Raw genomic sequence first — 97,129 nt, 5'->3', positions numbered from 1 at the left:
CCGCGGCGCTGCCCCCGACGCTCCGCGCCGGGAGACGGGGCGAGTCGCTCCGCTCCCCGCCAGGGAGCCGCTACGCGGCTCGCAGTGGGTCGATTCCCGTTGCCGTCGATCGAGTCGCTTCGCTCCTCTGAGTTTTCGAGATTAGGTTCTCACCTGCGCTTTTACTCGTCCCGTTCGATCCGGTCCCCCACCCCCCAACGAGGCTGGGGAGGCGGGAGGGTGCGCCCGACCCGCCGCCCACTCGCCTTCCCGCGCCACTCCATGTCATACCCACAGCATACCACCCCACCCCTCACACACCAAAACAGTTGAAAATCTCAAAACACTCAAACATGTTGATCTACAACAGATTACGAACCTTACAACTTGACGTTTGTGCACAACACACGTAAACACTTATTCACCAACTAATTACCGAAACACGTTGTCAATCAACACCTTTCAAAACCGGCTCAAAACCGGACGAAACAGACACCCGCGCGCCCGCCGACACCCCGGCGCCGGCACTCCCCCGACAGGTCGCCGGCGCCCCCACATCACAAACCGGGGACATGTCATAACACCAGGTCACAGCACCATTACGGCCCCGCACGGCACACGGCCCGCACCCCGGAAGTCGGGTGCGGGCCGTGTTTGGGGCACGCTCTACATTCGCTCCTCGCACTGGTGGAATCTCACTGCTTAGCGAATAAGCGGAGCGCCAAATCCGGATCCCGAAGGATTACGACTGCTGCTAGCGCCACCGCTACCGTCGTAACTACGTGTCGACGTTTGGGAACATCTTTCTCTGCGGAGACGTAGAGCAACAGGGCCGCGCAGAACGTCCGCTTGATGGAACCAACGATCTCCAGATCGAGGTATGGCTCGTCTCGCGATGGTTTTCGTTTACTCACTGCCCTCCCCCTTGCTCGACCTCGCCGCGGATTCGCGTGCCGTCTTGTTCTGAAGCTCCGTACGCGCAGCACGACTGAACGGCCCGGTCAGCGTGAAATACCGGCGATCTGCCCAGCCGGTAGCCGAGAATTCTGCTGCGACCCGCTGCGATCGAACGGTGATCAGCTTGTGGTCCATCAGCTCGTGTATCCCCCGCTGCGCGGTCTTCGCCGAGATTCCGTACCAGTTATCCGCCTGCTCGTACGGCAAATAGGTCTCGTCTCGCCCACTGGTTTCGTGAAGCAGGATCAGAAGCACCGCACGGCCGGGGAGCGTCAGGTTCTCGTGCCAGCCATCGGTCCAGAAGGCTGCCGGCAGGATGAAGTAGATTTCCTGCTCCTTCTTCTCCCCTGTGGCCATATCGGGACGAGGCCGGGCGTACTTCCGCTTACCGGATTCGTCCCTCGGCAACACGTGCGCTCTTCGCCACTTCCTGGAGCGGTCGATGAGTTCGAGGTCCCCCAGGTTCTTCCAGATTCGACTGACTGCCGAGTTCGGGAGCGGGGCGCCAGCACTCGATGACAGAGCCCGAGCCCAGGCGCCTGCCGGCCAGGGATGGTCTTCCTTGGTAAGCCGTGCGTGGTTGACCAGAAGCAGAAGGTATGCGTTCAGTTCCCGCCCCTGACGTGCAGTGACGATCTCGCCGAGCTTCGCCTTCCGCACCTTGGCGGAGAGGGGCTGCTGGACGAATGTGTGGCGGATCGGTGTGAAGCCACGGGCCTCGAACCGGAGCATCTTTGCCCGGGTCGATTCCGGGGTGGCGTCGCTGGCTTCGTTTGCGGCGTCAGCGGGATCGGCGGGGTCCGTCACTTGCGGCAGCGCGGCCTGGTCTGTGTTCGTGGTCATGGCACAAACGATCGCACGTCTGACCAAGTTGAGCACGCGGCTACTGGATAGGTCGATTCGCGTTTCAGACCAGATACTGAGACACGATGCGATGCAGCTCAGATACCCTGCTACGCGATGCAGACACCGTAGAAGGCCGGGTTCCCATCAAATCGTCTAGTCACATACGCGTCGTCTGCAGATCGCGCGTACGCCGGGAGATTATTGAGTCAATTTTCCAACTCGTTGTGATTATCGAGTCCGCGGTTCTTGCCGTCCATCCACGCGATCACATCGAACACCCGCAGTGCGGAGATCTCCTCGGGGAGGCCGGCCTCCTCCCGGAGCGACAGCAACCGGCGGTGCAACGCGCCGTCGTCGGCGCGGAGCGCCTCCCGGACCGGGTTCAGATGTGATCGCTCAGTGCCCAGGACCTGACTGACCACCGAGTCCCAGATCGGGTAGAGCCGGGGACGTTTGCGGGCGATCAGCTTCGTTGCCTTCGTCTGTCCGATCCCCGGCAGCGCCCACAGGGCCGTTTCCAGGTCCCAGGCGGGCCATCCCGGGGCGAGCGGGTCCGGTTCGTCGACCAGGTCCCGATCCGGGCCTATCGCCGTCAGAAGGGCGTTCAGCGCCTTCGCCTCGGTGTGCAGGATCGCCTGCGCCGCTTTCGGTGGGACCTGCACGGACAGGAACGTCACCGCGACCAGGTCGTCCGCGGTGAACCGGTCCGCCTCCCCGGCACGGTCGCCGGTGCTCGACCAGGAATCGAAGTGCGCGCCGACGTAAGCGTCGTCACCGAGGTACGGGCGGCCGTAATACCTCGTCAGGGCCGCGATCGCCGCAGTGTTCGAGTCGGTCGCGAGGGTCGTCGGCAGCCGCAATGTCATACCCGCACCATCTCACCCTTCAGGTGCCGGCGGCCGGGAACCGAGCCGGGGTGGTCGCTACGCGCCGGGTCCGGCTTCAGGGTCGCCCGCCGCGCGGCCGCCGGCGGTCTCCGGCAGAAGCGTGCGGGGCTTCTCGGCCAGATCCGGCAGGCGAGCGCATCGGGCCAATCACCGTAGGCCCGCGCCGGGGCGGCCAGGGCGAGTTCCTCGTCCACCAGCACCACCGGGCTGGTGGGGTACGCGACCCGGGCCACAGACCGGGCGATCTCGTCGGCGGTCAGAATCTCACCCAGCGGCGGCGTGGCTGCTGCATCGGTATCGCGTTGCGGGCGTGGCCCTTCGGCCGTCACAGGGACGTGTCTTCTGCCCAGTTCAGTGATAGGAATGCGCGGTGATCGGTGCGCACAAAGGGATGGACTGAAGGCGAGTGCACCACCACTCGCTTCGTCGAGAAGAGACCTCGCAGAGTGTGGGTCTGGCACCATCTGGGCGCCCGGCTCCGGGTGTCGGGCGTCACATACCGGGCAGCATCACCAGTGCTCACCTCGCCGGATGCTTGTACGGCGGCCACCAACCCCCTTGGTCACTCGCCGCAGTCCACGAGCTCTGCGGCGAATCGCCGGCCCCGGCATCGCACCCGAAACCCATCGACTGCCATCCCAGCTCATCGACCGAGACTCCTGCGGCTGCACCCAAGTGACGTCCCCCGCCGGGCCTACCCGGATCACTTTCTGCCGTCGCATCGACTTACAAGACTCAGGAATCAGTCGACGTCGACAGCGTCGAGGATCGCGAGCAGATCGACGAGGAGTTTGTCGGCCTCGTCGTTAGGCTGACTTGCCATGACCGACCTCACGCCCCCGAGCTTGGCCATCGTGGCCACTCTCTGCAACACCACTTCGTTGACAATCAACAAATTGGCGTACTCCCCGTATCACGAACCCGGTCACGAGCTCGCAGCCGTCGATCGTCAGTATGCGGCGGCCGACGTTCCAGATCCGCTTACTAGTGCGCACAAACTGATCCGCTTCTACCTCTTAGGGGCCGGCGACAATTTGTACGCGATCGGCAAGCTTCTGAACCTCGAATCCCCAATGCTCATCTCACCAGCTGTACTTGCCCGAGCGACGGCAGAGTACTCGAGTCGCGCAGCATTTCTCGCCGACACCGAGGACTCACCCATGCTGCGGATGTCGAAGATGGCAGCCTTGTTCAGCGAGGGATTCAACAGCTACGACATCCACGGGCCGAATGCGGCCCCAGGTGAGCTCGCCCTCGCAAAGAGCATCGCAGACTGGCGTGCTGCCAATCCGTTGCTCCCACGATCCAAGGTCCCGAAGTCATACCAGGCACTCGTCGACAAGCTAGTACCTAGCCTTGCCCCACGGGAATTCCCCTTGCTTCACAGACTGGTCCACGCGAACGCGGTCGCAATTTCCATTGTCACCATGGCCGCGCAAATGAATACATACACGAAGGTCATGGACTCGTGGCGGCATGGACTGTTCGCTTCGATGTGCGGGCTCATGTCGACGGCACAAGTCTGCGTCCTATGGGACCTCGACAAGGAACCACTGAATAACTGCATCACCGCCTACTACGAGGCGGAGTTGATCTACAACCGATACCTCTGGGACCTGTCGCAGGCGGGAGGATTCACACCCCAGGAACCTCGACCGTAACGCCCGTCCATCACACGTCACACCAGAGGAGTGCACCGCATCATCTGGCGTGGCCCCTACATCAAAGGCCCGACCGACGCCCCATCCTCCAAGGCAAGAAGGTCAACGCCACCACCGACTGAACACCAGGGTCCGTATGGCCCGGTTGCAAGGAACCAGGCCATACGGCACCTTTGCGGACGCCACGAGTCCGGCTGCAATCGCCTCCCGTCGAGCTGCGCGCAGCTCCGACGCCGGGATCGCAGAGATCGCGTCGGGCACGACGCCAAGGCGCACGTGGATCGCCTCGATGAGCGTGTCGATCACTGAATCATCGGCGGGGCCGACCATCCCGCACCGAAGCGGTCGGCATCCTCACTGAGCCCCTCAGTCAACGGGACCTCTGTGATCTGGGTATCCACTCCCGTCGACGCTCACGATCCGATACCTACCACGCCCGCCTTTCCCTGGCCCGCCTTTCCCTGGCCCGCCATTCCATCGCTCGACCGAGTACACCAGCACCACCCCGGCCTCGGCGCTGGCTGTGTCGCCCACTGCGGTGCTGGCGTGGCCGGCGGTCACGTCGGCGCGGTGCGGGTACGACTCCAGGGCTCCGATGTCAAACCTCGTCGGCAACGGACCCGGATACTCGCGCCGCAGGATCGGGGCGGCTTCGGTGACGTGATTTGCCGGTTTAGTTGATGCGCTCTCCTGAGAACGCCAAGGAGAACTCGCCCGGCGGGTTTGCTCGTTCTTCCGGGACAACAGATCTCACACCGGTTGAATGGCCATCAGATAGTCCTGGATAGGTTCGATTGCAACGAGTATTCGCATGCTGTCCGTGCTCCGGATTTCGAACCGCGCCGCGTTGAAAACCAGTTGGTTGATGGATTCGATCACTTTGTTGATCTCTTCGGAACTCATCTGCTCCATCCCAATAGACTCTGGATGTATTCCCCTCTCGGTGAGCGCCCTTTCGAATTCTGCTCGCATACGCTTACCCTCCACTGCGGCAATCTGCTTGATCCTTCCGGCAGCTCCCTCATCACGCTTTTCGAATTGGGCATCGTCGTAAAATTTGAGTGACCGCCGCAGAAAATCCAACGGCTCCGCCTGGACGAGATCGAAAGCCCCCAGCGCTCGGGGCCATTGACCTCCGTTCTCCTTTGCACTGAACCACAACGCTGTTGAATATCGTGCAAGCAGAAGATGGCCTACCCCAGGAAAGCGATTCGCTCGCGTCAGACTCGTTGCGGTGAAGTCATACTCCTTGAGGAGATTCGTCACTTCGCTTGGGTCCGAATCCGGGGCAGACAGTCGGTCATATGCATTGCTGAACTTCACGACTTTCTCAAGAGTGGTCACATTCGCTCGGCTCTTGGTCCCCATCCGGGTCCGGGGATAGAGGTTTTGCAGCTTGCGAAAGGTACGGCTCTGTTCGTCGGTCGGAATCAAGTCATAGGCGACTCGCGCAGCGAAGTATCGGGAGAAGATCATCGTGACGTCCCCAGCCTCGATCACTTCGCCTTCGTCGCACAGCGTTACGAACTCGTGAGCGGCGGAGGTAATTGATTCCCATTCGAGTTCTCGATCTTGGTCCCGCAGCGCTTCGGCACGGTTTTGGTGGAATTTCGCGATTGCCGCTCGGGTCCGCCAACCGAGTTCTTCCGCATATTCGACCTCCGTGCGCTTAAATATGGCCAGTTTCCTGAGATGGATCCCATTGCCAGATTGCCGGGAGAGCAGCCTCTCTGCCTCACTGGCGATTTTCAGACACTTCAGCGCGACCCGCAGATGTGTGTGGTTGCCCTTGCGGACGAGGCTCAGCGCGTCTTCACAATTCACGACTGCCTCGCTGAGCGAGGCTCGCGCATCGGCAATAGTGCGTTTCCGTTTTGTCTGGTCTGCCTGGGTAGCGGTCAGCCGGAGATCGGTCAACGCCGATGAGAGCAGGGCGCGGGCGAGTACGGTGGCGGCGACGATTCGGGTCAGGGTATCGCCGGTCTTCCGGACTTCAGAGTAGCGCGACTGCGCCAGTTTCACTTTTGCGGCTGAACCCGAGAAGGTAAGCAACTCGAGGTTGTCACTGCTGGTGACGAACTCGAATACCCACGCTGGCTGACGCGAGTCGAGATTGCCCGTGGCAGCAGCACGGATCAGTGAGGGCACCTCCTCATCCCCTCGTCGCGTGATCTCTGTGGCAACTCGATCCCAGAGCGCGTCGTTCGTTGTGAAGTATCGGTAGAGGGTCGGCTTGGGGATTCGTGGCGGACCCGATCCGTCTCTCGAGGCGTTGACAACAGCCTGCCGAGTCCACTGGGTCAATGGCCTCTGTTCGTCGCACCACCTGCGCAAGATCGGCTCGACCTCTCGGAGCAGCCTTTTTTCAGTCGCGGCTCTGCGTGCCTCGCCAGCAGCCTTCTGCCATTGCTCTTTCCCTCGGCCTGCACCCATTACGCCCTCCACGCTGCTCCGCACTGACCCATCGATTGAGACAAGTGAGACTTCAGGCGTCAATCTATCCCAGAAGTTGATCTTGCATTGTCCGAAATGCCTGCACGACATAGCTTTAAATGCGAACACCGCTCACCAAGGCGAGGACGACCACGGGAGACATTGGAATCGATAGTTGCTCTCGGGGCTAGGCCCCTCACGTAGTGGTCGGTGGCCCTGCTCGAACAGGGCCACCGAACTACTGCACTCCGCGAAAGACATCCCGATTGCCATCGGCGATGTCTCTCCTTCAATCCGCCGCTGGGAAATGGCGCTGCAGAGAGCAGGGACTCCAATGAAACACAACGATGCTTCCAGGTCAACGGGAGCAAGACGGAACAGTACTCCCAGGCCGCGTAGGTCACATCCCGGTGCGACAGCACTCGGCTGCACCTCAGAGAAGTCGCAATGGCTCCATGATGGCTTGAAACTGCTGGGACCGTCGCGCGACCACGCGACACTCACCGATCTGATGGAACAGGCTGCTCCGTACCTGCAGGACGAGCGCGGCATTGCGCGGTTCGCTCGGTGGGCTGGCGAATGGAACGACAAGCTGGGCTGGATCTTGCCCGCGCCTGCTCAGGCGAAGGCCCGACACCGCGATGCTCGGGATCCTCGAGGTCACAAGTCGCTGATTCAGGTTGTCCCGGGGATGTCTTCGCTGGCCACCCGTGATCAACAAGCACCTGGCGTGATACGCGCCTTGCTGGAGGCCACCGAGGAACACATGCACGCGAGTTGCCTCGCTTTCCGCGAGCACGTCCTCCACCGCGGTGTCCCCACGTTGGTCTCGACCAGGTTGATCAGGTATTTGCCGGGCACCCACGCAGCCCAACGATGGCACCTTGACGGCGGTATCACGACGTTGATCCACCGCCCGGCAGGAGACGACCGACTCCTCGTCGGCAGACCCGGTCAGGATCTGCGGACGGCAGCCTCCAATTCTGTGGCCGCACCCTCGGATCCGGCGGAGCCGAGCACATTGCTGATCACGGGTGCCCAGTGCGGACTCACAGACCGCCGAGCGAGGGCACTGCCTCACGCTGTGAAGCCACTCGAAACCAGCGAGTCCCGTTTCGTGGCAACCAGCTTCCTGTGGCCGGCCCCGCCGCTGCTCGCTGGAATCCTGGCTGCCGCGTCACCGGAGGTGAGGGCCGCGTAGTTCGTTCGCTCGCCGGAGGTGGCGGCCTGCATCCGACGGACGGTGCAGGCCGCTACATGGGCCCGACTGCAGTCACTCCGATCTTCCTCGCGGTCGCGCGTGAAGTTGTCGTGCATCCGAGGTCGGTGGCACAGAGTCAGCGGCGAAGATGCTCAGTAGGTAGCCTGCGCCGCGCTGCGTCCAACATTTCCTGTGCGGCGGCACGCTGACTGGGGTGCATCTGCCGAATCGTCAGATCTGCCGTGTGTTCCCGCATCGCTTCGTAGAAGTCGAAGCCCAGTTTGTGTTCGAACTCTGCCATCGGAGCGTCCAGCTTCTTGGCCTCGAGGAATTCCCGTAGAGAACAGGGAAACGGGTCGTCGTTGCAGTGGGCGCGCCACTCGCGCAGGAGGACTGCGATGTTTTCGCCGCGGTGGTAAGCAAGACCTTCCAGGATCCGCAGGTCCCGTCGGGTAATGATCGTCGGCGGCAGCGCCGATCCGTCGAACTCGGCCACGAGCGGCTGCGCATAGGTGAGCATCAGCCGCTCGATGAATCCATTGCACGGCATCCCATCTTCGGGTGCGAGGACGAGTGGAACGAACGTCGTGCGTTCGTCGACTCGGACTCCGTTCGCATCCCACCCTCGGTCGCGGAACTGTCGGATCGTCGAGGTCAGTTGCAGGAACTTCTTCTCGCTGAACTTGGTCCGCACCTCGGTGTGGAAATCTTCGATAGTGCCGCTGCCCTCGGCGAAACACTGGAGCAGATGTCGATTATTTGCGTCGATCAACACGCAGGTGTCATCGCGAACGTATGCCCAGTCACAGACACTTTCGGTTTCGCCTTTCCGGATCTGGAAGGCTCTCATCATTTCGTCCTCGGAGATCACCCCGCCGCCGCCACCGGTCCCCGTAAAGCCTCCGATCCGGTGCAGTGTCTCCCCCACCCGCTGCTCGAACACGTGGTTCATCGCGCCACGGAACCGCGTCGATCTGCCCTCGTCCTTCTTCAGGATTTCGTTCACATCAACGAAGGGCAGCTGCCCGAAGAACCGCCGGACGAAGTACTGCAGGCGCAGTAGCAGCACCGAACCGTCCGGCAGGCGCATGAACGGGTACATCTGCAGTTTGTAGCGGGTCCACGGTGTCCCGTCGCCGCTGTTCCGTTCCTCGGAAAGCTGGTCTTGCAACTCGTCGAGCGTCAACGTGCAGCGTTCGAGGAAGATCTCGACCATCTCGGGGGTCGCTCCCATTGATCGCAGCTGAAGATCCGGGTGGAACGAGATGAGCTTGTCGTTGCTGACGAGGTTCCAGATCGCCCATCCCACGCTGAGGAAATCGTCGAGTTCGACGCCGATGACGTCTTTGAACAGGTCGGCGGGCCCATGCCCCATATCGCGGATCAGCCGTCGCCCGGTGGTGGTTGGCCACGGCTGTCGCCATGTCTGATCGACCTCGGCCGCGAGGGTTTCGAAGGTGTCGGGGTGATTGAACGACTGCTGCGCGATGTAGTTGAGCGTGAACGCGTTCTCGATGTCGTGCCAGTCGGTTGAGGGGCCGATGCTCTGGTCGTTGTCCTGGTTGATGCTCAGTACGCAGCGGGCGAAGTCGAGCGAGGGGAGCGCCACTTCTCCGGCGGGGTCACCGAACTCGATGACTTCCTTGATGCATTGCATGAGAGCAGTGGGGCACAGGATCAGGTGGCCGCGGCGGAGGTGCTTGCGCAGATCCGCACGAAGGGGTCGCGGAACAGTCCCGGTCCATGCCTCCTCCACTCGCCCCCATGAGTTGGTGATGACGGACAGGTCGAGGTCGGCGAGGAGGCGGCTGATCGTTGCGAGTGTCGGGACCACACCAGCCCGCGCCCACACCTCTTGCCGCTTCGTAAGATCCATGTGCTCGTCGAGGACATCGGATGCGACGACAAGTCGAGTCATCTGCGGTTCGATGGCATTTGTCATCGGGCGGCTCCCCTATCACGGTTCGGACGGCCGCATCATTATTGCTGGTCGAGCCGACACCGTCGGAGCCGAGAAGCCGCATGGTGCCCATACGTGAGACACCGGGCGAGGCGGGGCGTCACGCAGGAGGGGAACGAGCGTGTGTGCAGCCAGGATCGTAGCCTGAGTTGCTGTGGGGTACACATCCGAACCCGGCCTGGATCTGACCCTGCTTCGCGGGTTGCGCACTCCGTCGGGGAAAGCCGGACCGACGGCTATCGGCGCCATCCTTCCACGGATTGAGGCACACCTCGCCGCCCATGACGGCTACATCGCGTTCTCCGGCGGCAAGGACTCCCTCGTCGTCCTCGATCTCGTCCTCCGGGTGGATCCGGATGTGCCCGTGGTGTTCTTCGACTCCGGACTCGACTACCCCGAAACCTACGACTACCTCGCCGAACTCGCCCACGCCTGGCGGCTCGACCTGCACCGCATTCCCACCGATCCCCCACTACTGCAGGTACTCGCCGACTCCGGCCTGTGGGACCACCAGGCGACCGCCGACGAGGCCGCGGCCACCGTGGATCTGCATGAGGTGCTGATCACCGAACCCGCCCGACGCGCCCACCAACTTCTCGGGCCCGGTGAACTGTGGGGTGTACGCGCCGACGAATCCTCCACCCGTCGAATGCTCTACACCCGCGGCGGCCGCCATGACGGAATCATCGCCCGCGCCGACGGCACCGTTGCCTACGGCCCGATCTGGGACTGGACCACCGAGGACGTGTGGTCGCACATCGCCCGACACCAGCTCCCCGTCAACCCCGTCTACGCCAAACTCCGGGAACTCGGAGTGCCCGCGCAGCAGCACCGCATCTCCCACCTCATCGACGGCGGCCACCTCGACCGCGGCCGACTGACCTGGCTTCGCCGCGGATGGCCGACCCTCTTCGAGCAACTCGCCGACACACTTCCACGGATCCGGCAGCTGACCTGACACCACGGCCGGACGAACTCACGGGGCGATGACCTCAGGAAACGACATGTCCCCTCCCGAGCCTGCCCGCCAGAGGAATTCGCCGATTCCGTCCCACCGACCGACGCGCATATCTGACCGAACGTGTCCGGTGACCTGGGGTGATGACACTTCCCCGACAGGCAGCGGCGCGCGAGTGTTATCGGCCGGTCGGTAGTCCTCGCAGCCAGTCGTGGATGTCTTCCATGACGTTGCGGGGACGCGGCACGGTCGAGTGAACCCGCACTTCCCGGTAGCGGGGATGATCGATCGCCAGCGACGGCAAATCGTCCTCCCGGAGCCGCACCACCACACATCCGGCCGCGAGAAGATCCCGGCTCTTCCGCTGATCGACGAGCACCTTCGCATCCGCGGAATGCCAGTAGGCGCCGTCGTACTCGATCACCACGGTGAGCCCCTCGTGGTCGACACTGATGTCCGTCGTCCAAGACTTGCGAGTGGTGTACGCGTCGTCGGTCATGGTGATTCCGGAGCGGGCATTGCCGAACACCTCGACGGCGGCCGCATGGTGCTCGAGTTCGACACGCGATTTGCCGGCTTGTCGACAGTCCGGGCACTCCGCCCCATTCGACCGGCTACTCAGCGACGCGCCCCACACGTGGGCGGGGTCGGTGGCGCAGACCCATTCCGGAACGAACGCCAGCGACGCATGCGGGCGAACGTGCCACGCCGTGACCGCGTTGGTGGCACTCCATTCCGCCGCCAGTCCCGGATCGTGCCAGGCCAGCGAGCCGAGGATGGTGCGGCAGACCGGGCAGCGCAGCCGGCTGCCGCCGTCGCGGCCCCGCACCGACTCCTGCCACTCGTGCCCGCAACAGTCCGCCCGCCACCACATCTCACGCTGCGAGTCCCACACCACGTTCTGCGGGGTGTATTTGCCGTTACGGGTCGGATGCCACTGGGCGGCGATTTCGGGCAGGAGGCCAGCGAGCCACTTCTTCGCCGTCGCCGACCCACGACAATGCGGACACCCCGAGGTGAGGAAACGCAGGGTTCTGATGCGGGGATGGTGACCGTTCGGGCACCGGAACCGACGCAGCTTCCCACTTTCGTCGACCATCACCTCGCGGGGGTCGTCATCATCGGCCCATGCCGCTGCCAGCTCCGGAACGTCGGCCACCGGGGTGATCTTCCACCGCGTTCTCTCGACTTGCCACTCCTCGCTCCGGCGGGCGGAACAGGCCCGGCATGCCGGACGGCTGGTCATGACGTTGACCTTCTCCTCGAACCGCAGCCCGCACTCCGGGCATCGCCAGTGGCAGGAGCGAGTGGCCAGGATCGTCACCGTGTCGAAGGCGGTGGCCTCGTTGTGGTCGTGGTCCCACCAATCCAGTGCCGGGGACTGCGATTCCGACAGCAATGCCCGACCGGGTCGGGGTCTGCTGGGGTCGGAGGCGCGGGTATTGCGCGCACAGGTGCAGCCCGAGCCGAAATCGGCCATCTGTGCAGCGCTGATCCGGTGGCATCTGCGGCAGCGGGCGAGTACCGGGTCGTTGTCGTCGTGGACCTCACCGATCGGGTCGACGAGGTCGTAGCCGTACTCGGCGAGGTGGCCGGCGATCCGTTCGTGCGGCCACCACCGCTGTTCGAGGAATTCGCGCACCTCCGGCTGCGGATGTGCTTGAAGGATCTGCTCCGGTGAATGGTGCCGCAGTAGCTCGAGCATTGTGCGGTCGAACTCCCTCGACGGGTGTGAGCGGGTTCTGTTCGCCCGCTTCGTCCAGTGGCACGCCCGGCAGGTCGGTGTCCCCGAGGCGTTCTTTCCGACGACGTAGTCGAGTCGGTAATGGGCGCGCACACCGCAGGTCCGGCACGTCGTCAACCGCCAGGCGGCCGGCGTGGTGAACGGCTCCGCTGGTTCGAGGCCACCCGTGCGCAGGATTCCGTCGATGCAGTCGGTGCACCACGCGGGTTTACTTCGGGACACAAAGGCGGCCGGCTGACCGCACCCCGTAGTTGCACAGTCCTGGGTCTTCATCGTCGCTGCCACCCTGTCCGCGCACGGACCCAACCCCGCCCGCACCCATCCATCCGCGCTCGAAGTAGTCGCGTCACCGGAATATTAGCGGGACTGACCTGCGGACATGGCATGTCCCCCAGGAGCAGTGAGGGGAGCTACTCGAAGCGATCTGGGCGACCGCTCAGGGACGGAATCAGATCGATGCCGCGCGGAGAATGGAAGCAGGCGTCTCGGGGTCGGAGAATGCCTCGTCCACCATGCGCAGTGCGGGGACGACGACCGTTGCCTCGATGTGGTCGATGTGTTCGCACGTCCACCCGGTAATTTCTTCCGGCCCATCGGATTCGGGTCCGAAGAAGCGGTCGATACCTGCATCGCTGTAGCCCCAGTCGATGAGATCGTTCCGCGTGCACCATCCATCGCGAGGCTCGGTGACAGTGATCAGATAGGTGGTGGTACCGCCGACCACGTTCCCGTTTTCGTCGAACGCGCCGCCGCTGTTGCTGGCGGTGAGTCCAGGGGCCTTGTCGCGGATTTCGTCCTCGGTCGCCGGCCGTTGATACACGTACCACTCGCCTTTCTAGCGTTATCGCAATTTGTGGCTATAGTCGGATCACTGAATATGCACAGGATGAGCCGGAGGCGTCACCCCTTCTCGGGGTTGGTGTCTCCGGTTTCTTCTTTCGCGCGGAGCTCGGCGCCCAGTCGTAGTTTCAGCTCGCGGCGGGCACGCTGCTTCGGTGTCTCCTCCGGCTCGGGTTCATCGTCGACCGGCCGGAACGTCGCCCGTCCCAGCTTGATGTCCGGGTGGACCACAAGCTCGGGGCGGCCCTTGTCGTCGGTGAACAGTCCCATCCTCATTCCCCTCATTCCTCGGTGATGTCCCGCAGCTGCACGATCATCCGCCGGCCGATACTGCCGTCCGGGCGACGGTATCGCCCCTCCCCTGCCGAGACCACCTCGAACCGCATCCCTCGCGGCAGCAGGTGCGCGGTGTCGTCGACCGTGTCCGAGCGGCCCAGATACATGCCCCGGCCGGTTTCGATCTCGAACACCACATCCCGCTCGCCCAGCGTGACATCGAGTTCATGAGCGGCGTGGGTGGCCATCGTGTGCCGGTCGAAATCCAAGCGGGATCCCGGATGCAAGGTCGCGGGCAGATTCGACGCCTGCTGCGGCACCTGGTGTGGGAGTGTGACCGCGCAGTAGAGGATGTGGCCGCGGTCGTTGAACCGTTCGGCGGTCTGAATGGCCCGGTCCACGCGCTGGACCTGGGAACGCATCTTCTCGTCGAGTTGCTGCGCGTCACCGCGCGCCTTCGACAGCGCCTCGCCGACGGTGTTCCACCGGTCCGGGTCGCTGACCAGGGTCTGTACGGCGGTGTAGCCGACCTTCGGCAACTGCGACTGTGCCTTGTGCTTGTTCACCGACCGCACCTTGCGTTGCCGCGAACTCGGCGGCTGGCGAATCGAATCCGGGATCGGCAGGTCGCGGCTTTTGCGGTCGGACACCTCGGGGACGGTCGCGCGCGGGAACGCGCGCTCGAGGTCCTTGCGGGCCCGGGTGAACTCCGCGTCCTCGACCATCCGGTCCAGCTGCCGTGCACCCTTGCGCTCCTGGGCGCGGTCGTCGTAGGTGGCGGCCGGCCGATAACCGGCGGGCTTGGACGCCGGAGTGGTGCTGATGCCGGCTTCGGGGTCCAGGCTCGACGGCGGCGCATCTGGGCTCACGTTGTACGCCACCCGACCTCCCCGACCGCCTCGGTACCGCCCCTGAAACGACGAAACGTGGCAGACGGGTTCCTAGAGCCATCTGCCACGCCCGGACCCACCTCACGGGCGGGTTCCACGGAGAACGCGCATCATCTGGCGACCAACCATCAACACGTTCCCGCGCGCATCGCCGGCGTCACCGCCGACTGACGCCCAGCATACCGAAAGACCCTTGAGCGGAATCTGATCGCGGCCCGTCGCCGTCTACGACCACGCCGTGGACCGGAACACCACCAGCACCCTGGACGCCGAGTCGAACGCCGGACCGGGTGAACGTGACATCGTGCGCGCCGGAGTCCGCAACATCGTGCGGGAGGTCGCCGAGGATCCGCGTCACGGCCATCTCATGTTCTCGGTGGCGCAGTCGAGCGCGGTGCTGGCGCAGCGCCGCCTCGACAGTTCGCGGCTGTTCGCGGGCCTGGTCACCAAGCAGACAGTCGGGTACTACGAAGTGGCCGAGAGCCCGCGCCTCGACCTGGCCGCGCACTTCATGGTCGGCGGCCTCGCACAGACCCTGACGGCGTGGTTGAACGGCACCGCGACCCTCCCCGAGGAGGAGCTCGTGGACACCTGCACCGAACTGCTGCTCTCCATGGCCATCCACACCCGTTAATCTCTACCTGTACCGAGAACGGAAACCTCGACGGAAGACCTGATCGAGACGTTCGTCCTCGGAACACGAGAAAGCCCCCGCCGCTGGAACGGCGAGGGCAACTTCTCGAAACCCCAATCGCCATGCATTGACTTCAGGAGGTTCCAATTACGAACGTACCGTTCTCCACACGTGACAACAACAGCGGGCCCGGCCCCCACCCTGCACTTTCGTGGCATCGCTACCTGTGGGTGGCATTCGTTGTGGTGGCAATCTGCACGATCATCGCCGTGATCGTCTACTCCCCGGCCCCTGCGGTCGGTGCGGCAGCGCTCGCCACGCTCGTGACCGGATGGGGTGGACTCATCGCGGTTGGGCGCCGCAGCCCGTAGCTGGATTGGCCTGCAGTCGAATGACTTCGACCTGCGGACCTTATCTCGTCCACACCGGTGCCGTGGCGGTGGTGCGGCATAAGCCTCATCACCGTCCACGTGGGCGAAACGTGCTCAGGCACGACGTCAGCGTGTCAGGTTGATCTGCCGGCCGGACGGTCTGGTGTCCTGGTCGCCGCCATGGGTATCCCCTCCCGCTCGGCCGTTCGGATGTCCTCAAGGAGGGGCACTTTCCTGTCGAGTTACGCGGTCAGGTCCGTGACCCAGTCGCGGATGTCCTCCATGACGGGTCCTGGTCGCGCAACGGTGGAGTGCGCCCGCACTTCCCGGTAACGAGGATGGTCAATCCCCAGAGTGGGAAGGTCGTCTTCGCGCAGCCGCACCACCAGACACCCGGCCGCGAGCAGGTCTCGACTCTTTCGTTCGTCGACGAGGACCTTCGCCGGCGCGCTATGCCAGTACGCGCCGTCGTACTCGATCACCAGCGTGTGCTCGTTGACGCTGACGCTGATGTCGGTGGTCCACGACTTCCGGGTGGTGAAGGCCTTGTCCTTCATGGCCACCCCGGAGCGCGCGTTGCCGAACAGCTCCTCTGCGGCGGCGTGGTGAGCCAACTCCACGCGCGACTTGCCGGCCTCGCGGCAGTCCGGGCATTCGGCGCCGTTCGAGCGGCTGCTCAGCGGCGCCTGCCACGTGTGGCCGGGATTGGTGGCGCAGATCCACTCCGGAACAAACGGAGTGGAGGTGTGGGGGCGCACGTTCCACGCGGTAAGCGGGTTCGCGGGGCTCCACTCCGCGGCCAGCCCCGGATCGTCCCAGGCCAGCGAGCCGAGGAAAGTACGACAGGCCGGGCACCGCAGCCGCTGATACTTGTCCCGCGCCCGGACGGTGTCCTGCCATTCGTGCCCGCAGCAGTCCGCCCGCCACCAGACCATGCGCTGCGAGTCCCACACCACGTTCTGCGGAGAATGCTTTCCGTTGAGTGTTGGATGCCACTGGCCTGCGATTTCGGGCGAGGTGTCGGCAAGCCACTTCTTGGCTGCCGCCGTCTTCGCGCCGCGGCAGTGCGGGCACCCCGAGGACATGAAGGTCAGCGGTGAGATTCGGGGCTGATGGCCGTTCGGACAACGGAATCGGCGCAGCTTCCAACTGCCGGCGACCATCACCTCACGTGGGTCGGCGTCGTCCGCCCACGCCGCCGCCAACTCGGGCACCTCGGCAACTGGGGTCGTCTGCCACTGCGCATACTCGCTCTTCCATTCCGCGTGCCGGCGGGCCGAACAGTCCGGGCACGTGGGCCGCTCGGCCATAGCGGACACCTTCGCTTCGAACCGCCGCCCGCACTCCGGGCACCGCCACTGACACGCTCGTGTGGCCCGGACGGTAACGGTGCGAAATGTCGCCTCGTCGTTGCGTTCGTGGTCCCACCACTGCAGCGCCGGGGAGTCCGACTCGGACAGCAGTAGCCGGCCCGGGCGGGGACTGGCTGGGTTGGAGGAGCGGGTGTTGCGGGAACAATTGCAGCGCCAGCCGAAGTCCCCCATGCGGGCGGCTCGGATACGCCCGCATCGACGGCATTTGGCCACGAGGGGGCCATCGCCGTCGTCGCTGACCTCGTCGAGCGGATCGATCAACTCATACCCAAACTCGTCTAGGCGGCGGGTGATCTTTCCCCGATCGAGCGTGGCTCCCGGGCGAGGGCCTCGGTTACCCCGCCAGGCTTTCCAGTGGCATGCCCGACAGGTCGCGATCCCTGCAGCGTTGTTGCCGATGATGTACTCGAGCCGATAGTGGGCCTGCACCCCGCAGGTGCGGCAGGTGGTGAGCCGCCACGTGCTCGGCTTGGTGAACGGCTCCGCCGGTTCGAGGCCACCAGCGCGTACCAAGTTGTCGATGCAGTCGAGGCACCAGGCGGGTTCGCTGCGGGTGGCGAAGGCAGCTGGCCGCCCGCAGTCCGTGGTCGAGCACTCCTGAGTCGGCACCGCCGCTCCTCACATTTCCATGGAACGGCCCCGTCTGGCCGCACCGATTTCCCACCCGCCACAGCCCTGCTCGCAGGTAGTCGTGACGATAGTCGCGCCAACTCATCCGCTGGTCTCCGCACTCATCCACGGGGGAGGAACTCCGAGCCGAGGACTCACCCGCCGGGTTCCAGCCAGCTGCCAGAGTGGGCGAACAATATTAAGTGCAGATATAAGTATTACTCCGGGATTTCCATTTAGCTTTGACTATTTGCCGGGCTATTAATAGCCGAATACGCAATTCCCAATCCGCCGAAAAATACACGCCATGGGCTCTAGACCTGCGGCGACGCATCCTGTAATGTAGGACCCTCGACACCGAAGAATGGCGGCGACGAGCACTCCAGCGAATTACTCCCTGGATCGTATTATGCCATTTTTCGGACAACAAAGAAAGGTGATGGATCACCGGAAGGAATAACTAAAATGGAAATTAAAAGAGAAATAGATAGAGAACGATCAAATAGTGAAGTAAATAATAAGACGACACGGGCAGAGCGAATCCATTTGCTGTTCAATGGCATTCGGACCGTGGTAGCGCTCCGGCATATCCCTGAACTGCTGGAATGGTTGAGCAAACTGCTGGAATGGTTCAGCAATCTGCTCGGCTAGCTCGGAGTGCTCGCTCGCAGTCGGGGCGGACCCAGTCGTCCGTCCCGACTGCTCTGCAGCACCACCGAAAAGCGCTGTATCCGCAGGTAAGGCCAAGTTCGAGGCAGCCACCGCAGCCACCCGCTCCGTCGTCCAACTCACTGCCACCGCTATCCGCGAAGCCCACGAACGACGACAACTCCGGCCATCAGCGGGTCAGGTTGACCACGCAGGTGTCGAGCGCCTGGACGATCTCATCACCCGGTGAGATCTGCAGCGGTGCCGCACTTGCCTTCGGCCAGGTCGTGGTGTTGCGGGCGCCGCCGGTCGAGGAATAGACCGCGCCGTTCGAGATCACCCAGACATCGGAGCGGTTCTTCATCTTGCCGGTGGAGTCGACGGTGGTGCCGCCCAGGAACGTGTACGGGCCGGAGTCGATCACCGTGCCGTTGATCAGCGACAGCCCGGACGCCGAGAAGCCGGATTCGACCATGGCAACCAGTGATCGGTCGCCGGGGCGCACCTCGGGTCCGATGCCGGAATCGCGGGCCTCGGCACGGCGGCCGGCGCCTGAGTGGTTGTCGCCGGGGGCGTCGTAGCCGGTGCGGACATCGACACTGCGACCTTCGAGGTCGTGGGTGCCGCGGTCGTGGTGGTGGTTGCGAGGGTCGTCGCAGCCGACGCCGCGGGCCTGTCGTCTTTCTTGTCGTTCCCACCGAGCACTGTCCCGAGGATCGCCATGACCACCAGCACCGCGGCCACGACCAGCAGCACCTTCCCGACACCGCCCTTTTTCTTAGGCAGATTCAGGGTCTGACCGGCCTTCGGCCGGGTGTCCCCGGTCCACTGAGCGCCATCCCAATAACGCACGAGGTTCGGATCAACCGGGTCCGGATGCCAACCGGGCGGCGGTGTCGGGGAAGTCATTGCGGGGTTTCCAATCAGTCCGTGTAGAGGATCCACCAATCCCAGGAGGTTCAGGCGGGGGCATCAGGCTCCCGAGATTCTGGGAATGGCACCGCAGTCTGGTTCGCGAGGTCAGCTGTCTTCGTTACATCCTGTCCGGTCATAGGTCCGCACCGACGGCACCTCGGTAGCCGCCCGTCACCCGCTGCGCATCCGTGACAAGTAGCTCGAACTGCGCGGACGAAATCAAGCCGGATCCCACGGCGATCGTTCAAGACTGTTGAGCTCATCGAAAACCTGGTCGACGGCCGTGGTCGGGACACGGAAGTCTTCGCCCTCCGAAGCCCGGAGACGGTCGCGTACGTAGGCGAGCATGGCGAATTCACGCTCGAGGTCTGCTGCGGTTCGGTCGCTCACGGTCCTCATCCTGCCCTGGGTGGGCGGCGATCCGAACTGCGCCGACCGACGACGTCGAGACGAAAGGCTGGCGGTGTGGCATACGTGCCAATACTTCCTTCAGGGGACATGTCGTTTCCACTGTTCAGCGGACCATTCAACCGGTTCGATCGTCGGCGATGCGAACCCCCGTCACCCTCCCAGCCGGGGCGCCGAGGCCCCGTACCCTTTGTCCCATGTCCGCGAGCACCGGAAACCCCAGCGCCGACCCGGCGCTGCCGTCTCCGGCCATCGCCGACATCTCAGCGGATCCACACCCCATCACGGTGGCGACGCGCACCGCAACGGACATCGAGCTGCGGATCCACACCTCCATCGCGGCGTTCGACGTCGCAGCCGAGCAATGGTTTCCGGCCGTGGCCGGGTTCGCGGTCACGGTCCTCGTGCACACCGTCGACGCCGAGACGGGTCGGCCACGGTATCTACCGCCCGCCGAGCCCGCCGAGTGGGCGCGGGCGATCTTCTCGACCGCCGGCGCCTCGCACGGATACTTCCTCGGCGCCGTCGACCCGGACACCGGCGGCCACCGAGACGGCAGCTCGCCTACCGCCTCTACCTCGACACCGACCGTCAGGCGATTCCCGTGCCGCGACAGGTGCTCACCTGCCCCCACTATCTGCTCTCCGCCATCGACGGCAGAGAGCAGATCACCATTCCCACCACGGCCTGATAATCACCGGCGCTGCACGGCTCAGCATGGTTGCAGGTGACTCGGACAGAAACAGCGGTCCTCGGGCCCGGCTTATGGTCGTTCGATGCGTCAGATACTCCTGCAGCAACACCCCGGTTGGCGCCGAGTACAGCACTATTCGCTTGAGTCGTTTCTTCGTCGTCTCCACCCGCACTCGTGACATTCGACGAGCTGGATCCAGGTCGTCGGTGCGCAGTGAGCACAGCTCCTCGCGCCGCAGGGCGGCGTCGTAGGCCATTGCGAGCATCAGCCGGTTGCGCAGCGGCTCGGCGGCGGCGAGGTCGAGGATGTCGAGCCACTGCTGCTCGGTCGGGATCCATGGAAGTTTCACCAACTGTGGCACAAGGCCACGCTGCTGCCCACCCCACTTCCGCCCTGGCGTATACCTGCCACTACCAACAGGATTAGGATCCGGGACGCCCTCCTCCACCAAAAGGTCGAAGAATAATCGCACCGGCACCAGCCGCTGCTGGATCGTGGCATTTGCCAATCCGCACCCGGAATCGATCGACACTACGTTCGTGCCGCGTCGGCTGGCCGCCAGGTCAGCTCGCGAACGAACACCGCAACATCAGCCAACTAATAACCAGGCAACACTCGAGCGCAGCAAGGTGGAAAGGAGCTTTGAACGCATTCGCTATCACATCCGAGGGCAGGAGCACCTTAAATATCCGCTAACCATGCGCCAGATCCAGATCCACCGAATATCTAACAGTCCCTACGACGTTGTAGTCGGCGCTTGCCGCTCCCCCGTTGGGCGCTAAATCTCAACAATGATTTCTACTTCGACGGGCGCGTTCAGAGGCAGGGCCGCGACACCGACGGCACTTCGGGCATGTTCACCGATTGCGGGCCCGAATACGGAGACCAGCAGTTCGCTTGCACCATTGATTACCTGAGGTTGATCGGTGAACTCCGGTGCGGAGGCGACAAAGCCGACGACCTTGACGACACGCCGCACAGCCGCCAGTCCCCCGGTCACAGCACGCACCGCGGCGAGCGCGTTGATGGCACATTGTTGTGCGGCATCGCGAGCGTCGTCGAGGCTGATCTCGGCACCCACCTTTCCAGGTGAGAGCATTTGTCCGTCTCGCAACGGCAGTTGGCCGGAGGTGTAGATGTACTGGTCGGAACGCACGGCGGGGACGTACGCGGCGAGCGAGGCGGTGGCGGAGGGCAGCACCAATCCCAGCTCCGCGATTCGCTCTTCGGGGATCGTGGTGACGTCACTACTGGGTGTCATTGACTTCGCTTTCATTACGGGAGCATGACTAGAGAATGGAGGTTTTGAGGAACGATTCGAGCTGACGGCGGTACGGATCGGTGTCGATACCGTTGTCGGTCAACCACTTGTCGGAGTAGTACTTGTCGACGTACCGATCCCCGGGGTCGCAGATCAGGGATACGACGCTCCCCTTTCGGCCCATGGAGACCATTTCCGAAACCAGTCGGAACGCAGCCCACACGCCGGTGCCGGTCGAGGCTCCTGTCCTGCGCCCGAGCAGGTCCGTGAGAAAGTGAATGGTCGCGATGGCGGCGCCGTCGGGGATCCGCATCATCCGGTCGATGCTCTCCGAGACAAAGCTCGGTTCGACGCGTTGGCGTCCGATTCCTTCGATCCGGGAGCCAATCTGGGTGACGATGGTCTGGTTGCTGTCGCGCCATCCCGGGAAGAACGCGGAGTTGTCCGGGTCTGCGACGCAGATGCCTGTGTTGCGTTGGGTGTAGTGGATGTACCGGGCAATCGTGGCCGACGTGCCTCCGGTACCTGCGGTGGCGACAATCCAGGCCGGTTCCGGGTGAGGTTCTCGCGCCATCTGCGCAAAGATCGACTCGGCGATGTTGTTGTTCCCACGCCAGTCCGTTGCCCGTTCAGCGTAGGTGAACTGATCCATGTAGTGCCCGCCGCGGTCACGCGCCAACGACGCCGCGACGTCGTATACGTCGCGGGGGTCGTCGACGAGATGGCATTGTCCGCCGTACCGTTCGATGAGCTGAGTCTTTTGTTGGCTGGTAGACCGGGCCATCACGGCGATGAACGGAACCCCGATCAGTTGGGCGAAGTACGCTTCGGATACCGCAGTGGAACCGCTGGACGCTTCGACGACCGGCTTACCTCGGCGGATCCAGCCGTTGCACAGCGCGTACAGGAACAGTGAGCGTGCGAGCCGGTGTTTGAGCGACCCGGTGGGGTGAGTCGACTCGTCTTTGAGGTACAGGTCGACTCCCCACGCCGGTGGCAGCGGGACTGAGAGCAGGTGGGTATCCGATGTTCGGTTGGCGTCGGAAACCACCTTGGAGACAGCCTCGTTCAACCAGAATCGGTAGTCGGGGTCGTAGCGATCGATGTCCTCTACGCCGAGCGTGAGTGCGTGTATAGGAGCACTCAGGGAGGTCATGGGAATCCTTCCGCAGGGATCGATCATCGGTTTAGGTTGCGCAGGCATTGCCGGACTCATGGGCAGTGGCCCAGTCTGCACCTCAAAGCGGCTGAGCCGGGACCTGTCCCGTAGTAGCCTCCGCTGGCTCGTGGACCCGCGGCAGACTGGATTGATGGTCGGCTGTCAGGTCGCGTGTCTCGGGCATCATCCACACCCCTATGCCGGCGACCACGGCGCAGGCGATGAGATAGAACGCGATAACAAAGGAGTTGCCGGTGAGTGCCAGCAACGAACCCACAATCAGAGGCGCTGTTCCACCGAACACGGCCGTGGAGAGATTGTATGCGAAGGTGAAGCCGGTGTAGCGAACCGAACGTGGGAAGAGCACCGGGAAGGTTGCGGCGGCCTGCGACGTGAACGGCGTGAGGAACGCTCCGAAGCACATCATCGCCAGACCGACGAGCACGATGGAATCGGTGTTTACCAGCGCCACCAAGGGCACGCTGAGGACGATATAGAGCGCGCAGGAGACCGCCAACATCGGGCGACGACCGATTCGATCCCCGAGACGTCCGAACAGCGGATTCAGCACCATCATCACGCCCATCATCACAATGCCGAGGGCGAGTGCGGATCCACTGCTGATCCCCAGTTCGCTCTCGAGATAGGTCGGCATGTAAGTGAGGGCGATGTAGTAGGCGCCGTTTCCGAGCGCAATCGCGAGAATAGTGATGGTGAATGCTCGCTTGCCGACCTTGAATGTGTCCGCAATCGGATGCCGGGCGATTTCCCCAGCGTTCTGCATGTTTTGAAAGACTGGCGTGTCGTGCAGATTACGGCGGAGGACGAGGGCCAACAGGCCGAGAGGTAGTGAGACCAGGAAGGGGATACGCCATCCCCACTCTTCCCAGTTGGCGTCGCTCATCAAGCTCGATGTTGCGACGACCACGGTGGCGCCGCCCATGTATCCGACGAGCACGCCCGATTCGAGAAGGCTGCCGAATAGTCCTCGACGTTCCATCGGGGCGCTCTCGGCCATGAATGTGTTTGCACCACCGTACTCCCCGCCCGCCGAGAAGCCCTGGATCAACCGAGCGCAGATCAGAAGAATGGGCGCTGCGATCCCGATCGTTGCGTACGTGGGAAGGACGCCGATCAAAACGGTTCCGAGGGTCATGAGTCCGATCGTCAGCATCAGCATTCCGCGACGTCCGTGTCGGTCGCCGGCTGAGCCGATCACCAGGCCACCGATGGGACGCATGAAGAAGGAAAGTGCGAGGACAGCGAAGCTGGACAGTGCGGCGGCAGTGGTGCTGTGCGCCGGAAAGAACTTCATACCGATGGTTGCGGCAGCGTAGCTATAGATACCGTAGTCGAACCATTCGATGACATTACCCATCACCGCAGCGCCGAGCGCTTTGCGCGGCGACTGGTGGTCCGTCACGGACCGTGTTGTGTCCATAGGAATCGGCCTTCTTGGCTGGTTGCGAGGGCCTCAACACGCGAGCTGAGGCAGGAATCCGGCGTCGATGGGAAGCGCGCCGGTGACGATGCGACCTTGTGTCGTTTGGAATACGCAGATAGGGCGACTGCTGAGTGACTGCTGCACTGGACTGCCGGCGAGGACCAGGCGTCTCCCGCTACTGATGGGGAAGTCCGCGTGCCCCTCGGTTGGACCGTCTGGCTCGGCGCCAACCGAGGGATTATTGAAATTCACGGCCAGCTCGGTCTGCCGGCTCGGTCAGTGTCGGAACAGTGCGCGGTTTTCGGGTCTGATGTTTCTGCGGCTACGGAGCCTTTGAGGTTGAACGTTTGTCATTCGCCCACTTTTGAAATCGGGTCAATGGATCCGAGCGGGCCACTGTAGGTGCGAAGCCACTCAACGACTTCGGAAAGACGATCGACGAGGTGCCCGTGGAACTGCTTGCCCTTGTCCTCGGTCACGCCGAGGGATGAACTCATACTTCCCGTGGGGGCGAACTTCCGCTGTTCGCGGCTCGACCAGACGACGTCGACGCCGTCAGGTGCGGGTCCGAAGAGATCGTTGCCCACGAAGCCGCCGAAGACCTCGGCGAAGGGTGCACCCTCACCGGTGAGTCGATCCGTCCGAATCCTCCCGGGGTATCGGTACAAGACTTGCGACAATTCCAGTTCCCCACCGTGATGTTCGTTAGTTTCCTTGATAGAGGGGGCAACATTCCGAGCCAGGTGGAGCGGATCAGCCACCGCGAAAATCACGTGGGGTAAGGACTCTTCGTGCAGGGCACGGACCGCGGTCCCCAGCGCGGGAAGATTGGATCCCTTGTGCCCGTTGACCAGGACGATGCGGTTGAACCCGTGGTGGGCAAGGCTGGTACAAACGTCTTTGACGACTGAAATGAGTGTTTCCGTACGAAGGCTGATAGTTCCCTCAAATGCCATGTGGTGTGGCGAATCACCGAACCACATGGGCGGTGCGCAGAGCGCACCGGTGCGCTTGGCTGTGTCCTCCACGATCCCGGTGGCAACGTAGGTGTCGACGCCGAGCACACCGGCCGGGCCATGCTGTTCTGTACTCCCGAACGGCACGAGCACCACTCGGTCCTGCTCGATATGGGAGGCGACCTCTTCCCACGTCAGGTCCTGCATCCACACGGACTGTTCACTCTTCTGATTCATTCTGCGACCTCGACTTCTAATGCAGTAACCACGGTTAATGTTGTTGCTGTAGTTTCGTCAGTTGTTGATGATCGGCTGCCGAGGCACCGGTGTGACGATCTCTGGCCGGTCAGTGGTGATGATGGCTGTCTCGCCGAGAGAGGCCGTGAGGCCTGTGCTTCGGTCGGTCAGAATCATGTGCGTGAAGTAGACCATCCCCTCTTCGAGCACGGTCGGGTCATCCCTGACGATCATGGGTTTGTCCATCCACGTGGGTTCCCAGCGAATTCCCATCGGGTAGCCGCACGCGCGGAGCAGTGCATGTTCGTAACCGCAGCTGGCGAGTGCGGAGCGATGGGCTTCGAAGACCTGCCCCACGGTGTTGCCGTGGCGGAGGGCGTCCTGCACACCGTCGAGTGCCGTCACGCAGGCTTTCTGCATCTTGATGTGCCGTTCATCGATTTCCGGGCCGGTGTACACCGTGAACATGTTGGCAACGTTGTAGTGCCGGTACGATGCCCCTGGCTCGAACGTGACCTGATCATTGTGGGAAACGGTGAGACGCCCAGTTGCTGGTCGGCACAGGAGTGCCTTCTGGCCTGAGCCGAAGGGGAAGTTCCAATTGCCGCCGTCGCTGGCGGAAATGGTCCGATACATCTCACCGATGATGTCGCCCTCGTACGCGCCGGGCCGTGTCATCTCGATCGCTGCGAGTGATGCTTGCGTGAGGATTTCCCCAGCACGTCGCACGTATGTGAGCTCCTGCGGACTTTTCTTGAGTCGCAGCCGACGAAGGATGTTTGATGCATCTGTAAGCTCGCACCAGCCGTCGAGATGCTCTCGTAGTTCGAGATATAGCTCGGGCAGCATGCCGTGGCTGTCCAGCTGTAGACCGATGCGCCTCCCCTCGAGTCCATGGCTTTTGAGCATGTCCTTGACGGCTGCGGCGCGCGAGCTTTTGTACCCGTCTTCCCATAGGCGCACATCTGTGCACAGGGAGGAGTAGTCGATGCTTGCGACGTCGGCGGATCGCGTGACGTGGGTCAGTTCGCCGTTCACGCCGATGAACATCGCGTGGAAGATGGTGAAGCCAAGGGTATCGAGCCCGCACAACCAATATTGGTCTTCGATGTTGCTGAGTAGTAGGCCGTCAAGACCGTTCTGCGCCAACGCCTCGCGAACGCGCCGCTGGCGTTCTTCGAACTCGGAGACGGTGAAGTGGATGTGGAGGTCGGTGGAGTTCTCGTTACTTCGGACGGCAACGGCGTCGTTGGTGCTGCTGACTGTATTGTCGATGTTGGTAGTAGCGGTCATAGGTAGGGCCTCCAATTGCCGAATTGTCAGGTGTGCGATGAGATTTGCGTCATCGCGTTCGGACTTAATGCTGAGCGTCTCTGAATCAAAAGTCCAGCTATGATTAGTTGGAGACGCTCATAGTCGTGCTTATACTTTGCGGATGTTGGAATCACGCCCGTTGCGCATGTTTCACGAAGTGGTTCGTACCGGGTCCTACTCTGCGGCTGCAGAAGCCCTTGGCTACACGCAACCCGCGATCAGTCAGCAGATGCGCACGCTGGAGCGAACGGTCGGTACGCCGCTGTTCACGAGGTCCGGCAGGCACATGCAGCTGACCGAAGCCGGTGAAGTACTTGCCAGGCACGTCCAAAGTGTCCTCAGCGGGCTCGACGCCGCTGAGCAGCAGGTGGCAGCGATCAAGAATTTGGCGACAGGACGCATCAGGGTGTGCGCTTTTCCCAGCGCAAGCGCCACCATCGTGGCTGCGGCCGTCACCCATTTGAAGGCAACGCGCCCAGGCATCCGTGTTCAACTGCTGGAGGCAGAGCCACCCGAATCTCTCCAACTCCTCCATGACGGAAAGTGCGACATCACACTCGCTTTCAGCTACGACGGAATGTCCGAGGTGGAAGAGAGCGGACTTTCGCAGATCCCCCTGATGGACGACGAGATGGTGGCCGTCCTTCCAATCGACCATCCCATGTCGCGACGCCGTCGGATCGAGCTACGGGAGCTTGCCGACGAAGCCTGGATTGCAGGATGCCCGCGATGCAGGACAACCTTCGTTCAATCCTGCGCTGCCGCGGGATTTGAACCCGAGATAGCGTTCTCGACGGACGACAATCTCGCGATGCAAAGCCTCGTCGTTGCCGGCGTAGGAGTCGCGGTCATGCCAAGCCTCGTACTGGCGTTCCTACGCCATCCGAAACTCGTCGCACGGCCGCTTCGACCTGTTACACACCGGTCGGTGTCCGCATATACCTTGAAGGACTTCACGCAGATTCCTGCGACAGCAACGACCCTTGAAGCTCTACAAACCGCAGTTGGCACTCTGCGCCCAGCAGAAACCGGTACCCGCGCGAAAACGACACCAGAAATTGGATGAATCTGGCAGCACCCCCTGGGACCGCACATTGACTCAGCGCACCGGATCCGCAGTCCATCACCCTAGCCGACGGCCACCAGTACGAATCTGAGCACGAATATTGCTGGCTGCAAGCATGTTCACGCAGCGGGGAGGAGGGCGCCTTGTGCCGTGTACTTCGTTCACAATACGGACCGATGGCGGCCCTCGGTTCCGCCCTCGCCCTCCGCTGTCGCTCTCGTCAGGTCACGGCGGCCGCCGAGCGTCCATCGATGGCAGATTGCACTAGATTGCTCTTGGGCAGCGTCGAGTCCGACCCCACTGCCTCGATCCACTGCGCGGTCGTCGACACCGCAGCGAAATTCGACTGCAGCAACACCATCAGTGCAGTATGCAGGCTTCGTCGGAGATCGTGTCGGCTTCGTTGGCGAGATCGATGGCACCCGTGGCGTCGGAAAGGATTTCGGTTTCGAACCCGAGCCCTTCGGCCTCCACTGCTGTGGCGAGGTCGCAATTGCTGGTCATGTATCCGACGATTGTGATGGTGTCGACGTTGTGCGCGTGTAGCCATTGCGCCACATCCGTTCCGGCGAACTTGCGTGGCGGGTCGGACTTCCGCGCGGAGATAGACATTGCAGCCTTAGGTATTTCGATGGTCTTCTCGAGCTCGGCGTTCATCCGCCGTTATGCCCGGAGTACGCCCTCCGCCTCGGATGCCGACGCAGCCAGGTGCCGCCACCCACCGCTTCGGCCTTGCGGGCCCAGACCCGGACCGTTTCCGACTTCAGTGACATCCGCTCGGCGATCGTGCGGATCGCCTCGTACTCCGAGGCGTAGTTACCACGGTGCTCGAGGACCAAGGCGCACGGCCACTTCCGCGCTGCCGTCGTCGGGCGTGATGAACCCGAAACCCTTCTCAACGTTGAACCACTTCACAACGCCCAGCGCCGTACCGGCCAACTCCCTATCCACGACGAGTGAGACCTCCCAACGAGATTCAGATCCCGTCATCCCGCGCTGCCGCGCTCCGCACGATCTGGATGGCGCTGCACTGACAGACATGGCACGGCTCAGCGAACGAGCGGTAAGTCGGTGAGCCGACGGCCGCCACTGCACGCGCCCGGCCGGGACTGTGGGGACTGGCGGTATTTCGCGGGACTGTCGCGCTCAGCTTCTCTGGTGCAGTTGGTATTCAAACGAGTGCAGTCGCCGAGCGGCCCTGAACGGCCGATTCGATCAGGTTGTTCTTCGGCAAGCTCGTCCCGGACTGCACCGCTTGGGCCCATTGCGTGGCGGTGGTGACGGCAGCGAAGTTCGACTGCAACAGCACCATGAGCGTGGTGTGCAGGGACTGGGCGGAGACCTGCCCGGCTTCGTTGGCGAGGTGGATCGACCCGGTCGCGTCGGAAAGGATCTCGGCGGCGAACCCGAGGCCCTCGGCCTCCACCGCGGTCGCGAGGTCGCAATTGTTGGTCATGTACCCGACGATGGTGATGGTGTCGACGTCACGGGCCCGCAGCCATTCGGCCAGATCGGTACCGGCGAACACGCTCCCGTACTGCTTGTGCACCCGCTTACAGGACGAATCGACCCGCGCCTCGAGATCTGGATGCAGCGACCACCCCGGCGTTCCCTCGACAAAGATCGGGGCGTCGTCAGGCATGCGATGCTGAACGATGACGACCGGGACGTCGTGGGCGGCGGCCACGTCGACCGCAGCGACGATGTTGGCGAGCGACTGCCCCCGGGGCGGGTACTGAATCTCGAGCGGTCCGTCGAAGTATTCCTGCTGGACATCGACGACAACAAGGGCACGGCGGGGCGTGGTCAAGGCGGGCTCCTCACAGTCATGGGGTTTAGGACGCCCACTGTCGGTGTGGGAGTCTCCTGCTCGATTTTTCGGTATCTTCACAGTTGCGACGAGTGGCACAAATGCCTACTTTCGATGAAAACAGGCCATACAGGGGGAGTCAGATGCGGATCGCCATCTACGCGTTCGACGACATCACCATGTTCCATCTCGCCGCACCGTTGATGGTGTTTGGCGAACTCGACCGCCTCCAACTCGCCCCCAATTGGGAGACCCTGCTTTGGTCGGACCATGCTGGCTCGATCCGAACTGCCGAGGGATATTCGATCAGCGACATTAGGGCACCGGACACGGTGAACTGGGCCGACATCGTCATCATCCCGTCCTGGCCGCTGTCCCTGGCCCCGATCAGCGACGCGCTGAAAACGGTCGTCCGGCAGGCGCATACCCGCGGTGCCATCGTCGTCGGGCTGTGCCTGGGCGCATTCGCACTCATCGATGCCGGACTTCTCGACGGCCGGCCAGCGGTGACGCACTGGGAGGCGATGCCACAGCTCGCCGAACGGCATCCCGGGACCGAGGTCGACTCCTCGGTGCTCTACATCGATCATGGTGACGTCCTCACCTCCGCGGGAACCGCCTCGGCGATCGACGCGTGTCTGCACCTGGTGCGCAAGCATCTGGGTGCGGCGATCGCCACCCGGGTGGCCCGCAGTCTCGTCGTGGCCCCACACCGGGAAGGCGGGCAGGCACAGTACATTGAACGCCCCCTCACCCGGCCAGCGACCGACACAGCCATCGCCGAGGTCATGGAATGGGCACTGATACGCCTGCACGAGTCGCTCCCGGTCGAGCGCCTTGCCGACCAGGCCCGGATGAGCCGCCGAAGCTTCGTGCGGCACTTCCAGCACGCCACCGGCACCACACCCGCACGATGGATCCTCGAACGCCGCCTGCACGAAGCGCGCGCGCTTCTCGAAACCACCGACTGGAGCGTCGACACCATCGCGTCCACGTGCGGCTTCGGAAGCAGCGTCACCTTCCGGCAGAACTTCACCGCCGCGTTCGCGACCTCCCCCAGCGCCTACCGGCGACAGTTCACCCCCAACCCAGTCCCGGATTCATCCGGGGGCGGTGTGCACAGCCCGGTGACCTGGAGCCGCAGCAAGAACGAACCGATGAATGCCGCCATCAGTGCCGAACCCACCTCGACGGCGGTTGGGCCGACCCTACAGCGTTCAAGCGCTGTTAGGAGTTAGCCCACCCGTCACACACGAACCCAGTGCGGTGAACTTCATCGAAGGTCCTCCTGAGCCTGCGCCAGCGCGGCGAACTCCTCATCAGGGGAGTTGGCGACGAGACGATGGCGGCTAAACAACGCGAAGTACAACAGGAAGATCACGAAGACACCCAGGCAACACAACGCCGCGACCACATCCACCAGGAACGTGCCGACGACAGCGATGACCGCAACGCAGAGGGCGAAGCCAGTGGTCACGCTGCCTCCAGGAGTCCGATAGGGACGATGCATCTCCGGTTCGCGGCGGCGAAGGACGATGTGGCTCAACATGATCAAAACGTAACTCACTGCCGCTGCGCACACCGCCATGTTCAGCAGGAGGGCGCCCTTGCCGGTCAGTGACAAGAGGAACCCGACGACTCCCGGAACGACCAACGCGAGGGTGGGGACCTTTCGTGAGTTGGTCACCGAGAGCACCTTGGGTAAGTAACCCGCCCGTGAGAGCGCGAACAATTGGCGGGAGTAGGCATAGATGACCGAAAAGAAGCTGGCGACCAATCCTGCCAAGCCGATGTAATTGACTACCTTGGCCACGGTGGTGTCGCCGAGCGCTTCGACAAGCGGGTTCCCCGATTCGGAAATCGATGCCGCTCCCCCTGCGCCTGTTGCGAGGATCAAGACGGCCGCGCAGGTGACCATGAGAATGCTGATCGCAGCGATAATTCCACGGGGGACGTTGCGCTGAGGGTCCGCCGTCTCCTCTGCAGCCAACGGCACTCCCTCGATCGCGAGAAAGAACCAGATCGCGAACGGGATCGCGGACCAGATTCCGAGGTAGCCGAACGGAAGAAGATCCGACGCTCCAGCGGCACTGCCAGGTGCGATGTCAACCAGGTTGGCGCTATCAAAGCGCCCTATGGCGGCAATGACGAAGATCACCAAACCGATAAGTGCGATCGCCGCGATGGTGAACAGGCCCTTGAGCGCCTCCCCCACACCGCACAGGTGGATCCCAATGAAGATCGCGTAGACAGCCAGGTAGAGCCACCAGCCGTCGGTGATCCCGAGGATATTCAGCGAACCCACGTAGGCACCGATGAATGTTGCGATCGCCGCGGGCGCGATCGAGTATTCGATCAGGATGGCCGTGCCTGTCGCGAATCCGCCCCACGGTCCCAGTGCGCGGCGCGCGAAGGTGTACCCACCGCCCGCGGCGGGCAGAGCCGAGGACAGCTCAGCCATTCCCAATACCAGGCACAGGTACATCGCCGCGATTATTACGACAGCAATCGTCAACCCGCCGAATCCTCCTTCGGCTAAGCCGAAGTTCCACCCGGAGTAGTCACCCGAGACCACGTAGCTCACGCCGAGTCCTGCCAGTAGAACCCAACCAGCAGTGCCGCTCCGGAGCTGGCGCTTCTGCAGGTACGCCTGTGATTCCGCGTGTACGTCTATACCGCCGACCAGATGGGTCTCTTTCGTGTTGTCGCGCGACAAAATTCTCTCCTCCACTGCCAAAATCGTCTGTGTGACATGTCTTTTCAGGATTGACACCCGATACCGAGCGGGCCGAATATGCCGCGTCAAGGAGTTCGTGGGTGGCAGGTACTGAACCTCAGCAGGTCTATGTGATGCGCCTCACGAAAAGGTAGCCCATTACGCCGACCATGCGCAACCATTTGTTGGTTTTGGTGACCCTCGCCTGCGCAGAACGTCTTGTTCCGGCGTGGGGAGCATCCTGGCGGAGATAAACAACTCCAGACCCAGATCACGCGATGCGGGAAGCTCAGCACAGGACACTGGTAGAACGATTCTGGTGGAAGACTGGCTCAGGGAGCGTGCCGGCTCGGAACCAGACGACTACGGCCGCGGAACTACCCAAGAAGCGCGTGTCTCATTCGATCGACGCGTGAATTGACAGGGCAACCTTTTCGAAGAAGCACCGGGATGATGAACGTCCGGTTGGTTGTTGCAGCGGGCTCCTAGGTTCTAGAGGTTAGCTGCTTGTGTGGCGTTCCGATAGCCTGCTATCTCGCATGTCCAGACAGTCACGACCGTTGTGGCCGACCCCTCTGACGTCGGCCACGCTCGACTGCGATGATCAATTGCCGGGGATTGTCCACGTCGGATCGGGAATTATTGTCGGTCCCGGGTAGGAGGATACGACTACCACTGCTCTGTCCTGGTGGTATCAGTGCGACAGAGACGCCAGATAGTCGCTGATGTGTCCGCTATTCCATGACGTGACCCACCCTGCAGTCACCGCGCGGTCGAGCTCGGCATTGGCCTCGATCGCCACCATCGTGGGAGCGTGGAGTTGGGCCTTGGTGGTAGTGAAAGCATGCGGAGGAATATCAGCAAGTCGGCGTGCCTCGCTCATGGCGCGGCTCTCCAACTCCTTCGGCTCCACGGCGGTGACCAACCCGTAGCCGTCGGCCTCGTCCACCGCGACAGTGCTGGCGTTGGTGATCATGGTGTAGGCATGGTGTCCGATCGCTGTGCGCAACACCTCGATTCCGGCCACCGGAAGTGGGACGCCGACCGCCAACTCCGGAAGACCGATCCTGCCTCTCCCCATGAATCGCACGTCTGCGGCGGCGGCGAGCAGGCATCCGCCAGCGATTGCATGCCCGTTGATGGCAGCTACCACAGGTAAGGGGCACTGGAAGATGTCCAGGATCGCGGCGGACAAGGCAGGAAGGAAGGTGAGGATGTACTCGCGGCCACCGTCTTGTATTCGACGAAGATCCACTCCCGCTGAAAAGGAGGATCCGACGCCGGTCACAATGACGGCGCCGTCGGCCCGAGTGGACAGGGACCTGAACACCGCAGACAGTTCTGCGAGTAGTTCGAGGTCGAGAGCGTTCACCTTTCCGTGCTCGATGCTGATTACGACGATGTTCTCGTGCTCGTCGACTGTGATCACTGGAACTCCTGGATGCGGGACGTCGATATCGACGCAGGCGTCGGTGAGGAAGAGGGCAGACACGGAACCACGCATGTGGGCACTGTTGGGTCCGCGACTTGGTGCGTGACGAGCGGACGAACGTCAGCGACTCAGGTGTGTTGTCCGTCTGGCTGCTCGGCGCGTCGAATGTCTCCGGGCAGGCCGGACATCCAGCGTCCGGGGACCGTTACTGGCAGTCTTGATTTGTCCAATATGCAGCTTGAAATCCACTGATGGTAATCCAGCTCCGAGAGAGCGTTTCAGTGCATCAAACAGGAAAAGGCGCTGTGATTTCGGTGTGTCAATGACCGCGTGTTCTCACGCGTCGATGGTCGTGTACGCAGGTTTCCCGTCGCTGCGTACTGTGATGGCCGTCCGGTCAGCTCGCCACAGCTCTCTCGAAAATTCGAACGTCCGCCCACTCCCGAGCTCTGCAGTTCGGGTGACGAATATCAGAGCAGACCCTACGGCGACCTGCAGCAGTCCAGCAACCTCACGCTCAGCGGTCGTCGCTGTGATCGTTTCGACGGTCACTTCTGGCCGGATGTCATACTTTGAATCGAGAATCTCGTACAGCGATCCGAGTGGCTGATCGAGAAGTCCTGGAAAGAGATCGCATGGCAAATCCGTCGTCTCCAGAACGAGGGGTAGCCCACCCGCAAATCGAAGCCGCTCGATGTGAAAGACCCAGGCATCGGACTCTAGCCCCAGCTGCTTTGCGATCTCATCGTCGGGCGGCCCCGCACGGGTCCCTAGGACCGTTGTCCCGGAATCAATTCCCTGCGCCCGTAGATATACGGGTAGACCCCCGAGCGGTGTCGTGCGGATCAGCTTTTTCGGTGCAACGAAGATGCCCCCACTGCGACCGTGAGTCCGGAGAATCCGTCCCTGGGACTCGAGTTGCTCGAGCGCCCTGCGAATGGTCCACCGACTCACCCCCAAGCTCTGCGCGAGTTCCCGTTCGGCTCCGATTCGATCACCTGGCGCCAATGAGCGGTCGGTGATTATGGATTGTATGGAGCCGACAATCTCCTCGGTAGATCCGCCGGTGGAGAGTGTTCGATCCTTGCTCTTGTCACCCTCAGTCATAGAACGCACCCTCCTCCCGGCCAGTATTCCACCGAAACTATCAAATGGTTGCCTGAGAAGCAATTGGTCAGGTATGGAGCTCACCAGACCTCGACTCAGACGACGTCACAAGACCGAGGCACACGCCGATAAAATCGTTGCCCTCCCGATGCCCTCATGGCAACAGTCATCGCGGGTTGGCGCGATTTTGGGTTGGGCGTCGCCGGAAGAGGGCGCCGACGAGCCGGTCGCTCCGAGCACAAACCCTTGCACGGGTGACGATCACCGCATTCGTGGTTACTGGTTTCCGTTGACGGTGAAGTGCTTGCCGAGGTCGGCGTGGGGTCGGGGGATGACGTGGACGGAGACGAGCTCACCAATGGTGGCGGCGGTTTCCGAGCCTGCCTCGGTGGCTGCCTTCACGGCACCGACGTCGCCGTTGATGATGACGGCGACGAGTCCGTCACCGACCTCTGCGCGACCGATCAGGGTGACGTTGGCCGCTTTGACCATGGCGTCGGCGGCCGCAAGGGAAGCGACGTAGCCGCGGGTTTCGATCATGCCGATTGCATCACTCATGGGAAGAACCTTTCATTGTGGGTTGGGTGTTGCTGAAGGCGCGGGGGGGTCGATGACTCCGATGATGAGCGCATCGGCCGGGGTGCTGCCGGGGAGGTGGTGTGCTACAGCGCTGCCGAGGGCGACCAACACGTGATCACCCGGGCCGCTTCCGAGATGGTCCAAGGCCACGTAACGCTCGGCGGTCTCATCTCGCTGCACCTCGAGCAGCGCTCCGGACGGAAAGCCGTCGAGCCGCTTGGTCGCCCATACAGGGCCGAGGACAGTCGCTTTGATCATGGTCGCCGCACCACCTCGACCGACGATTTCCGGATCTGTTCGCGGGCAAGCGGAGTGATGACCACCGTCCGGCCGAGAACGAGCCGAGCCCGCTCGGTGATGGCACGGGCAACGATGCGCTCGGTCAACACCCCCTTGTCGATCTCGATGCTGTCGGTCGCCTGCCCCTCGGCGGCAGGTGCTGTGGGCGACGAAACGGCCGCCGCACCGTTGCCTGCGGTGTCGAGCTGGAAACAAAGCTGCCCGGAACGCAGCAACGGCCCGGTGACCGGGTCATCGAGTGTCGTGACGACCCGGCGGACGAAGCCGTTGAGCTGCTCGTCGTCGGTGATCACCACCCGCTGGGGCCGAGTCAGGAGGTTCAGCTGGGGAATGATCTCGCTGATCAGCTCACGCACCAGAGCGCGCAGCCCGAGCGCGGGTGCCGATGTCATCGCCGCATCTCCAACGCTGCCCCGGCGGCATCAGCCGCGGTCCGTACCGCGTCCTCGTCGCCGGCCAGATAGACACGCCCGGAGGCGCCCATCATGCGATAGTCGACGACCTTGATCGGACTGGCCTTCTCGGCTTCGTTCGTCGCCAGGATCGCGTACGACGCCGGCTGCATCTCCATCACGAACAACGAATCACCGGGCAGCAGCATCGACCCGGACTTGTTGCGGTTGACCAAAAAAGCATGCTCGTCATCGACATTGGAAATGATCTTCGACGCGATCACCTCCGGTGGACGCGCCTCGGTCTCCGAAGCACCCAACGCATCGAGGACCGCATCAGCCGCCAACCGCACAGCATCCGCCGAACGCGAATGAATCTCGAGGTACCCGAACTGCCGCTCCACCACCAACATGCCAGCCCTGACCTGCGCATGCTTCAGAGCAACATCCGTCAACGGCTCGATATCCAGCCCCGGAGCGATCTCGATCACCTGCGCCGACATATTCGTCCGCGGCAAACTACCGCGAACAAAGGTGCCCAGATAACACATCGTCTGAGGCTGCAACTTGTCGATGAAAATGAACGACCGCAGATCAGCCATGATTCTGCCCAATCAGCCCGCGCAGCTCTTCGACAATCAGACGACGCAACTCCTCACGCACCGCACCATCACCCAACCCAACCCCAGACGGATCCTGGTCCGAGGGTGAATCGGTCGTTGTCTCGGGCGTAGGTCGGGCGCTTTGGCGCAATTCGCGCGCCACGTTGTCGAATTCGGTCAGCAGTCGATCGGTGTCGGACTGACTCAGGACTAGCGGCGGGCGTACCTTGATCACGTTTCCGTAGGTCCCCGCCGTGCTAGTCAGGACCCGGTGCTGACGAAGTCCGTTCACGAATGCCAGTGTGGTCTCGGTGTCCGGGATCGCCGTGTCGAAGTCGGACACGAACTCGACTCCGATGTAGAGACCGGCTCCTCGAACGTCCGCCGCGAAGTTATTGCGGGTGAGTATTTCCCGAATCCCGGCGACCAATTGACCGCCCTTGTCCTGGGCATTGGCGATCAAGTTTTCGTCGCGAATTACCTCCAGCACGGCCTGCGCGGCTGCTACCGGTGCGTTCTCGCCACCGAACGTGTTGAAGTATGCCGTTTCTCGCGAAAATTTCTCCAGCAGAGCACTTTTCGCCACAACCCCTCCGATGGGCATGCCATTGCCCATCGGCTTCCCCATGGTGACCAGGTCGGCAACGATGTTGCTGCGCTGGTACCCCCACATGGCTTCCCCGGTGCGCCCGAATCCGGATTGCACTTCGTCACTGATGAGGAGCCCGCCGGCCCGGTGGACCAACTCGATCGCGGCCTTCAACACCCCGGGATCGGGGTGGATCCCGTCCGAAGAGAACATGCTGTCGACGACGAAGGCGGCCAACTGCACACCTCGACGGTTCAGGTCATCGATCTGAGCCTGGAGGCTACTCAAAAACTTCGTTTCGGCCTCGGCACGATCCGCTCTGAACGTATCCGGAGGAGGCACGAGCCGTACATCCGAACCGAGGACGGTGCCCTTGCCCGACGACGGTGACCAGGACGCGACGTCCCGCGTACACCCGTGATAGGCGTACTCGGAGACGATGACACCTGTGCCGCCGGTTACCGTCCGTGCGATGCGCACAGCGAGGTCGTTGGCCTCGGACCCCGTGCAAGTGAACATGACGTTGTCCAACGCGCTGTCATGTGTACTCACGAGATTTTCGGCGTAGTCGACGATGTCGCGCTGCAGGTACCGGGTGTTCGTGTTCATCAGGCGAAGCTGTCGGCAGACAGCATCGACGACATGCGGATGGTTGTGACCGACGCTGGCAACGTTGTTGTACGCATCGAGGTATTCGTGGCCGTAAACATCGATGATTTTCGTGCCTTGTGCACGAATCGGTTGGAACGGCTCCTCGTAGGACAACCGGTATGCGGGCCCCATGACACGCTGGCGACGCTCAACCAGCTCACGTGTTTGGCTGTCAAGCGAGGAAAGTTTGTCGGCGTTGAGAGTGTTCAACGCGACAATCTCGGTCAGTTTCGGCTTGGCGATCGAATCTTGCTGCATGGGATCGTCTTCTTTCACAGTTGGGACTGCGGCGACGGCGGTCGTGAGACGCTCGTACCCTCGGGTATTGGTCGGACGGCTGAGCGTGAGGTCATCGTCCAATCACCGCCTCGAGAACTCTCGTGATCTCCTCGCGCGCGATGGTGACACTCTTCAGATCACCCGAGATGAACAGACGTCCTGCTGCACCGATCATTTGCACGTCCACCAGTGTCAGGTTCGGGGCTACCCGTTCGGCACTGTTGGCTGCTACGGCAGCGAATAGCGCCGGGGCCATCTCATACACCAGCAGAGCGGAACCCGGCATCAGCATCGACGCGTCCCGGGTGCGGTTGAGGATGACGGCGTGCTGGTCGCCGATTTCCTCGATGATGTCGCTGTAGAGGATTTTCGGTTTGAGTTGATCCTCCGCCTTCGCGTTCAGGGTCTTCAGGATCGCCTGCCCGGCCTGTTCCACGACGTCGGCGCTGGGGCTGTGAACCTCCAGGATGCCGTATTGCCGTTCCACGTAGAGAAGGCCCGGCTCGACCTCGGGAGTCGCTTTCAACGCCGCGTCGATCACCCGCTGGATCGCCAACGCAGGCGCAACTTCGACGATGAGCGAATGATCGCCCGCTTTCGGCGGGTAGCCGCGGGCCCGGGTCGGTGTCGCCATCGTGGCCGCAAACTGGCGCTGGAGTCCTTCGATTCGAAGGTAGACGCGCAGTTCAGTCGACGGTGTGCCTGAATCGGGTGCGGCGGACGAGGCCGAGCTTCGCTTCGTTGCGGCGGCCTGCTTCGTAGTAGTTGGTGTCGACATTACTGGTTTCCGTTGACGGTGAAGTGCTTGCCGAGGTCGGCGTGGGGTCGGGGGATGACGTGGACGGAGACGAGCTCACCAATGGTGGCGGCGGTTTCCGAGCCTGCCTCGGTGGCTGCCTTCACGGCACCGACGTCGCCGTTGATGATGACGGCGACGAGTCCGTCACCGACCTCTGCGCGACCGATCAGGGTGACGTTGGCCGCTTTGACCATGGCGTCGGCGGCCGCAAGGGAAGCGACGTAGCCGCGGGTTTCGATCATGCCGATTGCATCACTCATGGGAAGAACCTTTCATTGTGGGTTGGGTGTTGCTGAAGGCGCGGGGGGGTCGATGACTCCGATGATGAGCGCATCGGCCGGGGTGCTGCCGGGGAGGTGGTGTGCTACAGCGCTGCCGAGGGCGACCAACACGTGATCACCCGGGCCGCTTCCGAGATGGTCCAAGGCCACGTAACGCTCGGCGGTCTCATCTCGCTGCACCTCGAGCAGCGCTCCGGACGGAAAGCCGTCGAGCCGCTTGGTCGCCCATACAGGGCCGAGGACAGTCGCTTTGATCATGGTCGCCGCACCACCTCGACCGACGATTTCCGGATCTGTTCGCGGGCAAGCGGAGTGATGACCACCGTCCGGCCGAGAACGAGCCGAGCCCGCTCGGTGATGGCACGGGCAACGATGCGCTCGGTCAACACCCCCTTGTCGATCTCGATGCTGTCGGTCGCCTGCCCCTCGGCGGCAGGTGCTGTGGGCGACGAAACGGCCGCCGCACCGTTGCCTGCGGTGTCGAGCTGGAAACAAAGCTGCCCGGAACGCAGCAACGGCCCGGTGACCGGGTCATCGAGTGTCGTGACGACCCGGCGGACGAAGCCGTTGAGCTGCTCGTCGTCGGTGATCACCACCCGCTGGGGCCGAGTCAGGAGGTTCAGCTGGGGAATGATCTCGCTGATCAGCTCACGCACCAGAGCGCGCAGCCCGAGCGCGGGTGCCGATGTCATCGCCGCATCTCCAACGCTGCCCCGGCGGCATCAGCCGCGGTCCGTACCGCGTCCTCGTCGCCGGCCAGATAGACACGCCCGGAGGCGCCCATCATGCGATAGTCGACGACCTTGATCGGACTGGCCTTCTCGGCTTCGTTCGTCGCCAGGATCGCGTACGACGCCGGCTGCATCTCCATCACGAACAACGAATCACCGGGCAGCAGCATCGACCCGGACTTGTTGCGGTTGACCAAAAAAGCATGCTCGTCATCGACATTGGAAATGATCTTCGACGCGATCACCTCCGGTGGACGCGCCTCGGTCTCCGAAGCACCCAACGCATCGAGGACCGCATCAGCCGCCAACCGCACAGCATCCGCCGAACGCGAATGAATCTCGAGGTACCCGAACTGCCGCTCCACCACCAACATGCCAGCCCTGACCTGCGCATGCTTCAGAGCAACATCCGTCAACGGCTCGATATCCAGCCCCGGAGCGATCTCGATCACCTGCGCCGACATATTCGTCCGCGGCAAACTACCGCGAACAAAGGTGCCCAGATAACACATCGTCTGAGGCTGCAACTTGTCGATGAAAATGAACGACCGCAGATCAGCCATGATTCTGCCCAATCAGCCCGCGCAGCTCTTCGACAATCAGACGACGCAACTCCTCACGCACCGCACCATCACCCAACCCAACCCCAGACACACCGGACCGGTCGCCTCGGGTGGGTTGCAGAGACGCGAACTGAGGGAAGACGGCGCCCACCGGATATGCCGCACGCTTCCACTGCACCAGGTGTTCGGGCGCCAGATTTTCCCCGAGCGAGCTTCCTCCGGCGAAACCTGTCCCGATCGACATCGTGAGTGGAAGTCCGGTGCCGATGCCCGCGTTGCCCAGGCTTCCGCCGATGTTCACTGCAACTCGGTGAACCGGGAGACGGTGGGAATAGTCGAGTACGTGCTGCGGGTCCTCGCTGTGGATGACCGCCGAATGGCCGACACCGACGATGTCGACGAGGGAGGCAGCCGCCGCCAATGCCTGGTCGAAGTTTGAAACCGTCATCACGGCCAGTACGGGGCTCAACTTCTCATGGGTGAGCGGCTCGTCATCACGGATGCTGTCGATCGGAGCCAGCAATAGTTGGGTGCCCTCCGCAACGGTGATCCCGGCTTTTTTCGCGATCTCGCGCGCGGGCCTTCCTACGACCTCGGTGTTGAATTTACCTTTGGGGTACATGTAGTTGCGGAGCCGTCGCGTCTCATCGGGCCGGCACAGATGTGCACCCCGCCGGACCAACAACTCATTCATTCGAGAGGCGATCGACTCGACCATGATGAGGACCGACTCCGCCGTGCAGAGGACTGAATTGTCGAATGCCTTCGACGCTGAGATCTGATCCGCCGCTCGCTCCAGGTCTGCTGTTTCATCGACCACCACGGCAGCGTTGCCGGGGCCCACTCCGATCGCGGGCGTTCCGGATCGGTATGCGGCTCGGACGACCGCCGAGCCTCCTGTTGCGAGGATCAGGTTCACTCGCGCGTCACCCATCGCTGCTTCGATCAGTGGAACCGATGGCTTGTTCAGGATCTGGATTGCTCCCTCCGGTGCGCCCGCCTCGGTGGCGGCGCGACTGAGGAGCTGGGCGGCCTCGAGGCTCGTCTGCACGGCGGCTGGATGGGGGCTGATGACGACGGCGTTTCTGGTCAACAGCGACGAAAGAACCTTGAAGTACAGGTTGGCGACCGGGCTCGTGGAGGGTGTGACCGCGAAGATCACTCCCGCCGGCTTGGGACTGAGCAGCAGTTTCTTTTCGTTGTCAGCACGGTGACTGACAAAATCCAGGTCGCCGTATTCACGCACGAAGCCGGACGAGACTGCTTCGTTCTTCGCTACTTTGTCTTCGGCCACACCGAACCCGGTCTCGTCCGCAGCCTTCTCGGCGAGCTGTCGAGCGTTCTGGAGTGCAACGTTCGCAACCGCCCGCACGATGCGGTCGACCTGAGATCGGTCGTAGGCCTCGAACGCTGTCGCCGCAACTTGCGCCCGGTCGAGCACGGTGTCGAGCTCCGGCGAGCGGTCGAATTCTGGTGTTCTCACGTGAACATCGGCCTCTCTTGATAGGGGACTTCGGGAAGCCAAGGCGCCGCCAAGCGATCGTGCTGACTGAAACACACTGAGGCGCCGACCCCATCGGTAAATGGTCGTAAAAGGTTGGCTTCACAGTCTCACGTTTGCTCAAGTGTGTCAAGGACCACGCCGCCATTGGTTGCTGGGCCCTCGTTCCCGTCAGCACCGGCGGTCGCACCGCCGTGACTCGGAAACCGCCAGTTCAGCGCCCGCGACGAGGGAACTACAACCTTCTCTCCACCAGGTTGTAGCGACGAGCAGCCTGCCGATTAATCCGCATTATGGTTGCCTTCGGATGGGGTTGTGGTTTGCTTATGGTTGCCATATGTTGTAATAGTGTGACGGGCATCACCAGATGTCACTCACCCCTTGCTTGGCAGTAACTGGCTGCCTTCTGCGTTCGAGGAGATATACAGATGTCGGAGACGGCTGCCGATTACGAACCATTTGCCCGCGCGTCGCTTCCAAAATATGGGTTGGAACGGGCATCCCTGACGTTGCTCAGCTACTCGGAAAACGCGACCTACCTGGCTGAACTCGACGGAGAGCGTTCCGTGGTGCGCGTCCACCGGCCGGGCTACAACAGCCTCGCCGAGGTGGAGTCGGAGCTCGCGTGGATGGAGAGCGTGCGCTCGGACTCGTCCATCCGGACTCCAGCGGTCAGACTCGCCGGCGATGGCAACAGCGTGGTCGCGATTGAACACGCAGGTGAGACTCGACTGGTGGATGTCTTCGAGTTCATCCCGGGCATCAGCGCGGAAGATGCGGCTTCGGGTATCAGCTTCAGCGATCTCGGTGCCGTCACCGCGTCGTTGCACCAGCATGTGCAGGCATGGACGCCTCCGGCAAAGTTCGTCCGCTTCCGCTGGGATCTCGACTCGATGCTCGGAGAGACCGGTCGGTGGGGAGACTGGCGTCACGCACCAAATCTGACTCAATCAGACCGTGAGGTGATCGAGACTGCCGAACGTTCCGTCAGAGAGCGGCTTCTCCGGTTCGGTACCGGAGCGGACCGGTTCGGACTGGTGCACTCCGACCTTCGGATGTCCAACCTCATTGTCCGTGACGGAGAGATCATCGTCATCGACTTCGACGATTGTGGATGGTCCTGGTTCCTGACCGACCTCGCCGCAGTGATCACCTGGAACGAGGCCAGCCCGTCCGCCCGTACCACCGTGGAGACGTGGCTGCGCGGCTACCTGAGCATCGGTCAACTCGATGATGCCGCAATTGCCGAAATTCCCACTTTCATCATGCTCCGCCGCCTAATGATCACCGCATGGATCGGCACCCACCCCGAATCGGAGCCCGCTCGAACACTCGGACCCCACCTCGCCGCCGAAACGGCATCGCTCGCTCAGCGCTACCTCACCGATCCGACGTGGTTCGCCTTCGACGCCGACTCATTGAGGAACACTGCGGGCCGGGATCCTCTTCCCTCGGTCGTCAACGATCTTGAAGAGCGTTGCTCCAATGGGTGATCTGCTAGAGACACTCGGAGATCCTCTTGTAGATGCCTTTCTCGGTATCGGCGTTCTCGTCGCTTTCATGCTTGCGGTCATGGGCTGGGCCCGCGGTCGCTGGGGAGCGCGATGGGACGGATGGTTGCTCCACTACCCGAAATGTGGACCTCTGCTCGCCGCGACCTTGTCGCTGCCCCCGGGATGCAGCGGAGTCATCGCCACTGTCACCCTCTACGGTCAACGCCGAGTGACATACGGAACGGTGATCGCCGCGCTGCTTGCCACGATGGGTGATTCGGCATGGCTTCTACTGGCCGCTGACCCGATGCTCGCGCTCGAACTCAAAGCGCTGTTTTTCGTGGTGGGCGCCCTGGGCGGCAGTCTTGTCGACTGGGCACGGATCGAACCCCGAGCTCGACAGTTGTCGACCGACGTGTCACGGCGGGGACTGACCACCGTCGTGACGACCCTCCGTCCCCGCGATACTGCGCAATCGAGCAACAGCCTCCAACTCCTCTCTCGACGACCAACGATGTCGGCTCCCCCTCCATCGCCACCGGTATCCGGTCCAGTCCGAAGCTGGTGGAAGACAACCGAGCCGTGTTGCGTCGAGCCTGGTCTTCGGTCGGGGGAATCCGAGACCGGCCGGCCCGATGGCTTCCTGATCGCCTTCTGGTCCGTTATCGCTGTGGGATTCGTGCTCGCAATCCCTGTGGAGTTCAATCTGATCGATGAGGAAGCGTTTCCGACAATCTTCGGCATGAACTCGTATATGGCGGTGGGTCTCGTGGGATTCGCGGTTGCCTGCGCAGTTTTCCTGCGTGGACGCAGCCACCAACATGACTGTGACTGCGTCGACGCGTCTTCCCGACTCGTTCAGCTCCGTCACACCGCGTACAGCGCGTCCTTCATGATCGTCTTGGTGGGTCTGGTTACCTTGGTGTCTGCAGCCGTAACCGAGGTCACCGGGTTCGATCCTGCGGTCCTTCCATTCCATGGTGCTCTCGGTGTGATCGTCGCCTCGCTCGTCGGCCTTCTCCCCTCCTGCGGCCTGGAAGTCGTGGTGGCCGGTCTCTTCCTATCCGGTGGTCTACCTCTGCCAGCATTGCTGGCCTATCTGATCAGTCACGACGGCGCCGGGCTGCTCCCGCTATTCGCCGTTCATCGGCGGTCAGCGATCATCTCAACCGTACTAACTACTGTGCCGGCGTTATTAATTGGGTTCGCAGCCCTTGTCGCCGTCTGACCCCACCTTCATCCGCGTTGAAAAAAGAAAGGATCTACTATGACACCCCACACTCCCGACTTCCAGGCGATCTTCGAACAGGCACCGGTCAACTACGTCGTGGTGGACAATGACTACCGGATTGTCGCAGCCACGAACGGATACCTGGCCATGGCCATGCGGACCCGAGACGCACTCATCGGTCAGAACATCTTCGAGGCATTCCCCGACAACCCGAATGACCCCGAAGCAAAGGGAACGCAGGCGCTGAAATACGGAATCGAGCAAGCCCGGCAGACTGGGAAAGCGGAATGGCTGCCCGGAGCAGTGCGTTACCCCATCGCGCGTCCCGAGGAGCAGGGAGGCGGATACGAGGAACGATGGTTTCGGGCACTCAACGCACCGATCTTCGACACCGATGGCAACGTTGCATACGTGATACATGGAAATGAAGACGTCACTGACTCCACCGACTCCGTCGCCTGACCGAACGACACGGAGAAGCGGATTGCGGCGGTCCTGAACCGGGACCGCCGCAATCCGCGATGATGTACCGCTCGCTCCACCGCGCTCCCTACTGCCCTCTTCGCGGCGTCCTGCGTTCGATCAATCGGGCAAGAAGACCGCCGCGGCGTCGACGATGTGACGGTGCCGGAGGCGCTACTGCACCGGGCCACGACTACCAGTCCACACCCACGTCCCTGCGATCGTCGCCGACAGCGAAAAGGCCCCTCCGGCCAGGCCGCAGCTCGCGGCTGAACACAGAAGCCGCGGCCAATCCTGTGACCGGGGGAATCGGCGTCGAACCTTCCGGCGCAACAGGACGGCGCGGTGCGGTTCGGCGCTTCCGCGTACCGAGTCCGCGGAAGCGCGAGTGACTTCGAGACCGAGCCGATCGATCCGGGTCAGCGCCCCCGCGGCAACCGCAGCCGCCCGCGGTGGCATCCCGAATCGCTCGTCTGGCACGACAACAGAGTCATCTTCACCACGCACTCGGGACGACCAAGCCTCGTGTGTTCACACTGAAACCGGCACGGTCGCCAGTACGTGTGCATTACGCGGACTTTTCCTCCGAGTCGGAGCACCGACCCCATGCCGACGCCCAGACCTGCACTGTGGTCGTGCGTGAACGTTCTCGTAGTCGTTGGCCGCGGCGGTCGTCTGCGGAGGTCGCGAGTCTGGAGATGATTCCCATCGCCCGGCAGCAGATTGAGAAGTGAACGCTGACACTGTATTCAACAGCTCAATAGGATCTGGGTTGACAACGGCGCAGACCAAGTTCAGACGAGTCCACATTGCAATGGCAGTAGTGACGAGAAGTGAGGCGCAGAGATGACGAGGACTGGTTCAGCGTCGTCGTCCATTACGAAACAACCGGTTCCTGGATCGGGGGTGCCGCAAAGGTGCGGGACGAAAGTACTTCCACTGTGCCGAACCAAGACAAGGCGAGTGCACCAGTGACGGCGGACAAGAATCTGCGGCTGGAAGAGCCAACTGCGTGGGGAACCCGAAAGATCACTCACGTGTGTCCTGTGTATTCGGCAGCGAAGTTCGCCTACAGCACACACCGATCCACACGGAACGACCCTGTCATCGATCGCGCGCTCGACGACGTGGCGACTCATCCTGTCCAGTATCGGCAAATTCTGTCCCGCATCCGGTATCGCCGGATGCAGCCCCGCCCGCAGAGCCTCCCCGACCGACTCCAGCCAGCCTCATACGTGCTTCACCGGACTGAGGCAGACGCGCGGTGCGACAGTCGGTCGGCAGGGAGGCATACGCGATGAATCGCTACGATTGGATTCTCTTGCTCGTCGTAGCGTTCGGTGTGTTCGTATTGGCGGCCGCTGGCATGACGATCGTCCTCTCGGGTCTCCACACCTAAAGTGCGACTGGCCCGATACGCCCGAGTGGTGGAGTCGCACGAGGCCATGCTCCGGTCTACTGGGCGGGGCCTCCTCCGAGCACCGCGCATTGTCAATGCAGGGTGCGAAGACCGCAGGACAATAGTTTGTGGTCCGTTTGTGGTTGCGCCGCCGACACACTCGCATCGAGTCCGCCGCGCCGGGGCGTGGAGCAATCCGATACACCGTTCAAAAGACCCTGCTTCATGCAGATATTCCGCGCAGAACAGGTGCATCGAGCGGCCCGGAGCTCACGCCATCGCCGGGCCCGCCGACTCGTGTAACAACCTTTTAATCGCCAAAATGACCCATGCTCCTTGCACTGGTCGGACAATGGACGTAGCGTCGGACTGGATACGGTCCGCTGTGAGCCGCACCATAATCAACGCCGGCTCCGGAGTAAGTCACACCTCGGAGGAAAAATGCGCCACCCCCACCACGCCGAACCTTCCGACGTCGTCCGGAAAGGGTTCGTCGCACACATTCGAGAACCTCGCCTGTCCCGGACGCAGCCGGTTTCGATGTTCCCGATTACCCCCGTGATTTCACGGCCGTCTCAGCGCAAGACGGTCTGACCGATTATGTCCGAATTTTCCTCTACCTCTACCCTGTTCGAGACGCGCTACTCAGCCGGTGCTGAGGAATTCGTCCTCGTCGAGTTCGACGAAGAGATGAGCCTGGAAACAAACCTTCTTGTCCAGCGGGTGGTCACGGACGTCGAGTCCAGTGGTATCGACGGAGTTCTCGATGTATGTCCGGCCAATGTTTCCTATCTCGTCAGGTACGACCCAGATGTGATCTCGTACACGGTATTGGTGAACGATCTCAAGAAGGCCGAGGCACGGTCCCGCGCGAAAGGTTTCGCCTCCTTCGACACCCGCATCGTCGATATACCGGTGCTGTTTAACGATCCGTGGACGCACGAAGTGCTCATGAAGTTCCGGGATCGCGTTCAAGATCCCGACTCGACCGACCTCGAGTATCTCTCGCGCGTCAACGGCTTCGCGGACACGGAAGGTTTCATCGACAGTCTCACCAGTACACCTTCTTTGGCGTCGATGACAGGGTTTGTGCCGGGTATCGTGTGGTCGTATCAGATGGTGCCTAAGAAGCGTCAGTTGCAGGGACCGAAATATCTGCGGCCACGAACGGAGACACCTGATCGGGCCTTCGCACTCGGTGGAGCGTTTCCCGCGATCTATCCAACCCCGAGCGTCGGCGGATACCCAATCTTCGGCCGGGCAGCGGCTCCGGTTTACGATCCAGCTCAGCGACTACCCGACTTTCGTGATCGAACAGAGTTGGTACAGCTCGGAACCATCTGCAACTACCGGCCAATCGCACGTGACGAATATGACGAGATCGGTCGCGCGGTGAGTAACGGGACCTACCGGTACCTGATAAAGCGCATTCGTTTCGAGCCGGCGGAGCTCATCGCCGACCCGGACGAATACAATCGGAACCTGATCGAGGTGCTATACAAATGATCGTCGTGGAAGAACCAGGCTTCATGACAACCGTCCAAGACGCGGGACGACCCGGTCATTATCGGCGGGGGATCCCGCCATCCGGTGCAATGGACATGGAGTCCTACACCCTTGCGAATGCTCTAGTCGACAATCGTCCTGGGTCGGCGGTCCTCGAGTTCACCTTCATGGGGCCGAAGCTGTCATTCTCCGCTCCGGCAACGGTCGCGATCACGGGTGGCGAGATCCCGATCTTTCTCAACGGCAATCCCGTAGAGCCATGGCGATCGCATCACGTACAGCCGGGAGAGGTGCTCTCATTCGGCTTCCTTCAGACAGGTGTCCGCGGGTATATCGCCGTCGCTGGTGGATTCGACGTTACAGAATTTCTCGGTAGCCGCTCGACTCACGTCAACTCCGGCTTCGGAGGATTCGACGGCCGCAAGCTCCACGCGGGCGACCTCCTCCACCTTCTGCCGGAACATGCCGGCTTCCACGCGGTACGGAAACTCTCAGCCGAACACGTCCCTCAGCGAGCGAAGGACGTTGCGTTGCGCTACGTGCCCGGACTCTTCAACTACCGACTGACCGAAGAAGGACGGCGGGACTTCGAAGAACGCGAATGGGCGGTCACCCCCAACGCGGATCGCACGGGGATTCGACTGAGTTGCAAAAACAGCTCGGCCTTGGAGTTCGTCCATCGCGAACAACCGTTTGGCGCCGGAAGTGACCCTTCCAACGTCGTCGACGCGGGATATCCGATCGGGGCGATTCAGATCCCGAGCGGGACCGAGCCGATTGTGCTGGCGCGTGATGCCGTGACGGCCGGCGGATATTGCACAGTGGGCACTGTCATCACGGCCGACCTCGACGTGCTGGGACAGGCGCCCACTCACGGCCGAGTTCGCTTTCGCGCCGTCTCGCTGGAGGAAGCGATGTCCGCTCGGCACGAACGCCAAGACCGTATCGCCCGGGCCTGTGAATCGCTTTCCTCATAGTCGCCTCGATTCCCTTCGTCGGATCATGAGTGCGGCCAGCTCACGCGGACGGTTTGCGCCAGAGAGCTAAGCCCATTTGGCCGAGTCACACCACGCCTATGTCGAGAGACACGGGCTGCGGGTATGTGTCGGCACGCGCCTGCTCGGGGCAGTCCTGCCATTGACAGGCGCGCGTCGATACCTCGAATCGCCTCGCCGGCGAACCAGGTCCCCTCGTAGGCTGGCCGGCTCGCCATGGCCCGGGCGGCGCAGGGCGCGACCGCGCCGCGTGGCCTCGAAGCGAGGAGAACCACGCCCGTGTCAAACCAACAAACTCAATCAATCACACGAACAATACTGGATTCGGCCGGGGGAGCACCTTATGCGCGACACGTATGATGAAGTCCTTCTACCGATTCCGCGTCAGGGATCAGCCAACGATCTCGCCACGATCATACGTTCCTTCATCGCGGATCGTGGTTTGCGGCCGGGCGCCCGCATCGGTGCCGAGCGGGAGATCGCGCAGACGCTCGGCGTGAGCAGATGGGCCATCCGCAGGGCGCTCGAACACCTCGAGCACCAGGAGGAGATCCTTCGAACTCACGGGCGAAATGGGGGAGTTTTCGTCGCTCCGAAAAAATTGGTTCGTTCAACCCCTGTCGTCGGGCTACCCCGGTATCTGAAGGCTCAGGGAGTCGAAACCGGTACGACAGTTCTGGGGACGCATGCTGGACCCCCAGACGACGAATCCGCAAAGCAGCTCGCACTGGACGCGGACACGTGGATTTTCCATATCGAGCGGCTCCGTCTTGCCGACGGATTACCATTGGTACTCGAGCGGGCCCATTTTCCCTGTGACCTCTTCCCCGGTCTACTCGAACAGTCGCTGGGAGGATCGCTGTACGACATCCTGGAAACCCGATACGACGTCGATCGCGGAGTAGCGATCGAAACGATCGCAGCAGCTGCTGCGAGCCGTGAGGTCGCGGGACTTCTTCAGGTGTCAGTGGGAGCACCCCTGATATCCATCACTCGAACAACCGAACTCGATAGCGGGCGGCCCTTCGAGTACTCCCATGAGTTGTACCGATCGGACCGCACCGCCGTAACCGTACGAAGCGACGGTGAGAGCGCGCGCACAACCATCGAGCCTTGACGGTCGGAGACCTCGGCAGAGAGGTTGCTCAGCAGAAACCTCCCCGCAAGCTCCCTTGCCGGGCAGCGTCGCCTTCCACGGCGCTTGCACTCGGGCGCGGGGTCGACGTGGTCATCGCTCACGAAGAGGGTGTGGGTCGGCGCGCATCGCCGCACACGCCAGAACCGTAAATGGTCGTCGGGTGACCATCGCCAGGATTGAAGCCCGGCCGGTGGGTCCGGCGTCTGGCCCCACGTGGCATTTCATGGCGCTACGCGCGGCGGAGCTGCTCGGTCAGCCCCTGGAAAGCCGTGCGGCCGTTCAACCGGTTTCGGTGCCGACGGCGCCGGTATTCAGACAGCCGAGGAGCACATAGTGTACGAAAGACACAGCCAGTCGATACGCTGTCGTCATGGCAGTCCGGAGTCACTCATGGTGATCAGCTGCCATCGGCAGACGTGCCCGACATGTAGCCGGCACGCTTGTGCGCGTGTCCCCCTAATCGATTCTGTCGACACAGCATCAGCTGTTACTACAGTAACTACCTGATCATTTGCACCACCGCCACGCCGCAGCGAGTCACGTTGACGCTGCGATCGTCACTGATGGCTCCTTGCCCTAGCTTTCGGTCGTGCGCCGGGGCGTCACAACGTCACCCGACACCCCTTCCCACCTTCGCCCCCCAGATCTTCCCCTGCAGCCGACGTCGCCGTCCTTCACCAGCACTGACGAATCGTGCAAGCCCGGCTTGTCGGCGCCGCTGACACGCCACAGGGCCCTCCTCCGGATCCTGCGCATAGCGCTTGCGCGCCCATTTATCGACTATTGGTTGCGCATGGTTGGAGATTTCGATACGTTGTGACAACGGTCACGGCGCGCCGTGTCTGACTCAGCCGTCACGCAAGTGAGCTGCGATCTCGCGCCAAGGTATGGAGGAAATATGTGCAGGGCATGTGATGTCCCCGGTTCTACGAACTCGGGTGAAGAGGACGTTAATCTCGAGCCGTTTGCCAACACCGGTACGTCCACCTACGACGGAACAGGCAAAAACAGCCCGCAATGGTGGCCTTCACGCTATGGAGAAGGTGATGAGCTGGGTGCGGGCAACGAGTTGAGTCCTCAGCTCACTCTCGAGGCCATCCAGTTGGTGCGTGAAGGGCGTGTCCTCGAATTGGCCCGCGTCCTGGAGTTCGGAGCGCCGACGTGGTCGCCTCCGGGCAAAGAGGGAGCGCGTTGGTACCACCAATTGGTCGCCGCTCACGGCCAGATGGATGCAATGCCGCTGGGCGAGGTCAACGACATGGGATACATGGAAGAACACGTCTCCCAGATCTATCACATCGGTACTCACCTCGATGGCTTCGGCCACATCGGCATCGGTGGGAGGTACTACAACGGTCTGCACTACAAGGATTTCTACGCACCGGCTGCTCTGAATAAGTTGGGCATCCACAACGTACGACCGTGGGTGACACGAGGCGTGCTGCTGAATATCGCTGCGGTCGAGGGTGTCGACATGCTGACAGAAGGTTTTGTCATTACGCCTGATCATCTCGAGAAGGCATGTGAGCTCCAAGACGTCGAGGTTCGACGTGGAGACGCCGTCATCCTTCACACGGGTTACGGCGCGCTCTGGATGGTCGACAATGATCGCTACAACAATGACGAGCCTGGCATCGGATGGGATGCCGCCCATTGGCTGTCCGATCGGCGCGTCACCGTCGTCGGCGCTGACACCTGGGCAATCGAAGTGTTGCCCGGCGAGGTCCCCGGTGCACCATTTGTCGTGCATCAGCATCTCCTCACCGAAACTGGGACGCATCTCCTCGAGAACGTGAAGACCGAGGAGCTACTCGCAACCGGTCGATCCGAGTTCCTGTTCATCATGGCTCCGGTGAAGACCAAGGGGTCCACGTCTTCGATGGTGAACCCGCTCGCCGTTCTCTGATTCTTCGGTCACTGGTCGACGCAGGAGGAAGAACACGCTTCCGGTGTCGACCAGTGTGGGCGCGTCCTCCGTCCGCGTTGGACCGATGGCGTACGGTACCGGCCCGTCGACTCCCGTCGGCTGGACGCTTCTCATGCCCGCGATTCGGCGCCGGCTCCCCACCTGACGATTCGACGCCCGACGCTCGCTGTAAGGGTCGGGCGCGCCTCCGCGAGCAGGACTCAATTGTCGAGACGCATCGGGACTTCGGGACTAACGAGCGTCACCGAATCCCCGTCATCGTCACCACCAGCCGTCTCGTTCCATCATTGGTCGGGTCCTCGACAGAGTGTTGTCTAGCTTGGCACGGATCGACGAGCAGGCAGACCAAGTCCACGGTTGCTTCCACCTTGAGAGGCCGACGTCGCCTAGTCGATGCGGGCCTCAGCCTTTTTTAGAAGGACTCTGCGATATGGACCCTTTCACCACTCAATTGACGCCACTGTCATTCCTACGTAGGTCAGCCGATGTCTATCCGGACAAGACCGCCGTCATCTATGGCGACGAGGCGCTCACCTATCGGGCATTGGCCGAGGCGGTCGAACTTCGCGTCCGCGCACTGCGCGCCGCCGGGGTGCGCCCTGGCGACCGTGTGGCGTATCTGATGCCGAACGTGCCGGAGATGTTGATCGCACATTTCGCGGTACCGCTGGCCGGTGCGGTGCTGGTCGCAATCAACACCCGGTTGTCCGGTGAGGAGATCCGCTACATCGTCGACCACAGTCAATCGACATTCCTGGTGATAGACACCGCATTGAGCTCTTCGATCGTGGATGTGGCAGAGAAGTTCGAGACTGTTGAGACGATCGTGACGGTAACCGACGATGCCGCGTCGGGGACTGCCGCTCTCGCCGAATGCCGCGATTTCTCCGACCTACTGGCCATGGTGCACGGCGTGAATCTGCCCGCAATCGAGTGGGCGGTCGACGATGAGAGGTCGCTGCTTTCAATCAACTACACCTCCGGTACGACCGGGAAGCCAAAGGGGGTGATGTACTCACACCGCGGCGCCTATCTCAACGCCATCGGTGAACTGATCCACTCGAAACACGACGTCGACAGCGTCTATCTCTGGACACTACCGATGTTTCATTGCAACGGTTGGTCCACCGGTTGGGCAGTCGCGGCCGCCGGCGGAACACAGGTCTGTCTGCGAGAGGTCCGAAGCGAGCTGATCTGGAATCTCATCGACCGGCACGGTGTCACTCACCTCAATGGCGCCCCCACCGTCATCATCACAATCATGAACAGCGGTCGCGCGCACAAGCTCGACCGGCCCATCATTGTCACCACCGCCGGGGCGCCGCCCAGCCCGACCACGATCGAGCGTATGGCCGATATCGGCTTCGAGGTCGTCCACGTGTACGGACTGACCGAGACATACGGTCCCTACTCGATCTGCGAGCCTCAGAGCAGCTGGAAGTCTCTGGATGCGGCCACCCGAGCCAGGAGAATGGCCCGACAGGGTGTCGGGATGATTCAGGCAGATCGAATGCGGGTGGTGTCCACAGAGAGCCCGGAAGGACTGCTGGTCGATGTCCCGGCCGACGGCGTGACCATCGGTGAAATTGTGATGCGCGGGAACAACGTCATGAGCGGCTACTATCGCAATCCCGAAGCGACGCGATCTGCTTTCGGCGGTGGGTGGTTCCACTCCGGCGACCTTGGTGTCATGCACCCTGACGGCTACGTCGAACTGCGTGATCGCGCCAAGGACATCATCATATCCGGCGGGGAGAACATTTCGACGGTCGAGGTAGAGCAGGCTTTGATGACTCATCCTGCCGTGATCGAAGCGGCGGTGGTGGGTGTGCCCGACCCACAGTGGGGGGAGCGTCCTAAGGCCTTCGTTGTGGTCATCGAGCCCGGGGATGTAACTGCAGCCGACCTCCTCGAACATGTTCAGACACGTATCGCTCGGTACAAGGCACCTCGCGAGATCGTTGTAGTCCCAAACCTGCCCAAGACCTCTACCGGCAAGATCCGCAAGTTCGAGCTCCGGGAGAGCGAGTGGGGCGACCGCGACGCACGGATCAATTGAGATGGAACGCCACGAGCACCACTGCAGTCTCCTTCCGAGCCGAGACACAAAGCCGTTGTCGTGACCGGCATCTGATCGTCCTTCTCGGCGGGATCGGATCTTCGTCCCCCGTATGGCCGCCCTCGACGGGATGGACCCCTGTGCATGGATTCACGCTGTCGCTGGTCTGCGGCCCATAGGCACACCTGACGAATGCGGCCTGCCGCAATCGTCTCTGAATGCTCGCCGTGGACCGGATCGCCGGCGACATGTACGCCGAACCACTGAGGACCGGTGCTCTGGTGCTCGTCGCGGCCCGATCTGCCCAACCTTGTTCACCTGACGGAAGATTCAGCGCACTGGACGCACAGCGCAGCTATTCCCGGTTGTAGTGAGTCGCACCCACCGCCGCCGGTTGTCGCATCGGAAAGTCTGCGGTGGGTGCGCTTCTTCACTGCCATGCAGAAGGCGCCTGTGCGTCTTCTATATGTCACGCGATCAGTAGCTGATTAGTAGACGTACGCGCCAAGCTCGTGCAGAAGCTGAAGTACGGCTGGGGCGGCTAGATCGCGCGTCCGCATGCCCGCGATTAGGCCCTTTTCGGGCCGCAGACCCGCGGGACCAGTCCGGGGCCCAGTCGCCAAGCGAAACTCTCCGTCTGGCTAGGCACTGCCGCCGCCGAGTTGCAGCGTTAACCAAAAAACAACATGCGGGCAACCATGACGTCCGACCAAACCCTTGTAATGGTTGTGCAGCGGTTCTAGAGTGTTGTGACGACAGACACATTCATGGTCGCTGTTTCGGCCAATGCACGACATCACAAGGAGGACGAGCTGTGCGGATTGATCTCAACGCCGATGCCGGCGAGAGTTTCGGCCGATGGGTCCTAGGTCACGACGAAGAGCTCCTCAAGCACGTGACATCGGTCAACACTGCCTGTGGATTCCACGGTGGTGACCCTGGTTGGATGCGCAATTCGGTACGACTGGCCAAAGAAAACGATGTCGATCTGGGAGCCCATCCGGGCTTTCCTGATCTCGGCGGGTTCGGGCGCCGCACTCTGGCCGCTTCACATGAGGAGGTGGTCGACATGTGTGTCTATCAGGTGGGCGCGCTCATGGCCTTTGCAAAGATGGCCGGTGTGCGCATGACTCACGTCAAGCCCCATGGATCGTTGAACGTGATGATCAACCAAGACCATGAACTGCTCGTGAAGTTCGCGGAAGCCATGGTCGAACTCCACGAGGGACTCGATATTGTGACGTTCACGGGTGCGCCCGCTAACGTGCTGCGCGACCGCGGTTTCCGCGTCCGTGCCGAGATTGTGGCTGACATGGAGTACGACGACGACGGGAACGTCATCATCGAACGGTTGCCCCCGAGAAAGGAACCCCAGTACGTAGCTGCACGTGGCGTGGAGATGGCACAGGGGATTCTGACAACGATCGGTGGCGAGAAGCTCGACATTGAAGCGGACACGCTGTGCATCCACGGTGACCGTCCCAATGCCGTTGACATCGGGGCCGCACTGCGTCGAGCGCTCACAGACGCAGACATCGAGGTGGTCGCACTGTCGAGGCGCTCCGTGCAGAGCACGTAGGTGCGACCCGCTGCGCTGCTCGGTACGGGTCGACAACCAGACCGAAGACTCGATAGTCGACTTGCGCTTACGATTTCGTCGTTTTGGTCCATACGGCGCAAGGCAATACACCGCGGATAGATACCCGCGTCCGGTGTCGTGCCGTTCTGGCAGTCAGCGACGAGCCGCCCTACGCGGTACGAGGCGCCGCGCGATTCCTCGCGCACCGCACCGAACACTTTAGAACTCGCTGACAGCTCCGTACTCGGGGACATCGCGAGCGTTCAACGACGCTGCAACTCCCTATCGAAAGGCAGAGGACCTATGTCCGACACACACACCCTGAAAACTTCGATCCCCGGGATCTTCTATCGTCGTCCGTCCCCAAGTGAACCCGTCTACGTCGAAGTGGGCCAGGAGGTGGCCACCGGAGACATCGTGGGACTCGTGGAGATCATGAAGAGCTTCCACTCCGTGCCCAGCGATCTGGCCGGCACGGTGGTCCGATTCCTGGTTGAGGACGGCGCCGAGGTTTCCCCCGGCCAAGACATCGTCGAATTGGCACGGTCATGAGACAACCGCACGTCGACGCACACGAAGAACACAAGACAGTCGAGGTGTCATCGTGAAGCGACTCTTCATTGCAAACCGCGGCGAGATCGCCATCCGCATCATGCGTGCCGCGCGAGAGCTGGGAATAGAGACCATTCTGGCAGTGAGCGAAGCCGATCGAACCGGACATCCGGCCACATTCAGCGACGAGGACATCTGTGTCGGGCCGTCGCCGGCGACCAAAAGCTATCTTTCCCGCGACGCGATGCTCAACGCTGCAGTGTCGTCGGGTGCTGACGCTGTACACCCCGGTTACGGATTTCTATCCGAAGACGCCTCCTTCGCACGCGCGGTCGTCGACGCCGGCCTCATCTGGGTCGGCCCCTGCCCGGAGTCGATCGAACTGATGGGCAACAAGGCCGCCGCACGAGGCGCAGCGCGGTCCGCCGGGGTGCCGATCATGGACGGCAGTGACGGGTCCATTGCTGATCTCGAATCGCTGCAGGCAGCCGCAGAGCGTATCGGCTATCCGCTGATGATCAAGGCGTCTGCAGGTGGCGGAGGTCGCGGGATTCGCATCGTCCACCGGGCCGCCGATCTGGAATCGGAGTTCAAAATCGCTGCAGCCGAGGCTTCGGCGGCCTTCGGTGACTCGTCTGTCTACCTCGAGCGGTACATCGAACGTGCGCGGCATGTCGAGGTGCAAATTCTCGCTGACGGTAGCAGGGCGATCCACTTGTTCGATCGTGACTGCTCTATGCAACGTCGACAGCAGAAGGTGCTCGAAGAGGCTCCCGCCCCCGATATCCCTTCCCACCTTCGCGAGCAGATGTTGTCCTCCGCGGTACGACTGGCAGAAGCATGCCAGTACCGCGGCGCCGGAACTGTCGAGTACCTGTACGACGCCGACCGCGGTGAGATCTGCTTCATCGAGATGAACACCCGACTGCAAGTCGAGCACCCGGTGACAGAAATGATCACGGGGATCGATCTAGTGCGCGAACAGCTCAAGATCGCGGACGGTGCACCTCTTGCCTACCAGCAGGAGGACATCCTCGTGCATGGACATTCCATCGAAGCGCGGCTCTGCGCTGAGAATTCCGACATGAACTTCATGCCCTCGCCCGGCCTCGTCGAATCAGTCACCTGGCCGACCGGTCCGGGGGTGCGGATCGACAGTGGCGTCACCGCGGGTTCGACGGTGTCGCCCTACTACGACTCGATGTTGGCAAAACTCATCGTCTGGGACTCCGACCGACCGGCGGCAATCGCACGATTGAAGCGTGCCATCGACGAGCTCGAGGTGAACGGACTGATCACTACCAAGCCGTTCCTCCGTCAACTAGCCGAAAGCAGCGAATTCTGCTCGGTGTCACACCATACGAAGTTCATCGAACAATCAGTTCTATGAGCCGCGATGGATCGACGCGGTAGCGCGAGACACCTCGTCCCCCCGCGCGGAGGTCTGTGACGCGGGGCCGTTCACCATCGGACGGTGAACGGACCCGCGCGCAACAGGGGTTGAGTCAGCACCAACTGTCGGAACCCCGATGCACGCCATTTTTCCCCACCCCACACCCTGAGAAGCAGAATCGGAGCGACATGCAATCGAACATTACCGGAGGCGAGGACAGCCCCGGCGGAGCCGCACTACCAGAGGACCATCGAGTGCCGCGATGGTCTCTGACCATGGCTTTCTGGGGGATGACCTCGGCCATGATCTGGCTCTACATCGGCCAGGCCGCAAGCTCCGCCGTCGGACCTATGAACACACTGATCGCAATGGTTCTCACCGTCGCGACCTATGGCATCATCAACGCGATGCTGGCGCGGCGCGCGATTGAGACGGGTGAGACCGTCAGCTTGTTTTCCAACCGCGTATTCGGATCGAGCGGGTCCGCCGTTGCGGCCCTGCTCTTCGGTGTAACAGCGTTGTACTTCGCAACGTTCGAGGGGTCGCTCATGTCGATCGCCCTGCAACAGTACTTCGGCGGCGACATCAAGATCTGGTATCTCGTCATCATCGTCGTCTCGGTCCCGCTCGTAGCCGGCGGAGTGCAAAACTGGCTGGACCGGCTGAATGGCATCCTGCTGCCGTTCTACGTCTTGGGCCTGGCCGCGATCCTCATCGCCTCGACGGTCAAGCGGGGTTACCCCGATGGCTGGCTGTCGGCCCCCGCTCCCCCCGACCTGCCGCTTCCGGGCTGGTTGCAGGCCTACCTCATTTTCATGGGCGCATGGGTGATGATGATGTACACATTCGATTTCGCCCGTCACGGACGCCGCAACGATGCCGACTTCCACGCCAAGGTCACTTTCGGTTGGGTCTTCTACGCCGTCTGCTTCATCGTTGCAGGATTGTGTGGCATCTACCTGACGTCATCATGGGATCACGGAAACAGTGAAGCAGCCATTATCAGCGCGATTCTGAGCTCCCTCGGTGGAGTCGGTCTTTTCGTCTTCCTTATCTCCCAAATTCGGATCCAAAGTGCGAACTTCTTCTCCGCCTCCGGAAATCTCGAGCGATTCGTCGAGCAAATCACAGGCAAAGCGACACCGCGTCTCCTCTGGGTCGTCCTGGTCGGCGTCGGATGCTACCTGTTCATGCTGACCAACGTCGTGAGCTACCTGACGAAGGCTCTCGCGTGGCAGGGTGTCTTCATCACATCCTGGGTGATCATCGCGCTGGCCTGGCTGATCGTCACAGGACGCAGGCCCCGCGGCTACGAAGACAATGCTCCGGCGGGCAAGTTGAGTTGGCCCGTTCTGGCGTGGATTATCGCATCCGCGTTCGGCATCGCCCTCGTCGAGCAGAAGACCTCTCTGAAGGTGTCTTTGCTCGCACCGCTGATCACAGTTGCGGCGACGCTCTTCCTCTACGTGCCCTGGATTTTGCAGCGACGCAAAGTTGCCCCAGTACGTGCGCCCGAAGCGACAGGGCCCGACCTCTTCGCGCAACCCGAGAAGGTCGTCGAATAGAACGTATTGCGGCGGACTGCTTCTCACGGCACGGTTCCGCGCGAATCATCAGCTCCGGGACTCGACGAGACGTTTCCGGCGGTAACGTTACGGCCGGAGGTCAGCAATTCTGGTTCACCGTGAGATTCTGGTGGTGGGGCGCAGGCCAGACTGGGTATCAACCTCGCCAGCGCCCCACCCGGATCGACCGCGAGCGTCCCACTACGACAACCTGTCACGAGTAGTACGGCCCTCCAACGTCATTCGATAGGATTCGCCGCAACAATGCAGTTGTCGAGACGGCCGTCTTTGTGAACTAGGAGAACGGGATTCGCCCAGGCAACTTGCCGACCGCACCAATGACCGTGGTGGCGCAGAATCGACACTGGACGCCGCACAGGTACCGCTCTCCGGGATACAAACGTTCTGAACCATGCACCCGCACCCAGTGCAACGACGCGCTAACAGCCCCGATGGAGGACGAGTGTCACCCAACGTCGTCCAGATTTACGCCAAGGGCAGGTGGCGCTCAGAATACTTTCCGTGCTTGGGGGACTACACGATGTACCAACGCCGCACCGCCAGGACGTCATATCGATCGCCGATTATGAGCCCACGCCAATTTGAGCCTGCGCATGTGCACGCCGCCGACACGGCATCTGATGAGCGCCTTCTCGGGCGATCGCACCGTTTGTCCGTTAACTGATCAAGGATCTAGAACGACATGCCATCCCCAATGCGACACAGACCTACAGACCCACACCTGGAAGATCAACTAACCAAGTACCGGCAACGGCGCCATCGCCAACTCATCGAACGTCGAGTACGAGCAAAACTTCACCACACGCCTGACGAAGCCTCCGAGATCATCCAATTCGCGCTTACATGGTCCCCCTACGGAGGCGCTCCTGACGACGAAATCTTTGTCAGATTCGGTATGACACGCGAGCGGTTCGCACAATGCCTCGGCGACATCCTTCACGACAGAAGTCTGGCAACAGGCTCCCATCAGCTGCCCCCAAGCCGGAGGCACCGATGACCCTGGCCAGAGCACCGTCACCCGCGCCGCAGACACGCACCCACAGCTCCGATCTCACGGAGTTCCACTTAGGCGCTGTGGCTGTCTGGGAGGGGGCACAACTCGCCGTTTCGCTACTCGGCGGAATCATGGACACCGACGCCTTTCCCGGACACCGCTCACTACTGCTAACTTGGCGCAGATTTGACGAGGACACGATGCGGATGCTGGCACAGCTCATCCCCCACCCTTGTCAAAAGGCGGGGAAGCCGCGGAGGACGCCCGCCTACGTGGCGGAGGACGTGACATGCATGCGATCTATCGGATGGTCGGAGTTCCTCATCGCCGAAGGCAACTTCCGACAAGCAACCCTGTACCGCATGAATCGGTTAGTCTCCCTCGCGCTACCCGAACTGCAATCCACTCTGCAAGCCCTGATCACACGACAAACGGCACACACCAATGACCTAGTACGCGCCGGCACGTCACCAACGTTCGGGACTACCTAACGTCGGGAATTCAACTACGAACTTGCACGACGCCGTTCTCGTGATCAGTCGGCGGACGATCGTCGGAACCGCCAGCGCCTCGCACAGCTCGATCATCGCCGCCCCCTATATTATCGCTGGCGACCAAGACGCCATTGACACGCCGTAGCTTCGTCGACCTTCTCGACGAGATCACCGAAGTCGCCCAGAAGTTCTGGGATACCGACAATGCCGTCTGGCATTACCCCTGTTCGGGATTGCCGGTCAAGTTCGCGCCGACCCCGAACTTCTACCGTCCCAGTGACCGGATGGTCTTGTCCACATGTCAGCCCCCGGGGTGCGCACCGCCCTGTCGTCGCCGCACGCGTCGAGCAACTACTCCCGCGAGCTCGCGCCGAAGACGTGGGAGTTGATCCGGAACATGCGCTCGGGCACCGCCCTGTTCACGATGCCGCCCGGGCCGATCAAGTGCGCCGGGGCTCCACAGAAGATCGCCTACCTGGCATGCGACTACTGGCGTGAGCAAGGCGTTCTCGACGCCATTTCGGGTCGTTCTCGTCCTACCCACGCCGGCGATGTTCGGTATCGCCGCCTTCGCGGACGAACTCGAACGGGTAGCAGCCGGATACGGCATCGAGGTGCGCACCAGCAGCGAGCTCACCGAGGTCGATCCCGACCATCGGCAGGCAACCATCGTCGACCACACCAGCAACACCGCCGAAACGATCGGTTACGACATGCTCCACGTCGTAGCCCCCCAATCCGCACCGGATTGGATCAAGGCTTCGCCCGTCGCCGAGCCCGGCGGCGCCGCCGGATTCGTCGACGTCGACAAGCACACGCTGCAGCACAGCAGGTTTCCCGACATCTTCGCGCTCGGAGACGTTGCCGCCACCCCGAACTCGAAGACCGGCGCGGCGGTCCGTAAACAGGCACCGGTCGCCGTCGACAACGTGCTCGCGTCACTGGACGGTAGGGCGTTGACCGGCCGATACAACGGCTACGGCTCATGCCCTCTGACCACGTCCCGCAAGACGATGCTGCTCGCCGAGTTCGACTACAACGTCAAGGCACACCCCGTCCTTCCCGATCATCGACACCACGAAATCGAGACGAGACATGTGGTACCTCAAACGCTACGGCCTTCCGTTCCTGTACTGGAACCTGATGCTCAAGGGCCGCGCCTGAGCTCGCCACGAAACCGCGAGAGGTCGATTGTTTTCATCCCAGCGGAGCAGCACCTTTCTCCGCCTGAATCCGGCGCGGCCGGTGCTGCCCCATGCCAGCGTGCACCGGATCTCCCGTCCCGGCCGTGTCGGAACCGAATCAGCCGACGACACCGACATCGAGGAGCCATGACAAGGTTTTCGGTACAGCTTCCCGTGCCACTTACGGTGAACTGGGACTGGCAACTTCGGGCCAACTATCGCCATGCGAGCAGCGATCTCTTCCTCTCTCAAGAGGGCAAAAGCCCCGATGCCCTGCAAACCCCGCGGATCCACTCATCCGTGCACACCGGCGCGGGACGCGATCGAATTGCCCGCGTCAGAACCTGAGTGCGGAACATCCTCTTGACCACGGCCCGTGCCTGACACGAAACGCACGGTCGAGCCGTCGGGCCAGATCGACTCCACCCGTCTTGGTCGGCGCAACCTCAGACGAGGGTGTAGCCGAGCGCCTCCGCGGCCGCGGTGAGACGGCGTTGCAGGCCGGGGTGCGCGAGCGGGTTCGACGTTGCCGGCCGCACGGGGAAGGCGTCGGCGGCCGGGGGGAACAGCGCCGCACACGGGCCGCCGGAAAACCGACCGCGGTAGAGCAGTCCATCGAGCCCGGGGTGCGCGGCAGCAATGGTGCGGGCCCACCGTTGGGTGATGCCGTGCGCGGCGGAATCGAGGGCGAAGGTGCCCCCGACCCGGGTCGGCCAGCGTCCGGCCCCGAACCCGCCGACGTCGAGGAGCCGCAGGTCCCGGGCCGGATGCAGCCCGGTCAGGTACGGCGCCTCCTGCACCCGGTCGATCGTGCGGGTGGCCTGGAATGCTTCCGCGAGTGCGCCGTGCACATCCATCGCCCCGTACCAAACCCCGTGCCCCGGGTGGTCACCGCGCGGGAGCGGGTGCGGGTCGAACCGCAGCACCGGCCCATACGTGCGGAGCTCGTCCCAGGCCAGCGCGTGGCTGCTGGTGGTGCGGTGCACCCGCCACAGCAAACCGGTGGTGGGGATAAGAGCGTATTCGTTGTCGCGGATGCCGTGGTGCGAAAGCTCGTCGACGGCCGGAGGGTGCGGGAGCATCCGCGCCACTTACGCTGCCTCCCACTCGATTTGGGTAATCACTTCTAGTGCGGTTTCGACGTCGCCGCCGCTGGTGAGCCAATCGATGACCGAGACCGGGCTTCCGTCCAGAGCCAGGTCGGCCCTGGGGTCGGTCAGGGCCCGCTCGAGCGCGAGGGGATGCAACCCGTCCGGGAGGGCCGTCAGGATGCGGTCGAGGTTCGGCACCATCGCCTCACCGGTGAACTGCACCACCGGTAGCAACAGTTTGTTGCCGACCTTGATCGCCCACACACTGCCCGACCCGGCGCGCTGGCGGATCCGGGAGGTCGACACCCCAAGCATGCGAGCCGCCTCCTCAACGGTCTTGGCGGTCGCGGTGAGCTGGCGCATGCGTTGTTCCCGCTCGGCGGCCGCAGCGGCTGGGGCGAGTGGGTCCTCGGTGAACCCGGCCGCGTCGTACAAGGCTGCGTCGTGGTCGCTGAGCTGGGCGTTCGGGTGCGCTCCGCGGCGCAGCGCATGCAGCAGCGGCAGCATGGTTTCCCGCGAGACCGGGGTGCCGAGCGCCTCCCCCACCGCGGCCTCGAAGTCGACGTCGCCGGCGAGGTAACGGTCGTCGATCGTGCCCACCTCAACACCTCCTAACAGTTACTAACAGTCTACCTCACTGTTAACAAACCAGCGAGTGCCGGCAGGGGCAGCTGTCGTCCGAGCGCGCTACGCGACTTTCAATAGAGCTTGAGAGCCGGATCGACCGAACAGAACGGCTGTTCGGAAAAATTGACAGATTCCGCCGTATCGCAACGAGAGTGCGGCTCGTAGGGACCTGTTTCTTGTCCCGAGTCAGGTGGGATTCGACCACTTAGATAAGGCCTCGACCACGGCCCCGGGGTCTCCGAAAATTCGGTCACAGCGGCTGCAACTTCTGTATCGGTGCCCCCGCCGGTAACGATCTGTCGGCTTTCGGGGGGCGAAGTAGATGGTCCCAAGCGACCGCGCCGCCCAGAGAATGGCACGCGTCGTTCCCGGGTCAAATCTGCCGCAGGTCGATCGCACCCAAGAGTTTCGCCAGGTAGGTGGTAAGTGTGGTCACCTGAGTTGGCGCCGGTCGGAGACCCCTCGCTTTGGTGTGAATGACGACGAGCCACCGCCGCCGTGCTCACCGACGCCCCAGCGAAGGCCGGCCTTGTGCACCGCTGCTCGATAGCGCGGTCTCGGACTGCGAGTCGACGGTCCGGCGGTAGTGAGGAGCGTTCAGAATCAGCGCACTGTCGCGGCGTTTGAGCACCGGGTCCGCCTACCCGGTCACCGCAGTGCGGGTGGCAGCGACGATGCCGACGATGTCCGCGGTCAACAGGGCGTCCCGCGGGACGGAGTTCCCCCCGGCGGCATCGTTACGACGGATCCCGGACAAAGTGGCGCGCACGATCTCCGTTACCTGTCGGGGGCTCGTAGCCTGGCCGTACCGATACACCGATGTGGGCACCGCGCTATCAAGCAGCGATATCCTCGTGAGCACATTCCGTTGGACGGTGGCCGCCTGGTTCACTGGGCCGGGGGTGGAAAGCAAGGTAGCTCATGAGTGACAGCGACGCTTTCCGAACGCATCGCGACGTGCTTCCGTTCATTGCGGAAGAGTTAAGCGCCGCCGGATTCGACGACGTTCATGAGATCGGACGCGGCGGTTTCGGAGTGGTTTACCGGTGCATCCAGTCCACCCTGGACCGGACTGTGGCAGTGAAGGTCCTCACCACCGACATGGACAACGATAATCGGGCGCGGTTTCTCCGAGAGCAGCGGGCAATGGGTCGGCTGACAGGACACCCGAACATCATGAGCGTTCTTGAGGTCGGTGCCACTGACAGCGGACGGCCGTACCTGGTGATGCCATTTCACTCACAGGACTCGCTCGACATCCGGATCCGTCGACACGGTCCACTCACCGTGGAGGAAGTACTGCGCCTGGGGGTGAAAACGGCCGGAGGGCTCGAAACGGCGCACCGAGCCGGCATAGTGCACCGAGACGTCAAACCAGCAAACATTTTGCTCTCCGACTTCGGCGAACCAGTCCTGGCAGATTTCGGCATCGCGCACGTCGTCGACGCCTTCAAGACGACTACTGGCACCGTCACCGGTTCCCCCGCCTTCACTGCGCCGGAAGTTCTCAGTGGGGATTCCCCGACTCCCGCCTCTGATGTCTACGGGCTTGGGGCCACCCTGTTCACTGCCCTTACCGGACACGCGGCATTCGAACGACGCAGTGGCGAGCAGGTTGTGGCCCAGTTCCTGCGAATCACCACTCAGCCTGTGCCGGATCTGCGCATACACGGGTTCGCCGACGAGGTAAGTGCGGCTATCGAATACGCGATGTCGCGAACCGCAGCGGACCGGCCGTCTGCGGCGGCGTTCGGCGAGCGTCTGCAGCAGATCCAGGCACATCTTGGGTTTGCGGTCGACGAGATCCCAATTCGTACCGAACCCGCCACTCCACAGGGCGGTGACAACTCGTTGCGACCGGTGTCTGGTGCCACCGATCCCCAACCGAATCGCCAACCGTCGGCGGCCAAGCCCTCGGTTTCGGACCGGAGGGGCAACCTGCCGCTGGACCTGACCAGTTTCGTCGGTCGCAGAGCCGAGGTGACCGAGGGAAAGACGCTTCTGTCGGCGTCGCGCCTGGTGACCCTGACCGGCATTGGCGGGGTGGGCAAGACCCGCCTCGCTCTTCGCGTGGCAGATAAAGTGCAGCGGACCTTCCGCGAAGGGGTATGGCTGGTGGAACTCGGTGACCTGCGAGATGGGCAATTGCTGTCTCAGGTGGTTGCGACCGCACTCAACGTGCGCCATGAAGGGGCCGATCCGCTGCAGATCCTTGTGGACTATCTCGCCACACGAGAGCTGCTGCTGGTACTCGATAACTGCGAACAAGTGATCGATGCGGCGGCGGAGATGAGCATTGCACTACTGCGCTCGTGTCCGGGTCTGCGGATCCTCGCCACCAGCCGCGAGGCACTCGGCATCGGAGGAGAAGCCGTGCTGAGGGTGCCACCGTTGACGGTTCCGGATCCGGATCAGAACCCGCCGGTGCCGGGCAGTCCCAACGATGAGGCGCTCGCCCTGTTTGCCGAACGCGCAGTTGGCGCGGTGCCGGGTTTCAAATTCACGGAGGAGACCCGCGTAACCGCAGCTCAAATTTGCTATCGCCTGGACGGATTGCCCCTGGCAATCGAGTTGGCGGCCGCACGACTGCGGGCGATGACCCCTGATCAGATTCTGCAACGTCTTGCCGACCGGTATGCGTTACTCACCCGCGGCAGTCGAGGAGCGCCGACCCGCCAACAAACTCTGCAGTGGAGCATCGACTGGAGCCATGATCTGTGCACTCCGGCAGAACAACAGTTGTGGGCGAGGCTGGCGGTCTTCGCGGGACCTTTCGAGCTCGATGCCGCATCGTTCGTGACCGCATACGGCATAGAAGACGAAGGTGATGATCTGCTCGAACAAGTGACCTCGCTCGTGGACAAGTCGATTTTGATCCGTGAAGAGGCGGGCATGAGGGTCCGCTTCCGCATGCTCGAGACACTGCGCGACTACGGACAGAATAAGCTGCAGCTCGCCGGAGAACTGCGGGTATTGCGGTCTCAGCATCGAGATTGGTATCGACAGACTGCGCTAGATGCGGAAACGGAATGGATCAGTCCGCGCCAACTCGACTGGCTCGCACGTCTGGATCGGGAGCAGCCCAATCTGCGTGAGGCGATGGAGTTCAGCCTGTCGACCCCGGACGGTGCCCAGGCGGGATTGGAAATGGCCGCCGCACTCCTTCCGTTCTGGTACTCGCGAGGTCTATTCACCGAAGGACGACGTTGGATCGAACGTGCGCTGGCCTGCGAAGCGGAGCAACCGCCTGCGCTGCGCATCAAGGGGCTCTACGCCGCAAGCATCCTCGCAACGAGGCAGGATGACCTACAGCGAGCAATAGCACTGCTCGACGAAGGACATGCGATCGCCGACAGCCTGGGAACAACACGAGATCGCGCCCTCATACAGCGCGCTCAAGGGTACCTGGCGCTTCACCGTGATAACCCGGAAGGCGCAGTCGCCCTTCTGTCCGAGGCAATGCGCGAATTCCGCCGAGACGACGACCTCACGCAGCAAATCATGACCCTGCATGGACTCGGGCTGGCACACCAACTACTCGGACAACCCAAACAGGCCATCGACTGTCTTGAAGAGGCGAATCGAATCGCGCGAACCCACGGCGAATCTGCGTCACGGGGCCGTTCCTTGTGGAACCTCGGACTCGTGGTTTGGCAGGAGGGTAACCGCGACCGTGCAGTGGAGCTGCTACGAGAGGGGCTCGAACTGGCGCGACAGTCCGATGACCCCACAGGGGCAACCTGGTGTTTTGAAGTACTCGCTTGGATCGAAGCGAGCGAGAACCGATTCCACCGTGCGGCCGCTCTCATGGCCGCCGCCTGGGCGTTGCGGCGACAAGGAGGAATTTCCGTTGTCCAAATAGCGAACTTCGCCGATTCCCATGACGAATGTGAGCGCATCACCCGTCAGGGCCTGGGTTCTCGGGCCTTCTCAGCAGCTAGCCGGGAGGGTGACACGATGAGCTTCGAATCTGCCGTCTCGTTTGCCCTGGAGGAGCCATCGGTTACACCGGCACGCTCCGTCGCTCCGACCCTACTGACCAAACGGGAACAGCAGGTCGCCGATCTTGTCGCACGAGGCATGACAAACAAGGAAATCGCTGCCCAACTCGTAATTTCACCGCGCACCGCTCAAGGTCATGTAGAACATGTCCTCACGAAACTTGGATTTAGTTCTCGGGCGCAAATCGCGGCCTGGGTGGTCGAACACGCATAAGGCGGCGCTGCGGCCTCGGCCCCATTCCACGTCACTCTCCTCACCAGTCCACGTCTCTCCTAACCAGGTGGCGACCATAGCTACCGGGCAGGTATCGCCGCACCTTGCCTCTGGGTTCGTGGGCAGGTTGGGAGCGAAGTCCACGGTGCGCGGGCAGAGCCATGAGGCGGTCCATGCTAGGGCTCCAGAGCGGACCTAGGGAGGTTGCGTCCATGAAGATGGTGTATGAAGCGGTTCCGCATCTGACCGGCGTGTCGTAGCCAACGAAGGTGGCCATCGCGTGACTCTTCGAGAGACCTACCAAAGTCACTCGATGAAGGACCACGCGATGACCAGTGCCCACGATATCGACCTGCAGCAGATCCTGACCGACCGACTCACCGGGGCAAGCCCCGACCTGCTGCGCGAGCTGCTGACGATGTTCATTCACACCCTGATGGGCGCCGAGGCCGACGCACTGTGCGGCGCCGGCTACGGACAACGCTCCGAGGAGCGCACCAACTCGCGTAACGGATACCGGCACCGCGACTTCGACACCCGCGTCGGCACCCTCGACGTGGCGATCCCGAAGCTGCGGTCCGGTTCGTACTTCCCCGATTGGTTGCTCGAGCGTCGCAAACGCGCCGAAAAGGCCCTGACTACCGTGGTTGCCACCTGCTACCTGCTCGGGGTCTCCACCCGGCGGATGGACCGGCTCGTCGACACGTTGGGCATCACCGGCCTGTCCAAGTCGCAGGTGTCCGTGATGGCCAAGGACCTCGACACCCAGGTCGAGGCGTTCCGCAGCCGCCCGCTCGATACCGGGCCGTACACCTTCGTCGCCGCCGACGCCCTGGTGCTCAAGGTGCGGGAAAACGGTCGGGTGGTGAATGTACACACCCTGGTCGCGGTCGGCGTCAACGCCGAGGGCTACCGCGAGATCCTGGGCGTGGATGTGACCTCGTCCGAGGACGGTGCCGGCTGGCTGGCGTTCTTCCGATCGCTCGTCGCCCGCGGTTTGGGCGGGGTGCGGTTGGTGACCTCCGATGCGCACGCCGGGCTGGTGGCGGCGATCGGTGGGACCCTGCCGGGCGCCTCGTGGCAGAGGTGCCGAACCCATTACTCGACAAACCTGATGGCGGTGACCCCGAAGGCATCGTGGCCTTGGGTGAAGACGTTGCTGCACTCGGTCTACGACCAACCCGACGCGGATTCTGTTCATGCCCAATATGATCGAATCATCGGCGCACTGTCGGAGAAGTTGCCGAGGGTCGCTGACCACCTCGACGCAGCACGACCGGACCTGTTGGCGTTCACCGCATTTCCCAAGCAGATTTGGAAACAGATCTGGAGCAACAATCCGCAGGAGCGCCTCAATAAGGAAATCCGCAGGAGAACCGATGTGGTCGGAATCTTCCCGGATCGTACCGCCCTGATCCGGCTCGTCGGTGCGGTCTTGGCCGAACAACACGACGAGTGGATCGAAGGGCGCCGCTATCTCGGCCTGGACGTTCTGGCCCGTTCCCGCAACGACAAGCCCACCGACAGCAGCACCGAGTCCACCGAGGAGGTGACACCGGCCTTGACTGCCTGACTCACCAACGAGGAGTCACGCGATGACCCTCGTACACCACCCCCATGGACTTGACCCCTAGGGACTGCCCCGGCTCTGGTGATGACGCTCGGCGAAAGTGGATCTGGCGCACTTTTCGTGAAGGTGTTCGGCGTGTCGCCACGGTGTGCTGACCTGCGGCGGGTGAGGATCGTCGGCGTGTGATTTCGAGGGCGTGCGGGCGTTGCTGCCCCATCTGGTTGGTGTCGTTGTCGCGGGGGTGCATCGGGTCGGTTCTACGATCCGCATTTCGGCGGAGCCGAAGGGCGACCGGGGCAGGTGTCCGGGCTGTGATGGTGAGTCCGCTCGCGTGCATTCCCGGTACCGCCGGCAGCTGGCCGACACTGCGATCGGTGGGCATCCGGGCATGATCGGCCTTCGGGTGCGTCGATTCTTCTGTGACAAAATTGATTGCACGGCAAAGACTTTCGCCGAGCAGGTGCCGGGTCTGACCCGAGCACGGTCGCGACGCACGCCCGTGCTCGGCGCGATGGTCACAGCGATCGGATTGGCCGTGGCCGGAAGGGCAGGGGCCCGGCTGGCCACTCGCCTCGGGGTTGCTGTCGGATCCCCACATCGTCACAGCCGCGGCGCGCACCGGAAACGCACATCGAGCTGCGGATTCACACGTCCATTGCACCGTTCGACGTCGCGGCCGAGCAGTGGTTCCCTGCGGCGGCCGGGTTCGCCGTCATGGTCATCGTGCACACCGTCGACGCGCAGACGGGCGTGCCACGGCATCTGCCGCCCGCGGAGCCTGCCGAGTGGGCGCGGGCGATCTTCTCGACCCTCGACTCCGCGCATGGGTACTTCCTCGGCTCCGTCGACCCAGGCACCGGCGTCCATCGGCGCGGGCAGCTCGCATACCGCCTCTACCTCGACACCGACCGCCGGGCGATTCCCCTGCCGCGGCAAGTGGTCACCTGCCCGCATTACCTGCTATCGGCCATCGATGGCAGAGCCGAGATCACCATTCCCACGACGGCCTAATACTGCAACGGCACTTATGGCAGGTGACCGCGGGTTCGATAGTGGGAGGTGCGGGCCTGGTGTTGTCGGCGTCTCCGCCAGTGTGACCAGGACCAGGTGTGCTCGTCGGGGTGGGCGTGTCGCAGGATCAGATACACGAGTAGGCGGCGGATCTCGGGTACCGTGTAGCCGATCATGTCCTGATCATCGGTTCCGATTCCCCTTTTATGGCTTCGGTTTTCGTGCCTGCGAGCCAGGCGAGGGCGAGCATCGACAAGGTGATGTGGGCGTACCAGGCCCGGTAGGTGCGTACCTGGTACTGGTCGAGGCCGGCCTCGTTCTTGGCCTGTTGGAAGCATTCCTCGACCCGCCACCGCGAGCCGGCGACGGTGGCGAGTTCGGTGAGCGTGGTGCGGCGGGGTCCGGCGCAGATGTAGTACGCGATCTCGGTCGGATCCGACAGTGATCGGCGGGCGAGCAACCAGTGCCCGCGCCCGGGTGCCCAGGCGATCCGGATCGGGATCCGGACCCAGGAGTACTCGCGTCGGCCGTGGGCGCCGTCGCCGGCGGAGATGCGGCGCCACTGTTTCGGCGGGATCGCGGCGATCATCTCGTCGGCGCGGCCGGCGCGGCCATCCGGGGTGAACACGTCGTCGTTGCGGCGGGTGGCCAGCACGTAGGAAATGTCGCGTTCCTCGAGCCAGACCCGCAGGTACTTCACCTGCCCGTAGGCTTCGTCGGCGGTGGCCCAGGAGAATGGGACCTGTGCGTCGAGGGCGCGTTCGATCATGTGCTGCGCCAGAACGGGTTTGGTCGCGAACTCCACCTCGTCGCCGATCCCGGCGGCGCGGCACCGGTCCCGGTCGGAGGTCCAGGACTCGGGGAGGTAGAGCTCCCGGTCGATGAGCGCGTGCCCGGCGCCGGACGCGTAGGCGAGGAACACCCCGATCTGACAATTCTCCACGCGCCCGGCGGTGCCCGAGTACTGGCGTTGCACCCCGGCCGAGCGGGTGCCCTTCTTGAGGAAACCGGTGTCATCGACGATCAACACGCCGGCCGGATCGCCGAGGCGTTCGACCGCATAGTCACGCACGTCGTCGCGGACCCCGTCGACGTCCCAGTCGGCCCGCCGCAGCAGGCGTTGCATACCGTCCGGGCTCATTTCACCGGCTCGCTCGGCGAGGGTCCACCCGTTCTTGCGTTCCAGACCCGCAACCAAACCCGTCACATATTCACGGACCCGGGACCGCGGTTCCGACCGGGCGAACCGACTGGAGATCCGCTCATGCAACGCTTCCAACTCGGCAGCAACCAGATCGAGGACCACACAACCAGTATCGTCTACCTGTCAAGCAAGTGCCGTTGCAGTACTAACCCGGCCGGCTGGCCGGTTGCCGGACCACGGTCTGCGGGCGCTGCTTCCTCCGATGTCCGATCTGCACGCCCACCGAAGGGTGCGACCTTGAAGTCACGTCGACGTTGCTCGCTCATGCGGTTCCTCCATCCGTCTCGATCCGATCCCCTGTCAGACAGTCAGTCGCCGTTGCCCCACAAAATCGAGGACGACGCCCGGGGGCGGAATCGACACGGTTGATCCACCCGGGGAGGGCTGCGGCACTTGGATACACTTGTGCCACAAGCTCATTGCCACTTCTGAAGCCGACCACGACAGACCTCAGGAATCTCCCGGGTGGGAGCGCGGCGACAAGACTACCAGCGCACGCAACCACGGGGCAGGGGACGTGTCATTTCTACTGGTCAAAGGACACTTCTGGGGCTGATGCGACACCACTATCGCCAGCGCTGATGTATAGCCGGTGCCGCTGGTGCGAGTTCTCACCCGGCCGGCAAGCTCGGTCGCGGTCGGCGCCGCAATCGCGGCCCTACCGGTCCGGTTAAGCTTCCCAGCATGGCGCTTGGACCCACGCGACGCACGCGCGCCCACCCCGTCGATCTCGAAAACCTCGCTTACGCTGCGCAGGAGTTGCGGGAAGCGCTGATCCCGCTGCACGGCCTCACCCCCGACCGCCGCGATGCCGCGGACACCGAGTTACGGGATAGAGCACGCCAAGCCCAGGAACGATTTTTCGCAGCTGTCGCTGGCCTCCCCCGCCGCGAACGCGCACTCGCCCGCCACTGGGAGAACGCCGCGGTCCTGCGCTACCGGCACGGGCTGGAAGTCTTTGCGCGCGCCGAAGACCTCGGCGCCGATATGCTCGCCCAACTCGCCACCCACCGGCGGCCATCTGTGCCCGCGCTCACCGAACTGGGCGACGCCTGCACCCACGCCCGCACCCTCGATCAACACCAACGACCCGAGATATTCGGGGCAGTACCCCGCAGGACCACCCGACGGCTTCGCACCGCCCCCGGCGACTCGACCGGCGCCGACCACGATCGGGCCACCGAGCGGTCCTGCATTGTCGATCAAGCTGAACTGCGGTGGCGGATCCGCCGCGATCTGACAATTCTTCTCGTCGAGAACACCCTCGCGGGCAACGGAATCAGCCGGGAAGCCGAACGCCATCTCGTCCCGTGGCTGAAACTGGCGTGCGAGACCCTCGACAGTCCGATGAGCATCGACGGCCTCGAGGATGTCGCCGCGCAATGGCGCGAACGCCGCCGGCCCTACATGCTCGCCGCCGCAGATCGGGCCGACGTGATCATCGTCGGCCCGATCCCTCGTCGGCGCGCGACCCTGTGGTGGAGGCTCGTCCACGGGGATGAACCGCCGCCGCCGCTGTAAGGCGGGACGCGGCGGCGTCGACCAGAAACGATGGGGACGTGTCATATCCGCAGTTCATCACAGCTTTTCGCAGAGACCGGCGGGATCATTTGGCCTCATGGGCTGCACCGTACGCTCCGGGTCCGAGCCAATAGGGGTACAGCACATCACGTCCGCGCTACCGTTCGACGTATGGGGACGACATTTCACGGGCCGGGTCCCTGGCCGCACATCACCCGCGCCATTCGAGTGAGAGGGCCGCGTCACGCCGCGATCGCCTACCTCGGCGAGGACGCACCCACTCTGCTGCCGTTGCGGGCCGGCGATCTCCTCGTCGTGAACGCCTCCCGGGCGGCGGTGCGCGCGCATGTGACCTCGCCGATTGCGCTTGCGTACTATGTCGAGGCCGGTGTGAGGGTCCTGTCGTCGCCGAACCTGCACGCCAACGTCATCGCCACCAGTCGGCGGGCGGTCATCGGCTCCGCGAATGCCTCCCACAGCTCGACCATCGCCGATGAAGCCGTGGTCATCACCGACGACCCGGAGGTCGTGGCCGCCGCCTGGACGTTCATCGACGGTATCGAGGAGATCACCGAGGTTGATCAGGCGTTTCTCGACAACGCCACCACCGCATGGCAGATCGGTCGGTCGGTGCCGATACCCGGGATCGGTGGCCGGTTGCGCGCCGAACTGGATTTCCTTCCTGCACGGGTGACCCGGATGTTCCTGCGGCACATCGTCGAATACGAACCCAGCGTCACCGAGCAACAGACCTGGGACACCCAGGCGCGCCGGCATCACACCGCCACCGCGGGGCCCGCAGCGACATATCAGCTCGAATGGTTCCGCCTCGACGACCGGCGCGCCCGCCTCAGGCGTGGCGATGTTCTCATCTTCACCGACGACAATGACTGGATTTACCCGCCGGCAGTCGTGGACTCAGACGCCATCGCGATTCCGCACACGCACAGGGCCTTCGGCCACCTCTTGCTCGTTCGGGCGGATCTGCAGCCGGTCTCGGTTGCGGACGCCGAACAACAGCTCGCCGATTTCGGGCACCCCAATCCCCGGCTGACCACAGATCACCGGATCATCTCCGCCAGCCTGCGTGCCGCGCTACTCCGACTCTGGAACCTCTGACCTGGATCCGCTGACCCAGCGGCGGATCGGACCATTGAGGACCTGACTTTCAGCTGGCGCGACTACTGTCCGGCTGAGCGACACGCCCGAGCGCGTGCGGGGGTCCTTGGAGAAACCATCACCTGGCGGATTCACTGTCTTCGCGCCAAGCACCGCGCAACTGTCCGACTGAGAAGCTCGTAACAAGAGTGAGCAGGAGTGAAATGCCCGAGCAGTCGTGGATCACTGCCCAAGAACTGTACGACCAGGGATATACCGTCGATGGAGCACGTCAGCTCTTCGGGGAGCCAAAGACAAGCCCCGACGGAACCCTCGGTTGGGAAGACGATTGGATCGACCGCGCAGAAGGAAGGGCCCTCATCCCTGTACTGCCCTTCCTTATCGAACGTCTGCGCGGACATTCCGAGGTGGGAGAGGCTGCTGGTGAGCTGGTCAGGCTCTACGAGGAGCTCAATCGTCGAGTAGGAAATGATGGTGCTCCCGATCCGCTCCATCACCATGAAATCTCCGAAGATGAGCTAGTAGAGCTGGGAAATGACCGCGACGCCCTCAATGCGATCTACGGGTCGCCGCACCGTTGGACACAAGAGCCTGTGGTCGAGGGCAATTCGGTTCCGTTCATTTCGCAGGAACGAAGCCGGTTCGGAGATGGTGCGCGATTGGTCGGAAGGCGGAATCTCCGGTGGTGGCTCAAGAGTGCAGTCGGCGAAGTGGCGAACAAGCAGAGCGAGAACGCCTGACTAGAGAGCTTCCCTGTGCCAATAGCCGGGCCCGGACTGCGGTCGATGGGGACATGTCATCTCCCCAGGTCAATGGGCCAATCCGGCTTACCAGTCCGATGCGCTGGACGTGATCTCTCGGGCGCGGTGGGACCAGTCCGGGTCGCGTACCAGAGCGGTGATGGCAGTGGCCATCTGCTCGGTGTTGCCGTCGATGCCGAGCCGGCGGAGCGTGCGGGCGATACGCGCGGGGTGGGCCGGCCACCGACCACCGGTGGTTTCGACCAGGGCAGCGAGGACGGTAGCCGCCTCGGTGTCGCTGAGTTCCACCGGCTCACCGGTCATGCCTCGTAACCCGCGGCTGCCGGTGGTCAGCCAATGCGCGCTCGCCGCTCGGCGCACCGAGGCCCGGTACCAGGGATTACGCAGCGATCGCATCAACGCTCCTTCGCGTTCAGTGCGTCCTGGAACGCCTGCTCGACCTCGGCGGGAATGCGCCCGCGCGAGGAGATTTCGTAGCCCTGTTCGGCCGCCCAGGCGCGGATCTCCTTGCCGTTCCCGCGCCGCCGCACCGGGGCGTCCGAGACCGCGAAACGATCGGAACGTCGTTTGCGGCCACCGACCCGGGTGGCGTGCTCAATGAAGAATCCGATCTGCTTGTGAAACTCGCTGGCGTGCTTGCCTTTCAGATCAACTTCGTAATCCACCCCGTTGACGGAAAAGGTGATGCTCTCCCCGTCCCCACCGAAGACGGTTCCGTCGATGTCGTCGACCAGTTCGACAACTACCTTGCACGCCACAGTTCCCCGATCTCTCACGTCTCGATACAGCAGGCAGAACCCTACTGGCGGCCGCGGCCGATCAGGGCAACCGACCCCGGGGACGTGTCATTTCCGCAGGTCACATGCCGGTTGTACGGCGCAGGAGCAGCCGGGGGCTGGTCCTATCGGGTGTGCACCCGGGTGTCCCCCAGGGGGCCGAGCGCGAAGTAGATGGGTGGCGGACACAGTGCGATGGAGGGCAAGAAGGTGGGCACCTCCGGCCCCCACACGGTGATGGTGTTGACGGGATAAATCAGATTGGTAAACGGGGCGCACACCAGTTCCAATTGGTGGGTCTTCACCGATCCGGGTGCGCAGGTCGACATGGCACCGACCGCGAAGAACTGTATGTCGCACCCACTCGGCGCTGGGGCGGCGTGTGCGGGCGCCGCGGTCAGGGACAGGGCGGCGGCCGCGGTGGCCGCGAGGACAGCGAGGCGCAGAAACGAAAGACATGGGTCCTCCGGTGGTGCGAGACCCGACCCACCGCCCATTCTCGCAGGTCAGGTGCCGCTGCCGCGATCTCTCCGACGAATCCGCTCACGGCGGGCATGTTTGGCGAGCAGGTGTTTCCGGCTGGTCGGGGCGCGGAACATCTCGTCGAGCATCCGGTTCTCGATGTTGTGATGGAAACGGAGGATGCGTGTGGCCGCCAGATGCACCAGTTCCTGGCGGTTCGAGCCGAGCCGTTCGGCGAGGGCGTCGAGGTGCGCGAGGAGTTCGTCGTCGAGGGCGACGTCGACCCGGGCTGTGCGCGGCGGGGCGGCGACGCGGCGTGCCTGCGCCAGTGCCTCATCGGCTGCCGGGTTCTCGATGAGTCTGCGAATCCCGACGCCGCGGAGCAGCGCGGACAGCCGGCGGGGACCGTACTCGTCCGCCAGGTCTTCCAGGCGGCGTTTGGTGTCCTCATCGAACCGGAAGACGTGCCGTTTCCCGAACGGGTTCCCTTGCGGGCTCGGCGCCTTGCGGACAGGGGGCTCGGCGGTGGCCTGGTCCGCGGTCTGCCGGCGGGTGTTCCGGGCGAGGAGTCTGGCCCGGTTGGCGTCCCCGCGGTAGATCTCCTCGGTCACCGCCTTCTCGAGGTCTCGCGGGTTGGCCAGGAGCTGGCGGGCGGCCAGGCGCATGAGTTCGGCGCGGTCGGAGTCGAGCTGCCCGGCGAGGGTGTCGAGTTGGTCGCGCAGGTCGTCGTCGAGGTGCACGTTCGTGCGCGGGCCGAGGGTTTCCGGGGTCAGGTCGCGGGCGGCGCCGATCGTGGCCAGGTCGGCGGCGAGGTCTCCCGGGTCGTCGGGGAGTCGGCGGACCGCGACCCGAATGGCCGCAGAGGTGAGGGGGTCGCCGTTGCGGCTGATCAGCTGCTCGAGCCGGACCAGTGTGGAGGGGTTGACGTACACGCGGGTGCGGCAGGTCAGATCGGTGCGGGCGTCTTCGCGGAGCAACCGGGTGCCGGAATCGTCCCGCCGCGGTGAGGAAGCGGTGCAGTGCGACGCGGACGATCGCGCTGCGGTCGGTGTGGAACTCGTGGGCGAGTTGATTGAGGCGAGTGCACTCCCGGATACCACCCGGCGGACGATGCATCACCGTGGAACCGCACGGCGTCAACAGGTCGACCATCCCGGGCCGACCGGTGTCATCCTTGTGAATGACATTGCAAACCAGGAGAAGTGGGCCAGGAGTGGCGGCAATCCGACAGCCGCGGGCTCAACGTGTGGCTCCCGGCCGGGCCGCACCACGCAGAAGACGCGTCCTGCAGCTATCCCGCCCGCGATCGATCGCCCGCCTCCCTCGTACCCCAGGTCGCCGCGCACACGCCGACGTCGCCACTGGAGTCCACGATTTCGGTACACCGTGGTGGACGTCCGGCGGAAGATGGCCTTACATCGCCCGAGAGGACCGGTCATGAAGGATTCATCGCGCCCCCGTCTGCCGCGCATTCTCGCGGCCGGAATCGCCACCCTGGCGACGCTGACTGCTGCGATCGTCGGTGCACCGACCATGTCCGCCGCGGCACCGGTCGATACGGTTCTGCCCGTGCCGGTGGCCGGCAACACGCTGTCGTTTCAGTATGCGACGTGGATGGGCATCTGCCAGGGCCGCGTCATCGCGCGAACCGACACCGCGACACCGGGTCTCACGTACTTCCGCATGGAGACCGGATGCACCGGGACCGTGCATTGGCGCAACCTCACCACCGGCGCGACCGGGGATGCCGAGGTGCGAGCATCCAACTCCCCGCAATCACCGCCGCCAGTGGCCGCCGCGACCGGGTCCGGTGTCCTCGTCGCCACCATCACCCTGGGCCTCCCGCACAGCACCACATTCTGGCCGGGGATGGGCATCTGGACGGTGCCCTGACCTGGAAAAGTGGGCTGGTTTCCAAGCGCGGGGGTGGCGTGGCAGCGCATGCCAGACCCCCGGTGACGTCGCCGGGGGTCGCCCCCTTCACCCCGGTGACCAGTGCCGCGGGCCTTGCACGGCATCAGGTGGGGTCCCGCGGTGATCGTTCGAGAGTGTTGAACTCATCGAGGACCTGGTCGACGGCGGTGGTTGGGATGCGGAAGTCGTTGCCCTCCGAAGCCCGCAGTCGGTCGCGTACGTCGGCGAGCATGGCGAGTTCACGCTCGAGGTCTGCTGCGGTGCGATCGCTCACGGTCTCATCCTGCCCTGAGTGGGCGATCATCAACTGCGGGCCCCTTCTGCTCGCCGCAACGAACGCAACGAACGCAACGATGTAAGACTGCGGTGCAAACGCAGCAAGGAGTGCGTATGTCGACTCACCGATCGATCTCTCCCTGGCAGCACCACAAGCTCGCCGGCTACCGCCTGCGCCGAGACACCGAGGCCGGCCACGACACCCGCACCAGTGACCGCCCGCACGCCGCTCCGTCGCCGGACGAATGGCACCGTTGTCGGATCTGTCGACCCCCGAAGTGATCGACGTCGTCGCCTCCGAACTCGCCGCCCGCCCCGAGATGCACCTGGTCCGCATCCAGGTCACCGCCCTGCTGGCGATGGACCCACGCTGACCGACCGCACCCAGGCCGCCCGGATCGGCGCCGACGAAATAGGCAGCGCCGCCGCCGCGAGACGGTCACACACATCGGCGGGGGTCCCCGGTGGATGACGCCACGCCGCCGCCGTCGCACTGACCGCCTGATGCACCCGCACCCCGTCGAGGTGGAACAGATCCATCACGAACTCGTCCGGATGCTTGGCCTCGACGCCGAACTGCCAGATCCGAGTCGGGGAAGTCCCGCAGATTCGCGGTGACGATGACCTGGGCGCCGGCGCGGATCGCCGCGGCCAACACATGCCGGTCGTCCGCATCCGGCAGCGTGAGTGCGGGGATGAGGGTCTCGTAGCCGGTGACCAGGCAGTCCGGTACCGCCGGCAGTTCATCAGCTCCCGCAGCTTCGTCAACGTCGACGCCGGGATGTCCGGGCGATCCTCCGCCAACTTCTCGAACGTCTCGTCCAGGATGCGATCCGTCCACCGCGCGTGCACCAGGCCGGTCTGCGCGAGCCGGATCAGCACGTCGCGTAACACATTCGGGTACAGCACATTCGCGTCATAGAGCACGGTGAAGGTCACGTCAGTACAACCCGAGGTCTTCCGTCAGGGCCGCCAGCTCGTCCGCGGCCGCCCGCGAGGTCCCCAGCTGCGTCCGCTGATACGTGAGCAGCGACGATGCCAGGATCCGGCGATGCCGGCCGACCATCCGGTACTCGATGTTCCCCTCGTCGAGAAGCTTGATCACATGCGGGCGCGAGACGTTGAGCATCTGCGCGGCCTGCTGGGTCGTCAACTCCGCGTGCGCCGGGACGACGGTGACCCCCTGCCCCGCAGCCATATTCGCCAACACCTCGAGGATCAGATCGAGTGCCGCGCGCGGAAGGTGCACCGACTCCGAAGTGCCGGCCACGGTCACATCCAGGGTCTCCCCCGCCGGATCCACGTCACGAAGCAACTGCAGGGCCTGCAGGGCCTGCTCCTGCTCGACCACGGTCGGCTGCTCATGTGCTGCGGACATCACACACCTCCTAAACGAAATATACGCAACAAACGAAACAAACGCAACGCGGCGTGCTCGACCCGCTCGATGCCTCGCACTGCCTCCCACACCGAGGACGATGACCGCGCACCCGATGACGCCGCCGCTGATTCCGGGATCGGGCCGCCAGTCACCACCGCTCGCCTGCCGAACGAACGACCCAGCGCCGTTTCCAGTCCTCACGATCCGGGCACTCGTGGCCCCGGGGCAGACCAGGAGGACGTGACGATGATCAGCCATCTTCGCCGCCCGGGCTCGCCCGTGGTCGCCGACTACATCGAGGAGGTCGCGGCCGCGGCCGACGCGCAGTCGATCCAGTGGTGGGACGGCGACCACGGCGTCGACGCCGTACTGGTGCTGCCCTGCCACATCGAACACTTCCGGCCACAGTGGGCCGTGCTGGCCTGGAACCACCGATTCGGATGGGCGGTAGGCGCGCAAGGACAGACCCGCGGAACGGTGGTGCTCCTCGACGGGCTAGGCGTGGGACCTGCGCCGACCCCGGATCGGTGCGCCGCCGCCGCGACCACGACGATCCTCGCGCTCTACGACTGGACCCCACCACCGCCCGCAGTCACCGCGCCGTGGCAACAACCGTGCACCGCACTCGGCAACACTCCCCCCTTCTACCGCCTCGACCCCGCTCCACGGAAAGTACACGGACACTTCACCCCAAAACCGCCGAGCCAGCCATCCCGCTAACCGACCGAGACATGGGGTGGGCGAAGGGCCCGACGACATCGAGGCCATGGTTCACGTGCGAAGGCTGACGCTCGACTGGGCCGCAAAGGCGTAACAACCGACGGCGCAAAGCGACTGCAGGTCGATCACCAACGCCCGCATCAGTGCGCGACCACCCTGCCGTGGGAGGTCCTTCCAGGACGGAAAACACTGTCGCGCAGGGCCTACGATCTCCACCCCCACCGGCCGCGGCGGCTGGTTGGTTGCCGCCCAGCCCGCCTCATCTATCGCCGAACGGCTACTGCTGCCTCGGCGTCGACCTCGTCGATCGCGTGCTCGATACGCTCCTCGGCCTCGCGGGCGGCCCGGGTCGGGATGAGGAGGGCGAGGAGTGCGGCGACCGCGGCAACCGCGGCTCCGATGAGCAGGCCGACCTGGAACCCGGACTCGCTCGGGAGGGGGACACCGCCGAAGTCGGTGGTGGTCATGTGAGCGAGGACCACCCCGACGACGGCGGCCGAGACAGAGGTGCCAATGGAGCGCATCAGGGTGTTGAAACTGGTGGCCGACCCGGTCTCGGAGATCGGAACCGAGCCCATGATGAGGGCGGGCATGGCGCCGTAGGCGAAACCGACACCACCGCTGGTGATGCAGACCGCGACGAGCAGACCCCAGGTCGAGCCCATGAGACCGACCGCGGCCAGATAGCCGACGGCCACGACGGCCGCGCCCAGAGCGAGGGTGGTCTTGGGACCGCGAGCATGCGAGATGCGTGCCCCGACCGGTGATATCAGCATCATCATGAAACCGCCCGGCGCCATCCACAGACCCATCTCGAGCATGTCCTGGCCGAGGCCGTAGCCGGTCTCGGTCGGCAGCTGGAGAAGCTGGAGAAGCTGGGGCACGATCAGCGACTGGGCGTACATCGCGAAACCGATGACCACCGAGGACAGATTCGTCAGCAGCACGACCGGCCGAGCGGTCACGCGCAGGTCGACCAGCGGATCCCGGGTGCGCAGCTCGAACCAGCCCCAGGCGAGGAGGACGACGACGGCTCCGACCAGCAGGCCGAGGGTGGTGCCGCTGGTCCAACCCCAGTCGGCACCCTTCGAGACACCGAGCAGCAGGCAAATTAGGCCGATGCCCAACCCGATCGCCCCCACCGGGTCGAACGTGCCGCGGGCGGTCACGGGGGTGGCGGGGATGAGGAAGTAGATGAGCGCCGCGATGGCGACGGCCAGGACGGTGGATCCCCAGAACAGCGTCCGCCAGTTCGAGTACTCGGCGACCGCCGCGGCGACCGGCAGGCCGAGCGCACCGCCGATGCCCATGGACGCACTCATCAGGGCGATCGAGGTACCGAACTTCTCGGGAGGCAGTAGGTCACGCATCGCGCTGATCCCCAGCGGGATCAGGCCCATGGCCGCGCCCTGGAGGGCGCGGCCGGCGATCATGGGAACCACCGACGTCGACAGGGCACAGACCAGCGAGCCCGCGACGAGCAGTGCCGAGCAGCCCAGCATGATGCGACGTTTGCCGTACAGGTCGCCGAGGCGTCCGCTGATCGGGGTGGCGACGGCGGCAGCCAGCAGGGTTGCGGTGACGACCCAGGTCGCGTTCGAGCGCGTCGTATCGAGCAGCTCGGGCAGCTCGCCGATCAGCGGCACGACGAGCGTCTGCATCACCGCGGCAACCACGCCGGCGAAGGCGAGCACGGCGACCACGGCATTGGTCCGAACCGCAGGCCCTGGGTCATTCGGGATCGGAGGCGTGGCGCCATCAGGTTGCGCGGAGGAGGGAGAATCAGTCACGAAACCGTGGGAGAAACGTCATCGCGGGTTGATCCGTATCTCGCCCTGCAGGCGGGTTTGCTGTGAACCACTGGTCTCAACTCGCCCTGACACCCAGGGCCTTAACCAACCCACAACCGTTCGGTGGATCGAGGATAAGGCACGCTGGGGACTTGCTCGATCGGAGTGAAATCCCGCGAGACCGAAGATCAGGCGAGGCCCTGCCCGTCGGCAGAGCCGACACGTGCAAAAGTAGCACCCTCGACGTCCAGCTCGAGGTCGGTTGCGGCGCCCCCGGTGGCGGGCTGTCGTCCGTGTCGCATAAACATGGAAATTATCAGGGCGATGACAGCGCTCCCTGCACCGACAAGGAAGATTGTGGTGAACGCGGCGTCGTTGTATAACGGCCCTTCGGGGCCTACGTCCGCGACATTGCTCGACAGCACGGCGCCCACGATTGCACTGGCGATAGCAGTTGAGATCGAGACCGAGCAGACCTGGATCCCACCCGAGACTCCCGTGTACTTCCGAGGCACCGCCTCCACCATCAGATTGGGTTGGGCCGCCCAAAAGAGCCCGAACCCGACACCCATAACGCATAACCAGACGAGAACAAGTACCAGTGAGTGGTGCGCTAGAGCCAGCAGCGTCGATCCGATCGCGAAGCTGGCCATGCTGGAGATCATGATCGCCCGCGGGTTGAAGCGTTTCGTAAGCAGCCCGCCGAGCGGTCCGAACACCATGGACGTGATCCCGAATGGGATCTGGGCCAGGCCGACCATCAACGCACTGAGACCGAAGGCGTACATCATGCCGGTGGAGGAAGGGGTCTGCAGCATCTGCGGGAGGGCGATCGCCATCATCCCGCACGCCATGAACCCAACCAGACCGACTGTAAGGGTCAGCGCGACGGCTGGGTTGCGCAGTACCCGGAGGTCGATCATGGGTTCTTCAACCCGGCTCTCGACCAACACGAACATGCCCAGTGCGATAAATCCACCGAGAATGACCAGCAGGGTTAGGGGCGCAAGCCAGCCCCACTTGTCACCCTGCCCAAGCCCAAGCAGGATCCCTCCGATGCCCAACGCCAGTAGCAGGCCACCGAGGATGTCGACTCGCCCGACCTCAGCGGACCGTTGCCGAGGAGTGCGGGGCAATACGATGACGCTCAGCGGCGCGAGCACTGCCGTGAAGGCGAAGAAGAACCAGAAGATCGACCGGTAGCCCAGACCATCGACGAACGCACCCCCGATGACAGGTGCTAGCAGTCCGGAGACGCCGAACCCAGTTCCGAGTGCCCCTAACGCAATCGGGACGACGCGTGGTGGTAGTGAGTCCCGGAACACCCGGTACGCGATCACAGGCATCACCGCTATCGTCCCCTGGAGTGCCCGACCCACGATCATCAGGGCGAAAGACGACGATAGCGCCGAGATCAGGCTTCCTACCAGAAATACCGCGCAGGCGGTGAGAACCACCGGCCGTTGGCCGAAGCGGTCAACCAGCTTACCTCCGAGGGGCATCACCATCGCGCCGACCAGAGAGACTATCGTTATTGTCCAGGCGAGTCCTTCGACCGGAAACTCTGCTGCCATAGGGCGTAGACCAGGTACCAGCATTGCGACAGCCATCGCGTTGAGTTCGCACAACAGCAGGATGACCGCGACGATCGCTATCTGCCGTCGGACCCCGTGGATTCGTCCGTCAGTTTGACCCTCGGGGCAGCCATCCTCACTCGGCGCTTCATTGATAGACATTGAAACATCGCCCTTTCAGTCGTTAATGACCGTGTCTGCAGGGATCGCGTACACCGGGGCCGCCGGGAGAGGATGGCTTCTGTGTGCTGCCCTTGAAGGAGGCCGAGGGATTGGCTCAGATCGGCCCTTCGCTTCTCGACGACTTCAGACGTTAGCCCGGAGACTGCAGAAAATCGGGGTCCTATTTGGGCGCTTAATGATTCGTTGATTAGTCGTAGCCTCGGCGGACAGACCTCATCGGTCAGGAATCGTTCAGTAAGGCGACCTACTTGGCTTCGGCGAGACGCGATCCGCCTCCGGCAGTGAGCGACCACCTCGCGTCGGTGTCGGTCGCCCCTCTATCGAGGACGACGACTTACCGACTGAACCAAATTTTGTGCGGGCAGGCGCCGTCGAACTTGACGCGTCGGACCGAAGTTTGGCGGAGGCTGCTATCTGCGCGATGACCAGCAGCCGATACCTGCTTATTCGTTGGTCTGAGTTCGCATCGCTTGGTGTGGCCGCGAAGGGTCGCAATATAGGGCACTAATCTGGACGGCTGGCGCCCCTACAGTTCATTGTGATGCAAATCTCAACGAGGCCTTCATGGCTAAGGGGTGTTTGAGAACTCGCGATCGCGGGCGTGTGCCTCGCTTAGAATCGAAGAATGAGGGCTCCTGGTTGGGTCGGTGAGTGCATGTCCCCGACTACACCAGGAGCCCACAATGACATCATCGCCGATACCGCCATGCCGGTCGTGCCCGCCCCACGCGGCGGGCGGGCACGGTTGCGTGGTGTACCCGTCGTCGGTCACCGACGCAGAGTGGGCGACCCTCGAACCGCTGTTGCCCGCGCCCGGCATCTCGGCAGGCCGAGGCGGCAGACCCGAAGCATTGCCGCCGTTTGATAGTGGACGCCATCTTGTTCATCGTCCGCGGTGGTATCGCGTGGCGGCAACTGCCGATGGAGTTCCCGCCAGCCGGGACGGTGTACGCGATCTTCACCCGCTGGTCCCACAGCGGCGCGTGGCAGCGCATCGGTATCGGCGGCCGGTACCGTCTGCGAGTCGATGATCGCCGCGGTCGGGCACCGGGCCCGCCCGTCACGCACCCGCAGGCGGTCGCGCAGCGCGTCGACGTGCCCCGATCGGGCCGCGGCTGGGATGGCGGCAAGAGAACGAACGGCGTCAAGCGACACGTTGCCGTGGATGTGAACGGACTGCTGCTCGCCGTCGTCGTCACCGCTGCCTCGATCCAGGACCGCGACGCCGCGCACCGACTCCTGACCGCACTGCGCGGCAGGTTCTCCACCATCCGGCTGGTCTGGGCCGACGGCGCTTATCCTGGACGGCTGCCCGTCTGGGCGAAAGACGCTCTCGCCCTGCCTATGCAGATCATCAAACGCATCCCCGGCGCCACCGGTTTCCACGTCCGACCCCGCGTTTGGGTGGTCGAGAGAAGTTTCGCGTAGCTCAACAAGCACCGCCACTGCGTGCGAGACTACGAAACCAGACCCGACCACCACGAGGCCATGGTTCACATCGCGACGATCGCGACACATGACGAGGCGGCTCGCCCGAACCTGACGGTTTTCAAACGCGCTCTAACCGGACGTCAGGACGGTTCGACGGCGACGCCAGCACGCACGGGGACGGTGGTCGCGGCGGCTTCGGAGACGTCCTCCGCCGGGGTTCGTCGCGCCAGGTATACAACGGGGATTACGAGGACGCTGAGAACGACCAAGTACCAGAGTGCTGCGCGGTAACTGCTCTCGGTCAGCACAGCTGCTCCGCCGGGACCCGCCACCGCGCCACCGGCGAGGAGGACCGAGACCAGTTGGAGCCCGCCGGCCTGCGCAACCTGCTTCACGACCTGCTGCATTCCCGTCGCTTCGCTGGTTCGCGACGACGGAACTCCCTCCACGACAAGGTTGGGAAAACTTGCCCATGTCATGGCACAACCGATATTCCCGGCCAGCACCATGAAAAGCAAGAACATGGCCACGGAGCTATGCAGTGTGATCATCATTCCGACGATGCCAATGGTCGAGACGGTCGCGCCTATGATCGCCGCCCGCGCCGCACCGATGCGCTGCGAGAGCAACCCGCCGACCGGCGAGAAGGCGAATCCTACGAAGGCAAGCGCCATCGATATGACGCCGTAAACCGAGGCGCTGAGTCCGAATCCGATGCCCGTCGCGGGGGACTGCTGCATGATCGGGGACACGAGAACGGCGAGGGACAATACCCCTGCCGAGAAGAGCGCAATCCCGACGCAGGAGGCGAGGAACCGGGGACGTCGGAACAGCCGGATATCAAAGAAGGGGTTCGCGTGCCGAAGCTCGTAGCTGACCCAGACGCCGAGGAGCGCGATCCCGGCGACGAGCAGGCCGACGATCCGCAGATCGCCGATTCCCCACGAGCGCAGCTGGGTGACGCCAAGCAGAATTGCCGCAACAGCCGGGGCGAAGAGGGTGCCGCCGACGAAATCGATGTCGCGGACCCGCAAAGTCGAAGCGGTGGGTCGCGGAAGGGTCAGGCAGAGCATGGCGCTGGCGACGCCAAGGACCGCGCTCAAACAGAAGATTGATCGCCAGCCGAAGTACTGGATCGCGAGACCTGCTGAAAGGAATCCGAGTGCGGCGCCGAGGAAGGCACCTCCGGACAGTAATCCGATGGCGGTCTTCAGCCGTGCAGGAGTGATGACCCGCCGAAGCTCGCCATAAGCGACGGGCAAGATCGCCCCCGAGAACCCTTGCAAGGCACGCCCGGTCAGGAGCATTGGGAAGCTCACTGCGAGCGCACTGATCAGCGACCCGAGCACGGCGACCGCCAGCGCGCCGACCAGCACCCGTCGGGCGCCGATCACGTCCCCCAACCGACCACCGATGCCGGCCGCGACCGCGGCGACGAGAGCGAAGCTCGTGACCAGCCATCCAACGATGGCGGGATCGCCGTACTCTTTGTACATTGCGGGAAGGGCTACGTAGATCATGTTAAGTTCGAGGAACTCGACGATGGCCGCGATGAGAAGCACGACAATCACCGACGACGATCGCCTACCCGTTAGAACGCTCGTCATCGCACAATCACCCCCGACATTCCGACAAACACGCGCACTGTATTCTCCTTTGTGTCAGTGTCGACGTTTCCCAACACGCCAGAAACCCTCTGCAGCATATTTTGCGGAAGCGCCTGAGATTGATTCACACTGTGCAGAATCGTCTGACTACCAGTGATTTCCAAATGTAGGCTAGGTCACAGCGTTCAGTGGATCAAGCAATAATTGGGGCCCTGTTATAGCTCGTTCCTCGCTGAAACCGGGGGTGAGGTGGGCGTGTTTCCCCGTCGCGCCTCGTGGGGGGTACCGCACCCGGCTCGGACGAGTTCACGGGACGGGTGAAGTCGTTGAAGTCCCGGCCTGGTAACCCTAACGCGGGAGCGCCCTTGGGACCGCCGCTCTGTCCGTGCCCGCTCGACGGGCACCTAAGAGGTTGTCTCATGTGGGGAGTTTCTTGAAGCAAGTGAGCGCGGCCGCGAGATGGAGGAATCCGGCAAAGTGCTCGGCGCGGCGTTCATAGCGGATGGTCAGGCGTCGGTAGCCGGTGAGCCAGGCGATGGTGCGTTCGATCTTCCACCGGTACCGGCCCAGCCGGTCGTTCCTCTCGATTCCGCGACGAGCGATGCGCGGGACAATGCCCTCTTCGCGCAGCCACCGGCGGTGCTTGTCGTAGTCGTAGCCCTTATCGGCGCGAAGCTTTCCGGGTTTGCGACGGCGCGGCCCACGTCGGGACTTCACCGCCGGGATCGCGCTGACCATCGGTTGCAGCAAGGTGCTGTCGTGGGTGTTCGCCGCGGACACATCGACGACCAGCGGGATGCCGTTGGCCTCGGACAGGACGTGGATCTTCGACCCCTTCTTGCCGTGATCGACCGGACTCGGCCCGGTCAGCGATCCCCTTTTTTCGCCCGCACGCTCGCGGCGTCCAGGATCGCTGCCGTCCAGTCGAGTTCACCGGCGCTACCGAGCCGGTCGAGCACCTCACGGTGCAGTCTCTCGAACACCCCTGCCGCCGCCCAGACGGTAAATCTTCGGTGCGCGGTAGGAACTGTGACCCCGAACGAGGGCGGCAGATGCCGCCACGCACATCCACTGGTCAGCACGTACACGATCGCGGTGAACACCGCCCGATCATCCACCGGCGCACTGCCACCTCCCTGCGGCCGTGCGGCGAATCGCGGAATCAACGGTTCGACGATCTCCCACAACGCATCCGGCACCAACCGCAGTGACAACCCATCTAACACGCGTCACATTATGTCCCACACGCCACTTCATCCACATGAGACACGCTCTAAATCTCGGCCATTACCACCGGATCGCGTCCCGCCGGGGCCCGATGAAGACGCTGGTCTCCATGGAACACGCAACGCTCGTCGCGGCCTGGAACATGCTCCGAAGCGGTGACTTCTACCCCGATGCCAGCGCCGGCGACTTCATTGCCCGCAAGTCCGCCAAGGTCAAGGCGCGCGCGGTCGGCCAGCTCTGACCACTCACACCCACCGCCTGACCCCGCATCGCCGTATCCAACTTTCCTCATTCCCAACGAGATCCGGCGGGTCACCCGGCTTTGTCCTCACCGCTTGTGGCTACCTCCAATATCGGTGCCACAACGGTCCCTGGGCAGGTGAGACGAAGCACGACCCAGGGCCGACGCTCGGTTCGCGTCCCTGCCCTGGCCGTGCCTCTCCCCGTTCCATCAGACGACGAGCTGGACCTTGATGTGCTTCCTGGCCCGGGCCGCTTCGAAGGCGGTCGTGATGTCGTCGAGCGGATACTCTGCATCGAGCAGATGGTCGACAGGGATCGTCCCGTCGCTGATCAACTTGATCGCTTCGTGGAAGTGCGGCAGCCCCTTGATTCGCTGTGCGCCCTTGACGATCTCAATCGAGATCGGCCCCTTCCAGAACGCGTCTCCAAAGGGAAACGGGGACGGCTCATAGGACTCCGGGTAACCGAAGAACCCGATTCGGCCGTCCTCCCTCACCGCCTCGACCGACTGGGCCCGGGTCTCGTCGTACCCTGCCGCCTCCACCACGAGATCCGCGCCCAGCCCTCCGGTCAACTTTCGGGTCATCTCGACGACTGACTCCGCCGGCGCGAGAACCACCTCGGTCGCTCCGAGTTCACGCGCGACATCCAGGCGTGCCTGCTCCAGGTCGGAGACGATGACGGTCTCGAAGCCCCAAAGCTTGAGCAACTGCAAGAAGTTCAGACCGATCGAGCCGGCACCGATCAGCGTAGCCACCTTGCCGGCCTCCCTGTCCCGCGGCCAGAACCGGTCCATCCCGTACAGGCACACGCCCAGCTGCTGGGCCATGATCATTCGGGCGAACGACTGATCCTCGGGCAGGGTCAGTAACCAGTCCTCGGAAACGACGGTGTACTCGGCGAAGGAGCCCACATTGAGGATGAGCACGCGGTCCCCTACCTGGAACCGCTCGGACCGCGTCTCGACGACGGTCCCGACACCCTCATGGCCTGGACCGCCGGCCTCCGGCTTGGACTGATTGACCAAAAAGCCCAGACCGTCGTACACGGCGTGCAGGTCACTACCGCAGATCGCCCCGCGGTCCACCTTGACAAGTACGTCGCGCTCTCGAACCTCCGGGATCGGGTGTTCCTCGATCACCAGCTCGCCGGGACCGACCAGCATCGCGGCCGATCGCTTCGCAGGTGCGCTCACTTCTGCGTCCTTTCGCGCCGGCTGTGCCGTAACTCGTCATCGATGTGATACGAACCTGACCCAACGTAATCAACTTTCGGCACTGATAAATCTCCTTCTTTGCGGTGTATCGACTGGGATCGGCAGGTGCATTTCGCATTAGGTGTGCGCTCGGTGCATATCAGACAACCGCCGTCGAGATGCTGTGGCACGGCGGTTACCCACTACCACGGTTGCCTTGGCAGAAGGGAAATGTAAGTCGGTATCGCGGCCTAGTGCCCAATGGGCAAGGGTGGTATTCACGCAGCGACTTCATAGTTCGATAGGTGGCGTTGTCCTTGTTGCACCGTCCGGTGTGACTTGCATCATGCGAATGGATGAACTCTGGCTGTCGTCGTACTCGTCTGTCAAGACGATGAGCGGCAGGAGTTGAGTTCGGAGTTATTGGGGCGCTATTTAGTCACTCGCGCCGCAAACGGTTGACTGCTCTGAACTTTCTCGACATAGTTGGGTATCACTCTCCATCAATCGGTGCAATCTCCTCAGGTTGGTAGTCGCACTGGTTTATGTCGTCACTTAACCGTGTTGCAACGATGCGTCTGGCGTCGAGGTTGTATGGTCAAATACATTCTGGTGTAGTGGATCTCGACCGACCACCCAAGCTCATCTCCGTCGAGCCGTTGGGTCCGGCGGGAATCGGACGAATGTCTCTGGAACTGTCGACCGGCTCCGCTCCTGACGAAGTGGAGGAGATGGTCGCCGCGACGCTGCGGTCCCACGGCATCCACACCTTCTCCGTTCTGTCCTTCAAACGACCCTGGCCACTAGGGAGCCCGGCGTCAGGCGCGGCACAGATGTCGCCAAGGCACTTGCGCTCGGGGCACGGGCATGTCTTTCCGCACGCCCGTTCGTGTACGCACTCGGTGCGGGGGTGAACCGGAAGTGCGTCGGGCGGCAACGCGGCAGAGGAGCACCTCCGCACCTTCGTCGCTACCTACACCCCCGAAAGCATCGAGGTCATCCAGCGGCCCTCGAAGACTGGTACATCTTCGCCGAGCTCCGCTGGACAGTCACCTCCGTCACCGATACACCCGCCTAACCTTTCTCACGGTCGACTACTCCGAAATTAATGCCGACCGCAAGATCGTCGCCCGCCTCGGACACGGAACCGAACCAATCGCACTCTGAAACGTCGAGGACGCACGCCGTTGTCCCAGTGGCGTTCTGCCTTGTCCAGAGCCAGTCTGCTCCATGTGTGGAGAACGGCGTGCACGAAGTGCAGGATGTGATGCTGGGTGCCGAAAAGATGATGATCGAGTACATCGATTTGGACGACGCACCCGGTGCGATCGTCGACGCGGTCCGGCGGCAGGCGCGGTCCCTGGTTCCTGTGTGGAGTGTGCGGTGGCCACAGCCCCGGCCACGACGACGGCACGGGGATGGCAGGCCTCGGACTGCGGCCTGGAGTACGAGTGAATGCCGTACTGCTGCCGTGATTCGCTGATGGCGACATCATGTTTTCGGCACGATGCTGCGCTTCCGTGATGGTTGTGAATTCCTAACCCGCCCAGTGGTTGTCGCGGACATACTGCACGGCGCGTTCGATGCGGGGGTACGAATTTCACCTGGTCGATCTGTCCCAGTTCGCATAGATCGACGATTAGATCGGCAACGGCGACGACGTGACGTGAGGACGGCGAGCCTCACGTTCAGACCCGTTTCACACTTGTCGATCCGTAACTGTGTCAACGTTATGTGGCTGGTGCGGCCACTCCAAGTCGGAGGTACGACTGCGACCTTAGCGGTGAGTTTGTTCTGTAACCCATGCCGCGATCTGGGCCCGGGAGGTGAAGCCGAGTTTGGTGAGGACGTGTTCGACGTGTCCTTGCGCGGTTCGCGGTGATATCACCAGACGGTCCGCGATCTTCCGGTTCGTCAACCCCTCCGCAACTAGTTCGGCGACCTGACGCTCCCGTTTGGTCAGATTGGTTGGCGCATCGGCCAATGGTTGCGGTGTCGAAGTATTGCCGAGGGCATAAGCGATAGCGGCGTCGAGGTCGAGAACCCGACCCTTCCTTAGTCCATCCTCGAATCCCTGCAATCCCAAAGCACGTCGAACCGTCCGAATACAGTCCTCGTGGTGCACGGCCCGATTAGGGAACATAACAGGCACGCAGCCGACCGAACGTGCCAACTCATCTGCAGCTCCCATGAGGACGGCGGCACGGCGAACGTCGTCGTTTGCGGTGATCCATGCCAGGAGGTCCAGGCAAGCCGCTGCGGTCATGCGATCAGAGAGCTGCTGAGACAGCTTGAGGCTCTGCCCCAGGAGGGACGTTGCCCCCAAACTGTCCCCTTGCATCCACACGGCCACGGCCATCGAGCACAGTGCCTGAGATCGGTACACGACCTCCCCGCACGACTCAGTTATAGCCCGCACCTGCTCGTAGCATTTCAAAGCTTGGGCTGGGTCACCGCGCAGTTCGTAGGCCACGCCGAGACTGTCCAACGCATCGATCTGGAGAGCCGGAGTGTCTCGAGTTCGAAATGCCTCGACTGCATCTTCCAGAATTGGGCATGCCTGGAGGAGATCGTTGCTGAAGAGCGCGAGGATCCCCGCTGCGAGATTGATGAGATCTTGCGCGAGCGGATCCTGCAAATGTGGGCCCAATCTGTGCCCCTCTGCCACCAAATCAGCTCCCCTTTCGAGGTCGCCTTGCACCACGGCCAACACGCTGTCAGCGAACAAGCCTTTCACCCGGCCCAGTGTCGGTGTTCCAGCGTCGACGGACAGCAAGCGGTCGAGCCACCGGCGACCTTCGCCCACAGAGCCTCGTGCCAGCCAGAAGGGGTACAACGCCGCGGCCATCGTCAGTCCGGCTTCGGGATTGTCCGATACGCAGAACTCCATCGCCTCACGCAAGTTCGCTTGCTCCCGATCGAACGTGGCAATCCATTCGAGTTGCCGGGAGCTGATCCACTCCGCCTCACCGGAGAGTGCAAGCCCCCTGTACCAGTCTCGATGCCGCCTGCGCAGGTCTTGATACTCGCCGGCATGTTGCGCCTGTTCCCTGCCGTAATCACGCAAGGTCTCCAGGAGCCGGAAACGCACGGCCGTTCCGTGCTCCTCCCGCACCAAGATTGACTTGTCCACCAAGGCGGTGACTAGGTCGAGTAGTTCCTCCGATGTCAGCCCCTCACCGCAAACCTGCTCCGCCGCGTCGAGGTCGATGCTCTCGACAAAAACCGACAGTCGGGACCAAACAAGTTGTTCGGCGGCGTTGCACAGGTCATAACTCCAGTCGATGCACAGCCGTAGTGTCTGTTGCCGTGATGGCGCACTCCGGCTACCTCGCGTAAGTAGGGCGAACCGGTCCGACAACCGCTGGAGAATTTGCTCGGGTGATAACACGCGCAGTCGAGCCGCCGCCAACTCGATGGGCAGGGGCAGCCCATCGAGTCGGTGACAGATCCGGGCCACTGCGGTGTAGTTGTCTTCGTTCAGGGTGAAGGTCGGCACCATGGTGACGGCGCGCTCTACGAAGAGCGCTACCGCATCGTAACGAGACAAGCCGCGGATCGCAGGTGGGTTAGGGTCAGGAACCGTCAGCGGAGGTACTCGCAGCACCGCCTCACCTCCGACGCCGAGGGCCTCACGGCTGGTGGCCAGGATGCGTATGCGTGGGCATGCCCGGAGCAGGGTAGCGGACAACCCGGCAACTGCGCCGACAGCTTGCTCGCAGTTGTCCAGCAACAACAACACCTCGCGGCTGGACAGGAACTCCACCAGGACGTCTTCGGTACGTCTCGCGGCCTGATCCCGCAGGCCGAATATTGCGGCGACCTTCTCAATTACCAGTGAGTGATCGACAGTTTCATCGAGCTCGACGAGCCAGGCACCGTCCGCGAAGCCCCGCTGTGCGCTCGCAGCGACCTTCAACGCTAACCGGGTCTTCCCCACTCCCCCGATTCCGGTCAACGTCACCAACCGAGAGGATCCCAGGAGGTTCTTGGCTTCAGACAGCTCACTGCGACGCCCGATGAAACTGGTGAGCTCCAGCGGCGAATCTCCCCGGATTCTGCTGGCCGTCCTCGGCCGATTTTCAGGTGGCGTCGGTGTTCGGCCTGGTGGTTTGGTGTCTGCTGGGTCATGAAGTGCCATCTCGCTCGCGGGATATCCGTGTCGCTGCTCGGCGTCGCGCAATTCTTCGCCGAGCACGGCGGCGCTTGCCTGCCGGTCTTGGGGGGCGCGTGCCATCGCGCGTTCGATGGCGGCAGCGACGTCATCTGGCAGATCCTGCTCCCGCAAACCCGGCGCGGGTTCGGTGGCTAGCCGCAGAAATTGAGCCAGAACCTGCTCACCGCTGCGGCGTTCGAAGACGGCGTGACCGGTATGCGCGCAAAACAGAGTCGCTCCGAGACCATAGATGTCGGCGGCGGGGCTTGGTGCTTGTCCCGAGAGGACCTCGGGGGCAATGAATGCGGGTGAGCCTGTGATGACACCGGTCGCCGATTCGAACGCGCCTGCTATGCGCGCAATGCCGAAGTCCGTTAACGCAGGCTCTCCATAGTCGGTGCGCAGGATGTTCGCGGGCTTGACGTCTCGGTGCACGATCCCCAGCCTATGCGCGGTCTCGAGCGCGCCGGCTAGTCTGACCCCGAGTCGAAGCACCTCCTCCAGCGGTAACGGCCCGTGACGGCGGATCCGGTCGTCGAGTGAACCCTGTTCGTGGTAGGGCATGACAATGAACGGTCGACCACCTTCGGTAACCCCGACCTGAAGGGCAGACACGATGTTGGGGTGCCCGGTCAACTGGCCCATCACCCGCTCTTCACGCAGAAACCGTTTCCAGTTCGGGTCGCCTACATCGGCGGTGAGAACCTTCACCGCTACGGTGCGGTGGAGCACGGTCTGCACGCATCGGTACACCACTCCGAAACCACCACGACCGATCTCCGACGCATCGCCGAACCCTGCGGACCTGAGGTCCGACGCGATATTCACCGCTCCGGCCCTCTGCGTCCTGAGCGGGTCGTCCTCATCCATCACTTTGTCAACTTCACGGCACGCGATTCATGCACAGGAGTGAGCATGAACGTCACTGACTCCAGGTTATCCCTCACTGCAACGTCAAAGCGCGTTATCGCGAACGGATCGGCACCTGGCTCCCGCGGCCGGTAAGGAACCGGGCGTCCAGTCTCGGTTAGGAACCGGGCGTCCAGTCTTTGCCTGCGCCTAAACCGGCGCAGCTATGGCTGAGCGAGTCCGCGGGTCGAACGTCGACAGTCGAGCCGCTATGCACACACTGTTGTTTGTGTGCGACCGGTTGATCGGCACGGTGTGCAGCGTAGTGCTTGGCCTCGTACTCGACGGCGGGATGCGCCAAGGCGGTGCATCAACCGGGCGGTGTTGTACCAGTACACCCACGCCGAGGTGGCCTTCTCGACGTCGCTGACGGTGCGCACCGGCCCGGTACGGAACGGGCGGGGGGTCATCAGCGGGAGGCGACAAAGACGATTGCGAGACTGATGGTCGACGCGATTACCTGTTTCACTCATGAACGAGTGTGTCCCGATGCAATGTCGAACACGGCGTCCTCCGTGAAGACCTCGGCCAACCCGGGCCAGTCCTTCGCATCGATCAGGTCGCTGTAGTGAGTGGCCAACTCGTGTAAGGCGAGCCGGTCCGCGACTTCGATGGTCTCGCTCACAACTGCCCAGTGCCGAGGACCGCGTGAGCGCAGCGGTCAGCGCGACCGCAGTGGTCGCGAGGAGACCGTGGCAGAAGGTCGCTGGGTGACGGGCGGGAAGGGACGAGTCGCATTACTCGTTCTCCTCGGTTCTCGGGGGCGTGGAACTAGCGACGCCTATACGACACGTGGAGGAACGACAGTCACGTAGAGGAGGAACCAACATCTACTGAGTACACCATCGATCCAGTAAACCCAAAATGCATAACCATGATTCGCTCGGCAAGCGAGACTCAATGAGAAATCCGGCTCCTATTAAAAACACTATTGACACACTCTGCCACCTCAACGCAAAGTGATGATGTGACCGATTCCCTTGCGCAGTCCGTGACTGTTGATTCCGAACGTTTGACCGAGTGGGTCGGCGATCGCCTGCCCGGTGCCGGTCTGCTCGAGCTCACCCGGATCGGGGAGGGAGTCGGCGTAGCCAACGCCCTCTTCGTGGTCAGCCGTGGAGGCGAGCGGTGGGTGCTGCGGCGCCCACCGAACGTGGTGAATACACCCGGCGCCTCGGACATCAGCCGGGAGTGGCGACTTCTTTCGGCCCTCGAGGGCACCCCGGTTCCTCACCCGACGCCGATCCTGCTCTGCGAGGACACCGAGGTGATCGGCGCTCCGTTCTTGGTCATGTCCGAGGTCGACGGTTTCACGCCGGTCGGGACCCTCCCCGCGCCCTACAACGACCCCCAGGCTCGTCGTTCGCTTGCCTTCGCGATGGTGGACGCGATCGCCGATCTTTCCGTGGTCGAGTGGCAGACCCGAGGGCTCGAGGGCCTCGGCAGGCCGGAGGGGTTCCTCGAGCGGCAGGTTAGGCGCTGGAACCGGCAGCTCGACAGCTACCGCCAGCGCGAGGTCCCTCATATCGCTGAGCTCTCGGCCTGGCTGGAGGACAACCGGCCCGAAATGGGCGCACCAGGCATCATGCACGGCGATTACAGCCCCTTCAACGTGATGGCCTCACGCACCCGCCCCGAACGGCTCGCCGCCGTAATCGATTGGGACACTGGAACGATCGGTGACCCGTTGCTGGACATCGGCCACCTCCTCGCACGCTGGGGTGAGCCGGGTGAGGAGCCGGCCCTCGAACGCCCGGATCTGCTGCCGCGCGAGGGCCTGCCCACGAGAGCCGAATTGGCAGCCCGGTATGTGGAGCGATCCGGTCGGGATCTGTCCGCACTGGCCTACTACGAGGTTCTGTCGTTGTTCAAGCTGGCGGTCATCCTGGAGGGCGGGGTGCGCCGCGCCCGGTCGAACGGCGACGAGGCGGGCGCCGAGGGATGGATCCGTATCAACGACCGGCTCCTGCGGATCGCACTCGAGATCGCGTCGGGAAAGCGCCGACCGTGAGTCTGTCGGAGGCCACCGGAACAGCAGCGGCCGACCGTTTCCAGCGGCGCCGGGCAAACGCTGCACGCGCGGTCGAACAGGCGGCCCTCCGTTTGTTCACCCAGCACGGG

84 protein-coding genes and 7 pseudogenes (1 of these 91 running past the window's edge) are annotated in these 97,129 nt (G+C 63.1%); 35 read left to right on the top strand and 56 right to left on the bottom strand.

Annotated elements, in window-relative coordinates; translation table 11 throughout:
• Positions 1 to 885: 885 nt before the first annotated feature.
• The 3 genes from RHA1_RS42835 to RHA1_RS42825 form a co-directional block, all read right to left on the bottom strand.
• Positions 886 to 1,815 carry a hypothetical protein gene (locus tag RHA1_RS42835; RefSeq protein ID WP_011600277.1) on the bottom strand — a complete coding sequence of 310 codons (930 nt, stop codon included), beginning with the start codon at positions 1,813 to 1,815 and terminating at the stop codon, positions 886 to 888.
• 173 nt (positions 1,816 to 1,988) lie between these two features.
• Positions 1,989 to 2,648: a DUF6308 family protein gene (locus tag RHA1_RS51260; RefSeq protein WP_011600276.1), complete on the bottom strand. Its 660-nt coding sequence runs from the start codon at positions 2,646 to 2,648 to the stop codon at positions 1,989 to 1,991.
• The gene (locus RHA1_RS42825; RefSeq protein ID WP_237727117.1) at positions 2,645 to 2,998 is read right to left on the bottom strand and encodes a hypothetical protein; all 354 of its coding nucleotides are present in this window, start codon (positions 2,996 to 2,998) and stop codon (positions 2,645 to 2,647) included. The genes RHA1_RS51260 and RHA1_RS42825 overlap by 4 nt, the downstream gene beginning before the upstream one ends.
• 492 nt (positions 2,999 to 3,490) lie before the next feature.
• Between RHA1_RS42825 and RHA1_RS42820 the strand changes: the two genes are divergently transcribed.
• A complete protein-coding gene (locus RHA1_RS42820) occupies positions 3,491 to 4,330 on the top strand; it encodes a hypothetical protein (RefSeq protein ID WP_011600274.1) in 840 nt (279 codons plus the stop codon).
• A gap of 102 nt (positions 4,331 to 4,432) precedes the next feature.
• On the opposite strand, the gene RHA1_RS50110 is transcribed toward RHA1_RS42820, so the two are convergent.
• From RHA1_RS50110 to RHA1_RS42795, 3 genes are all read right to left on the bottom strand, one after another.
• Positions 4,433 to 4,636 (bottom strand): hypothetical protein, encoded by a 204-nt coding sequence (locus RHA1_RS50110; RefSeq protein ID WP_148228560.1) that lies wholly within the window; start codon positions 4,634 to 4,636, stop codon positions 4,433 to 4,435.
• Between the two features lie 444 nt (positions 4,637 to 5,080).
• The gene (locus tag RHA1_RS42805; protein ID WP_148228559.1) at positions 5,081 to 6,478 is read right to left on the bottom strand and encodes a hypothetical protein; all 1,398 of its coding nucleotides are present in this window, start codon (positions 6,476 to 6,478) and stop codon (positions 5,081 to 5,083) included.
• 1,622 nt (positions 6,479 to 8,100) lie between these two features.
• Positions 8,101 to 9,906 carry a hypothetical protein gene (locus RHA1_RS42795; protein WP_011600269.1) on the bottom strand — a complete coding sequence of 602 codons (1,806 nt, stop codon included), beginning with the start codon at positions 9,904 to 9,906 and terminating at the stop codon, positions 8,101 to 8,103.
• A 172-nt stretch (positions 9,907 to 10,078) separates the two neighbouring features.
• Here RHA1_RS42795 and RHA1_RS42790 point away from each other — a divergent pair, with 172 nt between their 5' ends.
• Positions 10,079 to 10,882 carry a phosphoadenosine phosphosulfate reductase domain-containing protein gene (locus tag RHA1_RS42790; protein ID WP_011600268.1) on the top strand — a complete coding sequence of 268 codons (804 nt, stop codon included), beginning with the start codon at positions 10,079 to 10,081 and terminating at the stop codon, positions 10,880 to 10,882.
• 178 nt (positions 10,883 to 11,060) lie between these two features.
• On the opposite strand, the gene RHA1_RS42785 is transcribed toward RHA1_RS42790, so the two are convergent.
• The 4 genes from RHA1_RS42785 to RHA1_RS42770 all read right to left on the bottom strand — a co-directional run bounded on the left by RHA1_RS42785 (position 11,061) and on the right by RHA1_RS42770 (position 14,623).
• Positions 11,061 to 12,899 (bottom strand): zinc-ribbon domain-containing protein, encoded by a 1,839-nt coding sequence (locus RHA1_RS42785; protein WP_011600267.1) that lies wholly within the window; start codon positions 12,897 to 12,899, stop codon positions 11,061 to 11,063.
• Positions 12,900 to 13,074: 175 nt separating this feature from the next.
• Positions 13,075 to 13,446, bottom strand: a complete 372-nt coding sequence (locus RHA1_RS42780) for a hypothetical protein (protein WP_011600266.1) — start codon at positions 13,444 to 13,446, stop codon at positions 13,075 to 13,077.
• Between the two features lie 80 nt (positions 13,447 to 13,526).
• Positions 13,527 to 13,736 carry a hypothetical protein gene (locus tag RHA1_RS42775; RefSeq protein WP_041813653.1) on the bottom strand — a complete coding sequence of 70 codons (210 nt, stop codon included), beginning with the start codon at positions 13,734 to 13,736 and terminating at the stop codon, positions 13,527 to 13,529.
• An 11-nt stretch (positions 13,737 to 13,747) separates the two neighbouring features.
• Positions 13,748 to 14,623: a hypothetical protein gene (locus tag RHA1_RS42770; protein ID WP_050787674.1), complete on the bottom strand. Its 876-nt coding sequence runs from the start codon at positions 14,621 to 14,623 to the stop codon at positions 13,748 to 13,750.
• 247 nt (positions 14,624 to 14,870) lie between these two features.
• Between RHA1_RS42770 and RHA1_RS42765 the strand changes: the two genes are divergently transcribed.
• Positions 14,871 to 15,266, top strand: a complete 396-nt coding sequence (locus tag RHA1_RS42765; protein ID WP_011600263.1) for a hypothetical protein — start codon at positions 14,871 to 14,873, stop codon at positions 15,264 to 15,266.
• 245 nt (positions 15,267 to 15,511) lie between these two features.
• Positions 15,512 to 15,637, top strand: coding sequence for a hypothetical protein (locus RHA1_RS53120; protein WP_272942797.1), 126 nt, complete (start codon positions 15,512 to 15,514; stop codon positions 15,635 to 15,637).
• A 242-nt stretch (positions 15,638 to 15,879) separates the two neighbouring features.
• Here RHA1_RS53120 and RHA1_RS42760 read toward each other — a convergent pair whose 3' ends face one another.
• The 5 genes from RHA1_RS42760 to RHA1_RS52745 form a co-directional block, all read right to left on the bottom strand.
• A complete protein-coding gene (locus tag RHA1_RS42760; protein ID WP_011600262.1) occupies positions 15,880 to 17,619 on the bottom strand; it encodes a zinc-ribbon domain-containing protein in 1,740 nt (579 codons plus the stop codon).
• 838 nt (positions 17,620 to 18,457) lie between these two features.
• Complete coding sequence (locus RHA1_RS52750) at positions 18,458 to 18,742, bottom strand: hypothetical protein (protein ID WP_237727116.1); 285 nt, start codon at positions 18,740 to 18,742, stop codon at positions 18,458 to 18,460.
• Positions 18,703 to 19,176, bottom strand: coding sequence for a DUF2510 domain-containing protein (locus RHA1_RS48500; RefSeq protein WP_237727115.1), 474 nt, complete (start codon positions 19,174 to 19,176; stop codon positions 18,703 to 18,705). The genes RHA1_RS52750 and RHA1_RS48500 overlap by 40 nt, the downstream gene beginning before the upstream one ends.
• Positions 19,177 to 19,401: 225 nt before the next feature.
• Positions 19,402 to 19,572, bottom strand: a complete 171-nt coding sequence (locus tag RHA1_RS51085) for a hypothetical protein (protein WP_167541022.1) — start codon at positions 19,570 to 19,572, stop codon at positions 19,402 to 19,404.
• Positions 19,573 to 19,708: 136 nt separating this feature from the next.
• The gene (locus RHA1_RS52745) at positions 19,709 to 19,987 is read right to left on the bottom strand and encodes a hypothetical protein (protein ID WP_237727122.1); all 279 of its coding nucleotides are present in this window, start codon (positions 19,985 to 19,987) and stop codon (positions 19,709 to 19,711) included.
• Here RHA1_RS52745 and RHA1_RS42750 point away from each other — a divergent pair.
• Positions 19,878 to 20,281, top strand: a pseudogene (locus RHA1_RS42750) (N-formylglutamate amidohydrolase). The gene RHA1_RS52745 and the pseudogene RHA1_RS42750 overlap by 110 nt on opposite strands.
• On the opposite strand, the gene RHA1_RS42745 reads toward RHA1_RS42750, so the two are convergent.
• From RHA1_RS42745 to RHA1_RS42720, 6 genes are all read right to left on the bottom strand, one after another.
• Complete coding sequence (locus tag RHA1_RS42745) at positions 20,259 to 20,816, bottom strand: tyrosine-type recombinase/integrase (RefSeq protein WP_237727114.1); 558 nt, start codon at positions 20,814 to 20,816, stop codon at positions 20,259 to 20,261. The pseudogene RHA1_RS42750 and the gene RHA1_RS42745 sit on opposite strands and share 23 nt — an antisense overlap.
• A gap of 246 nt (positions 20,817 to 21,062) precedes the next feature.
• Positions 21,063 to 21,560, bottom strand: coding sequence for a RidA family protein (locus tag RHA1_RS42740; protein ID WP_011600256.1), 498 nt, complete (start codon positions 21,558 to 21,560; stop codon positions 21,063 to 21,065).
• 13 nt (positions 21,561 to 21,573) lie between these two features.
• On the bottom strand, positions 21,574 to 22,701 hold the full coding sequence (locus RHA1_RS42735; protein WP_011600255.1) for a PLP-dependent cysteine synthase family protein: 1,128 nt from the start codon (positions 22,699 to 22,701) through the stop codon (positions 21,574 to 21,576).
• 82 nt (positions 22,702 to 22,783) lie between these two features.
• Complete coding sequence (locus RHA1_RS42730) at positions 22,784 to 24,127, bottom strand: MFS transporter (RefSeq protein ID WP_237727113.1); 1,344 nt, start codon at positions 24,125 to 24,127, stop codon at positions 22,784 to 22,786.
• 371 nt (positions 24,128 to 24,498) lie between these two features.
• Positions 24,499 to 25,341: a creatininase family protein gene (locus RHA1_RS42725; protein WP_011600253.1), complete on the bottom strand. Its 843-nt coding sequence runs from the start codon at positions 25,339 to 25,341 to the stop codon at positions 24,499 to 24,501.
• 57 nt (positions 25,342 to 25,398) lie between these two features.
• On the bottom strand, positions 25,399 to 26,634 hold the full coding sequence (locus tag RHA1_RS42720; protein ID WP_011600252.1) for a M24 family metallopeptidase: 1,236 nt from the start codon (positions 26,632 to 26,634) through the stop codon (positions 25,399 to 25,401).
• Between the two features lie 142 nt (positions 26,635 to 26,776).
• Between RHA1_RS42720 and RHA1_RS42715 the strand changes: the two genes are divergently transcribed.
• A complete protein-coding gene (locus tag RHA1_RS42715) occupies positions 26,777 to 27,721 on the top strand; it encodes a LysR substrate-binding domain-containing protein (protein ID WP_011600251.1) in 945 nt (314 codons plus the stop codon).
• Between the two features lie 220 nt (positions 27,722 to 27,941).
• On the opposite strand, the pseudogene RHA1_RS42710 reads toward RHA1_RS42715, so the two are convergent.
• The 3 genes and pseudogenes from RHA1_RS42710 to RHA1_RS42700 form a co-directional block, all read right to left on the bottom strand.
• A pseudogene (locus RHA1_RS42710) lies at positions 27,942 to 28,294 on the bottom strand (isochorismatase family protein); the annotation flags it as partial.
• A gap of 270 nt (positions 28,295 to 28,564) precedes the next feature.
• Positions 28,565 to 28,660, bottom strand: a pseudogene (locus RHA1_RS52740) (cold shock domain-containing protein); the annotation flags it as partial.
• A 232-nt stretch (positions 28,661 to 28,892) separates the two neighbouring features.
• A complete protein-coding gene (locus RHA1_RS42700; RefSeq protein WP_011600249.1) occupies positions 28,893 to 29,531 on the bottom strand; it encodes an isochorismatase family protein in 639 nt (212 codons plus the stop codon).
• 143 nt (positions 29,532 to 29,674) lie between these two features.
• Between RHA1_RS42700 and RHA1_RS42695 the strand changes: the two genes are divergently transcribed.
• The gene (locus tag RHA1_RS42695; protein ID WP_011600248.1) at positions 29,675 to 30,769 is read left to right on the top strand and encodes a GlxA family transcriptional regulator; all 1,095 of its coding nucleotides are present in this window, start codon (positions 29,675 to 29,677) and stop codon (positions 30,767 to 30,769) included.
• Positions 30,770 to 30,804: 35 nt separating this feature from the next.
• On the opposite strand, the gene eat is transcribed toward RHA1_RS42695, so the two are convergent.
• From eat to RHA1_RS42625, 14 genes are all read right to left on the bottom strand, one after another.
• The gene (gene eat / locus RHA1_RS42690) at positions 30,805 to 32,262 is read right to left on the bottom strand and encodes an ethanolamine permease (RefSeq protein ID WP_011600247.1); all 1,458 of its coding nucleotides are present in this window, start codon (positions 32,260 to 32,262) and stop codon (positions 30,805 to 30,807) included.
• Between the two features lie 679 nt (positions 32,263 to 32,941).
• Positions 32,942 to 33,676 carry an enoyl-CoA hydratase/isomerase family protein gene (locus tag RHA1_RS42685; protein ID WP_011600246.1) on the bottom strand — a complete coding sequence of 245 codons (735 nt, stop codon included), beginning with the start codon at positions 33,674 to 33,676 and terminating at the stop codon, positions 32,942 to 32,944.
• A 339-nt stretch (positions 33,677 to 34,015) separates the two neighbouring features.
• Complete coding sequence (locus RHA1_RS42680; RefSeq protein ID WP_050787673.1) at positions 34,016 to 34,786, bottom strand: GntR family transcriptional regulator; 771 nt, start codon at positions 34,784 to 34,786, stop codon at positions 34,016 to 34,018.
• A gap of 276 nt (positions 34,787 to 35,062) precedes the next feature.
• Positions 35,063 to 35,344 (bottom strand): BMC domain-containing protein, encoded by a 282-nt coding sequence (locus tag RHA1_RS42675; protein ID WP_011600241.1) that lies wholly within the window; start codon positions 35,342 to 35,344, stop codon positions 35,063 to 35,065.
• A 12-nt stretch (positions 35,345 to 35,356) separates the two neighbouring features.
• Positions 35,357 to 35,623 (bottom strand): EutN/CcmL family microcompartment protein, encoded by a 267-nt coding sequence (locus RHA1_RS42670; protein ID WP_011600240.1) that lies wholly within the window; start codon positions 35,621 to 35,623, stop codon positions 35,357 to 35,359.
• The gene (locus tag RHA1_RS42665; protein WP_011600239.1) at positions 35,620 to 36,057 is read right to left on the bottom strand and encodes a hypothetical protein; all 438 of its coding nucleotides are present in this window, start codon (positions 36,055 to 36,057) and stop codon (positions 35,620 to 35,622) included. Before RHA1_RS42665 ends, RHA1_RS42670 begins: the two co-directional genes overlap by 4 nt.
• Entirely contained in the window at positions 36,054 to 36,659 is a 606-nt protein-coding gene (locus RHA1_RS42660) for a BMC domain-containing protein (RefSeq protein ID WP_011600238.1), read from the bottom strand. Before RHA1_RS42660 ends, RHA1_RS42665 begins: the two co-directional genes overlap by 4 nt.
• A complete protein-coding gene (locus RHA1_RS42655; RefSeq protein ID WP_237727112.1) occupies positions 36,652 to 38,259 on the bottom strand; it encodes an aspartate aminotransferase family protein in 1,608 nt (535 codons plus the stop codon). Before RHA1_RS42655 ends, RHA1_RS42660 begins: the two co-directional genes overlap by 8 nt.
• Positions 38,249 to 38,956 carry a microcompartment protein gene (locus RHA1_RS42650; RefSeq protein ID WP_011600242.1) on the bottom strand — a complete coding sequence of 236 codons (708 nt, stop codon included), beginning with the start codon at positions 38,954 to 38,956 and terminating at the stop codon, positions 38,249 to 38,251. Before RHA1_RS42650 ends, RHA1_RS42655 begins: the two co-directional genes overlap by 11 nt.
• Complete coding sequence (locus RHA1_RS42645; protein ID WP_011600241.1) at positions 38,956 to 39,237, bottom strand: BMC domain-containing protein; 282 nt, start codon at positions 39,235 to 39,237, stop codon at positions 38,956 to 38,958. The genes RHA1_RS42650 and RHA1_RS42645 overlap by 1 nt, the downstream gene beginning before the upstream one ends.
• Positions 39,238 to 39,249: 12 nt before the next feature.
• Positions 39,250 to 39,516, bottom strand: coding sequence for a EutN/CcmL family microcompartment protein (locus RHA1_RS42640; protein WP_011600240.1), 267 nt, complete (start codon positions 39,514 to 39,516; stop codon positions 39,250 to 39,252).
• On the bottom strand, positions 39,513 to 39,950 hold the full coding sequence (locus RHA1_RS42635; RefSeq protein WP_011600239.1) for a hypothetical protein: 438 nt from the start codon (positions 39,948 to 39,950) through the stop codon (positions 39,513 to 39,515). Before RHA1_RS42635 ends, RHA1_RS42640 begins: the two co-directional genes overlap by 4 nt.
• A complete protein-coding gene (locus tag RHA1_RS42630; protein WP_011600238.1) occupies positions 39,947 to 40,552 on the bottom strand; it encodes a BMC domain-containing protein in 606 nt (201 codons plus the stop codon). The genes RHA1_RS42635 and RHA1_RS42630 overlap by 4 nt, the downstream gene beginning before the upstream one ends.
• Positions 40,545 to 41,993, bottom strand: a complete 1,449-nt coding sequence (locus tag RHA1_RS42625) for an aldehyde dehydrogenase family protein (RefSeq protein ID WP_337505452.1) — start codon at positions 41,991 to 41,993, stop codon at positions 40,545 to 40,547. The genes RHA1_RS42630 and RHA1_RS42625 overlap by 8 nt, the downstream gene beginning before the upstream one ends.
• A 488-nt stretch (positions 41,994 to 42,481) precedes the next feature.
• Here RHA1_RS42625 and RHA1_RS42620 point away from each other — a divergent pair, with 488 nt between their 5' ends.
• The 13 genes and pseudogenes from RHA1_RS42620 to RHA1_RS42540 all read left to right on the top strand — a co-directional run.
• Entirely contained in the window at positions 42,482 to 43,546 is a 1,065-nt protein-coding gene (locus RHA1_RS42620) for a phosphotransferase enzyme family protein (RefSeq protein WP_011600236.1), read from the top strand.
• Positions 43,539 to 44,774, top strand: a complete 1,236-nt coding sequence (locus RHA1_RS42615; protein WP_041813647.1) for a putative manganese transporter — start codon at positions 43,539 to 43,541, stop codon at positions 44,772 to 44,774. Before RHA1_RS42620 ends, RHA1_RS42615 begins: the two co-directional genes overlap by 8 nt.
• A 39-nt stretch (positions 44,775 to 44,813) precedes the next feature.
• Positions 44,814 to 45,239 carry a PAS domain-containing protein gene (locus tag RHA1_RS42610; RefSeq protein WP_011600234.1) on the top strand — a complete coding sequence of 142 codons (426 nt, stop codon included), beginning with the start codon at positions 44,814 to 44,816 and terminating at the stop codon, positions 45,237 to 45,239.
• 1,999 nt (positions 45,240 to 47,238) lie between these two features.
• Positions 47,239 to 48,144, top strand: a complete 906-nt coding sequence (locus tag RHA1_RS42590; protein WP_011600230.1) for a 5-oxoprolinase subunit B family protein — start codon at positions 47,239 to 47,241, stop codon at positions 48,142 to 48,144.
• Positions 48,141 to 49,121 carry a 5-oxoprolinase subunit C family protein gene (locus tag RHA1_RS42585; protein ID WP_011600229.1) on the top strand — a complete coding sequence of 327 codons (981 nt, stop codon included), beginning with the start codon at positions 48,141 to 48,143 and terminating at the stop codon, positions 49,119 to 49,121. Before RHA1_RS42590 ends, RHA1_RS42585 begins: the two co-directional genes overlap by 4 nt.
• 361 nt (positions 49,122 to 49,482) lie before the next feature.
• Positions 49,483 to 50,256: a GntR family transcriptional regulator gene (locus RHA1_RS42580; RefSeq protein WP_148228555.1), complete on the top strand. Its 774-nt coding sequence runs from the start codon at positions 49,483 to 49,485 to the stop codon at positions 50,254 to 50,256.
• Between the two features lie 859 nt (positions 50,257 to 51,115).
• Positions 51,116 to 52,183 carry a cyclase family protein gene (locus RHA1_RS42575; protein ID WP_148228554.1) on the top strand — a complete coding sequence of 356 codons (1,068 nt, stop codon included), beginning with the start codon at positions 51,116 to 51,118 and terminating at the stop codon, positions 52,181 to 52,183.
• Between the two features lie 451 nt (positions 52,184 to 52,634).
• Positions 52,635 to 54,263 (top strand): long-chain-fatty-acid--CoA ligase, encoded by a 1,629-nt coding sequence (locus RHA1_RS42570; protein ID WP_011600225.1) that lies wholly within the window; start codon positions 52,635 to 52,637, stop codon positions 54,261 to 54,263.
• Positions 54,264 to 55,077: 814 nt separating this feature from the next.
• Positions 55,078 to 55,842: a LamB/YcsF family protein gene (locus RHA1_RS42565; RefSeq protein WP_011600224.1), complete on the top strand. Its 765-nt coding sequence runs from the start codon at positions 55,078 to 55,080 to the stop codon at positions 55,840 to 55,842.
• A 303-nt stretch (positions 55,843 to 56,145) separates the two neighbouring features.
• Positions 56,146 to 56,394 carry an acetyl-CoA carboxylase gene (locus tag RHA1_RS42560; protein ID WP_011600223.1) on the top strand — a complete coding sequence of 83 codons (249 nt, stop codon included), beginning with the start codon at positions 56,146 to 56,148 and terminating at the stop codon, positions 56,392 to 56,394.
• A gap of 52 nt (positions 56,395 to 56,446) precedes the next feature.
• The gene (locus tag RHA1_RS42555) at positions 56,447 to 57,784 is read left to right on the top strand and encodes an acetyl-CoA carboxylase biotin carboxylase subunit (protein WP_011600222.1); all 1,338 of its coding nucleotides are present in this window, start codon (positions 56,447 to 56,449) and stop codon (positions 57,782 to 57,784) included.
• A gap of 305 nt (positions 57,785 to 58,089) precedes the next feature.
• Positions 58,090 to 59,352: a purine-cytosine permease family protein gene (locus RHA1_RS42550; RefSeq protein WP_237727110.1), complete on the top strand. Its 1,263-nt coding sequence runs from the start codon at positions 58,090 to 58,092 to the stop codon at positions 59,350 to 59,352.
• A 1,816-nt stretch (positions 59,353 to 61,168) separates the two neighbouring features.
• Positions 61,169 to 62,025 (top strand): annotated as a pseudogene (locus RHA1_RS42540) (NAD(P)/FAD-dependent oxidoreductase); the annotation flags it as partial.
• 466 nt (positions 62,026 to 62,491) lie between these two features.
• On the opposite strand, the gene RHA1_RS42535 reads toward RHA1_RS42540, so the two are convergent.
• The 3 genes from RHA1_RS42535 to RHA1_RS53115 all read right to left on the bottom strand — a co-directional run bounded on the left by RHA1_RS42535 (position 62,492) and on the right by RHA1_RS53115 (position 64,532).
• Positions 62,492 to 63,127, bottom strand: a complete 636-nt coding sequence (locus RHA1_RS42535) for an RES family NAD+ phosphorylase (RefSeq protein ID WP_050787688.1) — start codon at positions 63,125 to 63,127, stop codon at positions 62,492 to 62,494.
• Between the two features lie 9 nt (positions 63,128 to 63,136).
• Complete coding sequence (locus RHA1_RS42530; RefSeq protein ID WP_011600214.1) at positions 63,137 to 63,736, bottom strand: helix-turn-helix domain-containing protein; 600 nt, start codon at positions 63,734 to 63,736, stop codon at positions 63,137 to 63,139.
• 667 nt (positions 63,737 to 64,403) lie between these two features.
• Complete coding sequence (locus tag RHA1_RS53115) at positions 64,404 to 64,532, bottom strand: hypothetical protein (RefSeq protein WP_272942796.1); 129 nt, start codon at positions 64,530 to 64,532, stop codon at positions 64,404 to 64,406.
• Positions 64,533 to 64,684: 152 nt separating this feature from the next.
• On the opposite strand from RHA1_RS53115, the gene RHA1_RS42520 reads away from it, so the two are divergent.
• The 4 genes and pseudogenes from RHA1_RS42520 to RHA1_RS42510 form a co-directional block, all read left to right on the top strand.
• On the top strand, positions 64,685 to 67,978 hold the full coding sequence (locus RHA1_RS42520) for a protein kinase domain-containing protein (RefSeq protein WP_011600212.1): 3,294 nt from the start codon (positions 64,685 to 64,687) through the stop codon (positions 67,976 to 67,978).
• Positions 67,979 to 68,306: 328 nt separating this feature from the next.
• The gene (locus tag RHA1_RS42515; protein ID WP_011598806.1) at positions 68,307 to 69,551 is read left to right on the top strand and encodes an IS256 family transposase; all 1,245 of its coding nucleotides are present in this window, start codon (positions 68,307 to 68,309) and stop codon (positions 69,549 to 69,551) included.
• Between the two features lie 193 nt (positions 69,552 to 69,744).
• A pseudogene (locus RHA1_RS53110) lies at positions 69,745 to 69,963 on the top strand (transposase family protein); the annotation flags it as partial.
• Between the two features lie 169 nt (positions 69,964 to 70,132).
• A pseudogene (locus tag RHA1_RS42510) lies at positions 70,133 to 70,559 on the top strand (N-formylglutamate amidohydrolase); the annotation flags it as partial.
• A gap of 172 nt (positions 70,560 to 70,731) precedes the next feature.
• On the opposite strand, the gene RHA1_RS42505 reads toward RHA1_RS42510, so the two are convergent.
• Positions 70,732 to 71,865 (bottom strand): IS701-like element ISRhosp3 family transposase, encoded by a 1,134-nt coding sequence (locus RHA1_RS42505; RefSeq protein WP_011600209.1) that lies wholly within the window; start codon positions 71,863 to 71,865, stop codon positions 70,732 to 70,734.
• Positions 71,866 to 72,447: 582 nt separating this feature from the next.
• Between RHA1_RS42505 and RHA1_RS52730 the strand changes: the two genes are divergently transcribed.
• From RHA1_RS52730 to RHA1_RS51075, 3 genes are all read left to right on the top strand, one after another.
• Positions 72,448 to 73,284 (top strand): hypothetical protein, encoded by an 837-nt coding sequence (locus RHA1_RS52730; protein WP_011600208.1) that lies wholly within the window; start codon positions 72,448 to 72,450, stop codon positions 73,282 to 73,284.
• A gap of 171 nt (positions 73,285 to 73,455) precedes the next feature.
• Positions 73,456 to 74,403: a phospholipase D-like domain-containing protein gene (locus RHA1_RS42495; protein WP_050787670.1), complete on the top strand. Its 948-nt coding sequence runs from the start codon at positions 73,456 to 73,458 to the stop codon at positions 74,401 to 74,403.
• Positions 74,404 to 74,606: 203 nt separating this feature from the next.
• Complete coding sequence (locus RHA1_RS51075) at positions 74,607 to 75,143, top strand: hypothetical protein (protein WP_167541012.1); 537 nt, start codon at positions 74,607 to 74,609, stop codon at positions 75,141 to 75,143.
• 87 nt (positions 75,144 to 75,230) lie between these two features.
• On the opposite strand, the gene RHA1_RS42485 is transcribed toward RHA1_RS51075, so the two are convergent.
• The 4 genes from RHA1_RS42485 to RHA1_RS48420 all read right to left on the bottom strand — a co-directional run bounded on the left by RHA1_RS42485 (position 75,231) and on the right by RHA1_RS48420 (position 77,379).
• Entirely contained in the window at positions 75,231 to 75,560 is a 330-nt protein-coding gene (locus RHA1_RS42485) for a beta/alpha barrel domain-containing protein (RefSeq protein ID WP_011600205.1), read from the bottom strand.
• On the bottom strand, positions 75,560 to 75,922 hold the full coding sequence (locus RHA1_RS42480) for a histone-like nucleoid-structuring protein Lsr2 (protein WP_011600204.1): 363 nt from the start codon (positions 75,920 to 75,922) through the stop codon (positions 75,560 to 75,562). The genes RHA1_RS42485 and RHA1_RS42480 overlap by 1 nt, the downstream gene beginning before the upstream one ends.
• Positions 75,923 to 76,065: 143 nt before the next feature.
• On the bottom strand, positions 76,066 to 76,437 hold the full coding sequence (locus tag RHA1_RS42475; RefSeq protein ID WP_011600203.1) for a hypothetical protein: 372 nt from the start codon (positions 76,435 to 76,437) through the stop codon (positions 76,066 to 76,068).
• A 9-nt stretch (positions 76,438 to 76,446) separates the two neighbouring features.
• Positions 76,447 to 77,379, bottom strand: coding sequence for a ribbon-helix-helix protein, CopG family (locus tag RHA1_RS48420; RefSeq protein WP_237727109.1), 933 nt, complete (start codon positions 77,377 to 77,379; stop codon positions 76,447 to 76,449).
• A gap of 460 nt (positions 77,380 to 77,839) precedes the next feature.
• On the opposite strand from RHA1_RS48420, the gene RHA1_RS42465 reads away from it, so the two are divergent.
• Positions 77,840 to 78,295: a hypothetical protein gene (locus RHA1_RS42465; protein ID WP_011600201.1), complete on the top strand. Its 456-nt coding sequence runs from the start codon at positions 77,840 to 77,842 to the stop codon at positions 78,293 to 78,295.
• Between the two features lie 124 nt (positions 78,296 to 78,419).
• Here RHA1_RS42465 and RHA1_RS51070 read toward each other — a convergent pair whose 3' ends face one another.
• On the bottom strand, positions 78,420 to 78,590 hold the full coding sequence (locus RHA1_RS51070) for a hypothetical protein (protein ID WP_167541021.1): 171 nt from the start codon (positions 78,588 to 78,590) through the stop codon (positions 78,420 to 78,422).
• A 247-nt stretch (positions 78,591 to 78,837) separates the two neighbouring features.
• On the opposite strand from RHA1_RS51070, the gene RHA1_RS53105 reads away from it, so the two are divergent.
• Complete coding sequence (locus RHA1_RS53105) at positions 78,838 to 78,966, top strand: hypothetical protein (protein ID WP_272942795.1); 129 nt, start codon at positions 78,838 to 78,840, stop codon at positions 78,964 to 78,966.
• On the opposite strand, the pseudogene RHA1_RS42455 reads toward RHA1_RS53105, so the two are convergent.
• Positions 78,935 to 79,531 (bottom strand): annotated as a pseudogene (locus RHA1_RS42455) (VapC50 family PIN domain-containing toxin). The gene RHA1_RS53105 and the pseudogene RHA1_RS42455 overlap by 32 nt on opposite strands.
• A 1-nt stretch (position 79,532) precedes the next feature.
• Positions 79,533 to 79,970 (bottom strand): helix-turn-helix domain-containing protein, encoded by a 438-nt coding sequence (locus RHA1_RS42450; protein WP_011600198.1) that lies wholly within the window; start codon positions 79,968 to 79,970, stop codon positions 79,533 to 79,535.
• A 249-nt stretch (positions 79,971 to 80,219) separates the two neighbouring features.
• On the opposite strand from RHA1_RS42450, the gene RHA1_RS51065 reads away from it, so the two are divergent.
• Positions 80,220 to 80,693 (top strand): DUF6292 family protein, encoded by a 474-nt coding sequence (locus RHA1_RS51065; RefSeq protein WP_167541020.1) that lies wholly within the window; start codon positions 80,220 to 80,222, stop codon positions 80,691 to 80,693.
• 263 nt (positions 80,694 to 80,956) lie between these two features.
• On the opposite strand, the gene RHA1_RS42440 is transcribed toward RHA1_RS51065, so the two are convergent.
• Together RHA1_RS42440 and RHA1_RS42435 are read right to left on the bottom strand one after the other, a co-directional pair.
• Positions 80,957 to 82,396: an MFS transporter gene (locus RHA1_RS42440; RefSeq protein ID WP_272942794.1), complete on the bottom strand. Its 1,440-nt coding sequence runs from the start codon at positions 82,394 to 82,396 to the stop codon at positions 80,957 to 80,959.
• A 275-nt stretch (positions 82,397 to 82,671) separates the two neighbouring features.
• Positions 82,672 to 84,219: an MFS transporter gene (locus tag RHA1_RS42435; RefSeq protein WP_007296964.1), complete on the bottom strand. Its 1,548-nt coding sequence runs from the start codon at positions 84,217 to 84,219 to the stop codon at positions 82,672 to 82,674.
• An 888-nt stretch (positions 84,220 to 85,107) separates the two neighbouring features.
• Between RHA1_RS42435 and RHA1_RS42430 the strand changes: the two genes are divergently transcribed.
• Complete coding sequence (locus tag RHA1_RS42430) at positions 85,108 to 85,668, top strand: IS5 family transposase (RefSeq protein WP_007296963.1); 561 nt, start codon at positions 85,108 to 85,110, stop codon at positions 85,666 to 85,668.
• A 143-nt stretch (positions 85,669 to 85,811) separates the two neighbouring features.
• On the opposite strand, the gene RHA1_RS42425 is transcribed toward RHA1_RS42430, so the two are convergent.
• Both RHA1_RS42425 and RHA1_RS48410 read right to left on the bottom strand, forming a co-directional pair.
• Positions 85,812 to 87,242, bottom strand: a complete 1,431-nt coding sequence (locus tag RHA1_RS42425; protein WP_041813635.1) for an MFS transporter — start codon at positions 87,240 to 87,242, stop codon at positions 85,812 to 85,814.
• Positions 87,243 to 87,695: 453 nt separating this feature from the next.
• Positions 87,696 to 88,504, bottom strand: a protein-coding gene (locus RHA1_RS48410) for an IS5 family transposase (RefSeq protein ID WP_193384961.1) whose coding sequence is annotated in 2 segments (ribosomal slippage) — positions 87,696 to 88,156 and positions 88,156 to 88,504 — 810 coding nt in all. Because the reading frame shifts where the segments join, the coding sequence is not laid out codon by codon here.
• A 110-nt stretch (positions 88,505 to 88,614) separates the two neighbouring features.
• Between RHA1_RS48410 and RHA1_RS53100 the strand changes: the two genes are divergently transcribed.
• Complete coding sequence (locus RHA1_RS53100; RefSeq protein ID WP_272942799.1) at positions 88,615 to 88,746, top strand: hypothetical protein; 132 nt, start codon at positions 88,615 to 88,617, stop codon at positions 88,744 to 88,746.
• 210 nt (positions 88,747 to 88,956) lie between these two features.
• On the opposite strand, the gene RHA1_RS42410 is transcribed toward RHA1_RS53100, so the two are convergent.
• Positions 88,957 to 89,943: an MDR/zinc-dependent alcohol dehydrogenase-like family protein gene (locus RHA1_RS42410; RefSeq protein ID WP_011600191.1), complete on the bottom strand. Its 987-nt coding sequence runs from the start codon at positions 89,941 to 89,943 to the stop codon at positions 88,957 to 88,959.
• 796 nt (positions 89,944 to 90,739) lie between these two features.
• On the opposite strand from RHA1_RS42410, the gene RHA1_RS53415 reads away from it, so the two are divergent.
• Positions 90,740 to 91,021 (top strand): alpha-hydroxy-acid oxidizing protein, encoded by a 282-nt coding sequence (locus RHA1_RS53415; RefSeq protein WP_081437602.1) that lies wholly within the window; start codon positions 90,740 to 90,742, stop codon positions 91,019 to 91,021.
• A 699-nt stretch (positions 91,022 to 91,720) separates the two neighbouring features.
• Here the strand turns inward: RHA1_RS53415 and RHA1_RS42405 are convergent.
• Positions 91,721 to 94,969 carry a protein kinase domain-containing protein gene (locus RHA1_RS42405; RefSeq protein WP_011600188.1) on the bottom strand — a complete coding sequence of 1,083 codons (3,249 nt, stop codon included), beginning with the start codon at positions 94,967 to 94,969 and terminating at the stop codon, positions 91,721 to 91,723.
• Positions 94,970 to 95,477: 508 nt separating this feature from the next.
• Positions 95,478 to 95,633, bottom strand: a complete 156-nt coding sequence (locus RHA1_RS48390; RefSeq protein ID WP_148228552.1) for a nuclear transport factor 2 family protein — start codon at positions 95,631 to 95,633, stop codon at positions 95,478 to 95,480.
• A gap of 342 nt (positions 95,634 to 95,975) precedes the next feature.
• On the opposite strand from RHA1_RS48390, the gene RHA1_RS42400 reads away from it, so the two are divergent.
• Positions 95,976 to 97,019 (top strand): phosphotransferase family protein, encoded by a 1,044-nt coding sequence (locus RHA1_RS42400; protein ID WP_011600186.1) that lies wholly within the window; start codon positions 95,976 to 95,978, stop codon positions 97,017 to 97,019.
• On the top strand, positions 97,016 to 97,129 hold the start of the coding sequence (locus RHA1_RS42395) for an acyl-CoA-like ligand-binding transcription factor (RefSeq protein ID WP_011600185.1). 531 nt of this gene lie beyond the right edge of the window; only the first 114 of its 645 coding nucleotides appear in the window; the start codon lies at positions 97,016 to 97,018; its stop codon lies off the right edge, out of view. The genes RHA1_RS42400 and RHA1_RS42395 overlap by 4 nt, the downstream gene beginning before the upstream one ends.

It is taken from the genome of Rhodococcus jostii RHA1 (assembly GCF_000014565.1).
Classification (GTDB): domain Bacteria; phylum Actinomycetota; class Actinomycetes; order Mycobacteriales; family Mycobacteriaceae; genus Rhodococcus_F; species Rhodococcus_F jostii_A.
Note: the sequence above shows the minus strand (reverse complement) of the source record. Positions and strands in the feature narration are given on the sequence as shown.

Bases quoted from the DNA above. Each gene is read 5' to 3' on its own strand.
- RHA1_RS42740 (WP_011600256.1), bottom strand. From the start codon at position 21,560: ATGAAAGCGAAGTCAATGACACCCAGTAGTGACGTCACCACGATCCCC.
- RHA1_RS42630 (WP_011600238.1), bottom strand. From the start codon at position 40,552: ATGGCTGATCTGCGGTCGTTCATTTTCATCGACAAGTTGCAGCCTCAG.
- RHA1_RS42645 (WP_011600241.1), bottom strand. From the start codon at position 39,237: ATGAGTGATGCAATCGGCATGATCGAAACCCGCGGCTACGTCGCTTCC.
- RHA1_RS42615 (WP_041813647.1), top strand. From the start codon at position 43,539: ATGGGTGATCTGCTAGAGACACTCGGAGATCCTCTTGTAGATGCCTTT.
- RHA1_RS42590 (WP_011600230.1), top strand. From the start codon at position 47,239: ATGTCCGAATTTTCCTCTACCTCTACCCTGTTCGAGACGCGCTACTCA.
- RHA1_RS53100 (WP_272942799.1), top strand. From the start codon at position 88,615: ATGGAACACGCAACGCTCGTCGCGGCCTGGAACATGCTCCGAAGCGGT.
- RHA1_RS42585 (WP_011600229.1), top strand. From the start codon at position 48,141: ATGATCGTCGTGGAAGAACCAGGCTTCATGACAACCGTCCAAGACGCG.
- RHA1_RS42670 (WP_011600240.1), bottom strand. From the start codon at position 35,623: ATGATCAAAGCGACTGTCCTCGGCCCTGTATGGGCGACCAAGCGGCTC.
- RHA1_RS42695 (WP_011600248.1), top strand. From the start codon at position 29,675: ATGCGGATCGCCATCTACGCGTTCGACGACATCACCATGTTCCATCTC.
- RHA1_RS51065 (WP_167541020.1), top strand. From the start codon at position 80,220: ATGATCAGCCATCTTCGCCGCCCGGGCTCGCCCGTGGTCGCCGACTAC.
- RHA1_RS48500 (WP_237727115.1), bottom strand. From the start codon at position 19,176: ATGACTTCCCCGACACCGCCGCCCGGTTGGCATCCGGACCCGGTTGAT.
- RHA1_RS42820 (WP_011600274.1), top strand. From the start codon at position 3,491: ATGACCGACCTCACGCCCCCGAGCTTGGCCATCGTGGCCACTCTCTGC.
- RHA1_RS52750 (WP_237727116.1), bottom strand. From the start codon at position 18,742: ATGGTCGAATCCGGCTTCTCGGCGTCCGGGCTGTCGCTGATCAACGGC.
- RHA1_RS42660 (WP_011600238.1), bottom strand. From the start codon at position 36,659: ATGGCTGATCTGCGGTCGTTCATTTTCATCGACAAGTTGCAGCCTCAG.
- RHA1_RS42680 (WP_050787673.1), bottom strand. From the start codon at position 34,786: ATGACTGAGGGTGACAAGAGCAAGGATCGAACACTCTCCACCGGCGGA.
- RHA1_RS42640 (WP_011600240.1), bottom strand. From the start codon at position 39,516: ATGATCAAAGCGACTGTCCTCGGCCCTGTATGGGCGACCAAGCGGCTC.
- RHA1_RS42520 (WP_011600212.1), top strand. From the start codon at position 64,685: ATGAGTGACAGCGACGCTTTCCGAACGCATCGCGACGTGCTTCCGTTC.
- RHA1_RS42435 (WP_007296964.1), bottom strand. From the start codon at position 84,219: ATGTCTATCAATGAAGCGCCGAGTGAGGATGGCTGCCCCGAGGGTCAA.
- RHA1_RS42795 (WP_011600269.1), bottom strand. From the start codon at position 9,906: ATGACAAATGCCATCGAACCGCAGATGACTCGACTTGTCGTCGCATCC.
- RHA1_RS42405 (WP_011600188.1), bottom strand. From the start codon at position 94,969: ATGGATGAGGACGACCCGCTCAGGACGCAGAGGGCCGGAGCGGTGAAT.
- RHA1_RS42665 (WP_011600239.1), bottom strand. From the start codon at position 36,057: ATGACATCGGCACCCGCGCTCGGGCTGCGCGCTCTGGTGCGTGAGCTG.
- RHA1_RS42495 (WP_050787670.1), top strand. From the start codon at position 73,456: ATGGGGACGACATTTCACGGGCCGGGTCCCTGGCCGCACATCACCCGC.
- RHA1_RS42785 (WP_011600267.1), bottom strand. From the start codon at position 12,899: ATGAAGACCCAGGACTGTGCAACTACGGGGTGCGGTCAGCCGGCCGCC.
- RHA1_RS42720 (WP_011600252.1), bottom strand. From the start codon at position 26,634: ATGACCGCTACTACCAACATCGACAATACAGTCAGCAGCACCAACGAC.
- RHA1_RS42485 (WP_011600205.1), bottom strand. From the start codon at position 75,560: ATGCGATCGCTGCGTAATCCCTGGTACCGGGCCTCGGTGCGCCGAGCG.
- RHA1_RS42725 (WP_011600253.1), bottom strand. From the start codon at position 25,341: ATGAATCAGAAGAGTGAACAGTCCGTGTGGATGCAGGACCTGACGTGG.
- RHA1_RS42570 (WP_011600225.1), top strand. From the start codon at position 52,635: ATGGACCCTTTCACCACTCAATTGACGCCACTGTCATTCCTACGTAGG.
- RHA1_RS42515 (WP_011598806.1), top strand. From the start codon at position 68,307: ATGACCAGTGCCCACGATATCGACCTGCAGCAGATCCTGACCGACCGA.
- RHA1_RS42715 (WP_011600251.1), top strand. From the start codon at position 26,777: ATGTTGGAATCACGCCCGTTGCGCATGTTTCACGAAGTGGTTCGTACC.
- RHA1_RS42675 (WP_011600241.1), bottom strand. From the start codon at position 35,344: ATGAGTGATGCAATCGGCATGATCGAAACCCGCGGCTACGTCGCTTCC.
- RHA1_RS42535 (WP_050787688.1), bottom strand. From the start codon at position 63,127: ATGCTCCCGCACCCTCCGGCCGTCGACGAGCTTTCGCACCACGGCATC.
- RHA1_RS42550 (WP_237727110.1), top strand. From the start codon at position 58,090: ATGATCTGGCTCTACATCGGCCAGGCCGCAAGCTCCGCCGTCGGACCT.
- RHA1_RS51075 (WP_167541012.1), top strand. From the start codon at position 74,607: ATGCCCGAGCAGTCGTGGATCACTGCCCAAGAACTGTACGACCAGGGA.
- RHA1_RS42775 (WP_041813653.1), bottom strand. From the start codon at position 13,736: ATGGGACTGTTCACCGACGACAAGGGCCGCCCCGAGCTTGTGGTCCAC.
- RHA1_RS51260 (WP_011600276.1), bottom strand. From the start codon at position 2,648: ATGACATTGCGGCTGCCGACGACCCTCGCGACCGACTCGAACACTGCG.
- RHA1_RS53105 (WP_272942795.1), top strand. From the start codon at position 78,838: ATGGCACCGTTGTCGGATCTGTCGACCCCCGAAGTGATCGACGTCGTC.
- RHA1_RS42735 (WP_011600255.1), bottom strand. From the start codon at position 22,701: ATGACCTCCCTGAGTGCTCCTATACACGCACTCACGCTCGGCGTAGAG.
- RHA1_RS42475 (WP_011600203.1), bottom strand. From the start codon at position 76,437: ATGGGCGGTGGGTCGGGTCTCGCACCACCGGAGGACCCATGTCTTTCG.
- RHA1_RS42450 (WP_011600198.1), bottom strand. From the start codon at position 79,970: ATGTCCGCAGCACATGAGCAGCCGACCGTGGTCGAGCAGGAGCAGGCC.
- RHA1_RS42610 (WP_011600234.1), top strand. From the start codon at position 44,814: ATGACACCCCACACTCCCGACTTCCAGGCGATCTTCGAACAGGCACCG.
- RHA1_RS42635 (WP_011600239.1), bottom strand. From the start codon at position 39,950: ATGACATCGGCACCCGCGCTCGGGCTGCGCGCTCTGGTGCGTGAGCTG.
- RHA1_RS42560 (WP_011600223.1), top strand. From the start codon at position 56,146: ATGTCCGACACACACACCCTGAAAACTTCGATCCCCGGGATCTTCTAT.
- RHA1_RS42650 (WP_011600242.1), bottom strand. From the start codon at position 38,956: ATGTCGACACCAACTACTACGAAGCAGGCCGCCGCAACGAAGCGAAGC.
- RHA1_RS52730 (WP_011600208.1), top strand. From the start codon at position 72,448: ATGGCGCTTGGACCCACGCGACGCACGCGCGCCCACCCCGTCGATCTC.
- RHA1_RS42465 (WP_011600201.1), top strand. From the start codon at position 77,840: ATGAAGGATTCATCGCGCCCCCGTCTGCCGCGCATTCTCGCGGCCGGA.
- RHA1_RS42580 (WP_148228555.1), top strand. From the start codon at position 49,483: ATGCGCGACACGTATGATGAAGTCCTTCTACCGATTCCGCGTCAGGGA.
- RHA1_RS42620 (WP_011600236.1), top strand. From the start codon at position 42,482: ATGTCGGAGACGGCTGCCGATTACGAACCATTTGCCCGCGCGTCGCTT.